Consider the following 112,463-nt stretch of genomic DNA (forward strand, 5'->3'; position numbering starts at 1 on the left):
CGACGAGCTGGTGCGGAAGGTTGCGCACGAAGCCCACCGTGTCGGTGAGCGTGAACACGCGCCCATCCGCCGTCTCGGTCCGGCGCACCGTCGCGTCCAGCGTCGCGAACAGCGCGTTCTCGACGAGGACTCCGGCGTTGGTGAGCGCGTTGAGCAGGCTGGACTTACCGGCGTTCGTGTAACCGGCGATGGCGACGGACGGGATCGTGTTGCGCTTGCGCTCCGCACGCTTCGCATCGCGCGCGGGCGCGAAGTCGCGGATCTGCCTGCGCAGCAGGGCCATCTTTGTGCGGATGCGCCGACGATCGAGCTCGATCTTCGTCTCACCCGGTCCGCGCGATCCCATGCCCGCGCCACCGGCGCCGACCTGGCCACCGGCCTGCCGGCTCATCGAGTCACCCCAGCCGCGAAGCCGGGGAAGCAGGTACTCGAGCTGTGCGAGCTCGACCTGGGCCTTGCCCTCACGGCTCTTGGCGTGCTGGCTGAAGATATCGAGGATCACCGTCGTACGATCGATCACCTTGACCTTGACGACGTCCTCCAGCGCGCGCCGCTGGCTGGGTGCGAGCTCAGTGTCGGCGATCACCGTGTCGGCGCCGACCGCGGCGACGATGTCCTTGAGCTCCTGCGCCTTGCCTCGCCCGAGGTAGGTCGCGGGGTCTGGGTGCGGGCGGCGCTGCAGCAGGCCGTCCAGCACGACGGCACCGGCGGTCTCGGCAAGGGCCGAGAGCTCCCGCAGCGAGTTCTCCGCGTCGTCCTGCGCTCCCTGCGGATACACGCCGACGAGCACGACGTTCTCGAGCCGGAGCTGCCGGTACTCGACCTCGGTGACGTCCTCGAGCTCGGTGGAGAGGCCGACGACACGGCGGAGAGCGTGCCTGTCCTCGAGATCCCACTGGGCCCCGTCCGCATCCGTGTGCGCCGCCGTCGCAGCATCCTGGATCGCCTGCGCCGCACCGAACACGTGCGCTTCGGTGCGCTTCTCGGCGTTCGACAGGACGCGATCCAGCGTCTCGTCGGTGCGGTTGTCGTTCGTGGTGTCGGTCATCCGATCCTGTTCTGTCTTGTGTCTGCGTCTCGGCAGGAGCGCCTTAACCTTAACCCCCGGTGTCCGGTACGCTCGCCCTATGGGGTCTGACCACTACTTCACCGCGGCCCCGGCAAGCCCCGAGAACCTGCGCACCATAGAGGTGACTCTCGCAGGCCGTCCGCTCAAGGTCACGACGGCCGGGGGCGTCTTCAGCCCCGATCGGCTGGATGCCGGCACCGCCGTCCTGCTCGCCAACATGCCGCCCGTCCCACCCGGCGGCGACTTCCTCGACCTCGGCTCCGGCTGGGGACCGATCAGCATCAGCATGGCCCTCGCCGCTCCTCATGCGACCGTGTGGGCCGTCGACGTCAACGATCGAGCTCTCGACCTCGTCCGTCGCAACGCCGATTCCCTGGGTCTCAATAACATCAACGCCGTGCGCCCCGAGGATGTTCCCGACGAGGTGCGCTTCCGCACGATCCGCTCCAATCCCCCGATCCGCGTCGGCAAGGACATCCTGCACGACATGCTGGAGAAGTGGATCCCCCGCCTCGACGAGCGCAGCGACGCCTGGCTGGTCGTGCAGCGCAATCTCGGAGCCGATTCCCTTCAGCGCTGGATCGGCTCGACCTTCCACCCCGGTTACAGCGTCTTCCGCGCGGCGACGGGCAAGGGCTACCGCGTCCTGAAGGTGCGCAAGCACGGCACCCCGCCGACGGAACCCATCACGCTCGCCGAATAGGTCACGCCTGAACTTCGGTTCAACCTTGGGTCGAAGGTATACGCCGTATCCGCGGAATCTCGCGCGCCGATGTCGGTGGCCCTCGCTTGAATGGGAGCGTGTCCAACGAAGACGAGGTCAGCCCGGTCGGGCAGCACATGCTGCTGGACGACGTGGTGTCCACGCTTCAGGGCGTCGAGCAGACGATCCACCAGCTCGAGGCGACCCGCGCGGCCCTTCTCACCGTCGCTCATCGGATCGCCGATGACGATGCCGTCGAGCTGACCGATCTCGCCTCGCGGGAGATGGCGCATCGCGCGGTCGCGACCGAGATCGGCGCCGCCCTGCATGTTCCCGATCGCACGATCGAAGCGCAGATGGCCGAGGCGATGCTCCTGACGGAGTGCTTTCCCGCCACGGCGGCCGCGTTCGGCTCCGGGCGGATCTCGAAGGCGCATGTGCGGATGATCCTGGCCGCCGGCGCTCCGATCGAGACGACGCAGGGGCGTGCCGTGTTCGAGGAACACGTGCTCGCCAGAGCCGTGCACGAGTCCGTGAACCGCGTGCGCCCGTACGCGAAGCAGATCGCCGAACGCGTGCGGGGAGTGTCCTTCCAGCAGCGCCAGGACGAGGCGCGCAGGATGCGGCAGGTCTGGGTGACCGATGAGGAAGACGGCGAGAGCACATTGCATGTGCGCGGCGCGTCAACGATCATCCACGGCGTCCACGACCGCCTCACGCAGATGGCGCATGCGGTGAAGACCGAGGACGACCGCGCCGCGCGAGCCGCGGAGGCGGATGCGGGTGCTGCGAGCGCGGATGCAGGTACCGTCGACGGGCACGCCCGCGACACCCGCTCGCTTGGCGAACTCCGTTCGGATCTCGCTTGCGATCTCCTGCTCACCGGCGTGCCCAGCGCCCACCAGAGCCTCGAGCACCTTCTCGCTCAGATCCGGGCGATCGTGGAGATCACGGTGCCCTTCCTCACCATCGTCGATCCCCTGTCCATCGCACCGCCCGCCCATCTGACCGGGGTCGGCCCGATCGATCCCGAGACCGCGCGCCTGCTCGCCAGGGACGCGCCCGGGTGGGATCGGGTGATGACCGATCCTGTTTCCGGCGCCGTTCTCGCGACGGACAGGTACCGACCGACCTCCGAGCTGCGTCGACATCTCAGATCCCGCGATCGTCGTTGCCGATTCATGGCATGCAACATCTCTGCGCGCAAGATCGACGACGATCACGACGTGGACTGGGCCCTCGGCGGCCCGACGGATGCAGCGAACCTGTCGGGCAAGTGCCGGCGCCACCACATGATGAAGCACCACACGCCCTGGACGGTGAAGCACCTTCCCGGCGCCGTTCTGGAGTGGACCAGCCCGACCGGACGCGTCTACACCGACCGCCCTCCGGGCGCTCCCGCCCACGTGACCTTCACAGACATCCAGCAGCGCGTGACCACCGCGGACCCCTGGGTCCTCGGCGACACCAGCACCTCGCCGTTCTGAGGCTCCGCTCAGCGGGGCTGACACACCGAGTCCTCCCCCATGCGAGCCACGTCGACACGGCGTCAGACGAGATCGATCTCGCCGCGGAATACGAGCTGCGCCGGGCCGGACAGTGCGACGTGCTCGCCGTCCTCGGCGGGGAACATCCGTACGCCCAGAGTGCCACCGGGCACCTCGACACGCCAGTGGTCCGGAGCCTGAGCTCCGGCCCAGTACCGCACGGCCAGCGCGGTCGCGGCGACACCCGTGCCGCAGCTCAGCGTCTCCCCCACACCGCGCTCGAAGACACGCATCGAGACGTGCCCGACGCCATCGCGCACGAGCGGCTCCCCCGGCACGACGAACTCCACGTTCGCCCCCGCCTCCGGGGCGGGGTCGAGCTGCGGCGCGTACTCCAGCTCGAGAGCCGCGAGCTCCTGCTCAGAGGCCAGCGCGACCACGACATGCGGATTCCCGACGTCGATGCCGAGCCCAGGCCGAGCGACCGGCAGCCCGCGTACCCTCGCCAGCGGCTCACCGCCGGCGAGCTTCCAACGACCGAGGTCCACCTGGTAGCCGGTCTCGCTGCGGGTCACATCGCGAACGCCGGCGCGCGTGCCGATCGGCAGCGTGGAACCCGGTTCGATGACCGCGAGCCCTGCCCGCACCAGATAGTGCGCGAAGACGCGGATGCCGTTTCCGCACATCTCGGCGATCGATCCATCGGCGTTACGGTAATCCATGAACCACTCGGCCGCCGGCTCCTCCGCGAGCGCGGCCACGCCTTCGGGAAGGGCGTTCGAGCGCACGACGCGGAGCACACCGTCCGCTCCGATGCCGAAGTGACGGTCGCAGATCGCCGCCACCTGATCAGCGCTCAGCGTGAGCTCTCCATCGGGGTCGGCGATGATGACGAAGTCGTTGCCGGTACCGTGCCCCTTGGTGAATGCGACCATGTTCCCAGTCTATGGAATCCGCGCTATGCGGCGCCTGCGCCCACGACCCGGTACCGGCCGCAGAGGAACGCTCCGTTCCGGGCGTGATCGACGAGCTCGAGATCCATCGCCCTGGGCAGCAACGGCGCCCCGGCGCCGAGCGTCACCGGCGCGTACTGCACCCACACCTCGTCGAGCAGCCCTGCGTCTGCGAACTGACCCGCCAGCTCTCCCCCGCCGACGATCCAGACGTCCTTCTCGCCTGCTGCGGCCGTCATCTCTGCGTGCACATCGCGCACATCGGCCTGTGTGAAGCGCACATCACCGGTCGTCGGCGCCGCCAGATCGCGATGCGTGAACACCCAGGTCGGCTGCGCATAGCCCCACACCCCGTTCTCGTGCTCCATGACCCACTCGTAGGTCGATGCGCCCATCGCCAGCGCGCCGATTCCCTCGATGAAGGCCGGGTAGGCCATCGGCCCGTTCTCGTCGATCTCCTGCTTCAGCAACCAGTCGAGGGAGTGCTCGGGCGTCGCGATGAAGCCATCGAGACTGGTGGCGGTGTAGAAGTGCGTCGTCATGCGTTCAGGATGTCAGCAGCCTCCGACATCGGGTCGCGCCATTCGATCGTCGGGTACCGCTTGAACCACGAGACCTGGCGGCGCGCATAGCGGCGGGTCAACGCCTGAGTCTCCGCGATCGCCTGATCCTGCGTCATCCGGTCGTCCAGCTGAGCCAGCGCCTGCGCGTATCCGATCGCCCTGCTCGCGGTGACGCCACGCTCCAGGCCGAGCTCGCGCAGCATCCGCACCTCGTCGAGAAGACCGGCCGCCCACATCCCCTCCACGCGCTCGTCCAGCCGCTGCACGTGCTCCGCCCGTTCCACATGCACGCCGATGATCCTCGTTCCAGGCCGCCAGAGCACCGGCGCCGCAGGCAACGCGGCGCCGTGCGTCGCCTCGCCCTGCTCGAGCACCTCGAGGGCCCTGACGATGCGACGTCCGTTCTTCGGGTCCACCCGCTGGGCGGTGAGCGGATCGGCGATACGCAACCGCTCGAACAGGACTCCGGCCCCGAGCTCGTCGAGCTCGCGCTCCAGTCGCTCCCTCGTCGCAGCGTCCCTGGGCGGGAACCGGAAGTCGAAGATCACGCTCGAGACGTACAGACCGGAACCGCCGACGAGGATCGCGTCCCCGCCGCGCGCATGGATCTCCTCGACGGCCGCACGGGCGAGCGGCTGGTACCAGGCGACCGCGGCCTCCTGGGTCACCTCACGGACGTCGAAGAGATGATGCGGGATGCCGCGCCGCTCCTCGAGCGTCAGCTTGGCCGTGCCGATATCCATGCCGCGGTACAGCTGCATGGCATCGGCGTTCACGATCTCCGCGGGGTTCCCGCTCGCCCGCAGGCTCTCGGCCAGCCGAAGCGCGAGGTCGCTCTTGCCCGTGCCGGTGGCGCCGACGACAGCCCACAGCCTCGGACTCGTCATCCCATCCCCCGCATCCGGCGTCGATCAGACGCCGGCGCGCAGCGTGGGCAGCCCGAGCGACACCGCGCGCGGCGCGCCGGAGGCGGCTCCTGCTGGGGCGGGCACTCCGCACGACTCCGCCTGCGCGCGATCCCAGGCGTCTCCGCCGCGCGTGCGGCGGATCCTCAACGGAGCACCCGTCGGGTCGTCCGCGAGGAGGTGGAACGGAGCGCCGTGCGTGATGGTCACCGTGACGACATCGCCCGGTCGCGGCAGCTCAGAGCCCTCCGTCAGCTCGAAGTGCACGAGGCGGTTGTCCTCCGCCCGGCCGGTGAGACGATGCGTCTCCGCATCCTTCTTGCCCTCGCCGACGGAGACCAGCACGTCGACGGTCCGCCCGACCTGCTTCTGGTTCTCCTCCAGGGAGATGCGCTCCTGAAGCGCGATCAGCCGGTTGTACCGCTCCTGCACGACGTCTTTGGGAACCTGATCGGCCATGGTCGCGGCCGGCGTCCCCTCGCGGATCGAGTACTGGAAGGTGAACGCGTTCGCGAAGCGGGCCTGCTCGACCACGCGCAGGGTGTCCTGGAAGTCCTCCTCCGTCTCGCCGGGGAAGCCGACGATGATGTCGGTGGAGATCGCCGCGTGCGGCATCCGCTCACGGACGCGGTCGAGGATGCCGAGGAACTTCTCGCTCCGGTACGAGCGGCGCATCGCCTTGAGGATGCGGTCGCTGCCGGACTGCAGCGGCATGTGCAGCTGCGGCATCACCGCGGTCGTCTCCGCCATCGCGTCGATCACGTCGTCGGTGAACGCGGCAGGATGCGGGCTGGTGAACCGGATCCGCTCCAGGCCCTCGATCTCGCCCGCCGCGCGCAGGAGCTTTCCGAAGGCGTGGCGATCGCCGAACTCCACGCCGTAGGAGTTGACGTTCTGCCCGAGCAGCGTCACCTCGATCGCGCCGTCCTCGACGAGCAGGCGGATCTCGTTCAGGATGTCGCCGGGACGACGGTCCTTCTCCCTACCGCGCAGACTCGGGACGATGCAGAAGGTGCAGGTGTTGTTGCATCCGACCGAGATCGACACCCAGCCGCTGTGCGCTGAGTCGCGCTTGGTGGGAAGCGTCGACGGGAAGATCTCGAGGGACTCGAGGATCTCGAGCTCCGCGTCGCCGTTGTGGCGTGCGCGCTCAAGCAGCCCGGGGAGCGACCCCATGTTGTGCGTGCCGAAGACGACGTCGACCCAGGGTGCCTTCTGCTGGACGACGTCCTTGTCCATCTGCGCGAGGCACCCGCCGACGGCGATCTGCATACCGTCGTGCTTGTCCTTGATGGACTTCAGGTGCCCGAGGGTGCCGTACAGCTTGCCTGCGGCGTTGTCTCGCACGGCGCAGGTGTTGATGATGACGACGTCGGCCTCCTCGCCGGCACCCGCCTTCACGTAGCCGGCGCTCTCCAGCGAGCCGGAGAGCCGCTCGGAGTCATGCACGTTCATCTGGCAGCCGAAGGTGCGCACCTCGTAGGAGCGCTGGCGGCCGTCCATGCCGACAGCCGCGGCGGAGGACGCGATGATCGTCGGTTCACTGCGCGGAGTACTCATGATGAAGACATTCTACGTTCGCCTCCGCCGCCGGGATGCGTACGGGAGTCCCAGCGGATTCATCGGAATCCCCTAATGCCCCCCTCATCCGCGTCCCTAACGTCTCACACGTCGACTTCCGCTCCCGCGAGCGACCACCCCCTCTGACCCGACAGGAGACGACGCCAGACATGAGCGCCCGAACATTCCTCGCACGCCTCCGGCTGCGCACCAAGATCATCGTGGCCGCGGCGGTGATCATCGTCGCCGCCACCGCGATCTGGGTGCTCGGCTTCCTGATCCCGTCTCAGAACACGTCCGCTCAGGCGATCACCCAGACCGAGACGGCGAGTCTGCAGACGCTGGAGAAGACCGTCGCCGCGAGTGGCACCGTCACCCCGGCCGTGCAGGAGGATGTGAGCTTCGAGGTGTCAGGCACCGTCACGTCCGTGAACGTGGAGGCAGGTCAGACGGTGTCGAAGGGCGATGTGCTCGCCACCGTCGACACCCTTCAGCTCGAAGCGGACCTGCTCGACGCCGAGGCGACGCTCGCCGAGGCCAGGGCGAGCCTCGCGGATGCCGAGGATGCCGACGCCACCGACACCCGCATCGCCGCAGCATCCGCCGCTATCGATGTCGCGCAGTCGGACGTCGATGCAGCCGAGGAGGCGATGGATGATGCATCCCTCCTGGCGCCTGCCGACGGCCTCATCACGAGCGTCGGCGTCGCGGTGGGCGACAAGGTCAGCGGCTCCTCCGGTTCCGGTTCGTCCTCCGGATCGAGCGGATCCGCGGCATCGAGCTCGACGCCGGGCTCGACGAGCTCCAGCACCGACGGCTCGACTGCCTCGAGCACGGCCGGGTTCTCTCTCGTGAGCACGGATGACTGGAGCATGTCCGTGTCGGTCGGCGAGACGGACATCGCGAACGTCGCGGACGGTCAGCAGGTCGAGCTCGCCTCCGACGACGGCACGGAGTACTTCGGTGTCGTCTCCGAGGTGGGGCTGCTGCCGAGTACGACGGACGGCTCGGCCCAGTACACCGTGACCGTCACGCTCACCGGCGACGGCGAGGGCCTGTACGACGGCGTCTCCCTGACCGGTTCGATCGTGTACGAGCGTCGTACCGAGGTCCTCGCGGTCTCCTCCGCCGCAGTCACCACGACCGATGGCACCAGCACCGTCATCGTGATCGCGGACGACGGATCGCAATCCGAGGTCGACGTCGAGGTCGGCGAGACGAGCGGGGACTACACCGAGATCCTGTCCGGTATCGAGGAGGGCGACGAGGTCCTGGTCGCGAGTTTCACGCCCGGCGAGGGCAACTCCGGCACTGGTTCCTTCCCCGGCGGGGGCACGGGCACCTTCCCCGGCGGAGACAGCGGGGAGTTCCCCAGCGGCGGCCAGATGCCCGGCGGCGACGGAGCCCGGCCGTGAGCGGGCTCCTCATCGACGATGCCGTCGACGCTCGTGACGACGGCAGGCCCGATGCCGTCATCGAGCTCGTCGACGCCCGAAAGACCTACCGCACGGGTGACATCGAGTTCGAGGCGCTCCGCGGGATCGACCTTCGCGTCGACGAGGGCGAATACCTTGCGATCATGGGGCCATCCGGGTCGGGCAAGTCCACCCTGATGAACATCCTCGGATGCCTCGACGTCCTCACCTCCGGCAGCTACCGACTCGGCGGAGACGACGTCGCGCGACTCAGCGAGAGCGCACTCGCGCAGGTCCGCAACCGCAGGATCGGCTTCGTCTTCCAGCAGTTCCACCTGCTCCCCTCGCTGTCCGCGCTCCGCAACGTCGAGCTCCCCCTCGTCTATGCAGGGGTCGGGAAGGAGGAGCGCCGCGACCGGGCCGTCGCCGCGCTCACCCGTGTGGGACTCGAGTCCCGGCTCGGCAACCACCCCAACGAGCTGTCCGGGGGGCAGCAGCAGCGTGTCGCCGTCGCGCGAGCCCTCGTGGGAGATCCGACGATGATCCTGGCCGATGAGCCGACCGGAAACCTCGATTCGGCCTCCACGAACGACGTCCTCGGATTCTTCGACGAGCTGAACACCTCCGGGCGCACGATCGTGCTCATCACGCACGAGGCAGAGGTCGGCGAACGTGCAGGGCGGATCGCCCTGGTCCGCGACGGACGGATCGACGACGGCGAGGTCTCGGCATGAACGGGTCCGAGACCCTCGCCACGGCGTGGCACGCCATCCGCTCGCACACCCTGCGCTCCCTGCTGACGGTGCTCGGCATCCTCGTCGGCGTCGCCGCCGTGGTCGTGACCGTCGGGCTCGGGCTCGGGACGCAGAAGGACGTCAGCGAGGAGATCAGCTCGCTGGGCAGCAACCTGCTCATCGTGTCGCCCGGATCGAGCACGGACTCCAGCGGCATCCGCGGCGGATTCGGCACCTCGACGACGTTGACCGCAGCCGATGCCGAAGCCCTCGACTCCGCGGTATCCGCACCAGACGTGCAGAGCGTCGCACCGGAGAAGACCTCCTCGTTGTCGCTCGTCGCGAACGACACGAACTGGACGACGACGGTCACGGGCACGACCACGTCCTGGACCGAGGTCCGCTCCCGCGACGTCGCCATCGGAGAGTTCTTCACCGAGGAGGACTACTCCACGCATGCGAGCGTCGTCGTCCTCGGCTCGGAGACCGCAGAGGAGCTGTTCGGCACGACGAACGTCGTCGGGCAGTCGGTGACGATCGACGGCAGCACCTTCGAGATCATCGGCGTGCTGGAGACGGCCGGGTCGAGCTCGGCCACGAATCTCGACGACGCCGCGATCATCCCGCTCTCCACGGCGACCAGCACCGTCATGGGCGGCACGACCGCATCGGCCGTCAGCACCATCTACGTCAAGGCCGCATCCGACGAGGTGCTCTCCGCGGCCTACCAGGAGGTGGAATCGATCCTGCTCAACGTGCACGGCATCACCGACGTCGACAGCGCGGACTTCACTTTGGAGAGCCAGGACGCCCTCGTGAGCACCGCGACCGCGATCTATCAGACGCTCACCGTGCTGCTGGCCGGCGTCGCCGCGCTCTCGCTGCTCGTCGGCGGCATCGGCGTGATGAACATCATGCTCGTCTCCGTCACGGAGCGAACGAGGGAGATCGGTCTGCGCAAGGCGCTCGGAGCCCCTCCGGGAGCGATCCGCAACCAGTTCCTTCTGGAGGCCGCTGTGCTGGGCCTGGGAGGAGGTGTCGTCGGGGTCGTCCTCGGCATCGTCGCCGCCCTCGCGCTCCCTGCCCTCATCGGCAGTTCGGTGGTCGTCTCGATCCCGACCGTCTTCCTCGCGCTCGGCGTCGCCGTCGCGATCAGTCTCACTTTCGGCGTGTATCCGGCCACCAGGGCCGCGCGGCTCGTCCCCATCGACGCTCTTCGCAGCGAATGACCCGCACCGACAAGGAACAACTCATGATCACCACCACCTCACGCCTGCGCACCGTCTTGGCGGCATCATCGATGCTCATCGTCGGCGGAATCCTGTTGGCCGGCTGCGCCTCGGCCACCGAGCAGAACCAGGCCGCATCGACGACGCAGCCCTCCACTGATCAGCAGATGCCGCAGACCCCCGCCGGGGTGAGCGGGCTCATCGCCTACTCCGAGGACGGCCTTCTGCAGGTGCAGGGGGACGACGAACAGACGGCGGTGCGCTACACGAATGACACGACGGTGACGAAGACGGTGTCCGTGGATGCCGCGACGATCGTCGTCGGGGACTGCGTCACGATCGTGACGGACGAGGACGGCACCACCGCGACCTCGGTGACCGTGTCGGATGCCGCAGAGGACGGGACATGCAGCCTCGGATTCGGCGGCGGCTTTCCCGGCGGAGACGGCGAGGCCCCGACCGGCGGCGAGGGTGACGGCGAGCGGCAGGACGGCGCGCCTTCGGGCATGCCCACCGACGCCCCAGAGGGAGCAGGCGGTGCCGAGGGTACGCCTGGAGGCTTCGGGCAGTTCATCAGCGGTGCGGTGACCGCCGTCGATGAAGGAGCACTGACGGTCGAGTCCACCGGGTTCGGGGATGATGCCGAGACCACGACCACCGATGTCACCGTCTCCGACGACACGGCGGTGACGGGAACCGTCGCGGCGACGACGGCTGATATCGCAACGGGCCTGTGCGTCACTGCCCGCGGCGAGGCGGACGATGCCGGCGGCTACGACGCCACCTCGCTCGCCCTGTCCGACCCCGATGACGATGGCGAATGCGGCACGGGTCTCGGCGGCGGCTTCCCGGGCGGCGGCAACGGGTTCCTCGGCACCGACGGGACGAGCGGCGACGACACGGAGGACAGCGAATGAGCCAGGACGGCATCCTCGACCCTGCCGTGCCGGATGAGCGCGCTGCACGGGCACCGATCAGTGCCCGCCTGCGCGACGGATGGGGGTCCGTGTTCGCCCGCCCGCGCAACAGAGTGCTCGCCGGCATCGCCGTCGCCGCGGTCGTTCTCGCTTCGGGGACGGGCGCCGTGTACGCGGCGACGCAGGACTCGGGCGGGAACTACCGGACCGCTCTCGCCGAGGTCGCCGATGTCGCCGAGACCCTCTCGTTGAGCGGGCAGCTCGCTTCCTCGAGCAGCAGCGCCGTCGCCTTCCAGGTGTCGGGAACAGTCTCTTCCGTGCTGGTCGCGCTGGGCGATCAGGTTTCTGCCGGGCAGGAACTCGCGACATTGGACACTGCCGATCTCGATCAGGCCGTCACCGCGGCCGAGGATGCGGTGGCGAATGCCGAGCAGACCCTCGAGGACGATCTCGAGGCGCAGTCGAGCAGCTCGGCTTCGAGCTCCTCGTCCGCGTCTTCCGCATCCTCGTCGAACGCAGCGTCGACGGGCGGCTCGGGGTCGACCGGCAGCACCGGAGCCGCGGACGGAACCGGAACGAGCAGTTCCGCCGGCACCGGAGACGCGGGCGCCCAGGAGGCGCTTGCCGCGGTCACGGACGCACAGCAGGCTCTGCTCGCCCGCTACACGGAGGCGATGTCGGCAGGAGAAGCGTCCTCAGCAGCCGTCGCCGTCGCGGAGGAGACCTGCGCTCCGTTCCTGGAGGCCTCGCTGACGCAGGAAGACTCCACGGAACCCGAGAGCGAGGAGACCGCCGGCGCCGGCCTGGAGCAGAACGAAGCCGGCGCAGAGCAGAACGATGACCCTGCCACCGATGCGTCGCTCGACACGGACGACTCCGACGACGGCACCGGCGCCGCCGACGCTCTCCAAGATGCTCTCCAGACCGTCCAGGCGCAGCTGAACGAGTGTCAGACGGCGGTGTCCGCGTCCGAGGCCGCCCAGGCCACCACGAGTACCGCGAACACCGCACTCGCCGATGCGGCCACGGCTCTGGACGAGAAGGTCGCCGTTCTGCAAGGGGTGCTGGGGACGCCCTCGACGAGCAGGCCTTCGACGTCTGGTGACACCGAATCGGGCTCCGGGAGCACCGGCTCGACGGGCACGAACGACGTAAGCGCAGGCGGAGCGTCCTCGCCATCGGCGAGCTCGTCCTCGACGGGCACTGCGGGAACCGGGGACTCGCTGTCCGGCGCCGCGGGGACGATCACGGCGGAGCGCATCCTCGCGGACCGTGCCGAGATCGATCTGGCCGAGGCCGAACTGGCGATCGCGCAGCAGAATCTCACGTTCGCGAACCTCACGAGCCCGATCGACGGCACGGTGGTCTCGGTCGCGATGGCGGCAGGCGACAGCGTCTCCGCTGCATCCGATACGGCCGTCATCACGGTTCAGGGGTCGAGCGGATACATCGTGGAGGCGACCGTCACGCTCAGCAGGATCGCGGGCGTCGCCGTCGGCCAGTCAGCGGAGGTCTCTCTCCCCGCCTTCGGCTCGGAGTACGCCGGGGAGGTCTCGTCCATCGGCGTGCTGAACGTCTCGACGAGTTCGACACCGTCCTACACCGTGACAGTCGTCGTCGACCCCGGAGAGGAGTCTCCCCGCATCGGCGCGACTGCCGATGCGGACGTGCAGATCGCGGATGCCGTCGACGTGCTCACCGTGCCGACCTCGGCGGTCACCCGTACGGACACCTCGACGACGGTCACGCGTCTCGTGAACGGGGAACCGCAGACGGTCGCGGTGACGGTAGGAGCGGTCGGCACGGAGCGCACGGAGATCACCGAAGGGCTGTCCTCCGGTGATGAGGTCGTGCTCGCCGACCTCGACCAGGAGATCGCCTCCGACGAGGAGAGCGCGAGCACCGGACTCGCCGGCCTCGGCGGTTCCGATGATGAGGAGTTCACCTTCCCGCAAGGAGGGGACTTCCCCGCCGGCGGCGGATTCACCCCGCCGGGGAGCTGACCCGATCGACCACGCACGCAGAACCGGGAATGCGGAGCCGGAGGGCCGCACCTCAGCGGTGCGGCCCTCCGGCTCTCCTCGTCCGCGCCTCAGTCGAAGCGGACTCGAGTGGATCCGCTGCCGAAGGACTGCTCCTGCATGGCCTGGCGAACCACCTTCCCGACGAGCGCACCGGGATACCCACGGCGCGCCAGCTGACCCGAGAGCCGGCGCTTCGCCGTCTCCTCGTCGAGGCGCGCCATCGACCGCATCTTCCCTCTGGCGAACTCGAGGGCCCGCTCGAAGTCGTCGTCGGGCAGCTCCTCGAGGGCGGCGTCTGCGATGTCTCGAGGGATGCCGCGCTGCGCGAGGATTCTCGACAGCGCTATTCGTCCTTGCCCTTTGCGCTCATGGCCCGAGACGACGAGGTGGCTCGCGAGCATGCGGTCGTCCAGATACTTGCGTGCCAGGAACTCATCCAGAATCTGCTCGACCTGAGCACGTCCGAGGTGCTGTCCGCGAAGGAAGACGCTCGCTTCAGCCACCGACAGCGAGCGCGTCCTCAGCTTGCGGACCAAGGCCTCCGTGGCCTTCTCGGCCTGCTCAGCCGGATCCAGAGGAACGTCGTCGGCGTCCTCATGGGAGTCATCGCCTCGCTGCCGGAGCGCCCTCAGCCGCGGCTGCGCGGATGCGGCGCCCGACGATTCGGCCGAAGACGCAGCGCCCGGCGATTCGGCCGAGGACGCAGCACGTGCTGCCGACGCCCATGCTCCCTTGCCCGCAGGATGATGCTCATTCGATGCATCCTCGCCGGTGCCTCGTGATCTCTCTCTCCGGCCGGGAGCCGCCGCAACGTCTCCCGAACCGAAGAGCGGGATCACAGGAGCGATCTGCTCCTCGTTCTCCTCAGTCATGACTCACCGATGACCGGGCATTCTCACGCCGGACGGCGCTGCGCGAGCTCGTCAGCGGCCTCCGGTGCCGCAGCGCCGCCGATCCCGAGCTTCTGCTTGATCTGGGTCTCGATCGCCAGCGCCACATCGGGATTGTTGATGAGGAACGTACGAGCGTTCTCCTTGCCCTGGCCCAGCTGATCTCCGTCGTAGGTGTACCACGAGCCCGACTTCTTCACGATCCCGTGGTCGACCCCGAAATCGATCAGGCTTCCCTCTCGGGAGATGCCGACGCCGTAGAGGATGTCGAACTCGGCCTGCTTGAACGGCGGGGCCATCTTGTTCTTGACGACCTTGACCCTCGTCCGGTTTCCCACGGCCTCTGCGCCGTCCTTCAGCGTCTCGATCCGGCGAATGTCGAGGCGGACCGAAGCGTAGAACTTCAGCGCCTTTCCACCGGCGGTGGTCTCCGGAGAGCCGAAGAACACGCCGATCTTCTCGCGCAGCTGGTTGATGAAGATCGCGGTGGTCTTGGTCTGATTCAGACCACCCGTGAGCTTGCGGAGCGCCTGCGACATCAGTCGGGCCTGGAGGCCGACGTGCGAGTCGCCCATCTCGCCCTCGATCTCCGCACGCGGCACCAGGGCTGCCACGGAGTCGATGACGACGAGGTCGATGGCCCCGGAACGGATCAGCATGTCGGCGATCTCGAGAGCCTGCTCACCGGTGTCGGGCTGCGACACGAGCAGCTGGTCGATGTCGACGCCGAGCTTGGCCGCATAGTCGGGATCGAGCGCGTGCTCCGCGTCGACGAAGGCGGCGATACCGCCCGCCCGCTGGACGTTCGCGATCGCGTGCAGCGTCAGGGTCGTCTTACCAGAGGACTCCGGCCCGTAGATCTCGATGATGCGGCCGCGCGGAAGCCCTCCGACGCCGAGCGCGACATCGAGGGCGATGGAGCCGGTGGGGATGACCTCGACCGGCGCGCGCTCATCACTGCCCAGTCGCATGACCGAGCCCTTTCCGAACTGGCGGTCGATCTGTGCGAGGGCCGACTCGAGGGCCTTCTCGCGGTCTGCGGGTGATGGCATGACGTGCTCCTTCTGCTCGCGCTGCTGCCGCCTGTAGGCTGTCGCGGCCTCCCCCGGCTGGGGCAAACTCTCCGACAAGGCGTATGGCTTGGTGCCATGGCATTCACGGTACGTCGAGCCTCCGACATCGCGTCGTCAGCTCCCACGAACCGTGGAAAGACATGGCGTTCAACCACTTGTGCAGAACGATACGCGCATCTCGAACACATCTTCGACGACACGCCGCAGGGAAGGCATGACGGGGCGCAGATGCGCTCGAATCGGCTCAGCGCCCTCGGGGCTCGAGCCGACCCGCGCCGTGCTGTCGCGCCAGCGGAACGTCCGTCGCGGCGCACAGCGTCAGCCAGATCTCGCGGGGCGGAACGCCGGCGTCCAGCGCCTGCTCCGGCGTCCTGCCGCCGAGCTCGTGAAGGACGAGGTCGTTCACGAGCGAGGCGCCTCTGGCGCCGAACTCGCTGTCGACGGCACGAAGGAACTCACTGCGTCGCATCGCGCAGATTCACCACCCGACGCTCAGTGCAGCGATAGCTCGGGCTCGATGGAGGCGACCAGGTCGTCCGGCACGACGTCCGGGAACACCTGAAGGCCCTCGAGCACCGAAATGCGATCGCCGACTTCTCGCATGATGGTCGAGATGGGGACATCGAGGGCTTCGGCCACCGAAGCGAGGATCTCGCTCGAAGCCTCCTTCTGACCACGCTCGACCTCGCTGAGGTAACCGAGTGCGACAGAGGCCTTGCCTGCGACCTGACGGAGCGTGCGCCCCTTCTGAAGGCGGAAGTCCCTCAGCACATCGCCGATCTCCTGGCGGACAAGAATCATCGGAACCTCCTCTCGTTCCCCGTCGTCGGAATCGACGCCGAGCGGATCGCCAGTCTAACCCGACCGGCTGGGGTTGAATCTACCGTTTCACTCTGTGGTTTGGTTGTGAGCACTGCATCCTGAGCATTCAGCACATCAGAGACAACCTGCGGACGCCGCGCTCTATTCCGCGAGAGCCAGGCCGAGAGCCGTGAGGGCGGCATCCACCGTCTGTCGCCGGATCTCGTCGCGGTCACCGCCGAACCGGAAGGAGGAGGACGTCGTGCCGTGCGGCGTGGAGACTCCCACATGGACGGTTCCGACCGGCTGACCGTCCGGAGACTCCGGCCCGGCGATCCCCGTCGTGGACACTCCGACGTCCGCGGACCTGCCGTCGACCGCGAGCGTCGTCCTGACGCCCTGCGCCATCTGCTCGGCGACACCCGAATGAACCGGGCCGTGCTCGGCGAGCAGGCCTGCATCCACGCCGAGCACCGAGTGCTTCACCGGGGTCGCATAGGCCACGACACCACCGTTGAGTACGTCGGACGCGCCGGGTACGGAGACGATGGCCGACGACAGCGCTCCCCCGGTCAGGGACTCCGCGACCCCCAGCGTCCAGCCCCGCGCCAGCAGCACGGTGACGACCTCAGCCGCCGTCGTCACGCCTTCGCTCCACGGGCGCCCCGCACCTGGGCTGCCACGTAATCGATGCCGCTGGCCACGGTGAGGACGAGCGTCGCCCACATGAGGACGATCCCCACGCCCGACCAGATGTCCATCCCCATCCACACGTGCAGCGGCAGAAGCCACCAGCTCAGCGCGACGCCCTGAAGCGCGGTCTTGAGCTTGCCCATCCAGGCCGCGGCGACGATGTGCTGCTTCGCGACGATGAACCGGTGGATCGTGATCCCCCACTCGCGGATGAGGATCACGATGACGATCCACCACGGCCATTCGCCGAGGACGGCGAGACCGACGAACCCGGCACCGGTGAGCAGCTTGTCGGCGATCGGATCCCAGAGCTTTCCGAAATCGCTGACGATGTCGTACTTGCGGGCGAGATAGCCATCGACCCAGTCGGTCGAGATCGCCACGACGAAGAGTATCCCCGCGATCCAGCGCACCATGATGTCATCGAGCCCGTACGAGCCCCCGATCAGCAGGAGCACGAAGAAGACGACGGCGAGGGGGATGCGCGCGACCGTGATCGCGTTGGGAAGCTGCCGCGGAATCGCCATCAGTCCCTCCCGGTGAGGCCCCAGGCGTCCTCATCGCCCTCGGCTTCGACGACGGGAAGTCCCTCGAACTGCGCCTCGATCGGGTCGAACCCCGTCGGTGCAGCGCCGGCGGGTGCGGCGTCGACGGGCTTGGAGGCGGGCTCGGGATCCTCTCCGCGCAGCTTCGCCATCACGCCCCCGAGTTGCTCTGCCGTCACCAGGACGTCCCTCGCCTTGGAGCCCTCGGACGGTCCGACGATCTCGCGCGACTCCAGCAGATCCATCAACCGTCCCGCCTTCGCGAATCCGACACGCAGCTTGCGCTGAAGCATCGACGTCGATCCGAACTGCGACGAGACGACCAGTTCCGCGGCGGCGAGCAGAAGCTCGAGATCGTCGCCGATGTCCTCGTCGACTTCCTTCTTCTTGGTCTCCGCCGACTCGGCGACATCGGGACGGTACTCGGGGCGGGCCTGAGCCGTGACGTGCTTGACGACCGACTCGATCTCCTTCTCGTCCACCCAGGCGCCCTGGAGCCGGAACGGCTTCGACGAGCCCATCGGGGAGAACAGGGCATCACCCTGTCCGATGAGCTTGTCTGCGCCTGGGGCATCGAGGATGACACGGCTGTCGGTCACGCTCGTCACCGCGAACGCCAGACGGGACGGCACGTTGGCCTTGATCAGGCCGGTCACGACGTCGACGCTCGGGCGCTGGGTCGCGAGGACCAGGTGGATGCCGGATGCACGGGCGAGCTGGGTGATGCGGACGATCGAGTCCTCGACGTCTCGCGGCGCGACCATCATGAGGTCGGCGAGCTCATCGACGACGACCAGCAGGTAAGGGTAGGGCTTGAGCACGCGCTCGCTGCCCACGGGCACCTCGACCTCGCCCGCGCGGACCGCACGGTTGAAGTCGTCGATGTGGCGGAATCCGAACGATGCGAGATCGTCGTACCGCATGTCCATCTCCTTCACGACCCACTGCAAGGCTTCGGCCGCCTTCTTCGGGTTCGTGATGATGGGCGTGATCAGGTGCGGGACACCGGCGTAACTGGTGAGCTCGACGCGCTTCGGGTCGATCAGCACCATGCGGACATCGGCGGGCTTCGCACGCATGAGCAGGCTCGTGATCATCGAGTTCACGAAACTCGACTTTCCCGATCCCGTGGAACCGGCCACCAGCAGGTGAGGCATCTTCGCGAGGTTCGCGACGACGATGTTGCCGCCGACGTCCTTGCCGACGCCGATCGTCATCGGATGCGTGCTCTTCATCGCTGCAGGCGATCGCAGCACGTCGCCGAGGGCCACCATCTCCTTGTCGGCGTTCGGGATCTCGATGCCGATCGCGCTCTTGCCAGGGATCGGCGAGAGGATGCGCACGTCGTTCGACGCGACGGCGTAAGCGAAGTTGTTGCTGAGCTGGAGGATCTTCTCGACCTTGACGCCGTGACCGACCTCGACCTCGTACTGCGTGACTGTCGGCCCGCGCGAGAACCCGGTGACCTTCGCGTCGACCTTGAACTGCGAGAGCACGCTCGTGATCTGCTCGATCACGCGGTCCGTCGCCTCGGAGCGCATCACCGGCGGCGGCCCCTCCTTGAGGAGGGCCGCAGACGGGAGATGATACGGCGCCACGGGGGCCTGCGGTCCTCGATCGCCGGATCCCTCGGTTCCGAATCCGTCGAGCCCCGGGAGTTCGGGCTGCTCTCCGGTGTCGCCGCTGTCGTCCATGAGAGCGGTGGTGTTCTTCTCGGAGAGCTTCTGGGTCAGGGCCTGCACATCGGTGAGGACCTCGGTTGCCGCATCTTGCGCGTCGTCGACGATGATCGCCTGGTCGTAGGCCGGCGTGGTCGGCTGCGTGAAGAGCTCGGTGATCGCCTGCGAGTCGGAGGCCCCCTCCGGGTCCTCCTCCCGGCCGGTCTTGTTGCGACGCCACCAGGGCAGGACGTCAGGATCGTCGACCTGGTCGGCCTCGTCGACGGCAGCGCTCTCCTTGACGGGCTTCTCGACCCGTTCCGCATCGAACATCCAGGCGTAGAGATCGCCCAGACGGCGCCCGATGCGATTCGGAGGCGTCTTCGTGAGGATCAGGATGCTCAGGACACCGAGCAGGACGAGCACGATGTACGCCCCGACCGGTGTGAGATACGACAACGGCTCGCCGATCATCCAGCCGAACAGGCCGCCTGCCGCGCTGAGCGCGAGCATGCCGTCACGCGGTTGCGCGCGCACGAGCTCGCCGGCGGCCCCCGCATGTGCGGATGCGACATGGCAGATGCCGGCCACGGTGAGCACGAAGAGCCCGAACCCGATCCCGATGCGACCGTTGTCATGCACCGATGAGGGATGCCTGAAGAGCCAGCCGGCCAGGAGAAGCAGGAGGACGGGCATGAAGAACGCCACCCGCCCGACGAGCAGACCGACGCTGTAGGCGCTGATGTTCTGCGCGACCTCGTTGCCGATGAAGAACCACTCGTTCACCGCACCGAGGCAGGCGAGCAGCACCAGCAGCAGCGGGAACCCGTCTCGGCGCTGATCCTTCTCGAGAGTCTCCGGTCCGAAGGCGCGGAAGAGCCCTCCGACGGCATGGCCGATACCGTGCCAGGCCCTGACGGCCAGCGGCGGCCGATCGGCGTCGTCGATGTACTTCTTCGGTGCGGGCGGCAGCTTCTTCGTGGGAGCCGTCGCAGCACGAGAGCGCGATGCCGGCTTCGCCGGGGCGCTCTGAGTCTTGGTGGTGCTCCTGGCCATGCCATCACGTTACGGCCACGGGCCGACATCGTCCCGCAATGACGCGGCTTTCGAGCGGATCACCGCCCTCGGCCTCATGCGATCCTGTGCACCATCGTGTCCCGGAGCAGGCCGCGCTGGGTGACCGCGAAACCTTCGGAACGATAGAGCGTACGCGCGAAGTTGTCGCGCTCCACGCTCAGACTGATGCGAGCGTAGCCCTCCTCCCCCGCGCGGCGCACGAGGGAGCGCAGCAGCACCCGGCCGATGCCGTGGGCCCGCCAGATGGGGCGCACACCGATGATGAGCTCCGGCACCGCCGTGCCGACGAAGCCGAAGCCGGGCTCCGTGCGCGGCAGCATCCGGTACCAGGCTGCACCGATGGGCACCCCCACCTCGTCGACGGCGACGAAACCGGCATCCGCCGGACGCATCCACCCCGCGATGTACCGACGATGCTCGGAGGAGGCCACCACCTCATGCCGTGGTCGGGCGCCTCCCGCGCGCCAGTTCGCCGCCTCGACGACCATGTCGCCGAGGAAGGTCGCGTCCGACTGGACAGCCGGACGGATCGCGTAGGCACCCGACATGCCGGGAGTCTACGCGCCGCGTGTTACGCCTCGATGACGAGCGGGACGATCATCGGACGCCGACGCAGCTTCTGGTTCACCCAGCGGCCGATCGTGCGCCGGACGACCTGCGACAGCGCGTGGGTGTCCCGCACGCCGTTGCCGGACGCCTCCTTGAGGGCGGCGACGATCTTCGGGGTGACGTCGTCGAACACGGAGTCGTCCTCCGCAATTCCTCGCGCATGGATCTCCGGACCGGTGATGATGCGCCCTGTCGCGGCATCCACCACGACGATGACGGACACGAAGCCCTCCTCGCCGAGGATCCGGCGGTCCTTCAGGTCGGCATCGGTGATCTCGCCGACGGTCGAGCCATCGACGTAGACGAAGCCGAGATCCAGCTGACCGGCCACGCGTGCGACGCCGTCCTTGAGATCGATCACGGTCCCGTTCGAGCCGATGATCGTGTTCTCTTCTGCGATGCCGGTGTCCTGGGCCAGCTTCGCGTTGGCGATGAGGTGCCGGTACTCGCCGTGCACAGGGAGCACGTTCTTCGGCTTGAGGATGTTGTAGCAGTACAGCAGCTCGCCCGCCGCGGCGTGCCCCGAGACGTGCACCCGCGCGTTCGCCTTGTGCACGACGTTCGCACCGAGCTTGGTCAGCCCGTCGATGACGCGGTAGACGGCGTTCTCGTTGCCGGGGATCAGGCTCGAGGCGAGGATGACGGTGTCGCCCTCGCCGGGCTCGATCGCATGGTCGAGGTTGGCCATGCGGCTGAGCACCGCCATCGGCTCGCCCTGCGAACCGGTCGACATGTAGACGATCCTGTCGTCGGGCAGATCGCGCGCCTTCTTGTAGTCGATGAGCACGTTGTCCGGCACCTGGAGATATCCCAGCTGCTCGGCGATCGTCATGTTGCGCACCATGCTGCGGCCGAGGAAGGCCACCCGTCGACCGTGCGCATGCGCGGCGTCGATGACCTGCTGGACGCGGTGCACGTGGCTGGAGAAGCTGGCCACGATGACGCGGCGCGGCGCCTTGCCGATCACCTGGTCGAGCACGGGCCCGATCGAGCGCTCCGTCGGCGTGAAGCCAGGGACGTCGGCGTTGGTCGAGTCGACGAGGAACAGGTCGACGCCTTCCTCACCCAGGCGCGAGAACGCCCTGAGGTCGGTGATCCGGCCGTCCAGCGGCAGCTGATCCATCTTGAAGTCACCCGTGGCAAGCACCAGCCCGGCGGGTGTGCGGATCGCCACGGCGAGCGCATCGGGGATCGAGTGGTTCACGGCGACGAACTCGAGGTCGAACGGCCCGACCTTCTCCTGCTGCCCCTCGGCGACGGTGAGGGTGAAAGCCTTGATCCGGTGTTCCTTGAGCTTCGCCTCGACGAGGGCGAGCGTGAGCCCGGAGCCGATCAGGGGGATGTCGTTCTTCAGGCGCAGCAGATACGGCACGGCGCCGATGTGGTCCTCGTGCCCGTGGGTCAGCACGACGCCGACGATGTCATCCAGCCGGTCGCGGATCGGCTCGAAGTCGGGAAGGATCAGGTCGACGCCCGGCTGGTGCTCCTCGGGGAACAGCACACCGCAGTCGACGATGAGGATCTTGCCGTCGTACTCGAAGATGGTCATGTTGCGGCCGACCTCGCCGAGACCGCCGAGCGGCGTGACGCGCAGGGTCCCTTCCGCGAGAGCTTCCGGTTCGGCGATCGGGATGGACATGGTCTCTCCTCAGTCGAGCGCTCTGCGCCCGTTCGTGCGTCGGGCGCGCTCCGCGCCCGTATCGTTTCAGCGCGTCGTGCCGTGCACCTTCGGCAACGCTCCACCGGCGGCCGCATTGCGGTCGGGGCGGAAGTTCGAGAAATCGGCCCCTGGCACGCCGTTCACGAGGGCGAGTTCGTCCTCGATGAGTGCGGCCTCCCACTCCTCCGGCCCCACCAGGGGCAGACGGACGCGGGGGCTCGAGATGCGGCCGAGCCCGTGCAGGATGTACTTCGCGGACACCGTTCCGGGCACGTGGGTCATGACGGCGCGCACCAGCGGCTCAAGGCGCTTGTGCTCGGCCGTCGCCGTGGCGAGGTCGCCACGGTTCACCGCATCCACGATGGTGCGGTATGGCGCCGCCGTGATGTTCGCGGTGACGCCGATCAGCCCGGCCGCCCCGATCGCCAGGTGCGGGAGGACGTTCGCGTCGTCGCCGGAGAAGTACATCAGATCCGTCTGGTTGAGCACGCGGCTCACCTCGGAGAAGTCGCCCTTGGCGTCCTTCACAGCGAGGATGTTCGGGTGCTTGGCGAGCCGGAGGATCGTCTCGTAACGGATCGGAACGCCGGTGCGCCCAGGGATGTCGTAGAGGATGACGGGCAGGTCCGTGGCATCCGCGACGAGGCGGAAGTGCGTCAGGATGCCCGCCTGAGTGGGCTTGTTGTAGTACGGTGTGACGATCATGATGCCGTCTGCGCCGGCCTTCTCGCTGGCCTTGTACAGCTCGATCGCGTGCGCGGTCTCGTTGGAGCCGCCGCCGGTGATGATCTTCGCCCGGCCGGCGGAGACCGATTTACCGACCTCGACGAGCTTGAGCTTCTCGGGATCCGTGAGGGTCGACGTCTCACCCGTCGTCCCTGTCACGACGATGCCGTCCGCACCCGCGGTGACGACGTCATCGATGTGCTTCTCGACCGCGGGCCAGTCGACTTCGCCGTCGGCCGTCATCGGTGTGACGAGCGCGACGAGAACCTGTCCGAATGGGTTGCCCGAGTGCGTCATGTCTCCAGCGTATCGGGTCGGAGGCGCCCGTCACGGCGCCGGATAGAGTCACGTGCATGACCTGGCATACCCGCGGCACTCGTCTCGTCTACGAGAACCCATGGATCTCAGTGCGGGAGGATGCCGTGTCCGGGCCTGCCGGCGACGGCATCTACGGTGTCGTGACCATGCGCAATCCCGCGGTTTTCGTCGTGGCGCTCGACGAGCGGGATCGAGTATGCCTCGTCACGCTCGATCGCTACACGACAGGCCGCAGCATCGAGATCCCGGCCGGCGGCACGGACGGAGAGGACCCGCTGACCGCGGCCCGACGTGAGCTCGAGGAGGAGACGGGTCTCACGGCGTCCGAGTGGACACTGCTCGGATCCATGAACGCGCTGAACGGCATCGCGCGGGCGCCGGAGCATGTCTTCCTCGCCCGAGGCCTCTCGTCCGCGGCCGACGCCGTCCACACGCAGGGCGAGGAGGGCATCGTCGAGGTCGCATGGGTGGACTTCGAAGAGGTGCTGCGGATGGTCGCCGACGGCCGGATCACGGACGGCGAGACGATCGGGGCGCTGACCTTCGCAGGCATCCGGCTCGGGCGGTTCCGTTGAGCGGCGACCGAGGCATCACATCCTCCCCCGCCGGGCGACGCCGGCGGTCAGAGCACGCGGGAGCACCCCGGTCAGCGCGACGATGAGGCGATAGCGCAGCGAGGGGATCGATACGGATCGGCCTCGTGCCGCATCCTTCAGGCCCCGTTCGACGACGAACGGCGCGTTCAACCAGAGGAACCCCGGCACGCCCTCCTGACCTTTCTCGAGTCCCATGCGCTCGTGGAAGGTGGTGTGCACGAATCCGGGGCACAGCGCGGTGACGCTCACGCCATCACCCGCGTACTCCGCGTTCGCCCAACGACTGAAACCGATCAGCCAGGCCTTGCAGGCGGAGTACGTCGATCGTGAGATGAATCCCGCGACGGAGGCGACGTTGATGATGCGTCCCCCGCGGCCCCGCATCGTCTGAAGCGCCGCGTGCATGAGGCGCAGGGATGCTTCGACGTGCACACGGAGGTGACGCACCTCATCCTCGACGGCGTTGTCGGCGAACTGCAGCGGCAACCCGAACCCGGCATTGTTCACGAGGAGATCGACGGGATCGACAGTGTCGCTCAGCCGCGCGGCGACGCGCTCGACATCATCCTGCACGGCGAGGTCCGCGACGATCACCTGCACAGCGACGCCGTACCTGGACCTCATGTCATCGGCCAGGGCGTCCAGCGCTTCCGCGGAACGGGCCACCAGAACGAGATCGGCTCCGCGTGCGGCGAGCTGCCTGGCGAATTCCGCGCCGAGTCCCGCGCTGGCGCCCGTGACGAGTGCGAGCGGCATCAGCGCTCGTACCGCAGGAACCTGTAGCGGATGCCGGTGCGCGAGGTCTGCCACTCCCCCTCGTCGATGAGGCGCCAGCCCTCCTTCGAGGGAGCGTAGGCATCTCCCGCAACATCGAGGTCGAGCTCTGTGACCTCCAGCCGATCGGCGTCAGCGATGACCTGGGCGAAGATCTCCGCCCCGCCGATCACCCATGCCTCCTCGCGACCGCGCACGGCCTCGACGATCGTCGAGACCCGGCGGGCGCCATCGGCGGTCCAGTCCTGCTGCCGCGTGATCACGACGTTGTCCCGCCCGGGGAGCGGGCGGAACCGCTCCGGGAGGGAGTCCCAGGTCTTGCGCCCCATGATCACGGGGGCGCCGAGAGTGATCTCCTTGAAATGGGCGAGGTCCTCGGGAACATGCCACGGCATGCCGCCCTCGGCACCGATCACGCCGCCGCGCGCCTCTGCCCAGATGAGCCCGACCCAGGTCATACCGCCACCGCCGCGCGGATCGGAGGGTGGTGCTGATATCCCTCGACGATGAAGTCGTCGTACGTGTAGTCGAAGACCGACGACGGCGTGCGCGCGAAGCGCAGCGTCGGATAGGGGTAGGGCTCGCGGGTGAGCTGCTCACGGACCTGAGCGATGTGGTTGTCGTAGATGTGGCAGTCGCCGCCCGTCCAGACGAAATCACCGGGCTCCAGCCCCGCCTGCTCGGCGATCATCAGCGTGAGCAGGGCATAGGAGGCGATGTTGAACGGAACCCCGAGGAACAGGTCGGCGCTGCGCTGGTAGAGCTGGCAGGACAGCCGTCCGTCTGCGACGTAGAACTGGAACAGCGCGTGGCAGGGCGCGAGCGCCATGTCGGGGATGTCGGCGGGGTTCCAGGCCGACACGATGAGGCGCCGGGAGTCCGGTGTCTGCCGGATCTGATCGATCACCTGCGAGAGCTGGTCGATGTGCCCGCCGTCCGGCGTCGGCCAGGAGCGCCACTGGACTCCGTACACCGGCCCGAGATCGCCGTCAGCATCCGCCCACTCGTCCCAGATCGTGACGCCGTTGTCCTGGAGCCACTTCACGTTGGAGTCGCCGCGCAGGAACCACAGCAGCTCGTAGGCGATCGATTTGAAATGCACGCGCTTCGTGGTGACCAGCGGGAAGCCCTGAGACAGGTCGAAGCGCAACTGCCGCCCGAAGACGCTCGTCGTGCCGGTACCGGTCCTGTCGTCCTTGTGCGTGCCGGATTCCAGCACATCGCGGAGCAGGTCTTCGTACGGCGTGGGAACGACTTCGCTCATGCCCGCAAGGATACCTTCCCGCCACCGACACGGGGGGCGAGCGGGGGTGTCATTCGCAGACACATCGGGGCCAGGGTCGGTTCCGGGCCTCTACGCTTCTGATATGCCGCTGACAACCGCCGTCGTGATCGTCATCGCGGTGATCGTGCTGGCCACGGCGATCGGCCTCCTGCTGCGATCCAGAGACGGCCGGCGCCGAGCCGGAGGCGGACTGCGCGTCGATGAGCGCGATCTTCCTTCCCCGCTCGGCACGGGCGCGACCCTGGTGCAGTTCAGCACCGAGTTGTGCGCACGGTGCCCGCAGGTGCGGCGGATGCTCGGCGGCATCGCAGAATCCGTCGACGACGTCGCGTACATCGACGTCGATCTCACCGACCGCGCAGACCTCGCCACCCGCTACCACGTGCTCCAGACCCCGACCGCCTTCCTCGTCGACGCGTCGGGGACGGTGCTCAGCCGATGGGGCGGAGTGCCCGATCGGTCGGCGATCATCGAGGCGCTCCGCGCCGTCCCCACCCTCCAGGAGCAGAGATGACCTCCCCCGCCGGAATCGACCCCCGCGGCCCGCGCTTCGCGGCCAGCATCACCGCTGTCCTCCTGCTCGCCTCCGTGCTCCTGGCGCTCGTCGGGATCTCTCCCGCTGCTGCGACAGCATCCATCGCGCAGCGCGCGCTCGATCCCGGCTTCCTCCTCCTCGTCGTCGTCGCGCTGCTGTTCCTCTGGAGCGTCGTGTCCCCAAGGACCGCACCCTGGGGAGTCGTGTTCCGGCGCCTCATCCGTCCGCGACTGTCCCCGCCGGAGGAGCTGGAGGACCCGCGGCCGCCGCGGTTCGCGCAGGGTGTCGGGCTGTTCGTCGTCGGCGTCGGGCTGCTGCTCCACCTCGCCGGCGTGCCGTGGGCGCTGCCCATCGCAGCAGCGGCGGCGTTCATCGCCGCGTTCCTCAATGCCGTCTTCTCGTTCTGCCTCGGCTGCCAGCTCTACCTGCTGCTGCAGCGTGCGGGCATCCTCGGCCGTTCCGCGACGGCGTGACCGTTCCCCCGGGGCGCGGCGGTCGATAGGCTGGGCCGGACACCCGCCGCAACCCCTTGGAGGACACATGCCCGTCACCAGCGAAGCCACCACGACCTGGACCGGATCCCTCGCCGAGGGCTCGGGCACGGTCTCGTTCTCGTCCTCCCATCTGGGGACGTTCCCGATCGATTGGAAGGCCCGCAGCGAGGGGTCCTCGACCACGACCACTCCCGAGGAGCTGATCGCTGCCGCGCACGCGTCGTGCTTCAGCATGGCTCTCTCGCACGCGCTGAGCGAGAACGGAACGCCGCCGGAGCGCGTCGACACGACGGCCTCCGTGACCTTCAAGCCGGGCACCGGCATCACCGGCAGTCACCTGAACGTCAACGCCAGCGTCCCTGGCCTCACCCCCGAGCAGTTCCACGAGATCGCCGAGGGCGCGAAGACCGGATGCCCGGTATCCCAGGCGCTCGCAGGTATCGAGATCACCCTCGAGGCCACGCTGGCCTGAGTCAGCCGGCGTCCTTCGCCAGCTGGATCGCCGTACGGATGCGCGCTCTGGCATCCTTGCGGCGTCCGGCGGCGTCCAGCACCACTCCGAAGCGGTACTGCGCACGCCACTCCCCCGAGTCCGCTGCTGCCTCTGCCTCGTAGCGCGCAACGAGAACCTCTGCATCCGACTTCGCCAGCCGCCCACTCGGGGTGAGCTCCGACTCCGCTGCGGGCATCCCCCCCTCGGCGTCGAGGCGACGCCCCAGCCGATCGGCGGCGACGCCGAACTGGATCTCCCTCACGACGGCCCAGACGCCGATGAGCGGCAGGACGATGAGGGCGGCGCCCATCACGATCGCGACGGGCTCCCCCGTACCGATGAGCAGAAACGCCTGCTGACCCGCGACGAGGAAGTACAGCACGAGGCAGACCGTCATCACGGCCACGCCGATGCGCGCGGTCACGAGCGGGCTCGGATGCCGATGTCGACGATGTTCTCCAGGCCGACGACCACTCCGCGCGCCTGCAGCGCGTAGGGCAGCGCGAGTCGGATCCCCGGCGCATACGCCTGCGCGGGATCGACGGTGTCATGGGTGATCACCAACGACTCCCCTGGACCTGAGAGGATGACCTCCTGCTTGGCGACGACGCCCGGCCGACGCAGTGAGTGCACGGGCACGCTCGCCACCTGCTGTCCTCTGGCGCGCTGGTCGGCATGCGGGGCGCTGACGGGGCCCCTCTCGGCACGAGAGGCGGCGATGAGCTCTGCGGTGCGCACGGCCGTTCCACTCGGAGAGTCGATCTTCGTCTCGCGGTGGGCCTCGACGATCTCCGCGGAGTCGAAGAACGGCGCCGCAGCCGCCGACAAGGCGGAGCCCAGCACGGAGCCCAGCGAGAAGTTCGGGATGAACACTGCTCCCGTCTCCGCCGCGTCCACGAGCGGGCGGACCAGAGCGATGCGCTCGTTCGACCACCCCGACGTCCCGACGAGGATGTTGAGGCCCCGCTCGACCGACGCTCGGACGACGTCGACGCTCACCTGCGGCGTGGATGCGTCGACGACGAGATCGGCACCATCGAGCTCCGAGAGGTCACTGGCGCTGGTGAGCACTCGCGACACGACGAATCCGTCGAGTTCATCGATCACCGTGCGGATGATCGAACCGAGCTTGCCGGTACCACCGACGAGAGCTACCTGCGTGGTCATGAGTCCCATCCTATTTCGCGTATGCGATGAACGGCATGCAGACGCACGGTACGGGCGCCGAGCGGAGTAGCGTTGACGCATGCTCGAGTTCCGCGCCGTGTCCCCTGCCGAGCCGGAAGCGCACGCCATCCTGACGGAGTACTTCGCCCTGCGCGCCGAGGAGTTCCCGGGCGGCGGGTACCGCCCCGTCTTCCCCGCCCCGGAGGTTTTCACTCCTCCCGCCGGCGTGTTCCTGCTCGCAGGCCCCGCCGGGGAGGCGGTGGGCTGCGGCGGCATCCGCCGACTTCCCGACTCGAACGAAGGCGTCCGCTACGAGGTCAAGCACCTCTTCCTCGCCGCGCGATCCAGAGGCCGCGGCTGGGGCCGCGCGATCCTCGAGGAGTTGGAGCGGCTGGCGCGGAACGCGGGCGCCGCGGAGCTCGTCCTCGACACGCATCACAGCCTCGAGGCGGCCGGCGCCCTCTATGCACGCAGCGGCTTCGTCTCGATCGACCCCTACAACGACAACCCGAACGCGACGCGGTGGTATCGCAAGCTCCTCCGCGAGGAATGAGACCTGCACGCAGGTCAGGATCTCAGACCGGGATCGCGTCAGGCAGACCCGTCCTGAGCTCGACGGGGAGGTGACCGAGGTCGTTGTGCGTCAGCAGGGTCCATGGCCTTCCCTGCTTCTGCGCGATCACGGTGAGCCCGCAGTGCGCCTGGTTCAGCGTCATCCATCGCCATTCCGGGGCAGCGAGGACCTCGCGCACGAACCAGGAGATCACGAAGTTGTGGGTGATGAGCACCTCGTGGACATCGCCCTGCTTGCGCACGAGGAACTCGTTGACGGCATCCGACATCTGCGCCGCACCAGCCTCGATCTCCGCAGGCGTCACGGAGCCGAAGAACGGCTCGAAGGCGGAGGGGGTGTCCTCCGTCACCCCCGTCGGCACGCAGTCGAACAGCAGCGCGGAGGGCTCGGGATCCACGGACGGCAGGCGCTCCGCGATGGCGCGCGCGGTCTCCGTCGCCCGCAGCAGCGGAGAATGCCACACCGCGTCGAGCGGGAGACCGGACAACCGATCCGCGATCAGCTCCGCCTGTCGCTGGCCTCGCGGTGAGAGGGGTCCGTCATCGACGCCGTGTTCGGCATCCTGATGCTCGCCGTGTCTGACCAGATAGATGTAGTGCGTCACTGAATATCACTCGCTTCGTCGCCAGCGTCCGTTGACGGGCACTTCCACCCTATGTCACGAACCGGTCACGGGCACGCCTGTGACGCGCGGATCAGCGCCAGTCGGATGCCTTCGTGAGGTCGGCGAGCTGAGCCCTGGTCAGGGCGATGCCTGCACCCTGCATCAGCTCGTCCACGTGCTGGGTGGCGAAGGCGTTCACGATCGGCGCGGTGATGGTGCGCTGCGCGAGCAGCCACGCGATCGAGATCGCGGCGACCGGCGCCTGGATCTCGGCCGCGACCTGATCGAGCGCACGCAGGATCTTGATGCCGCGCCGGTTGAGCTGCTCTCGCAGCTGCACGCCGCGCACGCCACGGGCGACGACCGCCTTGTCGCGGTGCCGGCCGGAGAGGAAGCCGTGCTCGAGCGCGTGCGACGGAGTCACCGCGAGCCCTTGCGCACCGGCGACGAGCCTGATGTCGCCCTCGAACGGATGGCGTCTGGCCAGGTTGTACGGCGCATCGAGCACTTCGATGCGCGGGTATCCGGCTGCCGCGAGGATCCTGGCTTCCACCAGACGTTCAGGCGTGAAGCCGAACGCTCCGATGACGCCGATCTTGCCTGTGTCCCTGAGCCATTCGACGGTGGCCAGGGTGTCCTCGATGTTCGTCGTGGCATCGAAGGTCGCATCCAGCGTGACCACGTCGATACGCTCGACACCGAGGCGGGTGAGCGATCCCTCGACGGCACGGACGAGATTGACCGAGCCGAGGCCGGGGTTGTCCGCATGCGCGCCGATCCGGACGTTCAGCAGCGTCGTGTCGCGGCGCCCGCGCGAGCGGAGCCACTGACCGATGATGTGCTCGCTGCGCCCGCCGGAGAAGCCGTCGGCCGTGTGCACGGCGTTTCCGCCGAACTCCGCATAGCGGTCGAGAATCTCGTGGCTGGTCTCCAGGTCGACGTTCCAGCCGAACTCGGCCGCGCCGAGCATGAGCGGGAACGTCTGGTATCCGGTCTCCCCCAGCGGCACCCTGAGCTGCTCTCCGATTCCCGGCCCGACGACAGGGATGGGCGAGGACGGATGCTGCGCGAGCGCGCTCTCGGCAGGCCCGGTCTGGCCGGTCGTGCCGACGCCGAAGAGACGCATGTTCTCACCCCCGCGAGTAGTACTGCACTGCTTTGCCCTATGAGCACCCCCCGGTGCTTTCTTCGAGGGTAAGCGACGAAATCGAACCATCCTGCCGTTCACGCGAACGGCAGGAGAATTCGCCATAACGGTTTGATCACGCCGATACGCCGCAGGCCCGGATCCCATCGCTGTCAGCGAGGAATCCGGGCCTGCGGGATGGTGCGGAGGATCAGTCCTCGGCGGTCTCCGCCTCGGGCGCGGCCTCTGCGGGAGCGTCGTCGAGGACGGGCTCCAGCGACAGCTTGCCGCGGTCGTCGATCTTCGTGATCTTGACGAGGATCTTCTGGCCGACCGAGAGGACGTCGTCGACGTTCTCGACGCGCTTGCCACCGGCGAGCTTGCGCACCTCGGTGACGTGCAGCAGGCCGTCCTTGCCGGGCAGCAGCGAGATGAACGCACCGAACGTGGCGATCTTCACGACGGTTCCGAGGAACTGCTCGCCGACCTCCGGGTTGGTGGGGTTGGCGATCGCGTTGACCTGAGCGCGTGCGGCCTCGGCCGAGGGGCCGTCGGTCGCGCCGATGTAGACGGTGCCGTCCTCTTCGATGGAGATCTGCGCGCCGGTCTCGTCCTGGATCGCGTTGATCGTCTTGCCCTTCGGCCCGATCAGCTCACCGATCTTGTCGACCGGGATCTGCACGCTGATGACGCGCGGCGCGGTCGGCGCCATCTCGTCGGGCGCGTCGATCGCGGCGTTGAGCACGTTGAGGATCGTCAGACGGGCGTCCCTGGCCTGGGTCAGCGCCCCGGCCAGCACCGACGAGGGGATGCCGTCGAGCTTCGTGTCGAGCTGGATCGCCGTGACGAACTCGCTCGTGCCCGCGACCTTGAAGTCCATGTCGCCGAGGGCGTCCTCGGCACCGAGGATGTCGGTGAGCGCCGCGTAGCGGGTCTCACCGTCGACCTCGTCGGACACCAGGCCCATGGCGATGCCGGCGACGGGTGCGCGCAGCGGCACGCCCGCGTTCAGCAGCGACAGGGTCGAGGCGCAGACGGAGCCCATCGACGTCGAGCCGTTGGAGCCGAGCGCCTCGGAGACCTGGCGGATCGCGTAGGGGAACTCCTCGCGGCTGGGCAGCACCGGCACGAGGGCGCGCTCGGCGAGGAAGCCGTGCCCGATCTCGCGACGCTTCGGCGAACCGACGCGTCCGGTCTCACCGGTCGAGTAGGGCGGGAAGTTGTAGTGGTGCATGTAGCGCTTGCTCGTGGTGGGAGACAGCGAATCGATCTGCTGCTCCATCTTGAGCATGTTCAGCGTGGTGACGCCCATGATCTGGGTCTCGCCGCGCTGGAAGATCGCCGAGCCGTGCACGCGAGGGATGACCTGGACCTCGGCGTCGAGCGGACGGATGTCGGCGAGGCCGCGGCCGTCGATACGGTGTCCCTCGGTGAGGATGCGTCCGCGGACGATCTTCTTCGTGACGGACTTGTACGCGGCGGAGAACTCCAGCGGAGCCGCAGCAGGCAGGGTGCCAGCCTCGGTGGCCTCGATAAGCTCGGCCTTGACACGATCCTTGATCGCGTCGTCCGCGTTCTGGCGCTCGACCTTGTCGGCGATCTGGTACACGTCGCTGAGCTCGGCGAACGCACGCGCGGAGACGAAGTCGTAGGTCTCCTGGCTGTACGGCAGGAAGACCGGGTACACGCCGGGCTCCTTGGAGGCCGTCGCTGCGAGCTCCGCCTGGGCCTTGACCAGCTGGGAGATGAACGGCTTGGAGGCCTCGAGGCCCTGGGCCACGATCTCCTCGTTGGGCTTGGTGGCGCCCGCCTTGATGAGGTTCCAGCTGCCCTCGGTCGCCTCGGCCTCGACCATCATGATCGCGACGTCCTCGGTGCCGTCGGCCTTGGTCACCACACGACCGGCGACGACGAGGTCGAAGACGGCCTCGGCGACCTGCTCGGCCGTCGGGAACGCCACCCACTGGTCGGCGTGCTGACCGTTGCCGGGGATGAACGCCAGGCGCACGCCGGCGATCGGGCCGGAGAACGGCAGGCCGGAGATCTGCGTGGACGCGGATGCCGCGTTGATGGCCAGTGCGTCGTAGAACTCACCGGGAGCGATCGACAGCACCGTGATGACGATCTGGACCTCGTTGCGCAGGCCATCGACGAAGGACGGGCGCAGCGGACGGTCGATCAGACGGCAGACAAGGATGGCCTCGGTGGAGGGGCGTCCCTCGCGACGGAAGAACGATCCGGGGATCTTGCCCGCGGCGTACGAGCGCTCCTCGACATCGACCGTCAGCGGGAAGAAGTCGAAGCCCTCGCGCGGGTTCTTGCTCGCCGAGGTCGCCGACAGCAGCATGGTCTCGCCGTCGAGGTAGGCCGCGACCGATCCCTGCGCCTGCTGGGCGAGCCGGCCGGTCTCGAAGCGGATGGTACGGGTGCCGAAGCGGCCGTTGTCGAGAACGGCCTCAGTGGCGGTGATTTCAGGACCTTCCAAGAGGTCTCTCCTTCTTTGTTTAGACTCGTCCGTCCGTGTGACGGGCGAGCTCATTCACGGAGCGGACCCTGCGAGTCCGGGCGCGCGGGCATTCCCGCGAATCTCACCTGCGCTGGCCACCAGTGGACGATCACCCGGCATCCGTGCCGAGGAACCCACCACAGGGGACCAGCTTCTCGCTGATTCCACTCCGTTTCAGCCTACCAGCGCATGCCCCTGCTGTCCGTCTCGTACCGAGCGACCGTCGCAGCGTGTCCACGCTCGCGTGCTCCCGCCGATCGGGCGCGACCCGTATGGTCGTGCCATGGACGATCACAGCGCCGAGACGACCCCGAGACGGCGGGGGCTCGCGGTCTCCGCGCTCGTCGCGGCCATCGCGATGCCTGTCGTGGCCGTCACGGGATACCTCGTCGCGGCGGCGACTCCTGGCATCGAGGCGCTGGGCGTCGCGGCCATCGCCGTGATGGCCGTCCTGATGATCGGGATGGTCGCGCTCGTGCTGGGCATCCTGGCCGTCGCGCTGAGCCGGCCGAGGGCTCTCGCGATCTGGGGCCTGTCGATCACGGTCGCCGCCGCGGTCGCCCTGGTGCTGTTCATCGTTCCGTTCGGGAGCTGAGGACACGCCTCAGCGCACCTCGATGCGCGTGAGGCGCGAAGAACGGCCGATGTAGACGAAGTCGTCGTGCTTCGCGACACGGCCGTCGCCGGCGACTCGGCCGTTCAGCCTCCGCCAGACCCATGGCAGCGCGTGCTCGCGCCACCACGCCGCGCGGGTGATGTGCACCTCATGGTCATGGAGCACCGCGTCGAGCGCACCGAGCGCGTGCGCGTGCGGTACTCCGAGCACCTCGCCCGCCCGATAGGCGAGGAAGCGATGGCCCCGGCTGCCGAGGTGCACCATGTCCTCGCCCCAGTTCTCCCGATCGGCGAGCGAGGGGTGCAGGTCGGTGTCCAGGAGGATCGCGCCCGTGCGCTCGGCGATCTGCGCGAGCTGCACCGCGAACGCCGCGAAGCGGGAGGCATAGATGCGTGCCGCCCGGCGATCCGGCAGGAACGGCGTGACGAGCAGCACATCCGCGCCGTCCTTGCGGAGCAGACGAACGGTCTCCTCCACCGATGCGGCGAGCGCGGGGATGTCGACGTGCGAGCGGACGAGATCGTTCGCACCGATGAGGATCGACACCAGATCGGGTCGCAGCGCTCGCGCCCTGGCGAGCTGCTCCCCCGCGACGTGGTGCACGCGGCGAGAACGCACGGCGAGATTCGCGTAGTGCAGGCCGCCGTCCGCGGCGAGCAGCAGCGCGAGTCGGTCGGCCCAACCGCGCAGCATTCCGTCCGGACCAGGGTCACAGAGCCCTTCGGTGAGCGAGTCGCCCAGCGCCACGTACCGCTGCCAGCGCCGTCCTTCGAGCATTCTCGACGGCTCAGGGCGCCTTGCACGCCGCGAGCGCAGCGCCCGATCCACCCGGAACAGCTCCCGCGCCTCGCCGTAGTGCCCGATCAACTGATCGCAGACCGCGCGCCAGCTGCGGCCTTCGACGGCCGCACGCCCCGCTTCCCCGAACGCGCGTCGCTTTCGCGCATCTCCGGCCAGGTCGCTCACCCTCATCCGCAGGTCCTCGAGATCGCCTGGCCGATAGAGCCAGCCGTCCACGCCCATGCGGACCAGATCGACCGGGCCCCCACGACCGGTGGCGACGATCGGCACGCCACTCGCATGCGCCTCCTGAAGCGTCTGCCCGAAGGTCTCGCTCTCGCCAGGGTGCACGAAGACGTCCAGGGCGGCCATGGCCGTGGCGAGCGCGTCGCCGTCGAGGTGTCCGAGGAACACCGCTTCGGGAAGGAGGCTCTCGAGCCGTGGCCTGGCAGGGCCATCGCCCACGATGACGAGCCTGATTCCGGGGACCGATCGAAGGACACGGAGGTCCTCGACCTGCTTCTCGGCGGCGAGGCGTCCCACGTATCCGACGAGCACTTCGTCTGGATGTCTCCGCCAGGCGACATCGTCGCGCTTGTCCGGGTGGAAGCGCTCGGCATCCACGCCACGTCCCCATCGGCGCACCCTGTCGATGCCGAGCGCGGCGAGCTGCTGCTCGGACTCGCTCGACGGGGCGAGCGTGAGCGCAGCCTTGCGGTGCAGGCGCACCAGATGGCTCTGCGCGAACGCCGTCGTGGCGGGGACCCGGTAGCGCTCGGTGTAGGCCGCGACGTCGGTCTGGTAGGCCGCCACCGCCGGAACACCGAGCCGCTCCGCCGCGAGCGCGCCGCGCCAGCCGAGCGCGAACGGAGACGCGAGGTGCACGACGTCAGGGCGGAACGCCCGCAGGGACGCGGCAACGCGGTGAGCGGTCGCCGCCCCGACGCGCACGTTCCGGTACCCGGGCAGCGCCAGACTCGGCACCGGCTCGACGCGGGTGCCGTGGACGGCGGCGGGGATGCCGACGGCGTCGGGCGCGATCACATGGGCATCGTGTCCCGTGCGTTCGAGGTGGCGCAGGATCTGCAGGACGGATCCCGTGACGCCGTTCATGTGCGGCAGGAAGGACTCGGTCACGATCGCGACTCTCACGGTGCCAGGATGCCGCGCGTCCGAGGCGTCGCGGCGCCGATCCGGGCCCGACCACCGAGAGTTCACCTGTTGCACGGCTGCCCTTCACCCGCTATCCGCACGTCGGCTTCCGTTCACCTCGGCGCGCGAGTCTCGGAGCATGATCCCGGATGCCGTCGCCGAGGCCGCCACCGGCCCGTGGGCTCTCGCCGTGATGTCCCTGCTCGTCCTGGGCGATGCGTTCTTCGTCGTCGTGCCAGGGGAGATCGCCGTCACGGCGCTCGGCGCTCTCGCCCTGTCGGCTGGCGCACCCCCGCTGTGGGCGGTGATCGTCTGCGCTGCCGTCGCGGCGGCCGCGGGCGACCTGCTCTGCTACGGGATCGGACGTTGGGCAGGCCTCGAGCGCTGGCGCTGGATGCGGACGGAACGCTTCAGGGCCGCTCAACGCTGGGCACGACGGAGACTGGACGCGGGCACGGCGGCCGTGCTCTTCACGGCACGGTTCATCCCGTTCGCCAGGCTGGCGATCAACCTCGTCGCCGGAGCGACACGCATCTCCTTCCCGCGCTACGCCGCCCTCGTCGCGGTCGCGGCCACCGGCTGGGCCGCGTATCAAGCCGCGGTGGGCGCCGTCGTCGCGGCCCTCATCCCCGGAGGCCCCCTCGTCGCGGTCATCGTCTCGATCGTCGTCGCTGTGGGCGTCGGAGCGCTCATCGACCTTGGTCTGCGCCGCAGGCGAACGACACCCTCCCCTTCCGACCCTGCATCCGACTAGGCTGACGCCATGAGCACGCCAGACGACGCCGTCTCTCCCCAGGATGAGATGAAGCGCAAGTTCCAGGAAGCGCTCGCGAAGAAGAACGCGCAGAGCAGGAAGGGCGAGGCGCACCTGGATGGGGATTCCGCCATCCACGGCACGCACGCCGCCCAGACGCACCGCGAGTTCCGGCGCAAGAGCGGTTGACCGCAGCGAAGGCCGCCCCGATCGGGGCGGCCTTCGTCATGCGAGCGCGTGGCGGCTCACCGCCCGGCGGTCACTCCCCCGCCAGCCCGCCGAGCAGGTGCCCGAACGAGCGCCCCTCGCCGAGGTAGGTCGCCGGGTCGAAGGGGTCTCCCGCTGCCGAGGCGTCCCGGCGGGCGATCGCCTCCGCGAGCTCCCTGGCCCCCTTCTCGACTCTCGCCGACAGCGGTGCGACGTCATCCGCGGTCGAACCCCAGTCGCTGGATGCCGCGAACACGCCCGTCGAGACCGGCTCGGCGTGCAGGTAGGCGAACAACGGGCGGATCGCGTAGTCGATCGCGAGCGAGTGGCGTGCGGTGCCCGCGTTCGCCCCGATGAGCACCGGCATGCCGCTGAGGGAATCGGGGTCCAGCACGTCGATGAAGGACTTGAACAGCCCCGAGTAGCTGGTCGAGAAGATCGGCGTCACGGCGATCAGGGCATCCGCGGACACCACGGTGTTGATCGCCGTCTCCAGCGCGGGCGGAGCGAACCCGGTGAGCAGATTGTTCGTGATGTCGTGCGCGAAGTCGCGCAGCTCGATCACGTCCACCGACGCCTCGATCCCTCCCTGGCCGCCGTGCTTCTGCAGCTCGGCCACGGTCTGCGCGGCCAGCCGATCCGCGAGCATCCTCGTCGACGAGGGGTTGGAGAGCCCGGCCGAGACGACGGCGATGCGACGCATGGTCATCTCAGGCCTCCTTCCGGCTGATGCCGAACGCAGCACCGGCCGGTGCCGGCGTGTCCTGGTACGGCGAGCCGGCGGTGAGGTTGTCACCGCGGTTCGCCCCGGGGCGCGCCTCGCGCGTCGGCCCGTCACCGTAGGCGGCCTTCACGAGGGAGGCGTGCGTCGGAGCATCCGGCACGTCGGCAGGTCGGTCCTTCGCGAGCTCCTTGCGCAGGGCGGGGACGACTTCGCCACCGAGGATGTCGAGCTGCTCGAGGACGGTCTTCAGCGGAAGGCCTGCATGGTCGACGAGGAACAGCTGGCGCTGGTAGTCCCCGAAGGTCTCACGCATCGCCGCGTAGCGGTCGATGACCTGCTGCGGCGAGCCGACCGTCAGCGGAGTCATCTCGGTGAAGTCCTCCATGCTCGGGCCGTGTCCGTATACAGGCGCGTTGTCGAAGTACGGCCGGAACTCGTTCACCGCATCCTGCGACTTCGCCCGCATGAACACCTGACCGCCGAGGCCGACGATCGCCTGCTCGGGCGTGCCGTGTCCGTAGTGCGCGTAGCGCTGGCGGTAGAGCTCGATGAGGCGCTGGTAGTGCTCCTTGGGCCAGAAGATGTTGTTCGCGAAGAAGCCGTCGCCGTAGTAGGCCGCCTGCTCCGCGATCTCGGGCGTGCGGATCGAGCCGTGCCAGACGAACGGCGCGACGCCGTCCAGCGGACGAGGGGTCGAGGTGAATCCCTGCAGCGGTGTGCGGAACTTGCCTTCCCAGTCCACGACGTCCTCGCGCCACAGCCGGTGCAGGAGGTTGTAGCTCTCGATCGCCAGCGGCAGCCCCTGCCGGATGTCCTTGCCGAACCAGGGATACACCGGCCCGGTGTTGCCGCGCCCGATCATGATGTCGGTGCGCCCGTCCGAGACGTGCTGGAGCATGGCGAAGTCCTCGGCGATCTTCACCGGGTCGTTCGTCGTGATGAGCGTGGTCGAGGTGGAGAGCACGATCCGCTCGGTCTGCCCTGCGATGGCTGCGAGGGTGGTCGAGGGCGACGACGACCAGAACGGCGGATTGTGGTGCTCGCCGATGGCGTACACGTCCAGACCGACCTCTTCGACGTGCTTCGCGATGGTGATCGCGTCCTTGATCTTCTGCGCCTCGCTCGGCGTCTCGCCGGTGACGGGGTTCTGCGTGATGTCGCTGACGCTGAAGATGCCGAACTGCATCCCCGCGGTACCGGCCTGCTCGCTCATGGTGTGCTCCGTGTTCGTCGAACGGATGCGGTGGCATCCGTTTCTATTCATTTGAATGTATCTGAGTCAACGCGACGCGCACAACTTTATTCCCGCCGGGTAGCCTCAGGGGATGAGCACTGCCGCGGAGACGCCCACCGGCCCCGTCACGGGCGGCATCGCGAGGCCGCGGCGCCGTGTGCCCTTCTGGGACAACGCACGCTACGCGTGCATCGTTCTCGTCGTACTCGGGCATGCGATCCAGCGCCTCACCTACGACTCCGACATCGCGATGGCGCTCTACCTGTCGTTCTACGCATTCCACATGCCGGCCTTCGCGATCATCGCGGGCTACTTCTCGAAATCCGCCCCGCCGACGAGACGGCAGATGGCCCGCGTCATCACCGACATCATCGTCCCCTATGTGATCTTCGAACTCCTGTGGACCCTCACGAAGTGGCTCGTGGAGGGACAGGCCGACCCGAACCTCACCCGCCCGTCGTGGACGCTGTGGTTCCTGCTCGCGCTGGGCATCTTCCGGCTCGTCCTCCCCTACCTCGCCCTGCTGCGCTGGCCGCTGCTGTGGGGCCTGCTCATCTCGATCGGCGCCGGCTACCTCTCGAACGTGAACAGCACCTTCTCGCTCTCGCGCACCCTCGGATTCCTGCCGTTCTTCCTGCTGGGCTGGTGGCTCCGCGAGCACGACATCGTCGACCGCTTCCGCCTCATCGACTTCCGGCCGTGGTGGCTCCGCCTCACCGCGGCCATCGTCCTCGCCGTCGACGTCTTCGTCGCCTGGCACTGGGTCGAGCTGTGGAGGCACGTCGATCTCGACACCTGGTTCTTCTACGACGACTCGTACTCGGACCTCGGCGCGGACGCGTGGTGGTCCGGCGGCGTCCGGCTGGCGCTGATCGCCCTCGGCCTGCTGCTCACCGCAGCCTTCTTCGTGCTCATCCCCCGACGGACGACCTGGTGGACGCAGTTCGGCCAGTACACGATGTACGTCTACCTGCTGCACTCCTTCGTGCTCTACCCGTTCCGGGAATCCGGCATCCTGCGCAACGCCGAGCCCACCTGGCTCTGGCTGCCCAGCGTCATCCTGCTCTCGGTGGCGATCGCCGTCGTGCTGGCGACCCGGCCCGTGCGGTGGCTGTTCCGGCCGCTCATCGAGCCGCGATCCCACTGGCTCTTCGCCGACAGGACGCTCGTTCCGAAGCCGACCCGGCGCAACGACCCGACCGGCTCCCGCCGACCACGGGCCTGATCCGGCGCAGGTCCGGAATCAGTCGAACAGCTCGGCTCCGACGAACGAGCCGGTCGCCGCGCCGCGCGGGATGGCCCAGATCCCCGTGCCGACATGGCGGATGTACTCGTTCATGAGATCAGTGGAGAGCGATCGCTGCAGCGCGACGAACTGCGCAGGGTCGCGCTGGTACGACAGGAAGAACAAGCCCGCATCCAGCCTGCCGAGGCCGTTGTTGCCGTCCACATAGTTGAAGCCGCGACGAAGGATGCGGACGCCGTCGTTGAGGTCCGGGTGCGCGAGGCGCACATGACTGTCCTCATCGATCGCCGCGGCCGTGAAGTCCGGTTCCGTGAACTCATCACCGCCGGACAGAGGCGCTCCCTCGGCCTTGTCCCGTCCGATGATGCGGTTCTGCTCGGCGAGCCGGACGCGATCCCAGGTCTCGATGAGCATGGCGATCTTGCGAGCGACCAGGTACGAGCCGCCGGCCAGCCACGCAGGTTCATCGGTGGCCGCCACCCAGACGTGCTCGCCGAGTGCTGCTGTGTCGTCGGCGAGGATGTTCGCCGTGCCGTCCTTGTACCCGAAGAGGTTCCGCGGCGTCGCCTGATCGCTCGTGGTGCGCGAGGTCTTGCCGAAACCGAGTTGGGACCAGCGGAGCCTCGCCCTCCCGAAGGCGATCCTGGACAGGTTGCGGATGGCGTGCACCGTCACCTGGGGGTCGTCAGCGCAGACCTGAATGCACAGGTCGCCATGGGAGGCGTCCGGGTCGAGATCGTCGCCCAGGAAGGCCGGCAACCGCTCCAGCGCCGTCGGCCGCCGATCGGCGATGCCGTAACGATCGCCCTCTTCGTTCTCGAACAGGGTCGGGCCGAGACCGAAGGTGATGGTGAGGCTGCTCGCAGGCAGACCCTGAGCCTCGCCGGTGTCGTCCGGAGGTGTCTGCGGATCGCCGCCGACCGCCCCCGTCGCGCTGACTTCAAGACCCTGCGTCATTCGGGATGCCGCATAGGACCAGTCCTGCAGGAGTTCGATGAGATCGCCCCTGTCCGTACGCGGCATCATGTCGAAGACGGCGAAGTGGAGGTGTTCCTGCACAGGCGTCGTGATGCCGGCCTGATGCTCGCCGAAGAAGGCGTGCGCCTCAACGGGAGCTGACGCCTCCGCCTGCGCTCTGCCACCGAGGACGCCGGCGACGCCGCCGACAGCGAGCCCCGCCGCGCCGGCGCCGAGTGCGAGCCCGAGGAGACCCCGGCGGCTCAGCCCGGAAGCGGACGGGGCGTCAGCAGCCCCCTCCGCCTCCGGAGCGTGCGTACGATCGGTCACGTCAGGACAGTACCGTTCCCGTGAGCTGCGAGAGCGGCTCGGCCAGCGCATTGAGCAGATCCGTCAGCTCCCGCTTGTCCTCGTCGGTCAGCTCCGCGTAGGAGATGAAACCGTCGGCGAGCGAACCATGCACCGACAACGCGGCGTTCAGCGCCGCGTAGCCCTCGTCGATGTCGTCGACGAGCGCCGCACCGTCGTCGCCCTGAGCTTCGGCGAACGCGCTCACCAGGTCGAACGCCATCTTCGAGCCCTCGACGTTGGCGGCGAAGTCCCAGAGGTCGGTCCCCGACCACCAATCCTCCTCACCCGTGATCTTGCCCGTCGCGACCTCGTCGAGCAGGCCGATCGCGCCGTTCGAGATCCCGCCGATCCCCTGGTCATCGAGCGCCTGGGTGAAATCGTCGGAGTGCACGTACTCGTTGAGCTCAGCGATGTCGGCGATGAGCAGGTCGCCGAAGTCGGCCCGTTCATCGGTCGTGGACGGCGCCCAATCCTGCCAGGCCGGCGTCTCCCCGTCGGCATTCAACGCATTCTCCGCAGGAACCCAGAGGTCCTTCTCGATGCGGTGGAAACCCGTCCAGTCCAGGCCCTCAGCGACGGCGTCGACCTCGCGATAGTCGATGCGAGGGTCGAGGTCTCCCAAGGACTCCGCGACGGGCTCGATGCGCTCGTAGAAGGCGCGCACCTGGGGGAACAGAACGCGGGCGGTGTCGTCGTCGCCCGCCTGGTAGGCCGCGACGAACTCGTCGACGGCGGGGACGAGGTTCTCGACCTGATCCTTCACGAAGGCGGCGTAGAGATCGACGGCCTGCTGCTTCTGCTCGGCATCCTCGCCGTCGATGGCGACCGCATCGCCGGTGACGGTGAACGCGGCCTTCCCGACACCCTCGCCGATCATGCCCGGCTTGCACAGGGTGAAGTAGTCGCCGGGCTGGGCGACCACGGTGAGGGTGCGAGATGCCGAAGGAGCGATGTTCTCGACCTCGCCGACGATGCGGAGGCCGTCCTCCGCGAGGAGGTAGAACTCGGTCACCTGGCCGGAGTCGTTGGTGACGTCGAAGGTCAGGGTGCCGCTGGTCGCGGACGATGCGGACACCGTGCACGCATCATCGCTGGAGGCCACCGAGAAGGCGTCTTCGCCGGCGGCGTCGCTCTTGGCGACGCATCCGGACAGCGCGATGACGGCGACACCGGTCGCGGCGACCGCGCCGAGCAGTCGGAGGGAGGGGGTCATGATGCTCCTTGTCTGACGGAAGGGTCGGCGGCCGCCTCGGCCGTCGACGAGGAATCGGGGCGACGCCGACGGGAACGCAGGCCCCGCAGGAAGAGCGCACCGACGATGAGGACATAAAGCGCCCAGGCGATCACCTGGAGCCAGGTCATCGCGGGCATGAAGCCGACGGTCGCCTGCAGGATCGCCGCGAGCGCCTGACCAGGCGGGATCGCCGCGCTCACGTCGAAGGCCCAGCCGAAGGGGAGGCCGGCGAGCCCCGTCGCGACGGCACCTGTGCCGTCGATCGGCGCCAGCGGGGAGAACGGTCCAGGGAGGACGCCCGCCTCCTGGAGGTCCATGATCGCGTAGGCGAGCACCCCGGCGGCCACGATGACGAGGAAACCACCTGTCCAGGCGAAGAATCGGGCGAGATCGAGGCGGACGGCGCCGCGGGAGATGAGCGCACCGACGATGATCGCGCAGAGCAGGCCGAGCAGCGCACCCAGGAGCGCATTGGGCGCGTCTCCGAACGACTGGACCATCGACCACAGCAGCAGGGTCGTCTCGATCCCCTCGCGGGCGACGGACACGAAGCCGATGGCGACGATCGCCCACAGCCCGCCGTGGGTCAGCGCCCTGTCGATGCCGCCCTCGAGGGTGCGCTTCATCGAGCGCCCCGCCTTCTGCATCCAGAAGATCATCCAGGTGACCATGGCGACGGCCAGGAGGGACAGCCCTCCCCCGATCGCCTCCTGCGCCACGAAGGTGAGCTCGTACGCACCGAACGTCAAGACGGCACCGATGCCGAGCGCCAGGGCCACGGCCAGTCCGACGCCGATCCACAACCGCGGCAGCACGTCGCGACGATCGAGTCGCTTCAGGTAGGCGACGAGGATGCCGACGACGAGCGCGGCCTCCAGCCCCTCGCGAAGGCCGATGAGGAAAGTGGCGAACACGTGCGAGAATCCCCAGTCGATCGAATAGGTAAGGCATTCCTTACCTCGGAGACTCTACTCCTTCCACGCGGTAATGCGACGCAACAGTGCACCCTCCTCTGCGCGTCGCGTCATAGCCTCGGAACATGGCTGATCTGAACCTTCCGATCCTCGACCTCTCCCGCCTCGACGCCGGCGAAGACGCCGCCGCACAGTTCCGCGATGATCTGCGCGCCGCGACGCACGACGTCGGCTTCTTCTACCTGACCGGGACAGGTGTCTCCGCCGAGCTGTCTGCGCGCCTGCACCAGGCCGCTCTGGACTTCTTCGCGCTGCCCGAAGAGGACAAGCTCGCGATCGAGAACGTGAAGAGCCCTCATTTCCGCGGCTACACGCGCATCGGCGGCGAGCGGACCCAGGGAAAGATCGACTGGCGGGAGCAGATCGACATCGGCCCCGAGCGCGAGACCGTCGAAGGCGGCCCTGCCTTCAACCGCCTCATCGGCCCCAACCTCTGGCCCGCCGCCCAGCCCGAGCTCCAGGAGGTCGTGCTCGAATGGCACGCACGCCTCAGCGACGTCGCCCGCAAGCTGCTGCGCGCCTGGGCTCTGGCGCTCGGCGCGGACGAAGACTACTTCGAATCGAACTTTGGAGAGCCCTCTACGCTGATCAAGATCGTCCGCTACCCCGGCACCGACGAGCCGGAGCCGCAGCAGGGCGTCGGCGCGCACAAGGACTCCGGCGTGCTCACGCTGCTCTGGGTGGAGCCGGGCAAGGGCGGCCTGCAGGTCGAGCGCGACGGCACCTGGGTCGATGCCCCGCCCGTCGACGGCGCCTTCGTCGTGAACATCGGCGAGCTCCTCGAGTACGCGACCGGCGGGTACCTCAAGGCGACCAACCACAGGGTCATCTCCCCCACGGCACCGGACGAGCGCATCTCCGTCCCGTTCTTCTTCAACCCCGCCCTCGACAAGAAGCTGCCGCTGATCGAGCTGCCGGCCGACCTCGCCGCCCAGGCCCGCGGCGTGACGCAGGATCCGGCGAACCCGATCCACAGCCTGTACGGGGAGAACGCACTGAAGTCGCGCCTGCGGGCGCATCCAGACGTGGCGGCCATCCATCACGCCGACCTCGTCGGAGCATCCGCCTGACGAACGCTCCGGCTACGAGGAACCCGGTCCGCCGCGCTGCGGGCCGGGTTCCTTCTTTTGCGCAGCGCCTCTTGCGGTCGCGCCGAGACTCTCATATGTTAACGGGCAATCACATCGATCCGGATGGATCCGCAGTGAGGGCGCATCGTCGAGGATGACGGGCGCCGAGGGTCCATCCCCCTCCGGAAACGAGTTTCGCCATGCCTGAGATGACCCGCCGTACCGTCCTGACCCTGGGGGCCGCGCTCGGCCTGACCGGGGTCGTCGCCCCCTCCGCCGCCTGGTCCTGGTCACCTGCGCGTTCCGTCCTCGGCAGCGGGAACGGCACAGATCCGCAATGGGTCTGGGATGACGAGATCGACCGGATCATGGCCGATGTCATCACCAACGGCCAGGTGCCCGCGGTGAACGCCGCGATCGCAGACTGGGTCGACAACAACGATCCGCTGCCGGCCGGTCTCCCCGCCGATCTGACCTCGTTCCTGCAGACCTCGACGAAGCTCCCCGCCTGGGCCGACATGACCAAGCTGCGGCGGGCAGCGCAGTTCAACCGCCGTCGAGACCTGTACCTCTTCATGATCTACGGCGTCGGCGGCGGCATCATGAGCACCGTGATCCCCAGGGAGGCGAAGTCCGTCTACTGGTCGAAGGGCGGCGCCGATATGCAGGACCGCGCAGCCAAGACCTTCACCTTCGGCTACGACCTCACGGACATCGACGCCTACGAGCCGAGCGGTCAGATGATCGTGACGGGGAACAAGACCAGGATGGTGCACTCCGCCGTACGGCACTTCCTCCCGCAGTCGCCGTACTGGAAGGCCGTCGCGGACGAGAGCATCCCGATCAGCAACGCGGACATCCTCGTCACGTTCCACAGCACGGGAACCTTCGCCCACAAGAAGATGAAGGAATGGCGCATCCCGATGTCCGCCGCCGACGAGGACGCGTTCCTGCACCACTGGCAGGTCGCGCTGCACCTGCTGGGCGTCCGCGACGAGTACATCCCCGCCACCTGGGCGGATGCGCACGCGCAGTCCGCGCAGATCCTCACCCCGATCCTGAATCCGACCATGGAGGGCAAGGCCCTGGCCGAAGTGCTGCTCGGCCTGACGGCGCAGATCGACCTCGGCGTGACCCGCGGATTCCTCAACGAGTTCGTGCGCTATCAGCTCGGCCACCAGATCGGCGACTGGCTCGACCTCAAGCGTGACTACATCTCGGCGGCGACCATCAAGGCCGGATGGCCGGCGTACATCGCCTTCCGTGAGGGGCTGTCCCCGATCGCCCCGACCTCGTTCACGATCTTCGACAAGCTCATCAAGGGCATCGCGATGGCGTTCCTCAACCGGGGCGGGTCGACGCAGACGACGCCGATCACGATCCCCGACGGCAACCGTCCGCACTGATCCGCGGACGACGAAGGCCCCCTCACACCGTGAGGGGGCCTTCCAAGAACGTTTTGCGCGATTGAACGCTGGTCGCTATGCCTTTATCGACGCAGGCCGAGACGCTCGATGAGCGAACGGTAGCGGTTGATGTCGATGTCCTGCAGGTAACCCAGCAGGCGACGGCGCTGACCGACGAGCAGGAACAGACCACGACGCGAGTGGTGGTCGTGCTTGTGCTCCTTCAGGTGCTCGGTGAGGTCCTTGATGCGCTGCGTCAGCATCGCGACCTGCACCTCGGGGGATCCGGTGTCACCGGGGTGCGTCGCGTACTCTTCGATGATCGCCTTCTTGACGTCTGCTTCCAGTGCCATAGATTCGATCCCCTCTCTGCTTGTTGCGCGGCGCCCGACGCCTGATGCGTGGGCTCTCTTTATCCGCGGCCGATCGAACGGCAACTGAACGAGTCTACCAGCCGGAGCGGATGCTGCGGACCAGTAACCTACAGGGATGCCGTCAGCCCTGATCGATCTCCGCCCGTTCCGCGCGAGCGGAGCGTTCACCCGGATGTGGATCGGCTCGACGCTCGCCGGACTCGGCGGCCAGCTCACCCTCGTCACGATCATGCTGCACGTGTTCGATCTCACGGGAAGCACCTTCGCCGTGTCCATGATCGCCGTGGCCGGTCTCGTCCCGATGATCCTCGCCGGGCTCTACGGCGGCATGCTCGCGGACGCCTTCGACCGCCGCGCCGTGGCGCTCATCGCCGCCGTCGTCACCTTCGCCTCCACGGCCCTCCTCGCCCTGCTCACCTGGACAGAGCTGGAGACGATCTGGTGGCTCTACGCCCTCAGCATCATCAACTCCGCCGCGAACTCGGTGGGAATGGCGACGCGGACGGCCATCGTCCCCCGCCTCATCCCCCGTGACCTCCTCGCCGCCGCATCGGCGCTGAACGGCGTGACCTTCGGCCTCATGGTGATGGTCGGCCCTGCACTCGCCGGCGTCCTCGTCGCCACGACCGGCTACGGGTGGACCTACACGATCGATGTCTTCCTGATGCTGGCGATGTTCCTCGGGCTGTGGACCCTGCCCCGCCTCCGCCCGGAGGGCGAGGTCGTGCGGCCGGGACTCGAGTCGCTCGTGGACGGCTGGCGCTTCCTGAGACGAGCGGGCAACATCCGCGCCCAGTACCTGATGGACATCATCGCGATGACGTTCGGGCAGCCGCTCGCTCTCTTCCCCGCGCTCGGCACGGTGCTCCTCGGCGGCGGCGCGGTGACCACCGGCGCCCTCACCGCAGCGGTGGCCGTCGGGACGTTCCTGTCGAGCCTGTTCTCCGGGCGCGTGGTGCGTTACCGCTGGCACGGCCGAGGCATCCAGCGCGCCGTCCAGGTGTACGGAGCGGCGATCCTCGCCTTCGGGCTCATCCTGCTGCTCGGAGTGGGAATGCCGGAAGCGGCGGAGGATGCGCCGAACGTCGCACTGATCATCGCCGCGTGCGCCGCGCTGGCCATCTCGGGCGCGGCCGACAACGTCAGCTCGATCTACCGGAACACCATGATGCAGGCCTCGGTTCCGGACAGCATCCGAGGGCGGCTGCAGGGGGTGTTCATCGTCGTCGTCGCGGGCGGCCCGCGCCTCGGCGCGCTTTACGCGGGCACCCTGGCGACCGTGACGGCGCTGTGGTTCCCGCCGCTTCTCGGAGGTCTGCTCGTGATCGTGCTCGCTGCGGTGCTGGTGAGGCTGACCCCTCGGTTCCGCACGTACGACGCCGAGGCCCCGGAGCCTTAAGGCGGATCCGGTCGTCGTTCGGCGGATTTCGGACGTCACATCCCTTTCCCCACCACCGCAGCGGATGCCGCGGATAGAGTCGCGACGTGCCCGATTCCCCCACCACTGCATCCCCATCCACCGGCGTCCGATCGCCGTCTGCGGCGATGATCACCGCGCAGTTCTGCCTGCTCGGCATCGTCTGGGGTGCGAGCTTCCTGTTCATCAAGGTCTCGCTGGGAGGGCTCTCCCCCGCGCAGGTCGTATGGGCCAGGCTCGTCTTCGGTGCACTCACTCTGGCGATCTTCGTGCTCGCACGGCGCGAGCAGCTGCCACGCCGTCTCGCGATCTGGGGACACATGACGGTGCTGGCCTTCACGTTCTGCGTCGCCCCGTATCTGCTCTTCGCCTGGGCTCAGCAGTACGTCAGTTCAGGACTCGGCAGCATCTACAACGCGACGACGCCGATCATGACCGCGATCATGGCCGGGCTGCTGTTCCGCGTCGAGAGGCTCACGCGCGTGCAGATCCTCGGCGTCGCCGTCGGCATCGCCGGCGTCGTGGTGATCGTCGGTCCCTGGCAGGGGCTGGACCCGTCGCAGAGCCTCGTCGCCCAGCTCGCGCTGCTCGGCGGGACGGCCTGCTACGGGTTCAGCTTCGCGTACATGCGCAGGTTCGTCGCGAGCACCGGGATGAGCGCACTCGTGTTCTCGTTCCTGAACATCGGCCTCGCCGCCGTCATGATGCTCATCCTCACGCCTGCGGTCGCGATCGCCCCCGTCTCTCTCGACGGCTGGATCATCGCCAGCATCCTCGTCCTCGGATGCCTCGGCACGGGCGTCGCCTACATCTGGAACCAGAACACCGTCCGCGCGTGGGGTCCGACGAGCGCCTCTACGGTGACCTACATCACACCCGTGGTCGGCGTGGCGCTCGGCGTGCTCGTTCTCGGCGAGCGCCTCAGCTGGAACGAGCCGATCGGAGCCCTCGTCGTCTTCCTCGGCATCCTTCTCACGCAGGGCCGACTGCGACGACGCCGCTGACGCGAGAGGGGCGGATGCCGTATGTCGCATCCGCCCCTCTCTTCGTTCTCGCTCAGTCCTGCTGAAGCGCGCCCTGGAGGTCCAGGTTGATCGTGACGTCCTTGCCGACGAGGACGCCGCCGGTCTCCAGCGCCGCGTTCCAGGTGAGGCCGAAGTCCTCACGGTTGATCGTCGTGGTCGCGGAGGCCCCGGCCTTGTAGTTGCCGTACGGGTCGTTGCCGAATCCGCCGAAGTCGAAGGCGAAGCTGACCGGCTTGGTGATGCCGCGGATCGTGAGGTCTCCGTCGACGAAGAAGTCTCCGTCCGCCACGCGAGCGCCGGTGGAGACGAACTCCATCGTCGGGAAGTTCTCGGTGTCGAAGAAGTCGGCGGAGCGCAGGTGCCCGTCACGACCCTCGTCCTTGGTGTCGATCGAGGTCACGTCGACGCTCGCGGTCACGGTGGCATCGAGCGGGTTCTCCGGGGCGACGAGTGTCGCGCTCTTGACGCCGAAGGTTCCGCGAACCTTCGAGATCATCATGTGACGGACGCTGAAGGTGACCTCGCTGTGTGCGGGGTCGAGCACCCAGGTGCCCGCACGGTAGCCGGGGATGTCGATCGTGGTCATGGGGATTCTCCTCGATGGGTGGGGCCGCTGCGCGGCGTTCTTGAGATCACAACTCGTATGCGTATGAATATATTCCACGTCTCCGAGAATGCCGAAACCCCCGCTCCGTCAGGGAGCGAGGGTTTCGCGTGACGCCGTCGGTCAGCCGACCGCGACGAGGTCGATGATGAAGATGAGGGTCTTGCCGGAGAGGAAGTGCCCGCTTCCGGCGGGGCCGTACGCCAGGTGCGGCGGGATGACGAGCTCACGACGTCCGCCGACCTTCATCCCGGGGATGCCGTCCTGCCATCCCTGGATGAGACCGCGCAGCGGGAACTCGATGGTCTCGCCACGACCCCAGGAGGAGTCGAACTCCTCGCCGGAATCGAACTCGACCCCGGCGTAGTGCACGGTGACGGTGTCGCCGGGCTTCGCCTGAGCACCGTCTCCTTCGATGAGGTCGCGGACGACCAGTTCAGCGGGGGCAGGACCGGTGGGGGCGTCGAACTCGGGCTTGGTGCGATCAGTCATGTCTCCATACAACCCGAGCCTCGAGGCGGGGTCAACGTGGACGGCACCGCCGAGAGCGAACAGCATCGCACGGGCCCCGATAACAAGACTCAGCGCCCGGTGCTGCGGCGATGCCTGCATGTCTCCCGGGCGCTGAGTTGATCTGACACCAGGATGCGCTCGGGCGCACCGCCTGTCAAGAGGTCGAGGAGATCAGTACGCGAGCAGCGCGGCTCGCGCGGAGCGCGTGCGCATCAGCAGCGCCCGCTCGTCCGCTGCGGCATAGGCGTCTCTACCGCTGATCGCGCGCTGGCGCACGGCGGCGAGCGCGGTCGCGTCCTTGATGAATCCGCGCATCACAGGACGCCGGTCACCGCGCAGCTGGGCGGCCCAGGCCAGACCGACCTTCCGTCCGGCGGGGGTGGCGAGCATCGTGACCTCTTCTGGCGTGAACCAGCCCGCGGCGGCATACTCGGAGAGCCGCTCCCTGGTGAGCCTGGCCTCCTCCTTGCGCAGCGCGATGATCCCGAAGATGAACCCGACGAACAGCGGCACCTGCAGCGTGACGTAGAGCAGGAAGAAGTCCGCGAAGGTGGCCGAGCCGTTCCAGAAGCCGTGCAACAGGATCGCCCCGAACAGGCCGAGCAGACCGGCTCCCAGCGCACCGCCGGCGGTCGCGCCTCTGCGTGCGGCCAGGCCGATCGCGAACCCGGTCAGCGAGGTGAACATGGCGTGCGCGAACGGCGACATCAGACCGCGCAGCACGAAGGTGATGGTGAGCTGCTCCCCTCCGCCGTCCAACAGGCTGATGGCGAAGTACTGGATGTTCTCGGTGAACGCGAACCCCGCACCGACCAGGGCGCCGTAGACGATGCCGTCCACCGGCCCGTCGAACGTCCGTCGCGCGATGACGAAGATGAGGAGCACGCCGAGCCCCTTGAACAGCTCCTCCACGATCGGCGCCTGGACCACCGCCGACGCCTCGTCGGAGAGCGGGCCGACGAGCATCCCGATGCCCACGTCGACGAGCAGCGTCAACCCGACGGCCGCGATGGCTCCCCAGGCGATGGCGAAGAACACCACCGCCTTCGGCTCCGGTTCCCACCGGTCGATGAGCCGGACGCCGAGGAAGACGATCGCGAGCGGGATGAGAGCGAGGATGAGCCCCACAGAGGAGGCGACCGCGCCGAGTGCCCAGACGAAGTAGGCGATGAGAGCGAGGAGCACGAAACCGAGGATCCCGAACAGCCACACCGACACGGTGCGCCCCTTGCGTACCGGGACGGGGAGCGCCGGAATCGCGGCCGCGGGCCCGGGCGGCACCGGGGCTGCGGGCGGAGAGTAGGACATCGGCTGAGCGAGCGCGGAGGCGTAGACGGGCCGCTGCGCGGGAGCTGTGAAGGATGCCTGCGGATGACCGGGCTGCGGCGGCGCGTACGCCGGCGGCTGCTGGTACGCGGGCGGTTGCTGAGCCGGCGGCGGTGTATACGGCTGCTGCGGCTGGTACGGTCCTCCGGTGCTCATGGGGAAATCCTATGGGCATGCTCCCGCGAACCGGACAGTCCTCCGGGTAGCGTGGGAGCATGCGCTTCGCCCATCTGCAGCGCGCCGCCTCTGCCGAACCCGCCCTCGCGGTGATCGACGGATCGGACGCCATCCTGCTCTCAGACCTCGTGAACCCTGCGCCGCCGACACTCCAGCAGCTCATCGAGGCGGGCCCGGCGCTCCTCGACGAGGTCCGAGCCGCAGTCTCACGCGGCGATGCGCCTCGGCATCCCCTGGACGGATTCGGGTTCGCCTCGGCGGTGCTGTCCCCGCCCATCGTGCTGGCGATCGGCCTCAACTATGCGGCGCACTCGAGCGAGCTCGGCCTGAAGACCGATACCGCACCCACGGTCTTCACGCTCTGGCCGAACTCCCTCACCGGTCACGAGCACACCACCGCATGGCCGAGGACGCTCAGCGAATCCGTCGACTACGAGGCCGAACTCGGCGTGCTGATCGGCACCCCTGCGAAGGACGTCACCGAGGACGAGGCGCTCGCGCACGTCTGGGGCTACACGGTCGTCAACGACATCACGGCCCGCGACATCCAGTTCTCAGAGGCCCAGTGGTCGCGCTGCAAGTCCTTCGACGGCTTCACGCCGACCGGCCCTTTCGTCGTCACCGCGGACGAGATCCCCGACCCGCAGGACCTGCACATCTGGGCCGTCGTCGACGGCCAGACGGTCCAGGATGCATCGACCGGCCAGATGGTCCGCTCCGTGGCCACGCTGATCGCGCATCTCTCGCAATCCGTGACCCTCCAGCCAGGGACGCTCATCTCGACCGGAAGCCCTGGCGGGGCCGGATACTCCCGCGACCCGCAGATCTTCCTGCGCGACCGATCGACGGTCACCGTCGGCATCGACGGGATCGGCGAGCTCACCACCCGGTGCCGCATCGTCGGCTGAGAGCGAGGGGCGGCCTCCACCGCCCCTCGCACAACATCAGCTCTTGATGATCGGGATCGCCTGCGTCGCGGTCTCCAGCCCCGAGAGCCGGGCCGGCGAGAGCTGCTTGGTGACCTCTTCGCGCGTCATCAGCTCGGCCTCGACGACGAGATCGGCGACGTTGCGGTTGGTGAGGAGCGCCGTCTTGGCGAGCGCGGCGGCCGCGGCGTATCCGATGAAGGGCGTCAGCGCGGTGATCACGCCCACGGACGCACCCACCATCGCGCCGAGACGATCACGGTTCGCCGTGATGCCGTCCACGCAGTTCACCCGCAGGGTCCACATCGCCTGACGCATCCAGGTGATCGACTGGAAGATCGAGTGCGCGATCACCGGCTCGAAGGCGTTCAACTGGAGCTGGCCGCCCTCCACTGCCATCGTCACGGTCGCATCGGCGCCGACGACGGCGAAGGCGACCTGGTTCACCACCTCCGGGATGACCGGGTTGACCTTGCCCGGCATGATGCTCGACCCCGCCTGCTTCGCCGGCAGATTGATCTCGCCGAGACCCGCCTGCGGACCGGACGAGAGCAGCCGAAGGTCGTTGCAGATCTTCGACAGCTTGATGGCGTTGCGCTTGAGGGACGAGGAGAACGACATGAACGCGCCGGTGTCGCTCGTCGACTCGACGAGATCCGTCGCCGTCTCCAGATCGATCCCGGTGATCTCCCTGAGGTGCTTGAGCACGGCAGGTGCGTAGTCGGGATGCGTCGTGATGCCCGTGCCGATCGCCGTGGCTCCCATGTTGATCTCGTACATGAGCGACGCGTTCTCGGTGAGCCTGCTGTGATCCTCGCCGAGCGTCGTCGCGAAGCCGTGGAACTCCTGTCCGAGCGTCATCGGCACTGCGTCCTGGAGCTGGGTGCGCCCCACCTTGAGGACGTCGTGGAACTCCACGGACTTCGCCAGAAACGAGCGGCGGAGCAGATCGAGCTCATCGAGCAGAGAGAGCAGGGTGAGCGAGAGCCCGACCTTGATCGCGGTCGGGTAGACGTCGTTGGTGGACTGGCTGCGGTTGGTGTGATCGATCGGCGACAGGAACGCGTAGTCGCCCTTGGGGCGCCCCGCCATCTCGAGGGCGATGTTGGTGATCACCTCGTTGGCGTTCATGTTCGTCGAGGTGCCGGCCCCGCCCTGGATGACGCCGACCGTGAACTGATCGTGGAACTCTCCGTCGATCACGCGCTGCGCGGCCCTGTCGATGAGGTCCGCCCGCTCGGCGTCGAGGACGCCGATCTCGCGATTCGCCCGCGCGCTCGCCTGCTTCACCATCGCCAGCGCCCTGATGAGGTCCGGATATACCGAGATCGGGCGCTTCGAGATGGGGAAGTTCGCGTCCGCGCGTGCGGTGTGGATCCCCCAATAGGCATCCGCGGGAATCTCCATGCTGCCGAGGGAATCGGTCTCGACACGGGTCTGGGCAGGCGCATCAGCGCTCATTCGTCACATCCTTGTGGGTCATGGCTGGAAAGGAGGGGGATGCCTCCATCCTAGCCCGCCGCGCTCCGCCAGCCCGGCTTCCGCGAGAACGCCTCGAGACGTCCGTCAGGGCTCAGCGCCGCCATCCTCTCCAGCCACTCCTGAGAGAAGAAGTCACCCGTCTCGGCATCCACCACGGGGATGACCGTATGCGTGATGACGCCCTCGTAGACGTGCACCAACTGGAATGACTGTGCGGCGTCCATGCCGTTCACCTCTGCGGCCGGGAGCGCGACGTTCATCGTGTAACAGGTCGCGCTCGCGACGCTCACAGGGATGCCTGCGAAGGTCCCGGCGGACGAGTAGTGCAGGTGCCCCGCGAGAATCCCCCGCACGTCGCTGCCCCGGATCACCGCCGCGAGCTCGTCCTGGCGGCGCAGCTCGAGGATGTCGAAGAGAGGCAGATGGCTCGGGAGCGGCGGATGGTGCATCGCCAGCAGGGTGCCGTGCGGTGCCGGCTCGGCGAGCACCCCTTCGAGCCAGGCCAGCTGCGCATCGTCGATCTCGCCGTGATGCCAGCCGGGGACGGTCGTGTCGAGGGCGATGATCCGCAGTCCGTCCAGGTGCCTGACGCTCGTCACCGGCTCCTCCGTCGGTGCTTCGCCGAGGAGCTCGGCGCGCAGCGTCGGGCGTTCGTCGTGGTTTCCTGCGACCCAGATCACCGGAGCGCCGAGCTCCTCGGCCACCGGCTCGACCGCGGCGCGGAGACGCCGATAGGCGTCGGCCTCACCCAGATCGGTCAGGTCGCCCGTGATGACGATCGCACTCGGCGCCGGCACGATGCGACGCATCGCCTGCATCGTCCTGTCGAGCATGCTGTCGACATCGAAGCGTCCGCCCAGCCGCGCTCCCCCCGCAAGCAGGTGCGGATCGCTCAGATGGATGATCGTGTGCGAGGCCGGTTGATGGCGGCCGAAGACGTAGGGGCCAGGCATGGCCCCCAGCCTAGGCTCCCTCAACCGCCAGAGGCGATCGAGGCGTCGTGCGTCGGTGAGGGACGCCGTCAGTGACCGATGACGATGATGAGGATGCCGGCGACGACGGCCGCGGCGCACAGGGCGAAGCATCCGTACGCGCCGTAGAGGGAGACGCGCCTCTGCGCTTCGGTCAAGGGGCTCTTCTTCGCCGCCTTGGCCGCCTGCTTCTCGGCCCGCTTCAGCTCCTTCTCGCTGATGACCGTGATCGCGTCGGTGAACTCTGCGGGGCTGACCACCGGCGCATGTCCGCTGCGCACGAGGAGACGGAGCCCCAGCGCGTAGAAGGTGACCACGGCCGTCGCGCCGATCAGGGCCGCCGCGAAGACCTGCAGGAAGGCGAGCCAGTCGATGGAGACGTTCATGCGCTCTCCCCCTTCTTCTGCTTCTTCGCCTTGCGCGCCTCGCGCGCGGCCTCGATGCGCTGCTGGCGCCGCGTCGGCGGAGGGCTGTCGGGAAGGTCCACGGCGAGGCCGGACTCTGCGACATCGCTCATGGCGTTGGCGTGGGTGACCGCATTGCGGCGGGAGCGGAGGAAGAGCCCGAGGATGATCACGACGGCGAGGACGGCGTCGATGGCGACGCCCCATGTCCCGAGCCAGAGCACGAGCAGCGCGGCGAAGGCCCCGACCGCTCCTGCGGCGGGAAGGGTCAGCAGCCAGCCGATGGCGATCCGACCGGCGGTGCGCCACCGCACGGAGGATCCGCGACGGCCGAGACCGGAGCCGATCACGGAGCCCGATGCCACCTGGGTGGTCGACAGCGCGAAGCCGAGGGCGCTGGAGGCGAGGATCGTCGCGGCTGTCGAGCTCTCCGCCGCGAAGCCCTGCGCAGGCTTGACCTCGGTGAGCCCCTTGCCGAGGGTGCGGATGATCCGCCACCCGCCGAGGTACGTGCCGAGGGCGATGGTGAACGCACACGCGAAGATGACCCAGAACTCCGGCTCATGGTGGGCGCTCGACTGCCAGCCGATCGTGATGAGGGCGAGCGTGATCACGCCCATGGTCTTCTGCGCGTCGTTCGTGCCGTGGGCCAGCGCGACGAGCGAGGAGGTGAAGATCTGCCCCCAGCGGAAGCCGTCTCGTCCGTCCGGCTTGTTGTCGTACCGTCGGGTGATCGAATACGCGAGCTTGGTGGCCGCGAAGGCGATGATGCCGGCCGTCAGCGGCGCGATCAGCGCGGGAAGGACGATCTTCGACAGCACCATCCCGAAGTCGATGCCGCCGAGGCCCGCACCGACCAGGGTCGCGCCGATCAGGCCGCCGAACAGGGCGTGCGAGGAGCTCGAGGGCAGCCCGAGCAGCCACGTGAGCATGTTCCAGGTGATGGCGCCGATGAGGCCTGCGAAGATCAGGGCGAGGAAGAGCTCGGCACCGGCATCCGCGATCGCATCCTCTCGGATGATGCCACCCGAGATCGTCTTGGAGACCTCGGTGGACAGGAACGCACCGACGAGGTTCAGGACGGCCGCGAGCAGGACGGCGGTCTTCGGCTTGAGGGCACCCGTCGCGATGGGCGTCGCCATCGCGTTCGCGGTGTCGTGGAAGCCGTTGGTGAAGTCGAAGAAGAGTGCCAGCAGGATCACCAGCACGACGATGAGGGCTGCGGTTTCCACCGTTCGCTTTCGGTCGTTGAGGAAGAGGGAGATGCCGACGTGATCGGCGTGGTGAACGAAGAGTTCACCGTGGGTTTTACTTCCGTTAACCGGCCCCGGAAAATCCTCCCACCCTCCTGGGCGCTGGTCAACTCGGCCCGGGATAGCGTAGGAGGGTGACTGCAGCTCCTCGCGCCGCTCGGCGCACCCACCTCCGCACCCATCACGGCGACGTCTTCGAGGACCCCTACGAGTGGCTGAGGGACAAGGACTCCGCCGAGGTCATCGCACACCTCGAGGCGGAGAACGCCTACACCGATGAGGCGACGGCCCGGCTCGCCCCGCTGCGCGAGCGGATCTTCGAGGAGATCCGCGGACGCGTCCAGGAGACGGATCTCTCCGTCCCGACCAGGCGAGGCGGTTGGTGGTACTACAGCCGCACGGAGGAGGGCGCGCAGTACGGCATCCACTGCCGTGCCGCGGCGCGTGAGGACGACTGGACACCGCCCGTGCTCGAGTCGGGGGCACCCGTCCCTGGCGAGGAGATACTGCTCGACGGCAACGCGGAAGCGGAGGGACACGAGTTCTTCTCGCTCGGCGCCTTCGCGACGACGGACGACGCAACGCGGCTGCTGTGGTCGACGGATTTCGAGGGCGACGAGCGCTACACGGTCCACGTCAGGGACCTCGTCACCGGCGAGAAGCTCACCGACGAGATCCCCAACACCGGCGGCGCGTTCTTCACGCCGGACGGCACTGGGATCGTCTACACCACGATGGACGATGCCTGGCGGCCGGACACGCTCTGGCTGCACCGGCTCGGCACGCCCGTCACCGAAGACGTCGTGCTCTTCCACGAGCCGGATGAGAAGTTCTGGCTGGGCGCCGGTATCACCAGGAGCCGCCGGTATCTCGTGATCGGCCTGGGCTCGAGCATCACGAGCGAAGAGCACCTGATCGATCTCCACGGCGACATCACCGCGGCGCCGGCCCTCGTCTGGCCTCGCACCGAGGGCGTGGAGTACTCGCTGGAGCACGCCGTCGTCGAGGGCGAGGACCGTCTGTTCATCCTGCACAATCGCGACGCGCTGGACTTCGAGCTCGTCTCCGTACCGGCATCCGATCCGCAGGGCGAACAGCGCGTGGTGGTTCCGCACCTGCCTGGGCGGCGCCTGCTCGGCATGGATGCCTTCCGCGACTTCGCGACGCTGGAATACCGCCGCGAGGGGCTGGAGCGGATCGGTCTGCTCGACTACGGCACGAGCGCCGTCGATGAGCTGGCCTTCGACGAGCCGCTCTACTCGGCGGGCGTCAGCGGCAACCCCGAGTGGCACTCGCCCTTCCTCCGCCTCGGCTACGGCTCGTTCGTCACCCCCGGCACCGTCTACGACCTGGATCTCGGAACGCGCGAGCTCCTGCTGCGCAAGCAGCAGCCCGTCCTCGGCGCCTACGACCCTGCGGAATACGGCCAGGAGCGGGCGTGGGCCGAGGCGTCCGACGGTACGAGGGTGCCGATCTCGCTCGTCTGGAAGCGCTCGTTCGGCGCGCCGGGCGATGCGGAGCGCCCCGTGCACCTGTACGGCTACGGCTCGTACGAGCACTCCATCGACCCCGGTTTCTCCGTGGCGCGCCTGAGCGAGCTCGACCGCGGCGTCGTCTTCGCGGTCGCGCATGTGCGCGGCGGGGGCGAGATGGGCAGGCAGTGGTACGAGGACGGCAAGCTCCTGCACAAGCGCAACAGCTTCACCGACTTCGTCGCCGTCGCCGCACACCTGGTCCAGACCGGGGTGACCTCCCCCTCGCTGCTGGTCGCCGAGGGCGGCAGTGCGGGCGGGCTGCTGATGGGTGCCGTGGCGAACCTGGCGCCAGAGCTCTTCGCCGGCGTCCTCGCGTCCGTCCCCTTCGTGGATGCGCTGACGACGATCCTCGACCCCTCGCTGCCGCTCACGGTCATCGAATGGGACGAGTGGGGCGATCCGCTGCACGACGCCGATGTGTACGCGTACATGAAGACGTACTCCCCCTATGAGAACGTCCGCGACGGTGTCGCCTACCCACGGATCCTGGCGATGACCTCGCTCAACGACACCCGCGTCTACTACGTGGAGCCGGCGAAGTGGGTGGCACGCCTGCGCGACGCCGGTGCGTCCGACGTGCTCCTGAAGTGCGAGATGGTGGCCGGGCACGGAGGCGTGAGCGGGCGGTACAACTCCTGGCGCGAGCGGGCGTTCGAGCTGGCATGGATGCTGGACGTGCTCGGCCTGGGCGAGTAGTCCGGTTCCGCCGGAGGGCGAGCAGCCCGGTTACGTCGGAGGGCGTCGCGCCCGCTCGGCGCCTTCCCTGAGGTCGATCGCCGGTTCGGTCACGCTTCGTGCGGGTCCGTCGGCATGGATGCCGCGGATGCTGTGACCGGACGCGAAGGTGGTCGCGTCAGCGCACACCTGCCGGCCCACAACCCGCCGAAGGCGTGACCGGCGACTGGTCCTGCACAGGTGAGCATGGGCACGCATCGTCGCGGTCCGCCGTTTTGGAGGGTCCCGATGGAGTGGGATGGATGCCATGTCGCGCCCGCATCCGCTTCCCGCCCACCTGCACGACCGGCCCTTCGGCGTCGGCGAAGCCCTGGAGCAGGGGGTGAGCCGATCCCGGCTGCGCGCCAAAGACCTCCGCATTCCCACGCGGGGCGTGCGCGTCCGTCATGTCGAGGCCGCGGAAGAGCCGGGCGCGCCCGAGTCACCGTCTCAGCGCATGCAGCGCCTCGCGGAGGACCTGATCACCCGAGCGCTCGAGTTCGCTCCCGCGCTCACGCCGGATCAGTTCTACAGCGGCAGCACGGGCCTCGCCATCCTCGGCGCACCCATTCCCTACACGTCAGCGGATCGTCTGCAACTCCATGTCGCCGCCAGGCATCCGGCCGGGAAGCCGCGCAGAGCCGGCACGATCGGGCATCGCCTGGCCGAGCGCGCTCCGCGTCGCTGGCGAGCCAGGGGTCTGCCCATCGAGCATCCGGCACGACTCTGGCGACAAGCGGCCGCGGAGTGGCCGATCGACGACGTGATCGCCGCGGGTGATCATCTGGTCCTTCCGCGACGGAAGCTAATCACGCTCGCCGATCTAGAGGAGGAGATCCTCGCCGTCCCCCTCGGGAATGCGCCGCTGCGCGGGGCCCTCTCCGAGATCCGCGTCGGATCGGAGAGCCCCGGCGAGACCAGACTCAGACTCGTCCTGACGCGTGCCGGCCTCCCGCATCCGACGCTCAACGAAGAGCTGCGCCTCGAAGACGGACGCTTCGTCGCACGATTGGACCTCGCCTGGCGGCGCTACCGGGTGGCCGGTGAGTACGACGGTCGTGGGCATGCCTTCGACGACGCACAGTTCGCCCGCAATGCTGACCGGTGGGAGGAGATCCTCAACGCGGGTTGGCGTACCGTGCGGATTCTCAGCCATCATCTCTATCCGGATCCGCAGGTCGCTGTCGACAAGGTCAGCAGAGCCCTCATCGACGCCGGCTGGCGGCCCGGCCGCGACTGACCCGCCGAGATCCGCCGCCGCACCGGTCGCGGATCGGTCACGCGAAACACCGGTCCCCGCTGGGTGTGCCCGCCGCAGTTGTGACCGGCCCGCTCGGCCTGTCGCACGAACGGCCGATTCGACCCGGCAGACCCGCCCGAATCGTGACCGGCCCGCCCGCTGTCTCAGCCGAAGAGCGCGGCGGCCTCGTCGTAGCGGTAGCGCGGCACCGTGTGCAGCTCGCCCAGCGCATCGGCGAAGGGAACTCGCACGATGTCGGTTCCCTGCATGGCCACCATCTGACCCCACGCACCGTCGACGATCGCATCGGCGGCGTGCAGGCCGAGGCGGGTCGCGAGGACGCGGTCGAACGCCGACGGCGAACCGCCGCGCTGGATGTGACCGAGGATCGTCGCACGGGTCTCGATGCCGGTGATCCGCTCGATCTCGGGCGCGAGCTGGTCGCCGATTCCGCCGAGGCGCGGACGGTTGAAAGCATCCATGCCCTTGTCGCTGTATGCCTCGTCCATGCCCTTGAGCTTGAAGCCCTCGGAGACGACGACGAGCGGGGCGCGCCCGCGGTCGTATGCGCTCGTCACGAGAGCGGCGATCTCGTCGATGGACATGGGCACCTCGGGGATGCAGATGACGTGGGCGCCGGCGGCCATACCGGCGTGCAGGGCGATCCAGCCCACATGGCGTCCCATGACCTCCGCCACCATGCAGCGCTGGTGCGAGTCGCCCGTCGTGCGGAGCCTGTCCATCGCGTCGGTGGCGATGTTCACCGCGGTGTCGAAGCCGAAGGAGTAGTCCGTCGCCTGGAGGTCGTTGTCGATGGTCTTCGGCACGCCGAGCACCTTGATGCCGTCCTTCGCCAGGCGATCGGCCGCCGCGAGGGTTCCCTCGCCGCCGATCGCGACGATGCCATCGATCTTGTGACCGTAGAGCGTCTTGGCGATGTTCTCGGCGCCGCCTCGCTCGCCCTCGTAGGGGTTCGTCCTGCTGGTACCCAGGATGGTTCCGCCTACCTTGGAAAGGCCCTTCACCTCGTGGCGGGTGAGCGGCATGAAGTCGCCCTCCACGACGCCGCGCCAGCCGTCCCTGATGCCGACGAACTCCAGATCGTAGGTCGTCGTGCCCTTGAGGACGATGCCGCGGATGACCGCGTTGAGCCCGGGGCAGTCGCCGCCGGAGGTGAGGATGCCGATCTTCATGCTGCTGCCTTCACGCGTTCGGGAGAGGGGGATGAGGCGACGCTGCCCGCCTCCGACCCTAGCGCCCCACGACGGGAGAAGCCATTCGATGCGTTGAAAACCACGCTTCTTATCTCCGAGAAACAGCAATCTCGGCGATCTTGGCTCAGATCGCGTCGAACAGAGACCCCTGAGCTTGAAGAACCTGCATTCTTTGCAGCCTTACTCGCCGCCCAGCGCCTCGCGAAGCAGGTGCATGAGGGCCGCGAGCTGCACCGACTCGCTCGCCGTCTCGTCGATCGCCTCGCCGTCCAGCGCGCGCGCCGCCAGGCCCTGCTTCTGATCGATGAGCTCGGCGATCTTCGTGTCGATGGTGTGCGCGGCGATGATCCGCCACGCCGTGACAGGCTCGTCCTGACCGATCCGGTGCACGCGATCGATCGCCTGCGTCTGCTCGGCGGCGGTCCAGCTGAGCTCGGCGAGCACGACGTTCGACGCCGCCTGCAGGTTGAGACCGACGCCGGCGGCGGTGAGCGAGCAGACCGCGATCCCGACGCCCTCCTCGCCGTTGAAGTCGTCGATGGCCTGCTGGCGGGCCGGCGTGGTCTGATCGCCGCGGATCGAGACATAGCGGATGCCGGATGCCGCGAAATGCGCCTCCGCCTGATCCATCACATCGATGTGCTTCGCGAAGAAGACCACCTTGCCGACCGAGCGCTGCAGCTGCGCCGCGTAGTCCGCGGCCAGCTGCGCCTTGGCCTGACCGATCCGGCGCACCATCGTGAAGACGTTGTCTCCCCCGGTGCCGGCGGCCTTGGACTCCTCGAGCTCGTTGTGCGCCACCAGGCGGACGATGTCGTCGTCGATCTCACCGGGTGCGAGCCCGCGGTCGCCGCGGGCCTCGATGATCCGGCGGTACTTCGCGGCCAGGCGCTCCCCGAGCTCCCGCTCCGCCTGCCGGATGCCCCGTCCGTACTCGTCGTCCAGCTGGACCGGAAGATCTGCGATGAGCTTGTCCGGGAGATCCGCCGCGACATCCTTCTTCTTGCGCCGGACGATGCCCATCGAGATCACCGCATCGCGCGCCTCGGCGTAGAAAGCCTTGTCCGCAGGAGTGAAGCCGGTCGCGTCGAGCTTCTCCATGAGCTCCGGGCCGGGCTTGTCACCCGTTGTCCATCCGAGGAAGCGCCAGATGGCATCGAAGTCCTCGACGTCGTTGATGAGGGGCGTGCCGGTGAGGGCGAGCATGAGCGGGTCGCCACCGGGAGTCTGCGCCCGCACCCTCGACGCCAGAGCCAGTACGTTCTGGGAGCGCTGGGAGGTGAGGTTCTTGATGAAGTGCGCCTCATCGACCACCATTCCGCGCAGACCGATCGAGCCCAGCCACGACAGATGACGGTCGAGGATCTCGTAATTGACGATGAAGACGTCGGCGAAGGCGTCGATATCGGCTCCGTCGCCCTGGATCACGGTCGCGCGGCGCTGCGGCGTCCAGCGCTCCACCTCACGGGCCCAGTTCATCTTCACGACGTTGGGCACCACGGCGAGCAGCGGGTAGGCCCCGGCCACCGATGCGGCGAGCACCGACTGAGCCGTCTTTCCGAGACCGGGCTCGTCGGCCAGGAGGAAGCTGCGGTGACCGGAGCGCACCGCCTCGATGAAACGAGACTGATGCGCCATGATCTCCAGCCCCTTGGGCGAGACATGGTCGAACTCGGGCGTCGGCGGGAGCTCCATCGTGGCGGATGCTCCCCCGGCTCCGGTCTCGAACGCCTTGTACAGCGGCCCCATCAGCTCCCACCCGTCGAGGCGTCGACGAGGAGTCGACGCAGCGCGGGGGGTGAGATCGGGGGCGAGGAAAGGGTTGGCGAGCTGGCGGGACTCGACCGACGGAGGCGTCACCTGCCGCTCCGCCGCCGCAGCGGGCACCACCGTGGGAACCTGGACGACCGGTGCGGCATCCGCGATGATGAGCTCTTCCGGTGCGAGCTCGGCCCCGGACTCGAGCAACCAGTCCCTGCGCATGCGCCTGGCCACCGGAGAGGTTGCCGAGTCGGCCTCGAGGAGCTGGATCAGCGAGGTGTCCCGCGCAGCGGTCTTCGCCAGGATCGTGGCGACGCCGTCGAGGCGCTTGAGAAGCTCGGCGCGTGCGGAATCCGCGATCTCGGCATCCGCCTTGACCCGTGCGCGCTCTTCTCGCACGAGGAACGCGATGACCTGGAACTTCACCCTGTTCGTCGGCCCGAGCTTCCCGCGCTGCGCCTTCGCCTCCACTTCGCGGACCTTGCGCGCGAGGATCGGGATCAGCGGCGCCTCGTCTTCTCGACGGGACGTCTTCCTGCGCCGTGTACCAGCGGTCGCCGTAGTCGGCATGCTCCTCCTGAGCGTGAATCCCCCAACGCTCCAACGGGCGTCGGGGCCGTTCTCGAAATCCGCGTGTGGCGCCAGCCAGGACCGTGCGGACGTGTATCTGCGGCTCCGGCCGGGTCCCTCGGATACAGGACGCCGGCTGAGCCTGAGGACATTTTACGCCATCGCGGACAGGAGTTCGCTGCAAGGCGCTCAGCGGGTCGTCCCTCCCAGCGCCAGCACCACCCTGGCGTCACGGACATCAGCGGCGATCTGCTCCTTGAGTGTCTCGACGCCCTCGAAGGCGACCATGCCGCGCAACCGGGACGTGAACCGCACGGAGACGTCGTGCCCGTAGAGATCCAGACCGTCGACGTCGAGCAGATGCGCTTCGACCTGTCGGACCGGCACGTCGTCGAAGGTCGGATTCGTGCCGACCGATACCGCCGCAGGGTACGTCGCGCCGGTGTCGTGATCGGTCAGCCACCCCGCGTACACGCCGTCGGCGGGCACCATCGCATCGACGGTCTCCGAGAGGTTCGCCGTCGGGAAGCCGAGCTCCCTCCCGCGCTTGAGCCCGTGGACCACCTCTCCGCGCACGTCGACAGGGCGTCCGAGCACGCCGGCAGCGGTGGTCACATCGCCTTCGGCGAGCAGCTCGCGGATCCAGCTCGACGAGACGCGACGCTCCGACCCGGGCAGGTAGACGTCGTCGACGATCTCGACGCCGAAGCCGAATCGCGGTCCGAGCTCGCGCAGCAGCTCGGGGTTTCCCGCCCCGCCCCTGCCGAACCGGAAATCCTTCCCGACGAGCACGGTGCTCACGTGGAGCGCGTCGACGAGGATCTTCTCCACGAACGCCGTCGCCTCTCGCGCGGCCATCTCCGCGTCGAACGTCAGGACGAGGACGGCGTCGACGTCGAGCTCTCCGAGGAGCTCGAGCTTGCGCTCGGTATCGACGACGTTCTCCGGGCAGCGCTCAGGACGGAGCACGGCGAGCGGGTTGCGGTCGAACGTGACGGCGACGGCGCGCGCGCCGGAGCGCTTCGCCTCTTCGAGCAGGCGGGCGATCACGGCGCGATGTCCGGCGTGCACGCCGTCGAACTTGCCGATCGCGACGACGGAAGGGCCGAAGTCCGCGGGGATCTCGGCGGGGTCGCGGAAGACGATCATGCCGCGTCCTTTCGCGGACGATGGGTGCGCAGCCACCAGATGCCCGCGATAGGGAGCACCAAGGGGATGAACAGGTAGCCCTGCCCGTACAGCGACCACACCGTCTGGTGCTGGAACAGCTCGGGCAGCAGCACGCTGAGGGTACCGACCACGAGGACGCCGGAGAGCTCGAAGACGATCGCGATCCAGGCGACGGCATACCAGCCACGGCGTCCTGAGAGCACGAGCGCAAGCGTGGCGAGCACGTACACGACGGCCGCACCGGCCGACAGGCCATAGCTGAGCGGGGCCTCGTCGAACCGCTGGACGATCTGCACGAAGCTGCGGCCGGTCGCAGCCAGCGCCATGACGGCGTAGACGATCACGAGGACCCGGCCGATTCCGGTCATCCTGGCGCGTGTGACGGTGTTGCTCATAGCGCCTTCCAGTTTAGGACCGTCCCGGAGCGGTCGACGCCGTGCGCGGTCACGCGGCGACGCACAGGATCAGGCGAGCTGGATCGTCCAGATCACGTGCATCCGCCAGACCATGATCGCGATGGCGATCGCCACGACACCGAGGATGACCGTGCTCCACCGACTGCGCTCCAGCAGAGCCCAGATCACGCCGCCGACGGGCAGCAGCGCTGCAGAGACGAGGTACACCCAGTACTCCAGCAGATCGCCGGTCGGAGGGTTCCCCGTCAGCGGCGCGACGATCGCGACGACGATCTGCACCACGAGGAGCAGTTCGATCAGCGCGAGCGAGCCGACCGTGAGGTCGCTCGGTCGGCGACCCGCGAATCCCGCCGTGAGGCACACGAGCGCCGCGGCGACGGCGACGGCGATCTGCACAATCGTGAACCAGAGGATCATGAGGCGCCCTCCGGCATGTTCATGGCGCTCTTGACGTCCTGCCCGCGTCGTTCGACGATGCCGATCAGTGCGCCGTCGGGATCGATCGCTGCGGCGCGAGCGCCGCCGAGACGCTCAGCCGCCCCAGGCAGACGCTTGCCATGGCGCAGGTCCTGCGCCTCTTCCGCGCTGACCTCCAGACGCGGGATGATGGCGCTCGCTGCGACGGCCGGGGCGACGACGGTGGCGCCTTCGAGCGCGTCGATCGACACCGCATCCGCCACGTCGAAGGGCCCGACTCGCGTCCGTCGCAACGCCGTGAGATGTCCGCCGACGCCGAGCGAAGCGCCGAGATCACGCGCGAGCGCCCGGATGTATGTGCCCGAGGAGCAGTCCACGATCACGTCGAGATCGAGGATGCCGTCGCCCCCACGTCGCTCGAGGACCTCGAAGCGCGAGATCGTGACCTCGCGCGCCGCGAGCTCGACGTGCTCCCCCGCGCGCACCCGGTCGTACGCGCGACGGCCGTCGACCTTGATCGCGGACACGGCGCTCGGCACCTGGGAGATCCGCCCGGTGAGCGCGGCGATCCCTGCATCGACCGCGGCTTCGGCGACGGCCGAGGCGTCGACGGCCGACACCTGCTCCCCCTCGGCGTCGTCCGTCGTCGTGCTCTGTCCGAGCCTGATGGTGGCGATGTACGTCTTGTCCGCGCCGACCACGTAGGTGAGAAGCCGCGTGGCCGCCTCGATGCCGATGACGAGGAGCCCGGTGGCCATCGGATCGAGGGTGCCCGCATGGCCGACCTTGCGGGTACCGAAGGCGCGCCGTGTGCGCGCCACGACGTCGTGACTGGTCAGGCCTCCCGGCTTGTCGACGAGCAGGATGCCTGATGAGACCATTCCCCCAGCCTACCGATCCGCTGTGCGTCCCCGACCAGAGACGGCGTCTAGGCTGACGTGGTGCCCGCCGCCGCTTCATCCGCATCGCCGCTGACCGCGGTCTCGGCGTGGTACCTCTCTTCTGCGAGGGATCTCCCCTGGCGCACCGAGGACTTCCACCGCCGATACGCCGCCTGGGGCACGCTGGTCAGCGAGTTCATGCTGCAGCAGACACCGGTGGCGAGGGTCATCCCGCATCTGGAGGCGTGGTTGGAGCGCTGGCCGACTCCGGCCGATCTCGCGGCGGCGTCGCCTGCGGAGGTGGTGACGCAGTGGGCCAATCTCGGTTACCCGCGGCGGGCGCTCTGGCTGCATGCGGCGGCGAGGGAGATCACGCTCCGTCACGGCGGAGTCGTCCCCCGAGACGTGCCCGATCTGCTCGCTCTCCCCGGCATCGGCGATTACACCGCACGAGCCGTCGCGGTCTTCGCCTACGGCGATCGGCACCCCGTCGTCGACACGAACACCCGCCGGGTGATCGCCAGGGCCGTGGAGGGAGCAGCGCAGCCGGGCCCTCCCTCGCGACGGGATCTGGATGCCATGTCGGCTCTCCTGCCCGCATCCGACGCCGACTCCGCCCTGTTCAACGCAGCCATGATGGAACTCGGCGCCGTGGTCTGCACGGCGCGCGTCCCGCTCTGCGACGGCTGCCCGCTCGCCGCGTCGTGCCGCTGGCTCGCCTCCGGACGCCCCGATGGCGAGGACACGCGCCGGAAGCAGGCGAAGTACGAGGGCTCGGACCGGCAGGCGCGCGGGGCGATCCTGCGGGCCCTCCGCGAGGCGGGGGCCGGCGTCCCGCTCGCTCGCATCATCCCCGACTGGCCGGACTCCGCCCAACGGGACCGGGCGGTGGACTCGCTCATCGCCGACGGCCTCGCCGAGGCCATCGACGGCGTCCTCGCACTGCCTTCGTGAGGCTCAGACGAAGCGATTGGTTCGGTGCGCGAGCGCGGTCAACTCGACGCGCTTGCGCACTCCCAGCTTGTCAAAGATCCTCCCGACGTGGACCTCGACCGTCCGCACGGAGACGCCCAGCGTCTCGGCGACATCCTTGTTCGCGGCTCCGCTGACGATCAGCATGGCCACCTGCAGCTCGCGCTCCGTGAGGAGTTCGGCCCAGACCGCGCGACATGCTGCGAGCGGATCGGGCACCGCAGCCGCCGCGGCGTCGTGCTCGTCTGCAAGGCGCTCCAGGCGTGCGTCCGCGGATGCCCGCCAGGCGTCCGCGCCGGCGTCCTCGAAGAGATTCCGCGCCAGCAGCAGATGCCTGCGGCCCGCGGCCGGATCGCCCCGGATCGCGCAGGTGGTGCCGAGCAGCGCCTCCACCCGGCCGCGGAGGAACGGCGACCGCACGCGCCGTGTCTGTTCCGCGATCGCGGCGTATTCGTGGTTCCATGATGCGGCTGCCACCACCCTGATCCGATGGCAGAGCACTCTCGCGAGTGCGGCCTCCTCCCCCTCGGGGACCACGGGGGCCTGAGGCGGCCCGACCTCGACGATCCCGCCCCCGCCGAACACCGGCGCCGCGGCACCGAGGTCGGACCAGAGCCTGGCGTGGGCCTCGGCCTGCTCGACGTCTCCGGCGAGGTAGGCCTCGATGGAGCGGTCCAGGTGCGCGTCGAGGCGGATGCTCTGCGGCAGCCCCGCGGCCAGCGCGGATGACAGGGCGCCCTCTTCGCCCAGGATCGCGATGTCGAGCCGGCGCGCCAGGTGCACGCCGAGCCCGGCGAAGGGCAGCGAAACCGGATACGCCTCCGCAGCGTGCTGGAGCAGGCGCCGTGCTGCCGCGAGGTCGCCCTCCCAGTAGTGCAGCAGGACCTCGGCGATGGCACGATATGCGGCGGCGAGCGGGCTGTGCTCCGAGCCGACGATGAGCGGCTCGTTTCCGGGGTCGGCCGCTCCGAGCAGGCGCAGCCCTTCTGAGACGTCTCCGTGCAGTCCTGCGGAGATGCCCGTGGCAACGGCGTGGATCGCCGTCCCCGGTCTGCCGTCCGATCTCGGTCGCTCAGCGCTCATGACGTCGCACAGGGCCGTCGCCTGATCCAGCAGGACGCCACCGGCACCCGCCCGCCGATCCGCGTCCCTCGTCTCTCGCAACCAGATCCGCATGGCCGCGGTATCGTGACGCTCCGCGGACATGATGGCCGCCATCGCGGCCGTGCGTCCCCACGAACGCCACGCGCGACGCTGCGCACCGAGCGGACGCCGTGCCGACGGGTCCTGCACGGGCACCGAGCCGGTGAGGATCGACCCCGCGACGACGAGCGCCGCGAGACCGTCCTCGCGTGCGGCACCCGGCCCGGCAGCCCACAGACTCCCCAGCCAGTCCGCCGCCTCCTCGATCAGCCCTGCCCCGAGCGCGGTCCTTCCCGCGAGAAGGCGTGCGGCATCGACATCGCCGCCTGCAGCGTGGTGGAACGCTTCGGATGCGACTCGGAAGGCCGCGTAGGCATCGCCGCGCAGCGCTCGTGCTCTGGCGATCGAGAGCAGCGTCGGCACGAGCGAGGGCACCTTCTGCGCCGCGGCCCGCGCCGCGTGCCACGCCGCAGCGTGATGATCTCCGACGTCGTCAAAGGCCGCGCTCAGCCGCTCATGGGCGGCCGCTCGCGCACGTTCACCCGATCGATCGATGATCCAAACGGCCAGCCGCGGATCGCGCAGCCCGAAGCCGGATGGACCGAGCGCGAGGAGATCAGCGAGGGCAGAGGAGCGCAGTTCCTCGGCGCCTCGTCCGATCGCACTCAGCAACGGAGCGCTCTCGTCTCGCGAGGAGAGCGCCACGATGAGGAGCGCTTCGCGGTCGCGCTCGTCGAGCAGGAGGCCTGCGAACGCAGCTTCGACTCCCGCAGTGCACGGCAGAGGGTCCGGCAGCGGGCGCACACCGGATCGCTGCTCCTGTGCGAGCTCCGCCGCCATCTCGACGACCGCGATGCGGTCGTCGCCGAGCGCACGGTGCACGCGCCTCAGGACATGCGGTGCGACCGGATGTCCTGCCGCGACGAGCATGTCGATCGTCGGCGTGATGTCGACGCCGAGATCATCGACGACGGCGTCCCCCATGCCGGGGCGTCCTCCGCGCCGGGTCCCCAGATAACCCACGTTCTGCTCCCCCCGAGCGCTGCGGCGAGCCGCAGTGCCGGTCAGGCTAGCAACCAGGGCGTGGTGGGGCGAGGGTACCTGTACCCGTCAGACCTGCTCGGTCTCCTCGTCGGCGCGATAGGGATCCGCATCACCCGCGTGCGTCGCGGTGGAAGCGAGCTTCGCCACTTCCGCGTCGCGCTCCTGCGCTTCCCGCAGCAGCGCGGTGATGTGATCCGCGTTCTCCGGCAGCGCGTCGGGGATGAACTCCAGGGTCGGCACAAGACGGGTGCTCAGCTGACGCCCGACCTCGCTGCGCAGCATCCCCGTCGCCGACGTGAGCGCAGCGCCGCTGGACACGCGCTCCTCCTCAGACCCGAGCACGGTGTAGAACACCGACGCGTGCTGAAGGTCCCCGGAGACGCGGACGTCCGTGATGGTCACGAATCCGAGTCGCGGATCGCGCAGCCCCTTCTCGAGACGCTCCGCAAGGATGACGCGGATGCGGTCCGCGAGGCGTGCCTGTCGTTCTCCAGCCATTTCCTTCTCCTTGTGACGGATGAGGGGCGCCCGTCCGGACGCCCCTCATCTGCGGATCTCGATCAGCCGCGGGGCTTCTCGACCATCTCTGTCGTCTCGATCTCGTCGCCGATCTGGATGTCGTTGTACTTGCCCAGGCCGATACCCGCCTCGAAGTCCGTGCGGACCTCGGTGACGTCGTCCTTGAAGCGGCGCAGCGACTCGATCGCGAGACCGTCCGCGATGACGACGCCATCGCGGATGACGCGCGCCTTGGCGTTGCGCGTGATCGTTCCCGATCGCACGATGACACCGGCGATGTTGCCGAACTTCGAGGAGCGGAACACCTCGCGGATCTCGGCGACGCCCGACTGGACCTCTTCGAACTCCGGCTTGAGCATGCCCTTGAGGGAGTTCTCGATCTCGTCGATCGCGTTGTAGATCACCGAGTAGAACCGGATGTCCACGCCCTCACGGGACGCCGCCTCGCGGGCCTTCGCGTCCGGACGGACGTTGAAGCCGATGACGATGGCGTTGTCGATCGTGGCCAGGTTGACGTCGGACTCGGTGACCGCACCGACACCGCGGTGGATGATCCGCAGCTGGACGGAGTCGTCGACCTCGATCTTGAGCAGCGACTCCTCCAGCGCCTCGACGGCACCGGACACGTCGCCCTTGATGATGAGGTTGAGCGTCTCGACCTTGCCCTCTTCGAGGGCACGGGTGAAGTCCTCGAGCGAGATGCGCTTGCGGGCCTTCGCCAGCTGGGCGTTGCGCTCGACCGCCTCGCGCTTCTCAGCGATCTGGCGCGCCATGCGGTCCTCCTCGGTGACGATGAACACGTCACCGGCACGGGGCACGGAGTTCAGACCCTGCACCTGCACGGGGCGGGACGGGAACGCCTCCGCGACCGCGTCGCCGTTCTCGTCCGCCATCGCACGGACGCGGCCGTAGGCCGTTCCCGCGACGATCGCATCGCCGACGCGCAGCGTTCCGGACTGGATCAGCACGGTCGCGACCGCACCGCGGCCCTTGTCGAGCTTCGCCTCGATGGCGACGCCTCGAGCGGCCTTGTTCGGGTTGGCGGTGAGGTCGAGACCCGCGTCCGCGGTCAGCAGGACGGCGTCGAGCAGTTCCTGGATGCCGGTGCCCGCACGTGCCGAGACATCGACGAACATGACGTCTCCGCCGTACTCCTCGGCGACCAGGCCGTACTCCGTGAGCTGCTGACGCACCTTGGCGGGGTTCGCCTCCGGCTTGTCCACCTTGTTCACCGCGACCACGATCGGCACGTTCGCCGCCTGGGCGTGGTTGAGCGCCTCGACCGTCTGCGGCATGATGCCGTCGTCGGCGGCGACCACGAGGATCGCGAGGTCGGTCACCTGGGCACCACGGGCACGCATGGCGGTGAACGCCTCGTGACCAGGGGTGTCGATGAAGGTGATCGCGCGGTCGATGCCCTCGTGCTCGGTCCAGACCTGGTACGCACCGATGTGCTGGGTGATGCCACCGGCTTCGCCCTCGATGACGTTGGTCTGACGGATCGCGTCGAGCAGTCGCGTCTTACCGTGGTCGACGTGGCCCATGACGGTGACCACAGGAGGCCGGATCTCGAGGTCGTCCTCGTCCTCATCGAGCAGCTCCTGCTCGAGGTCGAGGCCGAAGCCCTCGAGGAGCTCCTTGTCCTCGTCCTCGGGCGAGACCATCTGGATCTTGTAGCCGAGCTCCTCGCCGAGGATCTCGAACGTGGCCTCATCGAGCGACTCGGTGGCCGTGGCCATCTCGCCCAGGTTGAAGAGGATCGTGACGAGGGTTCCGGGCTGAACGGTGTAGCCCCTCAGCGCCTCGAGCTTGTCGGCGAAGTCGGCGATCGATGCGCCGCGACGCAGACGGATCGTCTCGCCGTTGCCCTTGGAGACGTTGACGCCGCCGACGACCGGCGCCGACCGCATCTCGAACTCTTGCCGCTTCGCCCGCCGCGACTTGCGCTGCTTGCTCTTGCCGCCGCCCTTGCCGAAGGCTCCGGCCGTACCGCCGCCGGGGCCGCGACCACGACCGCCGCCACCGCCTGGGCGACCGGCGAAGCCGCCGGCCGGAGCGCCGCCGGGGCGCTGGAAGCCGCCGCCACCGGCACCGCCTGGGCGACCGGGACCGCCTGGACGCTGCTGGAACGGAGCACCGGGACGGCCTCCCTGTCCACCGCGCGGAGCGCCGGGACGAGGAGATCCGGGGCGCGGAGCACCAGGACGCGGAGCGCCGGGGCGCGGAGCCTGCGGACGCGGGATGTTGCCCGGCGTCGGACGCTGGCCCATGCCCTGGGCGGACGCGAACGGGTTGTTGCCCGGACGCGGACCGGCGGGACGCTGGCCCATGCCCTGGGCGGACGCGAACGGGTTGTTGCCCGGGCGCGGAGCACCGGGCTTCGGGGCGCCGCCGTCCGCCGGCTTCGCGGCCGGCTTCTCGGGAGAAGCAGGGGCTTCCTGTGCGGGCGCAGCCGGAGCGGGCTCGGGTGCGGGCGCCTCCGCCTTGGGGGCGGGACGAGGGCCGGGCTTCGGCCCCGGGGTGGGCGCGGAGCCTGCGGGCTTCGGGGCGCTGGGCTTGACCGGCGCGGCCGCGGGCTTTGCGGCCGGCTTGGCCGATCCATCGGCCTCGATCGCGGCGCGGAGCTTCCGCGCCACCGGGGGCTCGATGGTGGAAGAGGGACTCTTCACGAACTCGCCCAGCTCCTTGAGCTTGGCGAGAGCGAACTTGCTGTCGACGCCGAGTTCAGCGGCGATCTCGTGCACACGTGGTTTGGCAGCCACAATTCTCCTGTCTGGGTCGGTCCACCCAGACAGGGCAGACCACTAGTCGCGGACGGGTCTCATTTCGAGCCGTTCACTTTGTTTCCATAGCCGTTCAGCCTTTGTTTCTCGGGCGGTACTGTTCGATGGTCCGCGTGTCCAGCGCGGCTGAGACACGAAGCGCGCGTGCGAAGGCCCGGCGCCCTAGGGCTTTGTCCAGACACTCCTGCGTCGGGTGCACCCACGCGCCTCTCCCCGGAAGCACGGCCGCCTCGTCGGGGACGAGGACGCCGTCCTGGGCGACCACTCTGAGAAGAACGGACCGGGAGGCACGTGCGCGGCATCCGACGCACGTTCGTACAGGTTCCATCTTACACCTCCGCACCGGGACGCGATCGCCCCGCGCCGACGGACGGCCCGAGGGTCACTCGTCGAGGATGCTGTCGGGCTGGATGTCGATCTTGGCGCCGGTGAGCTTCGCAGCGAGGCGGGCGTTCTGCCCCTCCTTGCCGATCGCGAGCGAGAGCTGGTAGTCGGGCACGAGGGCGCGGACGGCCTTGGTCCCGGCATCCAGCACGAAAGCGCTCGTCACCTTCGCCGGCGAAAGGGCGTTCGCGACGAACGTCGCGAGGTCCGGATCGTGATCGACGATGTCGATCTTCTCGCCGGCCAGCTCCTCGGTGACGGCCCGCACACGACGACCGAGCTCGCCGATGCACGCCCCCTTGGCGTTGATCGAGGGGTCGTTCGCCTTCACGGCGATCTTCGTGCGGTGCCCCGCCTCCCTCGCGAGCGACACGATCTCAACGAGTCCCCCGGCGATTTCAGGAACTTCGAGCGCGAACAGCTTGCGGACGAGACCAGGGTGGGTGCGCGAGACGGTGATCTGCGGCCCCTTGAGGCCCTTCGCGACGCTCGTGACGTACACCCGCAGGCGGGAGCCGTGCGCGTAGTCCTCGCCGGGAACCTGCTCCTCGGGGGGAAGGATCGCCTCGACCGAGCCGAGGTCGACGTGGATCATCCGGGGGTTGGGCCCCTGCTGGATCACACCGGCGACGATGTCGCCTTCTTTGCCCTTGAACTCGCCGAGCACCGCGTCGTCGGCGATGTCGCGCAGCCGCTGACCGATGACCTGCTTGGCGGCGAAGGCCGCGATTCGTCCGAAGTCGTCGGGAGTCGCATCCTCTTCTCCGATGACAGCGCCTTCGTCGTCCGTCACGGGCTGGAGCACGGCGACGTGCCCCGTCCTGCGGTCGAGCTCGACGCGCACGCCCTCCGGAATCGCGCCATCTGCGGAGATGTGCTTGCCGTAGGCGGTGAGAACGGCCTGCTCGATGATCGCGACGAGTTCGTCGAAGGGAATCGCCTTCTCCTTCTCGATCCCGCGCAGCAGCCCCAGTTCGATGTCCATGACGGCCTCCCTATTCAGCTCTCTCGCCGCGCAGGTTCTCACGCGCGGCATCCGTACAACGATACCCTGTGCCTGAAGCGGCGTGCCACGAGGCGAGCTTTCGTGGAAGGCCCCGAGCCCGAGGAGGACGGATGTTCGAGTTCGACACCATCGTGATCGGTGCAGGCATCGCAGGCGTGACGGCCGCAAGGGCGCTGTCGGATGCCGGGCAGCGCGTCGTCGTGCTCGAGGCGCGCGACAGGATCGGCGGTCGCATGCACACCGACCGAACCGCCGGATTCCCGGTCGATCGCGGGGCCTCGTGGATCCACGGCATCCAGGATGCCGCGATCTGGGAACTGGTCCAGGCCCTCGGGATACCGACCCTCGAATACACCGTCGGCACGTTCCAGGCCGGCGGGCGTCCGATGGAGTACTTCGCCGGCGACGGCCGGCGCATGGACGCCGACGCCATCGCGCGGTGGGTCGCCAATGTGGAGCATGCGGATGCTTTGCTCGTGGAGGAGATCGCGGCCTCCGTCCCCGGTGCCACCTATCTCGATGTCACCGAGCGCGCCCTCGACCGCTCGGGGCTGGACCCGGAACGGATCGACGAGATCCGCGAGTTCTTCCGACACCGCGTCGAGGAGCAGTGCGGAGCGTGGATCGGGGATCTCGACGCGCACGGTCTCGATGAGGACGCCATCTCCGGCGACGAGGTGGTGTTCCCCCGTGGCTACGACGAGATCCCGCACCGGATCGGTGCGGGGCTGGACATCCGACGGGAGCACGTCGTCACCGCGATCGCCTATGCGCCCGATGGCGTGACCGTCGTCACGGACCGCGGCTCGTTCCGCGCCGCGCAAACGATCCTCACGGTGCCACTCGGTGTGCTCAAGGCAGGAGACATCGCCTTCTCCCCCGCGCTCCCCTCCTCGGCAGCCGGGCCGATCGAGAGGCTCGGCATGGGCGTGTTCAACAAGATCTTCCTGCAGTTCCCCGAGCGCTTCTGGGACGAGGGCAGCTACGTCCTGCGCGCTCTCGGCGATGCCGGTGAGCACTGGCACTCCTGGTACGACGTCTCCGCGGTGAGCGGGTCCCCTACGCTGCTGACCTTCGCTGCAGGCCCTTTCGGGCGGCGCATCCAGGAGCTCTCCGACGAGGTGATCGTCGACGAGGTCGTTGCTGCGTTGCGCTCGCTGTATGCCGGCGACGTCCCGGAGCCGAGCGCGCACTGGGTGACCAGATGGGGCCACGAGCGCTTCACCCGGGGGTCGTACTCGTACCTCGCAGCGGGTGCACCCCACGACGACGTCGACGGCTTGGCCGATCCGGTCGAGGGCGTGCTGCACATCGCCGGCGAGGCGACCTGGGGCGAGGACCCGGCGACCGTCAGCGGAGCGTTCGACTCGGGATTGCGCGCGGCCGAGCGAGTCCTCGGCGAGCGCGTCGATCTGGACCGCTTCGCCGAAGCGATCCTTGCCACCGAGCGCGCTCGCGGCGCACAGGCCTGATCAGCGGGCTGAGTCGAGCGCGTTGACCGCGTCGATGAGGCGGTACAGGCCTCCGACCTCCCGCTGCCGAAGGCGGAGGGCGAGACGCGGCAGGTCGATGCTGTCGCGATCGGAGACCTCGACCGCGAGCGGATCCGTCCGCTCGATGCGCCCCGAGGCGATCAACGGCGCGAAGCGCTCGTTCAACGCCTCGATCTCGGCATCCGTCGGAGCGTGCGCAAGACGCAGCACGAGCAGATCGCCCACCCAGCGCAGCGAGCGGTAGTTCCGCCAGAAACCGGTGATCTCCGCCACCGCATCCTCCGCGGAATCCGTGACGAGGACCCTGTCGAAGTCATCGGCGGAGATGACGCCAGTAGGGATCAGCTGCTCGTCGACGAATCGCTTCAGACCCGTCCAGAACGTGCCTCCCGGCTCGTCGAGCAGCACGATGGGCGTCGGCTCCGCCTTGCCGGTCTGCTGCAGGGTCAGCAGCTCGAACATCTCGTCCATCGTCCCGAAGCCTCCGGGCAGGCAGATGAATCCGCTGGACTCCTTCACGAGCATGAGCTTGCGCGTGAAGAAGTACTTCATCTCGACCGAGTGCGCGTTCTCCGCGACGACCGCGTTCGGCTTCTCCTCGAAAGGCAGACGGATCGAGACGCCGAGGGCCATCTGATCTCCTGCACCCTCCGCAGCGGCCTGCATGATGCCAGGGCCTGCGCCGGTGACGACCATCCAGCCGCGGTCGGCGAGCTTCGCGGCGACCGCACGGGCCTGCACGTACAGCGGATCTTCGGGACGCGTACGCGCGGAACCGAACACGGTGACCTTGGAGACGTCCGCATAAGGCTGGAACAGACGGAACGCATCGCGCATCTCCGCCAGCGCCGATGACACGATCTTGAGGTTGAGACGCTCGGTGCCGTCCTGTCCGAGGAGGACGCCGGCACCGAGGATGCGGCGGATGAGCGACCGGTTCGCCGTGATCCCCGCATCCTCGACCAATCGATCGATCGCCGCGTCCATCGGCTCCGGCACCGCGTCGCTCATCGCGCTCAGACCGTCAGCCGTGTGATCGCCTCGGCGAGGGCGACGCTGTCGCGCTCGCCCGTACGCCGATCCCAGAGCTCGACCTGCCCGTCGGCCGCGCCGCGGCCGACGACGAGGACGCGCGGGACGCCCACGAGCTCCGCGTCGCCGAACTTCACGCCGGGCGAGACCTTCGGCCGGTCGTCGTAGAGCACGTCCAGACCCGCCGCCTCGAGGTCGGCGGCGGCCTGCGCGGCGACGTCGAAGGCGATCTGATCACGGCCGGCTGCGACCACGTGCACGTCGAACGGCGCGACGGACGCCGGCCAGATGAGACCCTTGTCGTCGTTGTTGAGCTCGGCGATGATCGCGAGGATACGCGTGACCCCGATGCCGTACGAGCCCATCGTCACCGTGACGAGCTTGCCGTTCTCGTCGAGCACCTTGAGCCCGAGGGCTTCTGCGTACTTGCGTCCGAGCTGGAAGACGTGCCCGATCTCCATTCCGCGGGCGAGCTCCACCGGGCCGGATCCATCGGGTGCAGGGTCGCCGGCACGCACGTTCGCGATCTCGACCACGCCGTCGGCGAAGAAGTCGCGCCCCGCGACGACGGAGTGCGCGTGCTTCTGGTCGATGTTCGCTCCGGTGATCCAGCTCGTGCCCTCGCTCACGCGGGGGTCGACGAGGTAGCGGATGCCGGTCGCGGACTCCTCACCGAGGACGGCTCCGGTCGGCGACCACGGGCCGATGTATCCCTTCACGAGCAGGGGATGCTTCTCGAAGTCCTCCGGAGTCGCGGTCTCGACCTCGGCCGGCGCGAAGGCGACCTCGGCGCGCTTCTCGTCGACCTCACGGTCACCGGGAATGCCGACGACGACGAGCTCGCGGGTACCGTCCAGGTGCGTCAGCGCCAGGACGACGTTCTTCAGCGTGTCCGCAGCGGTGTACGCGCCGTCGAGGACTGCGTTGGAGTGCGCGACGAGCGTGTCGATGGTCGGCGTGTTCGGCGAGTCGAACACCGTCGCTTCGACGACACCGGAGAAATCGACCGGCGCAGGGGTGGCCGTCGTGAAGGCCTCCACATTGGCCGCGTAGCCGCCGGCCGAGCGCACGAAGGTGTCCTCGCCGACCGGCGTGGGGTGCAGGAACTCCTCGCTGCGGGATCCTCCCATCGCGCCGGCGTCGGCCTGCACGATGACGTACTCGAGCCCGAGGCGCTGGAAGATGCGCTCGTAGGCGTCGCGCTGCAGCTGGTAGCTCGCCTCGAGTCCCGCATCCGAGGAATCGAACGAGTAGGCGTCCTTCATCGTGAACTCACGCCCACGCAGGAGCCCGGCACGAGGACGCGCCTCGTCGCGGTACTTGTCCTGGATCTGGTAGATCGTGAGCGGGAGGTCCTTGTACGAGGAGTAGAGGTCCTTGACGAGCCCGGTGAAGGCCTCCTCATGCGTGGGGGCGAGCAGGTAGTCGCCGCCCTTGCGGTCCTGCAGACGGAACAGCAGGTCGCCGTACTCGTCCCACCGCCCGGTCGCCTCATAGGCCTCGCGCGGCATGAGGGCAGGGAAGTGCACTTCCTGCGCACCGGCGGCGGCCATCTCCTCGCGGATGACCGTCTCGATCTTCGCCTTCACGCGCAGCCCCAGCGGCAGCCAGGCGAAGATGCCGGCGGCCTGCGGTCGGATGTACCCGGCGCGGATCAGCAGCTTGTGGCTCGCGACTTCGGCGCCTGCCGGGTCTTCGCGGAGCGTACGGAGGAAGAAGTTGGAGAGACGAGTGACCACGGGTCAAGTCTATGGCGCGTGGTCACTCGTCTGCGGCGCTCAGTTCAGCGCGCGGGTCGTCGCGGGGATGACTCCATCGGCGTACAGGCTCGAGGCGAGGTCCTGGAGAGCCGTGAGAGCCACGCGCTGGGTCATGGGACCGTAAGAGATGCGGGCGACGCCGAGCGCTTCGTACTCGGCCGCGGCGAGCGCACCGGGGAGCCCGATGACACTGATCCGGTTCTGTCCGATCCCCTCCACGAGCTGCGCGGTGACGGCCGCATCGAGGATGCCTGGCACGAAGACGGTCGTGGCGCCGGCGTCGAGGTACGCCCGTCCGCGCTCGATCGCGTCGGCGATGCTCGCCTCGAGCGGGCGGTCTCCGGCCCTCACGAAGGCATCGGTGCGCGCGTTGAGTGCGAAGGAGACGCCTTCCGCCTCACCGGCCTTGACGATCGCCTCGACGGCCGCGACGGACTCGGCGAGGGGCTTCAGCCTGTCCTCGATGTTCGCGCCCGCGGCACCGGCGGCGATGGCGAGACGTGTGGTCTCCCCCGCGTCGCCGTAGCCGTCGTCGAGGTCGGCCGACACCGGGAGGTCGACTGCCGCGGTGATGCGCGAGACCATGTCGAGCATCAGCTCACGCGGGATCTCGCCATCCGGGTAGCCGAGCGTCGCGGCGATCGAATGCCCTGCCGTGGCGAGGGCTGTGGTCTCGGGAAGCGCGGCGACGGCCTGGGCGGACACGACGTCCCAGACGTTCACCACCCTGAGGATCTCGGGTGCACGGTGGAGCGCGACGAGGCGCTGGGCCTTCTCTGCAACGGTCATGTCCTCCACGCTATCCCGGCTCGCCGCCCGCGGGGCCGTTAGTCTCGGAGCATGCCCCAGCGCCGGTCTCATGTCGCCCCGTCCGCCGCGCAGAGCGAGCTGGCAGATGCCCTGGCCGCCTTGCGCGCAGAGCTGGATGCTCCTGTCGAGTTCTCCCCGGAGGCGATCGCCGAAGCATCCGCCGTACGACCCGAGGCACCCGAGCTCGACCTTCGCGACGCGGCGTTCGTCACCCTGGATCCTGTCGGCTCGAAGGATCTGGACCAGGCCTTCGAGCTCTCTCGCTCGGGGAACGGCTATCAGGTGCGCTACGCGATCGCCGACGTGCCTTCCTTCGTCGCGGCCGGCGGAGCGCTGGATGCCGCCGCGCGCGAGCGCGGGCAGACGCTCTACGCCGCCGACGGCTCCATCCCGCTTCATCCCCGCGAGCTGAGCGAGAACCGGGCGTCGCTGCTCCCCGGTGTCGATCGCCCCGCTCTCGTTTGGACCTTCTCCCTGGCCGCAGACGGCTCCGTCGACGGCTTCCGGCTGGAACGTGCACTGATCCGCTCCCGCGCGCAGCTGGACTACGCCGGGACGCAACGAGCACTGGATGCGGGCGAGGAGACGCCCGCGCGGCTGCTCAGGGAGATCGGCGAGCTGCGGATCGCCCAGGAGAGCGCCCGCGGCGGCGCGAGCCTCAATCTCCCTGACGAGGAGGTCGTGCGCACCGAGGACGGCTATGCGATCGAGCGCCGCAGCCCGCTCCCCGTCGAGGAGTGGAACGCACAGCTGTCCCTCATGACGGGGATGGCCGCGGCGAACCTCATGATCGAGGCGAAGACCGGCATCCTGCGGACGATGCCGCAACCGGATGACAGATCCTTCGCCGCTTTCCGACGGCAGACGGAAGCACTCGGGCGGCCGTGGACCACCGGCCGTTACGGTGAGTACCTGCGCGGGCTCGACAGAGCGGATCCGCTCACCCTCCCGGTGCTCGAAGCCGCCTCGATGCTCTTCCGCGGCGCGGGATACGTCGTCTTCGACGGTGCGGTTCCCGAGGACCGCGATCAGGCAGCCATCGCCGCCCCGTACGCGCATGCCACAGCACCGCTGCGCCGCCTCGTCGATCGATGGTCGCTCGCGATCTGCCTCGCTGTGTCGCAGGGAACGGAGATTCCAGGGTGGGCACGCACCTCGCTGTCGGAGCTTCCCGGTCTCATGCAGGCCTCGTCCCAGCGCGCTTCCCGGCTGAACTCCGCGACGATCAACTGCGTCGAGGCAGCGCTGATGACGCCGCTCCTCGGCTCCCGCATCGCCGCCACCGTGATCGAGCGGCGCGAGGGAGGCAGGGCGACGATCCAGATCGCCGATCCCGCTGTCACGGCGACCGCATCGCTGCCAGAGGACGTGAAGCCCGGTGACGAGGTCTCGCTGCGCCTGCTCCGCGCCGACATCACAAAGGGCGAGCTGGAGTTCTCTCTGTGACCGTGTGGTCGCGCCTCGACGCCGCGCAGCGTGCATGGGCAGAGGAGCGTCTTCCCGATGCAGCCCTGGTCTCCGACATGTCCTGGAACCTCGTCGAATCGATCGTGCTGCACGTCAGATCGGACGAAGGGGATGCCGTCATCAAGGCCGGCGGTGCGACGAACCACCACATCGCCCGAGAGGCGTCCGCACACCCCGATCACACGCGAGAACTCGCCCGGACAGGACATGCCGCACGACTCAGGGATTCGTCGACGGCGTTGCGCATCCTGCTGCTCGATCATCTGCCGGGCGAGCTCGTGGAGGGCACGGATGCCGAGCGGCATCCGCAGACCCATCGACAGGCCGGAGCGCTGCTACGACGACTGCACGGCGTCGAAACCCGCGAGGATGCGGACTACACGTCCCGCACCACGGCGCGGGCGCTGTCGTGGCTCGACGGACCGCACAGGGTGGATGCTTCGACCGCTGCCGTGGCCAGGCACGTTCTCCTCGCCGCGGACGCCTCACCGGTGACCGTGGTTCCCACGCACGGGGACTGGCAGCCGCGCAACTGGCTCATCGATGACGGCGTCGTGCGCATCATCGACTTCGGCCGTTTCGCCTTCCGCCCCGCGGCGAGCGATCTGACCCGGCTCGCGGCGCAGCAGTGGCGTGGACGGCCGGACCTCGAGCAAGCCTTCTTCGTCGGCTACGGCGAAGACCCGCGCCAGGCACAGGAATGGCGCCTCCATCTGCTCAAGGAGGCGATCGGCACGGCGTGCTGGGCGTTCCGTGTCGGCGACGAGGCGTTCGAGGCCCAGGGACATCGGATGCTGGCCGAGGTGCTCGGCGGGGCCTTCTGAGCGAGTTCAGTCGCCGAGACGTGCGATCCACGGATGCCCTGGGTGAGCGGTCTGCAACGCGGAGGACAGCCATTCCCGATAGCGCGGTTCCAGCATCGGCACGGTGTCGTCGAAGTCCTTCTGGTCCTTCGGGCGCATGCCGGGCGCCTTGTGCAGGAGCTGGATCTCAGGTCGCAGCCAGAGCAATCCCTCGCTCTCCCACAGGATGTCGGCGAACGGCAGACGGATCCGCGGGTCCCGCTTGTATGTCCACATGTCCTCATCGGTATCCATCAGGATGACGTCGAACTCCCACGGCGAACGGCCGTCGCGGCGGAGCCACAGATTGCTGCACGTCGGCGACGGCGACGTCGTCGCCTCGATCAGAGGCGTGAGGGTTCCGCGATCCGCCGCCCAGACATCGAAGACACCCGCGAGATGGGCACGGAGCGTTCCCGCGTGTCGGCGAGGAACACTCGGATCGATGTCGGCATGCGCTCGCTCGACACCAGTGAAAGCCTGTATCGCCCAGCCCCCTGCGATCCACCACGGACCCGGGTAATCGGCGAGAACCTCGGCGAGATGCTCCGGCCGCCGCGCCGCCCACGGTCCGTACAGGCGGGACAGTTCGGCATCATCCATGACGACACTTTATGGGTGCCGTGGGCGTCCGCCCCGCTGATCAGCCCGCAGGAACGACGGTCGTCGTCATGACGAGCAGTTGCGGATCGCTGAGATCGAGGGCGACCGTGACGGCAGCCAACTCCGCGAGCGAGGCGACGTGGGTTCCGCCGCACAGGATCGAGGCCGTCCCCTCCGGCAGGTCGCACTCCCACCGGCGGCGATCGATGATCGTCTCGCCCTCGGTCACGATACGGCTGGTCGCCGCTGAGGCGACCCACCCCGCGAGCCGGTCGTTGATCGACGCCTCGCGCTCGGCGAGCGTGGCCGCGAACGTCTCGGTGTCGAAGCCCGCCCTGCGCAGGCTCTTGCCCAGCCGATAGGTGTCCACGCTCCCATCCGGCGCGATGCGGCTCGTCTGATTCGCGCGCCCCTCGAAATCGGGGTTTCCCAGCGCGTCCGCGCCTGGATCCTTGCGCCACAGATCCGCGACCGACAGATCGAGCGCGAGCGAGGCCAGATGACAGGCGGTGTGAGCCCGGCTCAGCGCCGCGCGGCGCGGCGCATCCACCTCCAGCACGACTTCCGCGCCTTCGATGAGCCCGGCCGGCGCCGCTCCTGCGAGGATGTGCGCGACGAACCAGGTCCATCCCTCGCCACCCCGCTTGACGGGGATATCCGTGTCCAGCGCGAACGCGCCCTCATCCGAGGCCGCGGCCATCACGGTATCGGCGAGGTCCACCCTGGCGTCACCGACAAGCAGCGTCCCCGTGTCGCCCGGCTGATCCGGCCAGGTGTGATCGACCGGGTGGAACGGCGTCTCGTCGACGATGACCACCGCACCGGCCGGAGACGACTCGACGCGCGTGACGACCGCGTCACCATGAATCGCACCGGAGGCGAACGTCACGCGCGTCGCAGCCATCAGTGGCCCGGCGGGATCGTGAAGCTCGCCAGCTTGCCGGCCGAGACCACGAAGATCCCGTCCGACTCGCCGTTGAACACGCTGCTCGACCACCCGAACCGGATGCGGGTCGTCTCCCCCTCCGTCTCGGCGGAGAGCACCGTCATCTTCGCGCCGGCGCCGATCGCATCGCTACCCGCCCAGCTGCGGACGCCCTCAGGACCGGAATTGACGGTCCCCCAGTCGCTCACGTAGCCGTCGGGCGTGAACGCGGCGACGAACGCCTCGGTGTCCGCGGTGTTGATCGCATCCACCATCGCCTGCACCGGCGCTGGCACAATCACTTCAGCCATCTCTTGCTCCTGCTTTCATCAGTGTCGAACTCCCCGGGTCCGTGCGGCGCCCCACGCCGTCGATGATGATCAGGCCGTGATGACCTGGGCCGTGCCGAGCGGAGCATCCGGCCCCATCTCGTCGGCGATCCGATTCGCCTCCTCGATCAGGGTGGCGACGATGTCCGCCTCAGGGACGGTCTTGATGACCTCGCCCTTGACGAAAATCTGCCCCTTGCCGTTGCCGCTCGCGACGCCGAGATCGGCCTCGCGCGCCTCGCCCGGCCCGTTGACGACGCACCCCATCACAGCCACGCGGAGCGGAACGCTCATGTCCTTGAGCCCCTCGGTGACATTCTCGGCGAGCGAGTAGACATCGACCTGGGCACGCCCGCAGGAGGGGCACGAGACGATCTCCAGGGTGCGCTCGCGCAGGTTCAGAGACTGCAGGATCTGGTGCCCCACCTTGACCTCCTCGGCAGGCGGCGCGGACAGCGAGACACGGATGGTGTCGCCGATGCCCTCGGAGAGGAGGATGCCGAACGCTGTGGCGGACTTGATCGTGCCCTGGAAGGCCGGCCCCGCCTCGGTGACGCCGAGGTGCAGGGGCCAGTCGCCTCGTTCGGCGAGCATCCGATACGCCTTGACCATGACGATCGGGTCGTTGTGCTTCACCGAGATCTTGAAGTCGTGGAAGTCGTGCTCCTCGAACAGCGAGGCCTCCCAGACGGCGCTCTCCACGAGCGCCTCCGCCGTCGCCTTCCCGTACTTCTGCAGCAGGCGCTTGTCCAGCGAGCCGGCGTTCACACCGATGCGCAGCGAGACGCCGGCGGCCTTCGCCGCCTCGGCGATCTTGCCCACGTTGCCGTCGAACTCCCGGATGTTGCCCGGGTTCACGCGCACGGCGCCGCACCCGGCATCGATGGCGGTGTAGATGTACCGCGGCTGGAAGTGGATGTCGGCGATGACCGGGATCTGACTCTTCATGGCGATGATCTTCAGCGCATCCGCGTCGTCCTGGTGCGGAACGGCGACGCGCACGATCTCGCATCCGGATGCCGTCAGCTCTGCGATCTGCTGCAGCGTCGCGTTGATGTCGGTCGTCTTGGTGGTCGTCATCGACTGGACGCTCACCGGCGCATCGCCTCCGACGAGGACCTTGCCGACCCTGATCTGCCGGGACTTTCGGCGAGGGCTCAGGACTTCGGGGACGCGAGGCATTCCAAGATTGACTGCAGGCACCCCACAAGATTACGCCGCCGACACCCGGCCAGGCTGGATGCGCGCAGTGTGATAGTTTCGGCGCATGCTCGTGCGCATCAGCTGGTGGCCCGCCTCCTAGGCGGTGTCTTCGCGTTCGCACGAATCAAGACCGCCTCCGGGGCGGTCTTTTCATTGAGCCGAGCCGGATGCCCGATCCTCAGGAGACGTCGATGATCACACAGCTCGCCGAGCTCACCGCCGACCCGAACGCGTCGTTCGTGCTCATCGCACGCGACGGTGCGGAGAGCGTCGAGCTCCTCACGGGTTCCGTCACCGACGTCGACCTCCTCGCCGACATCCCCCTCGACGCCGACGGACGACCGCAGGAGGTCTTCGCCCTCGTGCCGTACCGGCAGGTACGCGAACGCGGGTTCGAGGCGCAGGACGACGGCACGCCGTTGCGCTGCCTCATCGTCGACGCGCATGACAGCATCCCGACGCCCGAGCTGGTCACGGCGCTGCCCGACGCACCCATCGCCCTGCACGAGGCGGGTTTCGACATCTCGGACGAGGAGTACGCCGCCACGGTCGAGACCGTGATCGCCGAGGAGATCGGGCGCGGAGAAGGCGCCAACTTCGTCATCCGACGCGACTACACGGCGCGATTCGACGGCGATGACCGCATCGCCGCACTGACCTGGTTCCGAGCCCTCCTCGAGCACGAGCGCGGCGCGTACTGGACGTTCGCCGTCATCACGCCTGGCCACATCGCCGTCGGCGCCAGCCCAGAGGCGCACGTGGTCGCGCAAGACGGCATCGTGACGATGAACCCGATCTCCGGCACCTTCCGGCATCCGGCGGGCGGCGCGACGAAGGAGACGCTCGTCGAATTCCTCTCCTCCACCAAGGAGACGGAGGAGCTATTCATGGTCGTCGACGAAGAGCTGAAGATGATGAGCGCGGTCTGCTCGGACGGCGGCCGCATCACCGGGCCGCATCTGAAGCAGATGTCCCGCCTCACCCACACGGAGTACATGCTCCGCGGTTCCAGCCGCCTCGACCCGCGCGACATCCTCCGCGAGACGATGTTCGCCCCGACCGTCACGGGCTCCCCGATGCAGAACGCCTGCGCGGTCATCCGCAGGCATGAGCGGCAGCCGCGCGGCTACTACTCCGGCGTCGCTGCGCTGTTCACCCCGAACGCCCACGGCGGTCACGATCTGGACGCCCCGATCCTCATCCGCACCGTGTACGTCGGAGACGGTGCGCTGCGCGTGCCCGTCGGCGCGACCCTCGTGCGCCACTCCGATCCGCAAGGAGAGGTCAGCGAGACGCACGGAAAGGCGGCCGGTGTGCTCGGCGCGATCGGCGCCATCGCTCGGGATGCCGGGCCCGCGGCGGACGCGGATGCTCCTGCTCGGCCCGTCGACCTCGCCGCGGACGACGATGTCGCAGAGCTGCTCGCCTCCCGCAATGCGCGCCTGGCCGACTTCTGGCTGAATCCGCAGACCGATGATGGGACCGCCGGTCCGTTCGCCGGCCGCACCGCGCTCGTCGTCGACGCGGAGGACCGCTTCACCACGATGCTCGCGCACCAGCTGCGACACCTCGGTCTCGACGTGCGCATCCTGCCGTGGAGCGCTGCGACGGATGCGGATGTCGATGCCGCCGACCTCGTCGTCGCCGGCCCAGGACCGGGCGACCCTCGCGATGAGACGAGCCAGCGGATCACCAGGATGCGCGACGTGGTCTCACGCCGCAGGATCCAGGGGCGACCGCTCGTCGCGGTGTGCCTGAGCCACCAGATCCTCGCCGACTCGTTCGGGATCGATCTCGTCCCCCTGGACAGCCCCCACCAGGGCTTGCAGAAGACCGTCCCCGTGTTCGGCGAGGACGCGTCCATCGGTTTCTACAACACGTTCACGGCGCGCGTCGCCCCGGGCACGGAGACGGTCGGGGTGTTCTGGGGTGCGACAGACGGCAGCGCACAGGGATCGTTCGAGGCCGAGGTGTCGGCGGATGCCACGACCGGCGACGTCTACTCCCTCCGCGGCGAGCGCTTCGCCAGCGTCCAGGGACACCTGGAGTCGATCCTCTCCAAGGACGGCATCCGCACCCTGGAGCGCCTCGTCGCCCACGCACTGGCCTGAGCTGAGCGGTCGCTCGCTGAGCCTGCGCCTCCCGCTCGCTTAGCCGTGCCTCCCGCTCGCTGAGCCTGCGCCTCCCGCTCGCTGAGCCTGTCGAAGCGTACGTCAGCCCCCGAGGACGTCGACCGGGTTGAACAGGTCCGCGACGAGCAGCAGGGCGCCCATCGCGATGAGCAGCGTCGCGACGACCACCGTGAGCGGAACGAGGCGCGTGGCGTCGACCGGCGCCGGCGCAGGGCGCCGGAAGAGCTTCGCCCACGCCCGGCGGATGCCGTCCCACAGCGCGACGACGACGTGCCCTCCGTCCAGCGGGAGCAGCGGGATGAGGTTGAAGACGAACAGGGCGACGTTCAGGGAGCCGAGCAGGTTCAGCAGCACGACGAAGCGGTTCAGCACCGGCGCATCGGTCGCAGCGACCTCGCCGGCGATCCGCCCGACGCCGACGACGCTGAGCGGTCCGTCCGGGTCCCTCTCCCCTCCCGTGAAGGTCGAGACGGCGACCTCCCAGAGCCGCACGGGCAGTGTCGCGATCATCCTGGTGACGCGTCCCGCGGCTTCCATCGTCTGCTCGAAGCCGGTCGTGATCGGCTGAGGGACGAACCCCATCTGCGAGCTCATGCCGACATAGCCGACCTCGGCGACGCGCTGCTCGCCGGCGTCGTCGAGCAGGGGCCTGCCGGAGGCGTCGGTGAGCGCGCGCTCGGCCGAGATCGGGGTGACGGCGAGCGTGACGGGCTCGCCGTCTCGATCGACCACCACGTCCAGCCGCTGTCCTGCGGACGCCTGCACGATCTCGGTCGCCTCTGCGAACGTCGACACCGGAGCACCGTCGATCGACACGAGCACGTCTCCGGGGAGTATCCCCGCCTCGGCGGCCGGGGTCGCAGGATCGTCCGCCGCGCATTCCGTCTGTGTGGTCCCTGCCGGGAGCACACACTCCGACACGGCGGCGATCGTGGTCGTGCCCTGCTGCAGGCCGATCCCCGAGGCGAGCACCGTGAAGATCAGGACGCCGAGGACGAGGTTCATGAACGGCCCGCCGAGCATGACGATGATCCGCTTGTACACCGGGAGCCGGTAGAAGACCCGCTCCTCCGCGCCGTCCGCGATCGTCTCGTCGTTGGCGGTGCGCGCCTCCTGCACGAGCGTGCGGAAGACGCCGCGCGCAGGCTTTCCCGATGCGGATGCGGGGTACATCCCCGACATGGAGATGAAGCCGCCGACGGGCAGCGCCTTGAAGCCGTACTCCGTCTCTCCGATCCGCTTGGACCACAGCCGTGGCCCGAAGCCGATCATGTACTGCCCCACGCGCACGCCGAACAGCTTCGCCGGGACGAGGTGACCGATCTCGTGCAGCCCGATCGAGATGCCGAGACCGACGAGCATGAACACGATGCCGGCCACGTAGAGCAGGATTTCCACCAGATCACCGTACTGGCTTCGAGCGAGGAATCGGCTGAATAGACTGGTCGGGTGACCCGCAGGCAGCTCAGACTCGTGCGCGCTGCCGCCGCATCCGGCATCGCGACGATCCTCGCAGCCGTCTCTCACACGCTGGGCGGCGGGATGCCACCGCATCCGCTGCTCGTCCTCTCCGTCTCCGTCCTGCTGGTCCCCGCGGCCGCCGCACTGGTCGGCGGACGCCTCTCCGCGGCACGGCTCGCACTGACGGTCCTCGTCGCGCAGCTCGCTTTCCATCTCCTCTTCCATGCCCTCGGCGGTGGTCTCTCGACCGCCCCCGGGGGCATCACGGCCGTGCACGACCACGCCCCCGTCGTCCTCGGCCCCGTGGTCGCCGTGGCGCCGGCGGATGCGCCGATGGTGCTCGCGCACATCTGCGCCGCCGTGCTGACCGCTCTCCTGCTCTGGCACGGAGAACGAGCGGTTCGTCGAGTCTTCGCCTGGGTCCAGGCGCGGCTCCTCGCACCGCTGCGTGTGCCAGCTGCCCGACATGACGTTCCCGGCATCCCCACCGCTCCTCTGCTCCCGCCGTCGCTCGCGCCGTTGCGTTCGAGCGTCGTGCGTCGTGGTCCGCCCCTGGCATGATCGCTCGTCGCGTACCCGGTACACCGCCGACGCGACGCCTGCCGCGCTGTGCGCGGCGATGATCATCGCGCCCTCTGACGGCGCATCATGCAGACCAGAAAGCGACACTCATGTCCCGTACCACCCGTACCCTCCGCCGCGGCGCCGTCGCGGCCCTCATCGGCACCGGCCTCGCGCTGGCCGTCCCCTCCCTCGCCTCCGCACACGTCGGAGTCTCCCCCGACGCGCTCGCGCCCGACGCTGCCACGGTGCTGACGTTCTCCTTCACCCATGGCTGCGAGACCTCGCCGACCACCGCGCTGCGCATCACGATGCCGGAGGGGCTCGCGTCCGTCTCGCCCACCGTCGATGGCGATTGGAAGATCGCCGTCGACCGCGGAGATGACGGCCTCGTGACCGCGGTGACCTACACCGCGAACACCCCGATCCCGAGCGATCTCCGGGGAGCCGTCAGCATGCAGGTGCGGCCCGCGGAGGATGCACCCGAATCGTTCGCGTTCCCCGTCGAACAGCTCTGCGAGACGGGCGTCAACGAATGGACCGAACTCGCCGCCGAGGGAGAGGACCCGCACGAGCTGGACTCGCCCGCACCTGTGGTGAGCCTGCAGGCCGCCGACGCGGACATCGCGGATGCCGGTCACAGCGATCACGCGGCCTCTGGCGGTGCGCAGGCCTCCGACGCCGGGATGGACACGTCCGACGCCTCGGCCCCCGTGGGGATCGCCCTCGGCGCCGGCGGTCTTGTCGCAGGGCTCGCCGCCCTCATCGTCGCGATCCTCGCCTACCGGCGTCGCACAGCCTGATCAAGGCTCCGCCTCCTTCCTGGTGAGACGGCGCAGATCTGCCCCGAGGGGGGGTCCGCGCCGTCTCGGAGCGGCCCGCGGTGCCTGAGTCGGCCGCTCGCGGCCGGGCAGACGGCTGACGCGCGAGCGGCCCGTGAGAAACTGGAGGCGCCATGAGCACCGCATCCGCACCCCTTCCTCCCGTTCTGCGACCGGAGCATCCCCGCCGCCGACCGCTCAGCGAGCTCGCCGAACGCTTCGGCTTCGACCTCGTCGGCGACGCGAGCGCCGTCGATGTCCTGGGCATCACTCTGGCGACCGCGGACCTGCGCGCCGGGGAGGTCTTCGTCGGCATCCGCGGAGCGCGCGCGCATGGTGCCGAGTACTCCTCGGCGGCCGCGGAGCGGGGAGCCGTCGCCATCCTCACGGATGCCGAGGGCGCCTCGATCGCTCGCGCGAGCGGACTCCCGGTCCTCGTCACCGAGGACCCTCGTGCGGTTCTGGGTGAGGTCAGCGCGTGGTTGTACGGCACCGACGAGTATCTCCCTCAGCTCTACGGCACGACCGGAACCAACGGGAAGACGAGCGTCTCGCACATCCTCGAGGGGATCCTCGGCCAGCTCGGCGTCGTGACCGGGCTCAGTTCCACGGCCGAACGGCACATCGCCGGTCAGACCATCGTGTCGCGGCTCACCACCCCCGAGTCCTCCGAGCTGCACGCGCTGCTCGCCCTCATGCGCGAGCGCGAGGTGCAGGCCGTCGCCGTCGAGGTGAGCGCCCAGGCCCTGTCACGCCACCGCGTCGACGGGCTCGTCTTCGACGTCGCAGGCTTCACGAGTCTGACGCACGACCATCTCGACGACTACGGCGACATGGAGACGTACTTCGAGGCCAAGCTCGCCCTCTTCCGCCCCGACCGCGCGCGGCGCGGCGTCGTCTGCGTGGACACCGCCTCCGGCTGGGACGTCGTGCATCGCGCGGAGATCCCCGTCGTCACCGTCGGTGCTCCGCAGCTCGCCGCCGATCCGGATGCCGCGTCGAGGGCCGACTGGACGGTCGCGATCCTCGACGAGGATCAGCGCGGCACCCGCTTCACGGTCCGCGCGCCGGACGGCCGGGAGATCACGACATCGATCGGCGTGATCGGCCCTCACATGGCGGCGAACGCCGGGCTCGCGATCGCGATGCTCGTCGAAGGCGGCTTCGACGTCGCCGACATCGCGGCTGCACTCGAGCGGGACGGACGCATCGATGCGAATCTCCCGGGACGCACCGAGCTCGTCTCCGGCCCATCGGGCCCTGCCGTGTACGTCGACTTCTCGCACACGCCGGACTCCTTCGAGAAGACGCTCGCCGCCGTGCGCAAGATCACTCCGGGGCGCGTGCTGATGATGTTCGGCGCCTCCGGCAATCGCGACGCGCTCAAGCGCCCGGCGATGGGACGGATCGCGGCAGAAGGGGCGGACATCGTCATCATCACCGACCACCACCCCCGCTACGAGGCGCCGGCACCGATCCGCGCCGCCCTGCTCGAGGGAGCACGCAGCGCGCAGAGCGGAGCGGAGATCCTCGAGATCCCCGCACCGGAGGACGCGATCCGCGCGGCGGTCGGGATGCTCGGAGACGGTGACGCCATCCTCTGGGCGGGTCCCGGCCACCAGGACTACCGGGAGATCGATGGCGTGCGGACGCCGTTCTCTGCGCGCGAGCTCGCCCGCCAGGCTCTGACGGAGGCCGGCTGGCCTGCGTGAGCCTGCCGGGCCGCACGCGTTCGAACCCGCCTCAGGGACGCGGCGGACGTCGATTCACCCGCGGGCGATGAGTCGATCGGCCCGCTCGCGCGCCCACCGCTCCGCTTCGGCGAGCGAGGCGACGGTGAGCGTCTCAGGCGGCTCGTGCGCGTCGACGACGGCGGCGATGGTGTCGACGATGCCGAGGAACGCGAGGCGTCCGTCATGGAAGGCGTCCACGGCCTGCTCGTTGGCGGCGTTGTACACCGCGGGATAGGTGGATCCGGCGCGTCCGACGCTCTTGGCCAGGGCGACAGCGGGGAATGCCTCGTCGTCCAGAGGCTCGAAGGTCCAGTTGGTCGCCGTCGTCCAGTCCAGCGGCCGGCCGACGCCTCCCACGCGATGCGGCCAGTCGAGCCCGAGCGAGATCGGCAGACGCATGTCGGGAGGGGATGCCTGTGCGATCGTCGAGCCGTCGACGAACTCGACCATCGAGTGGACGATCGACTGCGGGTGCACGACGACGTCGATGTCGTCGTAGTCGACATCGAAGAGCAGATGCGCCTCGATCACCTCGAGCCCCTTGTTGACCAGCGTCGCCGAGTTGGTCGTGACCACGCGGCCCATGTTCCAGGTGGGATGCGCGAGCGCCTGATCAGGCGTCACATCGGCCAGCTCCGCTCTCGTGCGTCCGCGGAACGGGCCGCCGGATGCCGTGACGACGAGCCTTCGCACCTCATCCCGGCCGCCGGAGCGGAGCGCTTGGGCGATCGCCGAGTGCTCCGAGTCGACGGGGACGATCTGGCCATCGGCGGCGAGGGCCTTCACGAGTGCGCCGCCCACGATGAGCGACTCCTTGTTCGCCAGCGCGAGCGTCCTGCCCGTCTCCAGAGCCGCGAGCGTCGCCCCGAGCCCGATGGAGCCGGTGATCGCGTTCAGGACGACGTCGGCCTCCACCTCGCGGACGAGCTGCTCTGCCTCATCGGCGCCGAGGGCGGTGTGCTCGACCCTGAACTCGGCGGCCTGCTCCTCGACCAGCGCCGCATTCGATCCCGCGGCGAGGCCGACCAGCTCGAAGCGACGCGGATTGGCCCTGATGACGTCGAGGGCCTGCGTGCCGATGGAGCCGGTGGAGCCGAGGACGATGACGCGACGCATGGTCACAGCCTAGGCGCGTGTCACTGCTGGACGGGCGTCGTCGCCAGGATGTCGATCACGAAGACGAGCGTCTCTCCGGCGAGCTCATTGGATTCCGAGGGCTCCGCACCGTAGCCGTCTGCCGGCGTCATCACGACGAGAACCTGGGATCCGACCTTCTGCCCCTCGAGCGCCTTCTGGAAGCCCGTGACCACGCCGGTGGTCTGGAACTGGGTAGCCGCCCCCCTGCTCCACGAGGAGTCGAACGACTCGCCGTCGCTCCACTTCACACCCATGTACTGCACCGCGACGAGGTCGCCGGCCCCGACCGTCGTGCCATCGCCCTGCTTGAGCACGGCGATCTCGGTCTCCGCGGGAGCATCCCCGTCGGGGATCGTGATCGTGGGCTCGCCGTTCTCGGCGAGTTCGACGGTCGGCATGCCGTCGACGGGAGCGACGTCCTCGCCAGTGGCGACGAGAGGCAGCTCTTCGATGGCCTCTGCGACGACGACGACGTTGCTCGCGCCCTCGCCCAGCACGGTGCTGGGCAGGGCGAGCACGACCTGCGAGCCGAGCGGGATGCACTCCAGGGCCGCGACGAAGAGGGACGACTGCGAGGTCTCGAGCAGCACGGGCAGGACGCCGTCCGTGCCGCGCTCCGAGGAATCGAGCACCTCGTTGGTGGCCGCATCGATGATCCGGTACTGCACCGAGACGAGGTCGTTCACCTGCACGTCGACCCCCGAGCCCTCGGAGACGACGGTGCGCTCCACATCGGCGAAGGCGGCGTCCGCGGGGATCGTGACGGTCGCGTCAGCACCTTCCCCCTCGAGCGTGATGGCGTCGGAGGTCTCGCCGGGCTGCGCGTCCAGCGCGCACTGGGTCTCGGTGCCCGCATCGGGGGTGCTCGTGGACTCCGGCGTGCCGCTCGAGCCGCAGCCGGCCAGGACGAGGGTCGCTGCCGCGACGGTGGAAAGCAGGACGAACGGGCGGGTGCGCACAGTGAAACCTCGGGCTCGGGAGCTGGAACCTCCCCATCCTGTCGCATCCGCCTTTGCCCTCGCTGGGAGACACGGTCGCACCGAGCCACACCGCGTTGCATTCCGGTAACGGAATGGTCCGCGCGCTAGCCTGATCCGATGACCTCTGCCTCCTCCGATGCTGTCGAAACCGATGCCGAGGAGGCGCCCAAGCCCAAGCAGGCGGGTGCCGCATACGCTCTGGGGCGGGCGGTCATCGGCCCCCTGGCCAGGATGATCTACCGTCCGCGGGTCGAAGGCAGGGAGAACGTGCCGCGCACGGGCGCCGTGATCTTTGCGAGCAATCACCTCTCGTTCATCGACTCGATCGCCATCCCGGTCGCTGCACCGCGACCGGTGCACTTCCTCGCCAAGTCGAGCTACTTCGAGGGCACCGGCATCTCCGGCGCCCTCCAGCGCACGTTCTTCGAATCGATCGGTGCGATCCCGGTGCGGCGAGGGGCAGGACAGGCCGCACTCGACGCACTGGACCAGCAGCGGATGCTGCTCGACGACGGCCTCGCGGTCGCGCTGTACCCCGAGGGAACGCGCTCCACCGACGGTCGCCTCTACAAGGGCCGCACCGGCGTCGCCTTCCTCGCCCTGCAGACGGGCGCCCCTGTCGTTCCGGTCGGCCTGATCGGCACAGACCGCGTCATGCCCAAGGGCGCCAAGATGCCCTCCCTGCGCGAGCGAGTGACCGTGAAGTTCGGCACCCCGCTGGACCTCTCGGCTCACGGGCCGGCGAACAGCGGACGCGCACGGCGGCTCGCGACGGATGAGATCATGACGGCCATCCATGCCCTCTCCGGTCAGGAGCTCGCGGATGCCTACAACGAGGCGCCTGCCCAGGGCACGATCGAGAAGATCAAGCAGGCGCTCCCCCACGAGCGCCGCTGATCCTCGTCATGCCGCGGTGACCGTGGCCTCGTGCCGGACGGGGAAGTTCACCGAGTTGGCGATGAAGCACCAGGCGTTCGCCTGGACGTGCGCGCGCTCCGCCGCCTCGATCATCGAGGGGTCGGCGACCGTCACCTCCGGCCGGAGCACGACCTCGGCGAACGATCCGCCGCCCGCTCCGTCCTCGCGCATGAGACCGGTCGCCCTGTCGCGATAGTCCACGACGACGACCCCGGCGGTGACGCAGGCGTGCAGATAGGAGAGCAGATGGCACTCGGACAACGCCGCGAGCAGCATGTCCTCCGGGTTCCAGCGCGTCGGGTCGCCCCGGAACGGCTTGTCCGCCGAGGCCAGGAGCTCGGGCTTGCCCTCGATGGACACCGTGACGTCCCTGGCGTACTCCCGGTAGCCGCTCGTGCCGGTTCCACGGTTACCCGTCCAGGTCGTGGTCAATGCGTATCGATGCTCTCCGATGCTCATCCCGCCAGTCTGCCACCGGCACCGGGGACGGGATCGCTCCCGCGTTAGGCTGAAAGGATGCTGGAGACAATCACGCTCGCGGATGCCGTCGAACTCGCCGTCGTGGAGCGGAGCGGTTTCATCGAATCACGGCACGCGGGAGTCGCCGTCGTCCTGTCTCCCGAAGGCGAGGTGGTGGCCTCGCATGGCAACGCCGACGCTCTCGTGCTGCCTCGATCCAGCCTCAAGCCCCTGCAGGCGGTCGCCTGTGTGACGGCCGGCGCGGCGCTCGAGGGCGAGCAGCTCGCCCTCTCCACCGCCAGTCACGTCGGCACCGACCGGCACGTCGCGGTGGTGCGGGACATCCTCGTCGAGGGAGGGCTCAACGAGGACGATCTCGCGTGTCCCCCCGCCTGGCCGTCCGACTCCGCGGCGAGGGACGAGCTGGTGCGGGAACACGGCGCGCCGGCCCGCATCCGCATGAACTGCTCCGGCAAGCACGCGGCGATGCTGCGTGCGTGCGTCGCCACGGGGTGGCCGATCGCCGGTTACCTCAATCAGGACCATCCGCTGCAGATCCACATCCGCGAGGTCGTCGAACGGCTCACCGGAGAGAAGGTCGCCCACACGGCGATCGACGGTTGCGGCGCACCGGTGCACGCCATCTCCCTCACGGGTCTGGCGCGTGCGATCCACCGCATCGCGACCGCATCCGATCGGTCGCCCTTCGCCCTGCACCGCGTGGCGGGAACGCTCGTGCGCACCGTCCGTGAGAACGCCTGGACCATCGAGGGCCCCTCGCGCCCGGACACGATCGCGATCGAGACGCTCGGTGTCTTCGCCAAGGGCGGCGCGGAGGGTGTCATGGTCATGTCCGCTCCGAACGGCACGACGGTCGCTCTGAAGATACTCGACGGCTCTCCGCGCGCTTCGACGATCGTGGCCGCGACCCTGCTCCAGCGCGCAGGCGCACTGAGTCAGGAGCAGGTGCAGACGCTCGATGACGCACTCGCTCTGGAGGTGCTCGGCGGCGGCCGTGAAGTCGGCCGTATCCGGGTTTCCGCCGCGCTCTGATCCTTCACCGGACCGTCTCCGCACCCGGGGCACCGGGGAGGACGACTCGCTCGGGCGGTCCGCCGTCGATGACCCGCCACGCGCGTCCCGCGTGCGTGCGCGCGTAAGGAGGCAGATCCCGGTGCCCGAGCAGCACCCGCAGCGCAGAGGGATGCTCCGCGGCGACGAGCATCTCCCCCTCCTGGCGGATTCGCTGCAGGACAGCCCACTCCCGCTGCCACTCCTCTGCATCGCCGATGAGGACGAACCCGCGCACCGCGCTCTCCTCGTGCGGCTCGCCGGGGCGGCGGATCTCCCGATCCGGGAAGGCTTCGGCCAGCACCGCACGCATCCGCGCTCCCCCTGCGCTGACGATCCCGACCGCTCGGCGGCCGGGACACCACGACGACGCGCTCCTGTCCTCCGATGAGCGCTCGGGTAGCTCGTCCGTCCACGCGACCTGAACCTCGGTTCCCGCCAGGTGCGCCCGACCGGGGGCACGGTCCGCTGCGAACGCCGAGGATTCACCTCCGGCGGCGAGGTGCTCGCCCCTGTTCGAGGTCCTGAGCAGCATCCGGTTCGGCAGCGCATCGACAAGACGGCCCGCGACACCGGAGATCCTGGCCATGGTGAGCACGGGTGTGCACGCATCCGCGGAGCGCAGGAACGGCTCGAGGCGCTCGGCGAACGCCAGGGCGTACTCCCCCGGAAACGCGGCGAGGATCCGATCCGCGTCGTCGCAGAGCAGGAGCCCCCGCTGCGTCGGGCTCAGCGCGTGCACGACGTCCCACGCGTCCTCCGGCTCGCTCGGCACGGTGGTCGCCGTCGGGTCCTGCCGTCGCAGGGTTCGCACGGCGGTGCTCTTGCCCGCCCCCGGCCCGCCGATGATCGCCATGCCCCGGTCCCGCCCCGGACGCAGACCGATGACCCGTTGGCGCTGACGCTCCGGTTCGTCGGCGAGTCCGAGAAGGACCTCTCCCTGGCCACCGGCGAGCTCCTCGACGCGGAGCAGTGTCGGCAGCGCAGGCAGCCATGGGCTGGCCCGGCGCGCCTCGCTCTGCCATCGCTTCCGAAGAGCGTCGACGTCCTCGGCAGCGGTGAGAGCCACCCGGATCGGGAGCGCCTCGTCGTCCTGGGGGCGCCGCACGAGTGCGATGCCCCTGCCCTGCGGGCCTCCCGGCAGAAGGGCGGCCTCGTCGGAGCCGATCACGAGTCGGCTGTCCGCGGCATCCGAGACCCGGAGACTGATGCGGAGCGGGCAGTTCGCCGCCACGGCATCCCTGATGACGCCTGCCGCGCGCTGGGTGCCGAGGATGAGATGCATCCCGAGCGCGCGCCCGCGTGCGGCGATGTCGGTGAAGACCCCGGCGAGATCCGGATGGTCCTGCAGCAGGGCGGCGAACTCGTCGACGACGATGACGAGTCTCGGCATCTCGACGGCTGCGTGATCGATGTCTCTCGCTCCCGCCTGCGCCAGGACGCGCTCACGGCGCCTGAGCTCGGCGGTGAGGCTGCGCACACCGCGCGCGGCCTCGCCCTCGTCGAGATCCGTGATGACGGCGCTGACCTGCGGAAGCGCGCGCAGCGGATCGAACGCCGTTCCCCCCTTGAAGTCCGCGAGGACGAAGGCGACCGCATCCGGCCCGTGGACCGAGGCGATCGCGCTGACCCAGGTCACGAGGAGTTCGCTCTTTCCCGCTCCCGTCATGCCGGTCACGACCGCGTGCGGCCCGTCCGCGACGAGGTCCACGGTCATCTCGCCCAGCATGCCTCTGCCGATGACCGCTGCGAGACCGCCGCTCGCCGCTGTGGAGAGCTCCGCGAGGCCGAGCCGCTCCGGAAGACGCGCATCCTGACGAACCCATTCGGCGGTTCGTCGCGCGATCGCACCGAGCTGGGCATGCGAGACGCATTCGACCGCCAGGGGCTGAACGCCGTCGGCGCTGCGCAACGACGCCGTCACCGGGTCGACGATGTCGAGGACGACGCTCGCGGTGAGTGGAACAGGGCTGCCGGGCGGCAGCAGCCAGATCGTGGCCTCCGCCGGCGGAGAGCTCGCGGCGTCATGCGATACGGCGAGACGGAAGGCGCCTCGCGTTCCCACTGTCGCGTGAGCGAAGCCGCTCGCCTCCCCGAGCTCACCGCACAGAGTCAGCTGTGAGGGCGAGAAACGAAGGCAGAGCTGCGCGAGGAGCGCCCTCACCACCGCCTCCCCGATGGGCGGCAGCGCTCTGATGCACACGCCCGCCCCCAGCGCGACGGCGATCGGGGAGTCATCGATCGTCCGAATGCGCTGGCGCGCCGCTCTGGCACGATCCCCCTCACCCCCCGAAGCCCGGAGAGCGCTCGGCAGACTGCCGCGCCCGAGCACGATCGTGGTGCTCGGCCCCGGAGGATCGACCCCACGCAGAGGCGCCTCCAGAAGGCAGTGCAGCGCATCGGGATGACGATGCCAGAGCGCCTCTCGCTCGAGAGCCAGACGTTGCTCGATCTCGTCGTCGACGCGTTCCCAGGCGGCCTCGCTCTCAGCCATGATCCGCCGACGCTCCTTGCGCCGCTGTCGCACGCCGTCCAGAACCGAGCCGGTGATCATCAGCGGGCCCAGCAGAGAGAAGCACAGCGCGAGCACGGAACCGGTCACCTGCCAGAGCACGACACCGGCGACGACGGGGACGAGCGCGGCGACGAAGGGGACGGGAGGCCGACGCGGCTCTGATGCAACGGGCGGGAGGATGATCGGTTCAGCGGTCATACGACCATTCGACGCGATCAGTGGCCCGGTAGACCGCTCTTCACACTGTGCTGTCCGATCAACGGACTGTGGAGGACGTGTCGTCCTCTTGGTCCTCGCCCTCGTGAGCGGACACGGCGGAGATCTGGACCACGATCAACGTCACGTTGTCGCGCCCGCCGTTCTCCAGTGCCGCCGCGAGCATGGCGTCGACGGCCTTCGCTGGGTCCGCGTGCTCCCGGAGGAAATGCTGGATACCGTAATCGGTGAGCTCCTTGGTGAGGCCATCGGAGCAGATCACGAAGCGATCGCCGTCCTGGATGTCGATGCTGAGGTAGTCCGGAGGGAACAGCTCGCTGACGCCCACGGCGCGCGTGATGACATTGCTGTAGGGATGCCCCTCGGCCTCCTCAGGGCTCAGGCGACCGGAGGCGATGAGCTCCTGCACGACGGAGTGATCCGTCGTCACCTGGGCAAGACGATCGCCCCGCAGCAGGTACACCCGCGAATCGCCGATGTTCAGCGACACCCATCGAGCCGGTTCCGCAACGAGATCGAGGAAGACTCCGGTGAGAGTCGTGCCGGTGCCCTCGTCCGTGGTCTCGGGGTGGGATGCGATGTCCTCCACGGCGAGAGCGAGCGCCCGCTCGATCCCCTCGGCCGAGACCTCCCCCGCGTCGACGACCGCCTTGAGGCGCTCGATCGTGCTCTGACTCGCCACCTCTCCGCCGGCGTGACCGCCCATTCCGTCTGCGACGACGAAGAGCGGATACTCGGCGAGGAAGGCGTCCTGATTGGAGTCGCGACGCCGTCCCTGATCCGTTGCGCCCGCCCATACGAGCACATAGCGGTCATCGACCTCGATCGTCTGCGATGCGGTCTCAGCCACGTGCGTCCTCCGTGCTGCGAGCGGCGGATCGGGCGGCCGCCTGGCTCTCGAACATCGTAGTGGAACGGAAGGCTCCCCCCAGCGGGGCGAAGCGACGCGGGGGAAGGAACGAGGTCATGTCTCAACGCTATCGTGTCGGCACGCTACCGCGATGATCCGCTGTGGATGACGTAGAAGAGCCCCTGAGAATCTCTCAGGGGCTCTTCCAGGATCGTGTCGATCAGGCAGGCGGGTTGGTCGGCGGAGCCGGCGGCTGCGTCGGATCCGTCGGGGCTGCCGGCGGCTGCGTGGGGGCAGCGGGCGGCGCGGGCGGTGCCGCGGGAGGCGGGGTCACCGGCGGCACAGCGGGAGCGGCAGGAGCCGCAGGAGGCGGCGTGACCGGCGGGACCTGACCGGGCTGCGCGGGCTGACCGTACCCGGGCTGCGGGTATCCAGGCTGAGCCGGCGGAGCGTAGCCGGGCTGCGCGGGCGGGGTGTAGCCGGGCTGCGCCGGGGGTGCGTAGCCCTGGGGGGCCTGGCCGTAGCCGGGAGCGGCGCCGTAGGCGTTCGCCGGCGGAACGCTCGTGGCCTGTGAGGGGACGCCTTCCCAGACCGTGCGGTCGGAGAGGAATCCGTTCGACGCCCACGGCGCAGGAGCGATCTGCGTGTTCCAACGCGACTTGTCGAAGGCGTTGATGCCGAGCCAGACGAGGCTTCCCACACCCGGGATCAGCAGCAGGAGGAGCCAGACGGCATCCTTCTGGAGCTTGAGACCGACACGCCACAGGACCATGACGACGACGGCCAGCGTCACGATCCAGGAGATGTAGTTGAGCACCGGGATCAGAACGACCGCGAAGGCGATGAGCACCACCCAGGGCGACACGTCTCCGAGCTTCGCGAGCACCATGTAGTTGTACACGGGAACCCAGGCGCGCCACTTGCCCTGCACACCGGCCTTGTCGAAGATCTTCGACAGGAAGATCGCCAGGATGATGTAGCCCGCGAGAGCGAACACCAGGCCCACCAGGCCGATGATCAGCAGGGCCGCTGCGGCACTGGCGTCGTAATAGTAACTGCTCATGATCCCCTCCGGATCTGGACGTCGGACGGCTTCCGCCGCGCCCATAACCCTAGCGCGACAGGCGCCCCGCCCGCACGGGTATCGCGGAATGTCTCACAATGTTCACGCCACCGCGAGCAGCTCCCAGACGCCGTCGTCCGCGCTGTCACGGAAGACGAAGCCCCGACCGGCAGCCCAGTGTCTCAACTCCGCGGGCGAGTCCGTGGACACTCCGTCTTCCGCGAATGCCCTGGTGAAGAGCCCCTTGGTCGTCTTGTTGAAGTGGTTCAGCGCCCTCCCCTCCTCCGTCACCACGCGCACATAAGCGGATGGCACGGTGTCGGGAACCGGTCCGAGCGCGACATAGGCCTCGCTGCGCAGATCGAGCAGGAACGAAGGCGCCTCCTTCGCGATGGCCGCCGTGACCGCCTCTGCCCAGTGCCGTCGCAACGGCGACAGCCCCGGCACAGACGTCCCGGCCGCGAGCCGATACATCGGGATGGGGTCGAGGGCCGCGAGCGGGCCGAACGGCGCGGAGTGGATCCAGACGCTCTCATGCAGATGGGCCCTGGCAGCCTCGCCCAGGCTCCGGGCGTCGAGGGCGTCGTAGAGGACGCCTGTGTAACGATCGGCTGCGGGCATGGTGGGCGCGGTGCGGAGGCGACGATTGTGCGCGATGTCCGAGAGCTGGCGATCGCTGAGCTTGAGAGCGCGCCGGGAAGCATCCGGATCCTTGGCGAGCTCGACGAGCGCCGAGACGGCCGCCCGACGAGCGGGAGCCAGGCTCGCCATCGCGACCGCTGCGGGCGCGAAACGGCCGGATTCGCCACCTTCGCGCTTCGTCTCGGATGGGGGCAGCAGCAGCTTCATGGGTACTCCGGCAGGCAGAAACACGTCCGCCCCGGGGCCCTGACGAGGTCAGGACGCCCGAGGCGGACGATGCGGAACAGTGTTCAGGCGATGAGGGCGGCGTTGCCGGCCACGATCGTCAGGGTGTCGCCCTCCATGGAGAGGAACCCGTCCTGCGCGTTGGCCAGCACCTTCGAGCCGTCTTCGCGGGTGATGCGGACCTCGCCCTGGGCGAGGATCGCGAGCACCGGCTCGTGACCCGACATGATGCCGATCTCACCCTCGACGGTCTTGGCGACGACGAGGGTGGCGTCACCGGACCAGACCTCCGCATCGGCGGAGACGAGGCTGACGTTGAGCGCCATGATCAGGCGTTCTCCTTCTGGATCTGCGCCCAGCGCTCTTCGACGTCGGAGATGCCGCCGACGTTGAAGAAGGCCTGCTCGGCGACGTGGTCGAAGTCACCGCGGGTGATCGCGTCGAACGACTCGATCGTCTCCTTGAGCGGAACGGTCGAGCCCTCGACACCCGTGAACTTCTTCGCCATGTAGGTGTTCTGCGAGAGGAACTGCTGGATGCGACGGGCACGTGCCACGACGATCTTGTCCTCTTCGGAGAGCTCATCGACACCGAGGATGGCGATGATCTCCTGCAGCTCCTTGTTCTTCTGGAGGATCTGCTTGACCGTGGTGGCGACGCGGTAGTGGTCCTCGCCCAAGTAGCGGGGGTCCATGATGCGCGACGTCGAGGTCAGCGGGTCGATGGCCGGGTACAGACCCTTCGACGCGATCTCACGCGAAAGCTCCGTCGTCGCGTCGAGGTGCGCGAAGGTGGTGGCCGGTGCCGGGTCGGTGTAATCGTCGGCGGGAACGTAGATCGCCTGCAGCGAGGTGATCGAGTGGCCGCGCGTCGAGGTGATGCGCTCCTGGAGCAGACCCATCTCGTCGGCGAGGTTCGGCTGGTATCCCACGGCGGAGGGCATACGGCCCAGCAGCGTCGACACCTCGGAACCCGCCTGCGTGAAGCGGAAGATGTTGTCGATGAACAGCAGCACGTCCTGCTTCTGGACGTCGCGGAAGTACTCCGCCATCGTCAGCGCGGACAGGGCGACGCGCAGACGCGTCCCCGGCGGCTCGTCCATCTGGCCGAAGACCAGGGCGGTCTTGTCGAAGACGCCGGCCTCCTCCATCTCGTGGATGAGGTCGTTGCCCTCACGCGTGCGCTCACCGACACCGGCGAACACCGAGACACCACCGTGGTCCTGCGCGACGCGCTGGATCATCTCCTGGATGAGGACGGTCTTGCCGACACCTGCACCACCGAACAGACCGATCTTTCCACCCTGCACGTAAGGGGTCAGCAGGTCGATCGACTTGATGCCGGTCTCGAACATGGTGGTCTTCGACTCGAGCTGGTCGAAGTTCGGGGCCTTGCGGTGGATCGGCCAGCGCTCCGTGATCTCGACGGTCTCACCGGGCTCGCCGTTGAGGACCTCGCCGATCACGTTGAAGACCTTGCCCTTGGTCACGTCACCGACGGGAACCGAGATGGCCTCGCCCGTGTCGCGGACCTCCTGGCCGCGGACGATGCCGTCCGTCGGCTTCAGGGCGATGGCGCGGACCAGGTCGTCACCGAGGTGCTGGGCGACCTCGAGCGTGATCTCGGTCGACTCCTCGCCGATCGTGATCGTGGTCTTCAGCGCGTTGTAGATGTCGGGGATCGAGTCGTGCGGGAACTCGATGTCGACAACCGGACCGTTGACGCGTGCGACGCGCCCGACGACCGCGGTCGCCGGCGTCTCAGCCGTGGCGGTGGTGGTCATTTTCGTCTCTCTCCTGATGGTCTATTTGCTCGACGCGAGGGCGTCGGCGCCGCCGACGATCTCTGCGATCTGCTGCGTGATCTCCGCCTGACGCGCGTTGTTGCGCAGACGGGTGTAGTCGGTGATGAGCTTGTCCGCGTTGTCGCTGGCCGACTTCATCGCCTTCTGCGTGGCCGCCTGCTTGGCGGCGGACGACTGCAGGAGAGCGTTGAAGACGCGGCTCTGGATGTAGACCGGAAGGATCGCATCCAGTACGGTCTCGGCATCCGGCTCGAACTCGTACAGCGGGTACACGGCACCGGATGCGTCAGACGCATCCGACTCCGCGATCTCGAGCGGAAGCAGACGGACCGTCTCCGGCGACTGCGTCATCATGCTGACGAAGCGGTTGTACACCAGGTGGAGCTCGTCGACTCCCCCGTTCTCGCCGCCGCGCGAGAAGGCCTCGAGCAGCGTGGCCGAGATCGCCTCGGCCGTGGAGAAGGACGGGGTGTCGGTGTCGCCGGTCCACTCCGCCGCCGCGGTGATGCCGCGGAACTGGAAGTAGCCGACGGCCTTGCGGCCCACGAGGTAGAACACCGGTTCGCTGCCGCTCTCGCGGATCAGCTCCGCCAGCTCCATCGCCTCGCGGAGGATCTGCGAGTTGAAGGCGCCGGCCAGACCGCGGTCGCTCGAGAAGATCACGACCGCGGAGCGGCGGATCGTCTCGGGCTCACGGGTGAGCGGGTGGTCGACATTGGAGTACGTCGCGACGGCGGAGACGGCCCTCGTCACGGCCCGCGCGAAGGGGCTGGACGCCTTGACGCGTGCCATCGCCTTCTGGATGCGCGAAGCCGCGATGAGTTCCATCGCCTTCGTGATCTTCTTGGTCGTCTGAGCAGAAGAGATCTTCTGCTTGTAGACCCTGAGTTGTGCGCCCATGTATCAGTACCTCACGCGATTACGCGCGACGACCCTTGACGATCTTCTCCTGGTTGACGTCCTCGGCCTCAGCCGCAGCGTGCTCCTCGTGGCCGGGGGCCCCGATCGCGTGACCCTTGCCGCCCTGGAACTCCAGGATGAAGGCGTCGGTCTGCTTGCCGAGCTCGGCGACGGTGTCGTCGTCGAGGACGTTCGTCTCGCGCAGGGTGTCGAGCACGGTGGTGTTGCGACGCAGGTAGTCCAGCAGCTCGCGCTCGAACCGCAGGACATCCTCGACCTCGATGGTGTCGAGCTTGCCGTTCGTTCCGGCCCAGATCGAGACGACCTGCTCCTCGACGGGGTACGGCGAGTACTGCGGCTGCTTGAGCAGCTCGGTCAGACGCGCACCGCGGGAGAGCTGACGACGCGATGCGGCGTCGAGGTCGGATGCGAACATCGCGAACGCCTCGAGCGAGCGGTACTGCGCGAGCTCCAGCTTCAGCGTTCCGGAGACCTTCTTGATCGACTTGACCTGTGCGTCACCGCCGACTCGGGAGACCGAGATGCCCACGTCGACCGCAGGACGCTGGTTGGCGTTGAAGAGGTCGGACTGCAGGAAGATCTGGCCGTCGGTGATCGAGATCACGTTGGTCGGGATGTACGCCGAGACGTCGTTCGCCTTGGTCTCGATGATCGGAAGACCGGTCATCGAGCCTGCGCCCAGCTCGTCGGACAGCTTCGCGCAACGCTCCAGCAGACGGGAGTGCAGGTAGAAGACGTCTCCGGGGTATGCCTCGCGGCCCGGCGGACGGCGCAGCAGCAGCGACACGGCGCGGTAGGCCTCGGCCTGCTTCGACAGGTCGTCGAAGATGATGAGGACGTGCTTGCCGCCGTACATCCAGTGCTGGCCGATGGCGGAACCCGTGTAGGGAGCCAGGTACTTGAAGCCGGCGGGGTCGGATGCCGGAGCCGCCACGATCGTGGTGTACTCCAGGGCGCCTGCCTCCTCGAGCGCGCCCTTCACCGAAGCGATGGTCGAGCCCTTCTGGCCGATGGCGACGTAGATGCAGCGGACCTGCTTGTTGACGTCGCCGGACTCCCAGTTGGCCTTCTGGTTGATGATCGTGTCGATCGCGATGGCCGTCTTGCCGGTCTGGCGGTCGCCGATGATGAGCTGGCGCTGGCCACGACCGACGGGGATCATCGCGTCGATGGCCTTGATGCCGGTCTGCATGGGCTCGTGGACCGACTTGCGCTGCATGACGCCGGGCGCCTGGAGCTCGAGCTCGCGGACGCCCTCCGTGGCGATCGCGCCGAGGCCGTCGATCGGGTTGCCGAGCGGGTCGACCACGCGGCCGAGGTAGCCGTCACCGACGGGGACCGAGAGCACCTCGCCCGTGCGGGTGACTTCCTGGCCGGCCTCGATGCCCGTGAAGTCGCCGAGGACGACGACGCCGATCTCGTGCTCGTCGAGGTTCAGGGCGAGGCCCTTGGTGCCGTCCGCGAAGGTGACGAGCTCGTTCGCCATGACGCCCGGCAGGCCCTCGACGTGCGCGATGCCGTCGGCGGCGTCGATGACCGTGCCGACCTCGGTCGCACCGGCGGTGGTCGGCTCGTAAGCGGCGGCGAAGTCCTTCAGCGCGTCACGGATGACGTCGGGGCTGATCGATAGTTCTGCCATTGTCTTCCCTTTGTATCTGGGTGCGCGGTTCCCCGCGCGAAGTCGTATTAGCCCGCGAGCTTCTGTCGAAGATCGGCGAGCCGCGCGGAGATGCTGCCGTCGATGACGTCGTCCGCGACCTGCACGCGCAGGCCTCCGACGACGTGAGGGTCGATGACCTCGCTGATCGTGACCTGTCCGTCGTAGCGACGGGAGAGGGCATCGGTCAGGCGGGTCCGCTGTGCATCCGTGAGCGGAGACGCCGTCTGAACCGTCGCGACGATCAGACCGCGCTGCGAGGCGACGATCCGGATGGCGCGGTTCAGCAGCTGGCGCACCCGGCGCTCACGGGGCTGACGGATGAGCGAGGAGACGATCAGCGTCGCGGGTGCTCCCGCTGCGCCGCCGAGCAGACGCTCGACGAGATCGCCCTTGGCCGAGGAGTCGCCGAGACGGCTTCCCAGCGCGAGCTCCAGCTCGGGGTTCGCCGCGACGACGCGCAGGAAGCCGAACAGCTCGCCGGAGATGTCGTCCTTCGGCTTGGCGATCGCCACCGCGCGGATGGCGAGCTCCTCGATGCCGTCGACGAGGTCGGAGGCGTCGGACCAGCGCTGGACGGATGCCACGGCGAGCACATCCTGCGCTCCTGCCGACAGCGAGCCGAACACGCTGCGGACGACCTTCTCGCGCGCCTCGGCCGGAGCCGCTGGATCTGCGAGCGCGCCGCTCAGCTGGGACGAGCCTCCCACGAGCCGCGCGGCGGCGAACAGCTCCTCCGCGGTGCCGAGGGTCACGCCCTTGGCCGCGGAGAGAGCCGCCGTCGTCGCCGACAGTGCCTGAGTGGTCGCGCTGCCCATTACTTGGCCGCCTCGGATGCCTCGAGGTCGGCCAGGAAGCGGTCGACCACCGCGGTCGCGCGTGCGTCGTCGGAGAGGGTCTCGCCGACCACGCCGCCGGCGAGGTCGAGGGCGAGGGTTCCCACCTCGGAGCGCAGCGACACGAAGGCGGCCTGGCGCTCGGCCTCGATCTGCGAGTGCGCAGCGGCCGTCAGACGCGCGGCCTCGCTGGTCGCGGTCTCCTTGGCCTCAGCGACGATCTTCTTGCCGTCCTCACGGGCGGCCTCGCGGATCTCGCCGGCCTCGGTGCGGGCCTCTGCGAGCTGGCGGGTGTACTCCTCCAGCGCGGCCTCAGCCTGCTTCTGGGCCTCGTCGGCCTTGGCGATGTTGCCCTCGATGGCTGCCGAGCGTGCGTCGAGCAGCGCGTACAGCTTGGGAAGAGCGACCTTCCACACCACGACGAGGATGACGATGAAGCAGACCGCGGACCAGATGATGTCGTACCACGCGGGGATGAGCGGGTTGTGTGCCGCACCTTCCTCCGCCGCGTACGTGACAAGAGCGTTCAGCATCCTGTCTCCTTATCGAAGCCGGCGGGTCAGTTGGTGAAGATGAAGTAGGTCGCGATGCCGATGAAGGCGAGCGCCTCGGTGAAGGCGATACCGATCCACATCAGGACCTGGAGGCGACCGGCCAGCTCGGGCTGACGGGCGACGCCCTCGATCGTCTTGCCGACGACGATACCCACGCCGATGGCCGGGCCGATCGCGGCGAGACCGTAACCGACAGTGGCGATGTTGCCGGAGATTTCAGCGAGAACCGTAGTTGCGTCCACGGGTTTTTCCTTTCGTTGGGTGGGAAGGCAGGTGTTTGCCGACCCGCTCAGTGCTCTTCTGCGACCGCGAGCTGGATGTAGACCGCGGTGAGGATGGTGAAGACGTAGGCCTGCAGGAAGGCCACCAGGACCTCGAACAGGGTGAAGGCGAAGCCGAAGGCGAGGGTTCCGGCGCCGAGCGCCGTCCACCAGCCGCCCAGGGTGACGACGAAGAACTGCGTGGCCGAGAAGAACAGCACGAGCATGAGGTGCCCGACGATCATGTTCATCAGCAGTCGCAGGGTGAGGGTCACCGGGCGGATGATGAAGGTGGAGATGAACTCCAGCGGCGTCACGATGATGTAGAGGAACGGCGGGACGCCCGAGGGGAACAGTGCGTTCTTGAAGAAGTTCTTGGGGCTCTTCTTGACGCCCGCGTAGATGAACGTCACGTAGCTGACCACCGCGAGCAGCAGCGGCACGGCGATGATGCTCGTCCCGGCGATGTTCAGGAACGGGATGATGCCCGTGATGTTCATGAACAGGACCATGAAGAAGATGGTCGCGAGGATCGGCATGAACCGGCGGCCGTCCTTGCGCCCGAGGAGGTCCTCGGCGACGTTGACGCGGACGAAGTCCAGGCCCATCTCGACGACGCTCTGGAAGCGCCCGGGGATCACGCGCATGTTGCGCGTGCCGAGCCACAGCAGGAGCACGACGACGGCGGTCGCCAGGAACTGGATCAGGTGGATCCGGGTGATCTCCATGCCGGCGAACTCGAAGACGGCATCCGGGAAGAACTCGTCGATCGAAGGGCCGTGGAACTCGCCGTCGGAGGCCAGGCGGGGAATCAGGGTCGCAGCGAGATTAGACAGCGCGGGCTCCAGCTTCGGGGCACCGGTTCAGAACCGGGGCGACGATGGTCGGTGATGCGGTTCGCCACATCGCTCAAGAATGAGCGGGGCACATGTCCCACCCTATCAGAATCACGGATTCTGCAAGTTCGCGTCCTGCTCGTCCTCGGGGTTCGTCGCGGGCAGCTGAGCGTCGCTGACGACGGGCAGTCGCATCTTCAGCAGGGCGACGGCGTCGATGATGAGCGACGCCAGGACGCCGGCGACCAGCGCGAGGAAGAAGACCATGTCCACCAGCCACGGCTGGTCCTTGATGATCAGCAGCAGTACGAAGAACACGACGAACTTCAGCAGCCACCCGCCGAGGACGATCGCGAAGAAGTACGGCACGTAGAGGGGCTCGCCGTACCAGCGGTTGGCGATGAGGATGCTGAGCCCCGTGATCGCCAGGAACAGCACCGCGATGGCCACGCCGAGGAGGCCGCTGAGCGCGCCCTCTCCCCCGGCCACGGCGAAGCCGATCCCGCCGGCGAGGATCGCGAGCACCGCGGCGGTCACCCCCGACCAGACCAGGGTCTTGCGCAGGATCGGGTTGCTGGACACGGGATTGGGGCTCATCGGGGCTCCAGGGTCTCGGGGGTGGTCTCGACGACGGGTTCCGGGCGGACGCGTCGGCTGGGAAGGAGGGTGAGGACGAGGCACGCTGCGCTGCCGAGGACGCCGAACAGCACGCCTCCCCAGTACTCGCCGTACCAGTCCTCGCGTGTGCCGACGTACATCAGCAGCACAGCGAGGGAGATCACGGCGGTCCACGAATAGAAGATCAGCACGGCGTCGCGATCGCGGTGGCCGAGATCGAGCATCCGGTGGTGCAGGTGCTTGCGGTCCGGCGCGAACGGCGACTTGCCCGCTCCCATGCGCCGGAACACGGCGAGACCGAAGTCGAGCAGGGGCAGGACGACGACGACGAGCGGCAGCAGCACGGGGATGAACGCGCCGAGCAGCTGCGACCGGCCGAACAGGTCCGGATCGTATGCCGAGGCCGGGGTCTGGGTCGTCAGGGCGATCGAGGAGGTCGCCATGAGCAGCCCGAGCACGAGCGCGCCCGAGTCGCCCATGAAGAGCTTGGCCGGGCTCCAGTTCAACGGCAGGAAGCCGAGGCAGGCACCGATGAGGACGGCGGCGAGGAACGTCGAGATGTTGAAGTACGAGCTCGCCCCGGTGTCCCGGGTGAGCATGTAGGAGTAGGCGAAGAAGACGCCGTTCGCGATGAGGCAGACCCCGGCGACGAGGCCGTCGAGGCCGTCGATGAAGTTCACCGCATTCATCACGATCACGATCGCGAACATCGTCACCGCGATGCTCACCCAGCTCGAGAACAGCACCATCTCACCGAACGGCAGGGCGAGGATCTGCAGACCGCCCCAGACCGCGATGATCGCCGCGGCGAGGAACTGCGCCCCCAGCTTGATCATCCAGTCCAGGTCGATGAGATCGTCGATCACGCCGATGACCGCGATGAGCGCCATCGCCGCGAGGATCGCCCACATCTGCTGCGGGGGGAACCACAGGGCGCCGAAGAACGGGTTCACGGCGGAGACGCCGATCGCCGCGGCGATGCCGAAGAACATCGCGACACCGCCGAGCCGGGGCGTGGGGTTCTTGTGGACGTCGCGTTCCCTGATCCCGGGGTAGAGCTTGAACCGCAGGCTGATCTGCCACACCGCCCAGGACAGCGCGAACGTGATCGTCGCCGTCAGTATGACGATGAACAGATACTGCTTCACGCGCTCGGGTCGGCGCCGTCGCCGGGTGTCTCATCGTCCGGGACGACGTCGCCCGGCTTCTCCTCGGGCTCGAGGAGGTCTCCGAGCACGTCTTCAAGCTGTTCGCGGGTGACGGCGCCCTCGCGCAGGATCCGGACGACGGGGGCCTGAGCGCTCGTGGAGACCAGCGAGGTCGCGTCCACGATCGTCGAGGCGATGCCGTCCTTGCTGATGCCGTTCTCCAGGTAGACGGCGACGCTGTCGCCGAGCATGTCCCTGGCGTCGTAGGCGGTCAGCGCCGCGTCCTTGCCGGTGAGGTTCGCGCTGGACACGGCGAGGGGTCCGGTCTCCTCGAGGAGTTCGAGGGCGACCTTGTCATCGGGCATCCGCACGGCGACCGTGCCCTGGGTCTCGCCGAGATCCCAGGTGAGCGAGCGCTGCGCGGGCAGGACGATGGTCAGCCCGCCGGGCCAGAACGCCTCGACGAGGCGGCTCACCGCTTCGGGGACCTCCTGGACGAGCGCGTTGAGCGTGGCAGGGCCGGACACGAGGACAGGCGGAGGCTGGTTGCGACCCCTCCCCTTCGCATCGAGGAGACGCTGCACCGCGGCCGGCGAGAATGCATCGGCCGCGACGCCGTAGACCGTGTCGGTGGGGATGACGATGAGCTCGCCGCGGCCGATGGCCTGGCGGGCGCGGCGCATTCCGGAGAGCAGCTGCTCCTGCTCGCGGCAGTCGAAGACGGGGGACATGACGGAACGATTCTACGCGGATGCCGGCCGAAGCCCGCTCAGGGACGAACGGCGGTCGTGGCGCGGTCGCGTCCGACGAGATCGGGGTGGGTCGCCGCGGCCCGCCAACCGTCTGCGGTGAGCAGCGCCCTGATCTCCGAACCCTGCAGCTCGCCGTGCTCGATGACGAGCAGTCCGCCACCGCGCAGGAGCTCCATCGCGCGCGAGCTGAGCACCCGGACGACGTCCAGGCCGTCTGGTCCGCCGTACAGCGCCGTCGGCGGGTCGAACAGGCGGACTTCCGGATCGCGCGGGATCGCCTCATCCGGCACGTAGGGCGGGTTCGAGATGACGACGGACGCTGTGCCGTCGAGCTCGGGGAAGGCATCCGCCAGATCCGCGTTCACCAGCGTGAGGTTCGGGGCATCCGCGGTGTTGCGTGCCGCCCACGCATAGGCGTCGGAGGAGAGCTCGGCGGCGAAGATCCTCGCGTGCGGAGCCTCGGTCGCCATCGCCAGCGCGATCGCGCCGGAGCCCGTGCCGAGGTCGACGCCGATCGGCGCCGGGTCCGCGGCGTTCAGCAGGGCGTCGATCGCGAACTGCACCACCTGTTCGGTCTCCGGCCGAGGCACGAAGACTCCGGGGCCGACAGCGAGCTCGAGATGACGGAAGGGGGCCGTTCCGGTGATGTGCTGGAGCGGTTCCCTGCCCGCCCTCCTGGACACGAGCTCGGCGAGACGCTCGTCGTCCTCCTCACCCAGCTCGTCGCCACGCACGACGGCGGCCTGCACCTCTCCCCTGCTCTGGGAGCGGACATGCCCGATCAGCAGCTCCGCATCGACGAGCGGATCAGGGACGCCCGCTTCGGCGAGCAGGTTCGCGGCGCTGCGGAGCGCTGCGGCGAGGGAACGGGCCATCCCTCCAGGGTAGGGCGCGGGGCGCCGTGGTCATATTCGTCCTGGCGTCCGGGAGCGCCAGTAGGCTGGAGCCGCACCGAGTCAGCCCACGAAAGGCCTGCACCATGCCCGGCATCCACTCAGACATCACCACCGCTTTCGGCAACACGCCGCTGGTGCGGTTGAACCGCGTGACCGAGGGCCTCGGCGCGACCGTGCTCGCGAAGCTGGAGTTCTACAACCCCGCGTCCAGCGTCAAGGACCGC

Annotated in this window: 109 protein-coding genes (2 of these 109 running past the window's edge); 34 read left to right on the plus strand and 75 right to left on the minus strand. The window is 68.6% G+C overall.

Annotation, left to right across the window (positions count from 1 at the left end; all coding sequences use genetic code 11):
- Window positions 1-1,048, minus strand: the 5' portion of a protein-coding gene (hflX, locus tag ACWGJP_RS12975; protein WP_452330190.1) for a GTPase HflX. 464 nt of this gene lie to the left of the window's left edge; only the first 1,048 of its 1,512 coding nucleotides appear in the window; the start codon lies at window positions 1,046-1,048; the stop codon falls past the left edge of the window.
- Window positions 1,049-1,127: 79 nt separating this feature from the next.
- Between hflX and ACWGJP_RS12980 the strand changes: the two genes are divergently transcribed.
- Both ACWGJP_RS12980 and ACWGJP_RS12985 read left to right on the plus strand, forming a co-directional pair.
- Window positions 1,128-1,772, plus strand: a complete 645-nt coding sequence (locus ACWGJP_RS12980; RefSeq protein ID WP_452330191.1) for a class I SAM-dependent methyltransferase — start codon at window positions 1,128-1,130, stop codon at window positions 1,770-1,772.
- 98 nt (window positions 1,773-1,870) lie between these two features.
- The gene (locus ACWGJP_RS12985; RefSeq protein WP_452330192.1) at window positions 1,871-3,259 is read left to right on the plus strand and encodes a DUF222 domain-containing protein; all 1,389 of its coding nucleotides are present in this window, start codon (window positions 1,871-1,873) and stop codon (window positions 3,257-3,259) included.
- Between the two features lie 62 nt (window positions 3,260-3,321).
- Here ACWGJP_RS12985 and dapF read toward each other — a convergent pair whose 3' ends face one another.
- Genes dapF through miaB form a run of 4 tightly spaced genes read right to left on the minus strand, consistent with a single transcriptional unit; the run spans window position 3,322 to window position 7,240 of the window.
- Window positions 3,322-4,194, minus strand: a complete 873-nt coding sequence (gene dapF / locus ACWGJP_RS12990; RefSeq protein WP_452330193.1) for a diaminopimelate epimerase — start codon at window positions 4,192-4,194, stop codon at window positions 3,322-3,324.
- 23 nt (window positions 4,195-4,217) lie between these two features.
- Window positions 4,218-4,754: a dihydrofolate reductase family protein gene (locus ACWGJP_RS12995; RefSeq protein WP_452330194.1), complete on the minus strand. Its 537-nt coding sequence runs from the start codon at window positions 4,752-4,754 to the stop codon at window positions 4,218-4,220.
- Entirely contained in the window at window positions 4,751-5,662 is a 912-nt protein-coding gene (miaA, locus tag ACWGJP_RS13000; protein ID WP_452330195.1) for a tRNA (adenosine(37)-N6)-dimethylallyltransferase MiaA, read from the minus strand. The genes ACWGJP_RS12995 and miaA overlap by 4 nt, the downstream gene beginning before the upstream one ends.
- A gap of 24 nt (window positions 5,663-5,686) precedes the next feature.
- Entirely contained in the window at window positions 5,687-7,240 is a 1,554-nt protein-coding gene (gene miaB / locus ACWGJP_RS13005) for a tRNA (N6-isopentenyl adenosine(37)-C2)-methylthiotransferase MiaB (RefSeq protein WP_452330196.1), read from the minus strand.
- Between the two features lie 170 nt (window positions 7,241-7,410).
- Here miaB and ACWGJP_RS13010 point away from each other — a divergent pair, with 170 nt between their 5' ends.
- The 5 genes from ACWGJP_RS13010 to ACWGJP_RS13030 are packed head-to-tail and all read left to right on the plus strand — an operon-like array spanning window position 7,411 to window position 13,538.
- Complete coding sequence (locus ACWGJP_RS13010; protein WP_452330197.1) at window positions 7,411-8,655, plus strand: efflux RND transporter periplasmic adaptor subunit; 1,245 nt, start codon at window positions 7,411-7,413, stop codon at window positions 8,653-8,655.
- Entirely contained in the window at window positions 8,652-9,389 is a 738-nt protein-coding gene (locus ACWGJP_RS13015) for an ABC transporter ATP-binding protein (protein ID WP_452330198.1), read from the plus strand. The genes ACWGJP_RS13010 and ACWGJP_RS13015 overlap by 4 nt, the downstream gene beginning before the upstream one ends.
- Window positions 9,386-10,618: an ABC transporter permease gene (locus ACWGJP_RS13020; RefSeq protein ID WP_452330199.1), complete on the plus strand. Its 1,233-nt coding sequence runs from the start codon at window positions 9,386-9,388 to the stop codon at window positions 10,616-10,618. The genes ACWGJP_RS13015 and ACWGJP_RS13020 overlap by 4 nt, the downstream gene beginning before the upstream one ends.
- Window positions 10,619-10,641: 23 nt before the next feature.
- Window positions 10,642-11,535 (plus strand): hypothetical protein, encoded by an 894-nt coding sequence (locus ACWGJP_RS13025; RefSeq protein ID WP_452330200.1) that lies wholly within the window; start codon window positions 10,642-10,644, stop codon window positions 11,533-11,535.
- Complete coding sequence (locus ACWGJP_RS13030) at window positions 11,532-13,538, plus strand: HlyD family efflux transporter periplasmic adaptor subunit (RefSeq protein ID WP_452330201.1); 2,007 nt, start codon at window positions 11,532-11,534, stop codon at window positions 13,536-13,538. Before ACWGJP_RS13025 ends, ACWGJP_RS13030 begins: the two co-directional genes overlap by 4 nt.
- Before the next feature lie 89 nt (window positions 13,539-13,627).
- Here the strand turns inward: ACWGJP_RS13030 and ACWGJP_RS13035 are convergent, their stop codons facing one another.
- From ACWGJP_RS13035 to dapA, 10 genes are all read right to left on the minus strand, one after another.
- A complete protein-coding gene (locus ACWGJP_RS13035) occupies window positions 13,628-14,431 on the minus strand; it encodes a regulatory protein RecX (RefSeq protein ID WP_452330202.1) in 804 nt (267 codons plus the stop codon).
- 23 nt (window positions 14,432-14,454) lie between these two features.
- The gene (gene recA, locus ACWGJP_RS13040) at window positions 14,455-15,501 is read right to left on the minus strand and encodes a recombinase RecA (RefSeq protein WP_452330203.1); all 1,047 of its coding nucleotides are present in this window, start codon (window positions 15,499-15,501) and stop codon (window positions 14,455-14,457) included.
- A 265-nt stretch (window positions 15,502-15,766) separates the two neighbouring features.
- Window positions 15,767-15,991, minus strand: coding sequence for a DUF3046 domain-containing protein (locus ACWGJP_RS13045; protein ID WP_452330204.1), 225 nt, complete (start codon window positions 15,989-15,991; stop codon window positions 15,767-15,769).
- Between the two features lie 23 nt (window positions 15,992-16,014).
- Window positions 16,015-16,323: a helix-turn-helix domain-containing protein gene (locus ACWGJP_RS13050; protein ID WP_452330205.1), complete on the minus strand. Its 309-nt coding sequence runs from the start codon at window positions 16,321-16,323 to the stop codon at window positions 16,015-16,017.
- A 162-nt stretch (window positions 16,324-16,485) separates the two neighbouring features.
- Entirely contained in the window at window positions 16,486-16,968 is a 483-nt protein-coding gene (locus ACWGJP_RS13055) for a CinA family protein (protein WP_452330206.1), read from the minus strand.
- Window positions 16,965-17,543 (minus strand): CDP-diacylglycerol--glycerol-3-phosphate 3-phosphatidyltransferase, encoded by a 579-nt coding sequence (gene pgsA / locus ACWGJP_RS13060; protein WP_452330207.1) that lies wholly within the window; start codon window positions 17,541-17,543, stop codon window positions 16,965-16,967. Before pgsA ends, ACWGJP_RS13055 begins: the two co-directional genes overlap by 4 nt.
- Window positions 17,543-20,275 (minus strand): DNA translocase FtsK, encoded by a 2,733-nt coding sequence (locus ACWGJP_RS13065; RefSeq protein WP_452330208.1) that lies wholly within the window; start codon window positions 20,273-20,275, stop codon window positions 17,543-17,545. The genes pgsA and ACWGJP_RS13065 overlap by 1 nt, the downstream gene beginning before the upstream one ends.
- 74 nt (window positions 20,276-20,349) lie before the next feature.
- Window positions 20,350-20,844, minus strand: coding sequence for an N-acetyltransferase family protein (locus tag ACWGJP_RS13070; protein ID WP_452330209.1), 495 nt, complete (start codon window positions 20,842-20,844; stop codon window positions 20,350-20,352).
- A gap of 23 nt (window positions 20,845-20,867) precedes the next feature.
- Entirely contained in the window at window positions 20,868-22,544 is a 1,677-nt protein-coding gene (locus ACWGJP_RS13075) for a ribonuclease J (protein WP_452330210.1), read from the minus strand.
- A 66-nt stretch (window positions 22,545-22,610) separates the two neighbouring features.
- The gene (gene dapA, locus ACWGJP_RS13080) at window positions 22,611-23,588 is read right to left on the minus strand and encodes a 4-hydroxy-tetrahydrodipicolinate synthase (protein ID WP_452330211.1); all 978 of its coding nucleotides are present in this window, start codon (window positions 23,586-23,588) and stop codon (window positions 22,611-22,613) included.
- 56 nt (window positions 23,589-23,644) lie between these two features.
- Between dapA and ACWGJP_RS13085 the strand changes: the two genes are divergently transcribed.
- The gene (locus tag ACWGJP_RS13085) at window positions 23,645-24,184 is read left to right on the plus strand and encodes an NUDIX domain-containing protein (RefSeq protein WP_452330212.1); all 540 of its coding nucleotides are present in this window, start codon (window positions 23,645-23,647) and stop codon (window positions 24,182-24,184) included.
- Window positions 24,185-24,199: 15 nt separating this feature from the next.
- Here ACWGJP_RS13085 and ACWGJP_RS13090 read toward each other — a convergent pair whose 3' ends face one another.
- Genes ACWGJP_RS13090 through ACWGJP_RS13100 form a run of 3 tightly spaced genes read right to left on the minus strand, consistent with a single transcriptional unit; the run spans window position 24,200 to window position 26,243 of the window.
- A complete protein-coding gene (locus ACWGJP_RS13090; RefSeq protein ID WP_452330213.1) occupies window positions 24,200-24,961 on the minus strand; it encodes an SDR family NAD(P)-dependent oxidoreductase in 762 nt (253 codons plus the stop codon).
- Entirely contained in the window at window positions 24,961-25,437 is a 477-nt protein-coding gene (locus tag ACWGJP_RS13095) for a dihydrofolate reductase (RefSeq protein WP_452330214.1), read from the minus strand. Before ACWGJP_RS13095 ends, ACWGJP_RS13090 begins: the two co-directional genes overlap by 1 nt.
- Entirely contained in the window at window positions 25,434-26,243 is an 810-nt protein-coding gene (locus ACWGJP_RS13100) for a thymidylate synthase (RefSeq protein WP_452330215.1), read from the minus strand. The genes ACWGJP_RS13095 and ACWGJP_RS13100 overlap by 4 nt, the downstream gene beginning before the upstream one ends.
- A 103-nt stretch (window positions 26,244-26,346) precedes the next feature.
- Here ACWGJP_RS13100 and ACWGJP_RS13105 point away from each other — a divergent pair, with 103 nt between their 5' ends.
- The 3 genes from ACWGJP_RS13105 (at window position 26,347) to ACWGJP_RS13115 (ending at window position 27,765) form a co-directional block, all read left to right on the plus strand.
- Window positions 26,347-26,778, plus strand: coding sequence for a TlpA family protein disulfide reductase (locus ACWGJP_RS13105; RefSeq protein WP_452330216.1), 432 nt, complete (start codon window positions 26,347-26,349; stop codon window positions 26,776-26,778).
- Window positions 26,775-27,272: a DUF4395 family protein gene (locus ACWGJP_RS13110; protein ID WP_452330217.1), complete on the plus strand. Its 498-nt coding sequence runs from the start codon at window positions 26,775-26,777 to the stop codon at window positions 27,270-27,272. The genes ACWGJP_RS13105 and ACWGJP_RS13110 overlap by 4 nt, the downstream gene beginning before the upstream one ends.
- Window positions 27,273-27,339: 67 nt before the next feature.
- Window positions 27,340-27,765, plus strand: coding sequence for an OsmC family peroxiredoxin (locus ACWGJP_RS13115; RefSeq protein WP_452330218.1), 426 nt, complete (start codon window positions 27,340-27,342; stop codon window positions 27,763-27,765).
- A 1-nt stretch (window position 27,766) separates the two neighbouring features.
- On the opposite strand, the gene ACWGJP_RS13120 is transcribed toward ACWGJP_RS13115, so the two are convergent.
- Together ACWGJP_RS13120 and dapB are read right to left on the minus strand one after the other, a co-directional pair.
- A complete protein-coding gene (locus ACWGJP_RS13120) occupies window positions 27,767-28,210 on the minus strand; it encodes a hypothetical protein (protein WP_452330219.1) in 444 nt (147 codons plus the stop codon).
- Window positions 28,207-28,953, minus strand: a complete 747-nt coding sequence (gene dapB, locus ACWGJP_RS13125) for a 4-hydroxy-tetrahydrodipicolinate reductase (RefSeq protein ID WP_452330220.1) — start codon at window positions 28,951-28,953, stop codon at window positions 28,207-28,209. Before dapB ends, ACWGJP_RS13120 begins: the two co-directional genes overlap by 4 nt.
- 79 nt (window positions 28,954-29,032) lie before the next feature.
- Here dapB and ACWGJP_RS13130 point away from each other — a divergent pair, with 79 nt between their 5' ends.
- Window positions 29,033-29,506, plus strand: a complete 474-nt coding sequence (locus tag ACWGJP_RS13130; RefSeq protein ID WP_452330221.1) for a GNAT family N-acetyltransferase — start codon at window positions 29,033-29,035, stop codon at window positions 29,504-29,506.
- Between the two features lie 22 nt (window positions 29,507-29,528).
- Here ACWGJP_RS13130 and ACWGJP_RS13135 read toward each other — a convergent pair whose 3' ends face one another.
- From ACWGJP_RS13135 to ACWGJP_RS13145, 3 genes are all read right to left on the minus strand, one after another.
- Window positions 29,529-30,131, minus strand: coding sequence for a histidine phosphatase family protein (locus tag ACWGJP_RS13135; protein WP_452330222.1), 603 nt, complete (start codon window positions 30,129-30,131; stop codon window positions 29,529-29,531).
- Window positions 30,132-30,222: 91 nt separating this feature from the next.
- Window positions 30,223-31,257, minus strand: a complete 1,035-nt coding sequence (locus tag ACWGJP_RS13140) for an aldo/keto reductase (RefSeq protein ID WP_452330223.1) — start codon at window positions 31,255-31,257, stop codon at window positions 30,223-30,225.
- 211 nt (window positions 31,258-31,468) lie between these two features.
- Entirely contained in the window at window positions 31,469-33,742 is a 2,274-nt protein-coding gene (locus tag ACWGJP_RS13145; protein ID WP_452330224.1) for a polyribonucleotide nucleotidyltransferase, read from the minus strand.
- A gap of 304 nt (window positions 33,743-34,046) precedes the next feature.
- Here ACWGJP_RS13145 and ACWGJP_RS13150 point away from each other — a divergent pair, with 304 nt between their 5' ends.
- Entirely contained in the window at window positions 34,047-34,358 is a 312-nt protein-coding gene (locus tag ACWGJP_RS13150) for a hypothetical protein (protein WP_452330225.1), read from the plus strand.
- A gap of 9 nt (window positions 34,359-34,367) precedes the next feature.
- Here ACWGJP_RS13150 and ACWGJP_RS13155 read toward each other — a convergent pair whose 3' ends face one another.
- Window positions 34,368-36,296 carry a GDSL-type esterase/lipase family protein gene (locus ACWGJP_RS13155; protein ID WP_452330226.1) on the minus strand — a complete coding sequence of 643 codons (1,929 nt, stop codon included), beginning with the start codon at window positions 36,294-36,296 and terminating at the stop codon, window positions 34,368-34,370.
- Window positions 36,297-36,450: 154 nt separating this feature from the next.
- Here ACWGJP_RS13155 and ACWGJP_RS13160 point away from each other — a divergent pair, with 154 nt between their 5' ends.
- Together ACWGJP_RS13160 and ACWGJP_RS13165 are read left to right on the plus strand one after the other, a co-directional pair.
- Complete coding sequence (locus ACWGJP_RS13160; protein ID WP_452330227.1) at window positions 36,451-37,065, plus strand: DedA family protein; 615 nt, start codon at window positions 36,451-36,453, stop codon at window positions 37,063-37,065.
- A gap of 9 nt (window positions 37,066-37,074) precedes the next feature.
- Entirely contained in the window at window positions 37,075-37,254 is a 180-nt protein-coding gene (locus ACWGJP_RS13165) for a DUF5302 domain-containing protein (RefSeq protein ID WP_452330228.1), read from the plus strand.
- A gap of 70 nt (window positions 37,255-37,324) precedes the next feature.
- On the opposite strand, the gene ACWGJP_RS13170 is transcribed toward ACWGJP_RS13165, so the two are convergent.
- Both ACWGJP_RS13170 and ACWGJP_RS13175 read right to left on the minus strand, forming a co-directional pair.
- On the minus strand, window positions 37,325-37,981 hold the full coding sequence (locus ACWGJP_RS13170; protein ID WP_452330229.1) for an FMN reductase: 657 nt from the start codon (window positions 37,979-37,981) through the stop codon (window positions 37,325-37,327).
- A gap of 1 nt (window position 37,982) precedes the next feature.
- Window positions 37,983-39,209 (minus strand): LLM class flavin-dependent oxidoreductase, encoded by a 1,227-nt coding sequence (locus ACWGJP_RS13175; RefSeq protein ID WP_452330230.1) that lies wholly within the window; start codon window positions 39,207-39,209, stop codon window positions 37,983-37,985.
- Between the two features lie 112 nt (window positions 39,210-39,321).
- On the opposite strand from ACWGJP_RS13175, the gene ACWGJP_RS13180 reads away from it, so the two are divergent.
- On the plus strand, window positions 39,322-40,455 hold the full coding sequence (locus ACWGJP_RS13180) for an acyltransferase family protein (protein ID WP_452330231.1): 1,134 nt from the start codon (window positions 39,322-39,324) through the stop codon (window positions 40,453-40,455).
- 18 nt (window positions 40,456-40,473) lie between these two features.
- On the opposite strand, the gene efeB is transcribed toward ACWGJP_RS13180, so the two are convergent.
- Genes efeB through efeU form a run of 3 tightly spaced genes read right to left on the minus strand, consistent with a single transcriptional unit; the run spans window position 40,474 to window position 43,932 of the window.
- Window positions 40,474-41,763 (minus strand): iron uptake transporter deferrochelatase/peroxidase subunit, encoded by a 1,290-nt coding sequence (gene efeB / locus ACWGJP_RS13185; protein WP_452330232.1) that lies wholly within the window; start codon window positions 41,761-41,763, stop codon window positions 40,474-40,476.
- A gap of 1 nt (window position 41,764) precedes the next feature.
- Window positions 41,765-42,997, minus strand: coding sequence for an iron uptake system protein EfeO (gene efeO, locus ACWGJP_RS13190; protein WP_452330233.1), 1,233 nt, complete (start codon window positions 42,995-42,997; stop codon window positions 41,765-41,767).
- Complete coding sequence (gene efeU / locus ACWGJP_RS13195) at window positions 42,994-43,932, minus strand: iron uptake transporter permease EfeU (protein WP_452330234.1); 939 nt, start codon at window positions 43,930-43,932, stop codon at window positions 42,994-42,996. Before efeU ends, efeO begins: the two co-directional genes overlap by 4 nt.
- A gap of 125 nt (window positions 43,933-44,057) precedes the next feature.
- On the opposite strand from efeU, the gene ACWGJP_RS13200 reads away from it, so the two are divergent.
- Entirely contained in the window at window positions 44,058-45,062 is a 1,005-nt protein-coding gene (locus tag ACWGJP_RS13200; protein ID WP_452330235.1) for an isopenicillin N synthase family dioxygenase, read from the plus strand.
- Between the two features lie 200 nt (window positions 45,063-45,262).
- Entirely contained in the window at window positions 45,263-46,468 is a 1,206-nt protein-coding gene (locus tag ACWGJP_RS13205; protein WP_452330236.1) for an oxygenase MpaB family protein, read from the plus strand.
- Window positions 46,469-46,551: 83 nt separating this feature from the next.
- Here the strand turns inward: ACWGJP_RS13205 and rpsO are convergent, their stop codons facing one another.
- A complete protein-coding gene (gene rpsO, locus ACWGJP_RS13210; RefSeq protein WP_005048780.1) occupies window positions 46,552-46,821 on the minus strand; it encodes a 30S ribosomal protein S15 in 270 nt (89 codons plus the stop codon).
- A gap of 136 nt (window positions 46,822-46,957) precedes the next feature.
- Between rpsO and ACWGJP_RS13215 the strand changes: the two genes are divergently transcribed.
- Window positions 46,958-48,241 carry an MFS transporter gene (locus ACWGJP_RS13215; RefSeq protein ID WP_452330237.1) on the plus strand — a complete coding sequence of 428 codons (1,284 nt, stop codon included), beginning with the start codon at window positions 46,958-46,960 and terminating at the stop codon, window positions 48,239-48,241.
- Window positions 48,242-48,387: 146 nt separating this feature from the next.
- Window positions 48,388-49,263, plus strand: coding sequence for a DMT family transporter (locus tag ACWGJP_RS13220; RefSeq protein WP_452330385.1), 876 nt, complete (start codon window positions 48,388-48,390; stop codon window positions 49,261-49,263).
- A gap of 52 nt (window positions 49,264-49,315) precedes the next feature.
- Here ACWGJP_RS13220 and ACWGJP_RS13225 read toward each other — a convergent pair whose 3' ends face one another.
- The 3 genes from ACWGJP_RS13225 to ACWGJP_RS13235 form a co-directional block, all read right to left on the minus strand.
- Window positions 49,316-49,870: a YceI family protein gene (locus ACWGJP_RS13225; RefSeq protein WP_452330238.1), complete on the minus strand. Its 555-nt coding sequence runs from the start codon at window positions 49,868-49,870 to the stop codon at window positions 49,316-49,318.
- A gap of 141 nt (window positions 49,871-50,011) precedes the next feature.
- The gene (locus tag ACWGJP_RS13230) at window positions 50,012-50,380 is read right to left on the minus strand and encodes an FKBP-type peptidyl-prolyl cis-trans isomerase (protein ID WP_452330239.1); all 369 of its coding nucleotides are present in this window, start codon (window positions 50,378-50,380) and stop codon (window positions 50,012-50,014) included.
- A 192-nt stretch (window positions 50,381-50,572) separates the two neighbouring features.
- Window positions 50,573-51,883: a PrsW family intramembrane metalloprotease gene (locus tag ACWGJP_RS13235; protein ID WP_452330240.1), complete on the minus strand. Its 1,311-nt coding sequence runs from the start codon at window positions 51,881-51,883 to the stop codon at window positions 50,573-50,575.
- A 59-nt stretch (window positions 51,884-51,942) separates the two neighbouring features.
- Between ACWGJP_RS13235 and ACWGJP_RS13240 the strand changes: the two genes are divergently transcribed.
- The gene (locus ACWGJP_RS13240) at window positions 51,943-52,812 is read left to right on the plus strand and encodes a fumarylacetoacetate hydrolase family protein (protein ID WP_452330241.1); all 870 of its coding nucleotides are present in this window, start codon (window positions 51,943-51,945) and stop codon (window positions 52,810-52,812) included.
- A gap of 36 nt (window positions 52,813-52,848) precedes the next feature.
- Here ACWGJP_RS13240 and ACWGJP_RS13245 read toward each other — a convergent pair whose 3' ends face one another.
- The 4 genes from ACWGJP_RS13245 to ACWGJP_RS13260 all read right to left on the minus strand — a co-directional run bounded on the left by ACWGJP_RS13245 (window position 52,849) and on the right by ACWGJP_RS13260 (window position 56,919).
- The gene (locus ACWGJP_RS13245) at window positions 52,849-54,291 is read right to left on the minus strand and encodes an aspartate ammonia-lyase (protein ID WP_452330242.1); all 1,443 of its coding nucleotides are present in this window, start codon (window positions 54,289-54,291) and stop codon (window positions 52,849-52,851) included.
- A 50-nt stretch (window positions 54,292-54,341) separates the two neighbouring features.
- Window positions 54,342-55,265 carry a phosphodiesterase gene (locus ACWGJP_RS13250; RefSeq protein ID WP_452330243.1) on the minus strand — a complete coding sequence of 308 codons (924 nt, stop codon included), beginning with the start codon at window positions 55,263-55,265 and terminating at the stop codon, window positions 54,342-54,344.
- A 68-nt stretch (window positions 55,266-55,333) separates the two neighbouring features.
- Window positions 55,334-55,669, minus strand: a complete 336-nt coding sequence (locus tag ACWGJP_RS13255; RefSeq protein WP_452330244.1) for a peptidase — start codon at window positions 55,667-55,669, stop codon at window positions 55,334-55,336.
- Window positions 55,666-56,919, minus strand: a complete 1,254-nt coding sequence (locus ACWGJP_RS13260; protein WP_452330245.1) for an anion permease — start codon at window positions 56,917-56,919, stop codon at window positions 55,666-55,668. Before ACWGJP_RS13260 ends, ACWGJP_RS13255 begins: the two co-directional genes overlap by 4 nt.
- A 155-nt stretch (window positions 56,920-57,074) precedes the next feature.
- Here ACWGJP_RS13260 and ACWGJP_RS13265 point away from each other — a divergent pair, with 155 nt between their 5' ends.
- Both ACWGJP_RS13265 and ACWGJP_RS13270 read left to right on the plus strand, forming a co-directional pair.
- Window positions 57,075-59,171, plus strand: coding sequence for a S9 family peptidase (locus ACWGJP_RS13265; RefSeq protein WP_452330246.1), 2,097 nt, complete (start codon window positions 57,075-57,077; stop codon window positions 59,169-59,171).
- A 277-nt stretch (window positions 59,172-59,448) separates the two neighbouring features.
- Window positions 59,449-60,429, plus strand: a complete 981-nt coding sequence (locus ACWGJP_RS13270) for a hypothetical protein (RefSeq protein WP_452330247.1) — start codon at window positions 59,449-59,451, stop codon at window positions 60,427-60,429.
- A 164-nt stretch (window positions 60,430-60,593) separates the two neighbouring features.
- Here ACWGJP_RS13270 and ACWGJP_RS13275 read toward each other — a convergent pair whose 3' ends face one another.
- The 6 genes from ACWGJP_RS13275 to truB form a co-directional block, all read right to left on the minus strand.
- Window positions 60,594-61,622, minus strand: coding sequence for a 6-phosphofructokinase (locus ACWGJP_RS13275; RefSeq protein ID WP_452330248.1), 1,029 nt, complete (start codon window positions 61,620-61,622; stop codon window positions 60,594-60,596).
- A gap of 201 nt (window positions 61,623-61,823) precedes the next feature.
- Complete coding sequence (locus tag ACWGJP_RS13280; RefSeq protein ID WP_452330249.1) at window positions 61,824-63,974, minus strand: DEAD/DEAH box helicase; 2,151 nt, start codon at window positions 63,972-63,974, stop codon at window positions 61,824-61,826.
- A 189-nt stretch (window positions 63,975-64,163) separates the two neighbouring features.
- The gene (locus ACWGJP_RS13285; RefSeq protein ID WP_452330250.1) at window positions 64,164-65,123 is read right to left on the minus strand and encodes a bifunctional riboflavin kinase/FAD synthetase; all 960 of its coding nucleotides are present in this window, start codon (window positions 65,121-65,123) and stop codon (window positions 64,164-64,166) included.
- Window positions 65,120-65,539 carry a hypothetical protein gene (locus tag ACWGJP_RS13290; protein ID WP_452330251.1) on the minus strand — a complete coding sequence of 140 codons (420 nt, stop codon included), beginning with the start codon at window positions 65,537-65,539 and terminating at the stop codon, window positions 65,120-65,122. Before ACWGJP_RS13290 ends, ACWGJP_RS13285 begins: the two co-directional genes overlap by 4 nt.
- A 69-nt stretch (window positions 65,540-65,608) precedes the next feature.
- A complete protein-coding gene (locus ACWGJP_RS13295; protein WP_452330252.1) occupies window positions 65,609-65,977 on the minus strand; it encodes a hypothetical protein in 369 nt (122 codons plus the stop codon).
- Complete coding sequence (gene truB / locus ACWGJP_RS13300) at window positions 65,974-66,858, minus strand: tRNA pseudouridine(55) synthase TruB (RefSeq protein WP_452330253.1); 885 nt, start codon at window positions 66,856-66,858, stop codon at window positions 65,974-65,976. Before truB ends, ACWGJP_RS13295 begins: the two co-directional genes overlap by 4 nt.
- Before the next feature lie 60 nt (window positions 66,859-66,918).
- Here truB and ACWGJP_RS13305 point away from each other — a divergent pair, with 60 nt between their 5' ends.
- Entirely contained in the window at window positions 66,919-67,812 is an 894-nt protein-coding gene (locus tag ACWGJP_RS13305; RefSeq protein WP_452330254.1) for an A/G-specific adenine glycosylase, read from the plus strand.
- 3 nt (window positions 67,813-67,815) lie between these two features.
- On the opposite strand, the gene ACWGJP_RS13310 is transcribed toward ACWGJP_RS13305, so the two are convergent.
- The 5 genes from ACWGJP_RS13310 to nusA all read right to left on the minus strand — a co-directional run bounded on the left by ACWGJP_RS13310 (window position 67,816) and on the right by nusA (window position 74,688).
- Window positions 67,816-69,957 (minus strand): LuxR C-terminal-related transcriptional regulator, encoded by a 2,142-nt coding sequence (locus tag ACWGJP_RS13310; RefSeq protein ID WP_452330255.1) that lies wholly within the window; start codon window positions 69,955-69,957, stop codon window positions 67,816-67,818.
- Window positions 69,958-70,083: 126 nt separating this feature from the next.
- Window positions 70,084-70,515, minus strand: a complete 432-nt coding sequence (rbfA, locus tag ACWGJP_RS13315) for a 30S ribosome-binding factor RbfA (protein ID WP_452330256.1) — start codon at window positions 70,513-70,515, stop codon at window positions 70,084-70,086.
- A 62-nt stretch (window positions 70,516-70,577) separates the two neighbouring features.
- The gene (infB, locus tag ACWGJP_RS13320) at window positions 70,578-73,298 is read right to left on the minus strand and encodes a translation initiation factor IF-2 (protein ID WP_452330257.1); all 2,721 of its coding nucleotides are present in this window, start codon (window positions 73,296-73,298) and stop codon (window positions 70,578-70,580) included.
- A 94-nt stretch (window positions 73,299-73,392) separates the two neighbouring features.
- Window positions 73,393-73,647, minus strand: coding sequence for a YlxR family protein (locus ACWGJP_RS13325; protein ID WP_452330258.1), 255 nt, complete (start codon window positions 73,645-73,647; stop codon window positions 73,393-73,395).
- A 54-nt stretch (window positions 73,648-73,701) separates the two neighbouring features.
- Window positions 73,702-74,688 carry a transcription termination factor NusA gene (gene nusA, locus ACWGJP_RS13330; RefSeq protein ID WP_452330259.1) on the minus strand — a complete coding sequence of 329 codons (987 nt, stop codon included), beginning with the start codon at window positions 74,686-74,688 and terminating at the stop codon, window positions 73,702-73,704.
- Window positions 74,689-74,819: 131 nt separating this feature from the next.
- On the opposite strand from nusA, the gene ACWGJP_RS13335 reads away from it, so the two are divergent.
- The gene (locus ACWGJP_RS13335) at window positions 74,820-76,181 is read left to right on the plus strand and encodes a flavin monoamine oxidase family protein (protein ID WP_452330260.1); all 1,362 of its coding nucleotides are present in this window, start codon (window positions 74,820-74,822) and stop codon (window positions 76,179-76,181) included.
- Here the strand turns inward: ACWGJP_RS13335 and ACWGJP_RS13340 are convergent, their stop codons facing one another.
- From ACWGJP_RS13340 to ACWGJP_RS13350, 3 genes are read right to left on the minus strand one after another with little or no spacing between them, the layout of a single operon-like run.
- A complete protein-coding gene (locus tag ACWGJP_RS13340) occupies window positions 76,182-77,213 on the minus strand; it encodes an LOG family protein (RefSeq protein ID WP_452330261.1) in 1,032 nt (343 codons plus the stop codon).
- A gap of 5 nt (window positions 77,214-77,218) precedes the next feature.
- A complete protein-coding gene (locus ACWGJP_RS13345) occupies window positions 77,219-78,973 on the minus strand; it encodes a proline--tRNA ligase (RefSeq protein WP_452330262.1) in 1,755 nt (584 codons plus the stop codon).
- A 39-nt stretch (window positions 78,974-79,012) separates the two neighbouring features.
- Entirely contained in the window at window positions 79,013-79,783 is a 771-nt protein-coding gene (locus ACWGJP_RS13350) for an isocitrate lyase/PEP mutase family protein (protein ID WP_452330263.1), read from the minus strand.
- A 51-nt stretch (window positions 79,784-79,834) separates the two neighbouring features.
- Here ACWGJP_RS13350 and ACWGJP_RS13355 point away from each other — a divergent pair, with 51 nt between their 5' ends.
- Both ACWGJP_RS13355 and ACWGJP_RS13360 read left to right on the plus strand, forming a co-directional pair.
- A complete protein-coding gene (locus tag ACWGJP_RS13355; RefSeq protein WP_452330264.1) occupies window positions 79,835-81,250 on the plus strand; it encodes an RNB domain-containing ribonuclease in 1,416 nt (471 codons plus the stop codon).
- Window positions 81,247-82,095, plus strand: a complete 849-nt coding sequence (locus tag ACWGJP_RS13360; RefSeq protein ID WP_452330265.1) for a phosphotransferase — start codon at window positions 81,247-81,249, stop codon at window positions 82,093-82,095. Before ACWGJP_RS13355 ends, ACWGJP_RS13360 begins: the two co-directional genes overlap by 4 nt.
- Window positions 82,096-82,101: 6 nt before the next feature.
- Here ACWGJP_RS13360 and ACWGJP_RS13365 read toward each other — a convergent pair whose 3' ends face one another.
- The 4 genes from ACWGJP_RS13365 to ispG form a co-directional block, all read right to left on the minus strand.
- Window positions 82,102-82,716, minus strand: coding sequence for a nucleotidyltransferase domain-containing protein (locus tag ACWGJP_RS13365; RefSeq protein WP_452330266.1), 615 nt, complete (start codon window positions 82,714-82,716; stop codon window positions 82,102-82,104).
- A gap of 40 nt (window positions 82,717-82,756) precedes the next feature.
- Window positions 82,757-83,620, minus strand: coding sequence for a hypothetical protein (locus ACWGJP_RS13370; RefSeq protein ID WP_452330267.1), 864 nt, complete (start codon window positions 83,618-83,620; stop codon window positions 82,757-82,759).
- Window positions 83,620-83,952, minus strand: coding sequence for a nuclear transport factor 2 family protein (locus ACWGJP_RS13375; RefSeq protein WP_452330268.1), 333 nt, complete (start codon window positions 83,950-83,952; stop codon window positions 83,620-83,622). Before ACWGJP_RS13375 ends, ACWGJP_RS13370 begins: the two co-directional genes overlap by 1 nt.
- Before the next feature lie 69 nt (window positions 83,953-84,021).
- Complete coding sequence (ispG, locus tag ACWGJP_RS13380; protein ID WP_452330269.1) at window positions 84,022-85,152, minus strand: flavodoxin-dependent (E)-4-hydroxy-3-methylbut-2-enyl-diphosphate synthase; 1,131 nt, start codon at window positions 85,150-85,152, stop codon at window positions 84,022-84,024.
- Window positions 85,153-85,364: 212 nt separating this feature from the next.
- Between ispG and ACWGJP_RS13385 the strand changes: the two genes are divergently transcribed.
- Window positions 85,365-87,284, plus strand: coding sequence for a chorismate-binding protein (locus ACWGJP_RS13385; RefSeq protein WP_452330270.1), 1,920 nt, complete (start codon window positions 85,365-85,367; stop codon window positions 87,282-87,284).
- Window positions 87,285-87,386: 102 nt separating this feature from the next.
- On the opposite strand, the gene ACWGJP_RS13390 is transcribed toward ACWGJP_RS13385, so the two are convergent.
- Complete coding sequence (locus ACWGJP_RS13390; protein WP_452330271.1) at window positions 87,387-88,703, minus strand: M50 family metallopeptidase; 1,317 nt, start codon at window positions 88,701-88,703, stop codon at window positions 87,387-87,389.
- Window positions 88,704-88,754: 51 nt separating this feature from the next.
- Between ACWGJP_RS13390 and ACWGJP_RS13395 the strand changes: the two genes are divergently transcribed.
- The 3 genes from ACWGJP_RS13395 to ACWGJP_RS13405 all read left to right on the plus strand — a co-directional run bounded on the left by ACWGJP_RS13395 (window position 88,755) and on the right by ACWGJP_RS13405 (window position 91,860).
- Window positions 88,755-89,327, plus strand: coding sequence for a hypothetical protein (locus ACWGJP_RS13395; protein WP_452330272.1), 573 nt, complete (start codon window positions 88,755-88,757; stop codon window positions 89,325-89,327).
- Window positions 89,328-89,437: 110 nt separating this feature from the next.
- Entirely contained in the window at window positions 89,438-90,130 is a 693-nt protein-coding gene (locus ACWGJP_RS13400) for a YcnI family copper-binding membrane protein (protein WP_452330273.1), read from the plus strand.
- Window positions 90,131-90,282: 152 nt separating this feature from the next.
- Window positions 90,283-91,860 carry a Mur ligase family protein gene (locus ACWGJP_RS13405; protein ID WP_452330274.1) on the plus strand — a complete coding sequence of 526 codons (1,578 nt, stop codon included), beginning with the start codon at window positions 90,283-90,285 and terminating at the stop codon, window positions 91,858-91,860.
- A 54-nt stretch (window positions 91,861-91,914) separates the two neighbouring features.
- On the opposite strand, the gene dxr is transcribed toward ACWGJP_RS13405, so the two are convergent.
- Together dxr and ACWGJP_RS13415 are read right to left on the minus strand one after the other, a co-directional pair.
- Window positions 91,915-92,997 (minus strand): 1-deoxy-D-xylulose-5-phosphate reductoisomerase, encoded by a 1,083-nt coding sequence (dxr, locus tag ACWGJP_RS13410; RefSeq protein ID WP_452330275.1) that lies wholly within the window; start codon window positions 92,995-92,997, stop codon window positions 91,915-91,917.
- A gap of 20 nt (window positions 92,998-93,017) precedes the next feature.
- Complete coding sequence (locus ACWGJP_RS13415) at window positions 93,018-93,977, minus strand: FKBP-type peptidyl-prolyl cis-trans isomerase (RefSeq protein ID WP_452330276.1); 960 nt, start codon at window positions 93,975-93,977, stop codon at window positions 93,018-93,020.
- Between the two features lie 138 nt (window positions 93,978-94,115).
- On the opposite strand from ACWGJP_RS13415, the gene ACWGJP_RS13420 reads away from it, so the two are divergent.
- The gene (locus tag ACWGJP_RS13420; protein ID WP_452330277.1) at window positions 94,116-94,895 is read left to right on the plus strand and encodes a lysophospholipid acyltransferase family protein; all 780 of its coding nucleotides are present in this window, start codon (window positions 94,116-94,118) and stop codon (window positions 94,893-94,895) included.
- A gap of 6 nt (window positions 94,896-94,901) precedes the next feature.
- On the opposite strand, the gene ACWGJP_RS13425 is transcribed toward ACWGJP_RS13420, so the two are convergent.
- Window positions 94,902-95,375, minus strand: coding sequence for an OsmC family protein (locus ACWGJP_RS13425; protein WP_452330278.1), 474 nt, complete (start codon window positions 95,373-95,375; stop codon window positions 94,902-94,904).
- A gap of 57 nt (window positions 95,376-95,432) precedes the next feature.
- Between ACWGJP_RS13425 and ACWGJP_RS13430 the strand changes: the two genes are divergently transcribed.
- Entirely contained in the window at window positions 95,433-96,428 is a 996-nt protein-coding gene (locus tag ACWGJP_RS13430) for an asparaginase (RefSeq protein ID WP_452330279.1), read from the plus strand.
- Window positions 96,429-96,432: 4 nt separating this feature from the next.
- Here the strand turns inward: ACWGJP_RS13430 and ACWGJP_RS13435 are convergent, their stop codons facing one another.
- The 16 genes from ACWGJP_RS13435 to prmC all read right to left on the minus strand — a co-directional run bounded on the left by ACWGJP_RS13435 (window position 96,433) and on the right by prmC (window position 112,218).
- The gene (locus ACWGJP_RS13435; protein WP_452330280.1) at window positions 96,433-99,159 is read right to left on the minus strand and encodes an FtsK/SpoIIIE domain-containing protein; all 2,727 of its coding nucleotides are present in this window, start codon (window positions 99,157-99,159) and stop codon (window positions 96,433-96,435) included.
- A gap of 58 nt (window positions 99,160-99,217) precedes the next feature.
- The gene (locus ACWGJP_RS13440) at window positions 99,218-100,027 is read right to left on the minus strand and encodes a PP2C family protein-serine/threonine phosphatase (RefSeq protein ID WP_452330281.1); all 810 of its coding nucleotides are present in this window, start codon (window positions 100,025-100,027) and stop codon (window positions 99,218-99,220) included.
- A 220-nt stretch (window positions 100,028-100,247) separates the two neighbouring features.
- A complete protein-coding gene (locus tag ACWGJP_RS13445; protein WP_452330282.1) occupies window positions 100,248-101,090 on the minus strand; it encodes a large exoprotein in 843 nt (280 codons plus the stop codon).
- Between the two features lie 102 nt (window positions 101,091-101,192).
- Complete coding sequence (locus tag ACWGJP_RS13450) at window positions 101,193-101,939, minus strand: YaaA family protein (protein ID WP_452330283.1); 747 nt, start codon at window positions 101,937-101,939, stop codon at window positions 101,193-101,195.
- Between the two features lie 83 nt (window positions 101,940-102,022).
- Window positions 102,023-102,283, minus strand: a complete 261-nt coding sequence (locus ACWGJP_RS13455; protein WP_452330284.1) for a F0F1 ATP synthase subunit epsilon — start codon at window positions 102,281-102,283, stop codon at window positions 102,023-102,025.
- A gap of 2 nt (window positions 102,284-102,285) precedes the next feature.
- Window positions 102,286-103,740 (minus strand): F0F1 ATP synthase subunit beta, encoded by a 1,455-nt coding sequence (gene atpD, locus ACWGJP_RS13460; protein ID WP_452330285.1) that lies wholly within the window; start codon window positions 103,738-103,740, stop codon window positions 102,286-102,288.
- Between the two features lie 21 nt (window positions 103,741-103,761).
- A complete protein-coding gene (locus ACWGJP_RS13465) occupies window positions 103,762-104,661 on the minus strand; it encodes a F0F1 ATP synthase subunit gamma (protein ID WP_452330286.1) in 900 nt (299 codons plus the stop codon).
- 19 nt (window positions 104,662-104,680) lie between these two features.
- On the minus strand, window positions 104,681-106,321 hold the full coding sequence (gene atpA, locus ACWGJP_RS13470; RefSeq protein WP_452330287.1) for a F0F1 ATP synthase subunit alpha: 1,641 nt from the start codon (window positions 106,319-106,321) through the stop codon (window positions 104,681-104,683).
- A 47-nt stretch (window positions 106,322-106,368) separates the two neighbouring features.
- Window positions 106,369-107,157: a F0F1 ATP synthase subunit delta gene (locus ACWGJP_RS13475; RefSeq protein WP_452330288.1), complete on the minus strand. Its 789-nt coding sequence runs from the start codon at window positions 107,155-107,157 to the stop codon at window positions 106,369-106,371.
- Window positions 107,157-107,708 carry a F0F1 ATP synthase subunit B gene (locus ACWGJP_RS13480; protein ID WP_452330289.1) on the minus strand — a complete coding sequence of 184 codons (552 nt, stop codon included), beginning with the start codon at window positions 107,706-107,708 and terminating at the stop codon, window positions 107,157-107,159. Before ACWGJP_RS13480 ends, ACWGJP_RS13475 begins: the two co-directional genes overlap by 1 nt.
- Before the next feature lie 26 nt (window positions 107,709-107,734).
- Entirely contained in the window at window positions 107,735-107,971 is a 237-nt protein-coding gene (gene atpE / locus ACWGJP_RS13485) for an ATP synthase F0 subunit C (RefSeq protein WP_341975188.1), read from the minus strand.
- Window positions 107,972-108,018: 47 nt separating this feature from the next.
- Window positions 108,019-108,717, minus strand: coding sequence for a F0F1 ATP synthase subunit A (gene atpB / locus ACWGJP_RS13490; protein WP_452330290.1), 699 nt, complete (start codon window positions 108,715-108,717; stop codon window positions 108,019-108,021).
- A gap of 219 nt (window positions 108,718-108,936) precedes the next feature.
- Window positions 108,937-109,422 (minus strand): hypothetical protein, encoded by a 486-nt coding sequence (locus ACWGJP_RS13495; protein ID WP_452330291.1) that lies wholly within the window; start codon window positions 109,420-109,422, stop codon window positions 108,937-108,939.
- On the minus strand, window positions 109,419-110,591 hold the full coding sequence (locus tag ACWGJP_RS13500) for an MraY family glycosyltransferase (protein WP_452330292.1): 1,173 nt from the start codon (window positions 110,589-110,591) through the stop codon (window positions 109,419-109,421). The genes ACWGJP_RS13495 and ACWGJP_RS13500 overlap by 4 nt, the downstream gene beginning before the upstream one ends.
- Window positions 110,588-111,322: an L-threonylcarbamoyladenylate synthase gene (locus ACWGJP_RS13505; protein WP_452330293.1), complete on the minus strand. Its 735-nt coding sequence runs from the start codon at window positions 111,320-111,322 to the stop codon at window positions 110,588-110,590. The genes ACWGJP_RS13500 and ACWGJP_RS13505 overlap by 4 nt, the downstream gene beginning before the upstream one ends.
- A 38-nt stretch (window positions 111,323-111,360) precedes the next feature.
- Entirely contained in the window at window positions 111,361-112,218 is an 858-nt protein-coding gene (gene prmC, locus ACWGJP_RS13510) for a peptide chain release factor N(5)-glutamine methyltransferase (RefSeq protein ID WP_452330294.1), read from the minus strand.
- A 104-nt stretch (window positions 112,219-112,322) separates the two neighbouring features.
- Between prmC and cysK the strand changes: the two genes are divergently transcribed.
- Window positions 112,323-112,463: the 5' end (the start) of a cysteine synthase A gene (cysK, locus tag ACWGJP_RS13515; protein WP_452330295.1), read on the plus strand. The gene runs 798 nt beyond the window's last position; the window shows 141 of its 939 coding nt (coding positions 1-141); its start codon is at window positions 112,323-112,325; the stop codon falls past the right edge of the window.

The sequence above is a fragment of the Microbacterium sp. NPDC055903 genome (assembly GCF_053615555.1).

Coding starts and splice junctions, on each gene's coding strand:
- ACWGJP_RS13225 (WP_452330238.1), bottom strand. CDS start 49,870: ATGACCACGATCGACATCCCCGGCTACCGTGCGGGCACCTGGGTGCTC.
- dapB (WP_452330220.1), bottom strand. CDS start 28,953: ATGACCACGCAGGTAGCTCTCGTCGGTGGTACCGGCAAGCTCGGTTCG.
- ACWGJP_RS13095 (WP_452330214.1), bottom strand. CDS start 25,437: ATGACCTGGGTCGGGCTCATCTGGGCAGAGGCGCGCGGCGGCGTGATC.
- ACWGJP_RS13400 (WP_452330273.1), top strand. CDS start 89,438: ATGTCCCGTACCACCCGTACCCTCCGCCGCGGCGCCGTCGCGGCCCTC.
- miaB (WP_452330196.1), bottom strand. CDS start 7,240: ATGAGTACTCCGCGCAGTGAACCGACGATCATCGCGTCCTCCGCCGCG.
- ACWGJP_RS13325 (WP_452330258.1), bottom strand. CDS start 73,647: ATGGAACCTGTACGAACGTGCGTCGGATGCCGCGCACGTGCCTCCCGG.
- ACWGJP_RS12995 (WP_452330194.1), bottom strand. CDS start 4,754: ATGACGACGCACTTCTACACCGCCACCAGTCTCGATGGCTTCATCGCG.
- ACWGJP_RS13215 (WP_452330237.1), top strand. CDS start 46,958: ATGCCGTCAGCCCTGATCGATCTCCGCCCGTTCCGCGCGAGCGGAGCG.
- atpD (WP_452330285.1), bottom strand. CDS start 103,740: ATGACCACCACCGCCACGGCTGAGACGCCGGCGACCGCGGTCGTCGGG.
- ACWGJP_RS13025 (WP_452330200.1), top strand. CDS start 10,642: ATGATCACCACCACCTCACGCCTGCGCACCGTCTTGGCGGCATCATCG.
- ACWGJP_RS12980 (WP_452330191.1), top strand. CDS start 1,128: ATGGGGTCTGACCACTACTTCACCGCGGCCCCGGCAAGCCCCGAGAAC.
- ACWGJP_RS13375 (WP_452330268.1), bottom strand. CDS start 83,952: ATGGCTGAAGTGATTGTGCCAGCGCCGGTGCAGGCGATGGTGGATGCG.
- ACWGJP_RS13455 (WP_452330284.1), bottom strand. CDS start 102,283: ATGGCGCTCAACGTCAGCCTCGTCTCCGCCGATGCGGAGGTCTGGTCC.
- ACWGJP_RS13170 (WP_452330229.1), bottom strand. CDS start 37,981: ATGACCATGCGTCGCATCGCCGTCGTCTCGGCCGGGCTCTCCAACCCC.
- ACWGJP_RS13370 (WP_452330267.1), bottom strand. CDS start 83,620: ATGGCTGCGACGCGCGTGACGTTCGCCTCCGGTGCGATTCATGGTGAC.
- ACWGJP_RS13010 (WP_452330197.1), top strand. CDS start 7,411: ATGAGCGCCCGAACATTCCTCGCACGCCTCCGGCTGCGCACCAAGATC.
- ACWGJP_RS13180 (WP_452330231.1), top strand. CDS start 39,322: ATGAGCACTGCCGCGGAGACGCCCACCGGCCCCGTCACGGGCGGCATC.
- ACWGJP_RS13140 (WP_452330223.1), bottom strand. CDS start 31,257: ATGCGTCTCTTCGGCGTCGGCACGACCGGCCAGACCGGGCCTGCCGAG.
- ACWGJP_RS13270 (WP_452330247.1), top strand. CDS start 59,449: ATGGATGCCATGTCGCGCCCGCATCCGCTTCCCGCCCACCTGCACGAC.
- ACWGJP_RS13255 (WP_452330244.1), bottom strand. CDS start 55,669: ATGAACGTCTCCATCGACTGGCTCGCCTTCCTGCAGGTCTTCGCGGCG.
- ACWGJP_RS13200 (WP_452330235.1), top strand. CDS start 44,058: ATGGCTGATCTGAACCTTCCGATCCTCGACCTCTCCCGCCTCGACGCC.
- efeO (WP_452330233.1), bottom strand. CDS start 42,997: ATGACCCCCTCCCTCCGACTGCTCGGCGCGGTCGCCGCGACCGGTGTC.
- ACWGJP_RS13065 (WP_452330208.1), bottom strand. CDS start 20,275: ATGGCCAGGAGCACCACCAAGACTCAGAGCGCCCCGGCGAAGCCGGCA.
- ACWGJP_RS13100 (WP_452330215.1), bottom strand. CDS start 26,243: ATGAGCGAAGTCGTTCCCACGCCGTACGAAGACCTGCTCCGCGATGTG.
- ACWGJP_RS13475 (WP_452330288.1), bottom strand. CDS start 107,157: ATGGGCAGCGCGACCACTCAGGCACTGTCGGCGACGACGGCGGCTCTC.
- ACWGJP_RS13295 (WP_452330252.1), bottom strand. CDS start 65,977: ATGATCCTCTGGTTCACGATTGTGCAGATCGCCGTCGCCGTCGCCGCG.
- ACWGJP_RS13425 (WP_452330278.1), bottom strand. CDS start 95,375: ATGAGCATCGGAGAGCATCGATACGCATTGACCACGACCTGGACGGGT.
- ACWGJP_RS13495 (WP_452330291.1), bottom strand. CDS start 109,422: ATGAGCCCCAATCCCGTGTCCAGCAACCCGATCCTGCGCAAGACCCTG.
- ACWGJP_RS13280 (WP_452330249.1), bottom strand. CDS start 63,974: ATGCCGACTACGGCGACCGCTGGTACACGGCGCAGGAAGACGTCCCGT.
- truB (WP_452330253.1), bottom strand. CDS start 66,858: ATGGTCTCATCAGGCATCCTGCTCGTCGACAAGCCGGGAGGCCTGACC.
- ACWGJP_RS13205 (WP_452330236.1), top strand. CDS start 45,263: ATGCCTGAGATGACCCGCCGTACCGTCCTGACCCTGGGGGCCGCGCTC.
- ACWGJP_RS13340 (WP_452330261.1), bottom strand. CDS start 77,213: ATGAGCGACGCGGTGCCGGAGCCGATGGACGCGGCGATCGATCGATTG.
- rpsO (WP_005048780.1), bottom strand. CDS start 46,821: ATGGCACTGGAAGCAGACGTCAAGAAGGCGATCATCGAAGAGTACGCG.
- ACWGJP_RS13035 (WP_452330202.1), bottom strand. CDS start 14,431: ATGACTGAGGAGAACGAGGAGCAGATCGCTCCTGTGATCCCGCTCTTC.
- ACWGJP_RS13365 (WP_452330266.1), bottom strand. CDS start 82,716: ATGGATGATGCCGAACTGTCCCGCCTGTACGGACCGTGGGCGGCGCGG.
- ACWGJP_RS13020 (WP_452330199.1), top strand. CDS start 9,386: ATGAACGGGTCCGAGACCCTCGCCACGGCGTGGCACGCCATCCGCTCG.
- ACWGJP_RS13085 (WP_452330212.1), top strand. CDS start 23,645: ATGACCTGGCATACCCGCGGCACTCGTCTCGTCTACGAGAACCCATGG.
- ACWGJP_RS13335 (WP_452330260.1), top strand. CDS start 74,820: ATGTTCGAGTTCGACACCATCGTGATCGGTGCAGGCATCGCAGGCGTG.
- ACWGJP_RS13290 (WP_452330251.1), bottom strand. CDS start 65,539: ATGAGCAACACCGTCACACGCGCCAGGATGACCGGAATCGGCCGGGTC.
- ACWGJP_RS13275 (WP_452330248.1), bottom strand. CDS start 61,622: ATGAAGATCGGCATCCTCACCTCCGGCGGCGACTGCCCCGGGCTCAAC.
- ACWGJP_RS13115 (WP_452330218.1), top strand. CDS start 27,340: ATGCCCGTCACCAGCGAAGCCACCACGACCTGGACCGGATCCCTCGCC.
- ACWGJP_RS13250 (WP_452330243.1), bottom strand. CDS start 55,265: ATGCCTGGCCCCTACGTCTTCGGCCGCCATCAACCGGCCTCGCACACG.
- ACWGJP_RS13240 (WP_452330241.1), top strand. CDS start 51,943: ATGCGCTTCGCCCATCTGCAGCGCGCCGCCTCTGCCGAACCCGCCCTC.
- ispG (WP_452330269.1), bottom strand. CDS start 85,152: ATGCCTCGCGTCCCCGAAGTCCTGAGCCCTCGCCGAAAGTCCCGGCAG.
- ACWGJP_RS13505 (WP_452330293.1), bottom strand. CDS start 111,322: ATGTCCCCCGTCTTCGACTGCCGCGAGCAGGAGCAGCTGCTCTCCGGA.
- dxr (WP_452330275.1), bottom strand. CDS start 92,997: ATGCGTCGCGTCATCGTCCTCGGCTCCACCGGCTCCATCGGCACGCAG.
- recA (WP_452330203.1), bottom strand. CDS start 15,501: ATGCCATCACCCGCAGACCGCGAGAAGGCCCTCGAGTCGGCCCTCGCA.
- rbfA (WP_452330256.1), bottom strand. CDS start 70,515: ATGGCTGGAGAACGACAGGCACGCCTCGCGGACCGCATCCGCGTCATC.
- ACWGJP_RS13285 (WP_452330250.1), bottom strand. CDS start 65,123: ATGATCGTCTTCCGCGACCCCGCCGAGATCCCCGCGGACTTCGGCCCT.
- ACWGJP_RS13450 (WP_452330283.1), bottom strand. CDS start 101,939: ATGAAGCTGCTGCTGCCCCCATCCGAGACGAAGCGCGAAGGTGGCGAA.
- ACWGJP_RS13235 (WP_452330240.1), bottom strand. CDS start 51,883: ATGAGCACCGGAGGACCGTACCAGCCGCAGCAGCCGTATACACCGCCG.
- ACWGJP_RS13045 (WP_452330204.1), bottom strand. CDS start 15,991: ATGCGACGCAGTGAGTTCCTTCGTGCCGTCGACAGCGAGTTCGGCGCC.
- ACWGJP_RS13445 (WP_452330282.1), bottom strand. CDS start 101,090: ATGAGCAGTTACTATTACGACGCCAGTGCCGCAGCGGCCCTGCTGATC.
- ACWGJP_RS13230 (WP_452330239.1), bottom strand. CDS start 50,380: ATGACTGATCGCACCAAGCCCGAGTTCGACGCCCCCACCGGTCCTGCC.
- ACWGJP_RS13385 (WP_452330270.1), top strand. CDS start 85,365: ATGATCACACAGCTCGCCGAGCTCACCGCCGACCCGAACGCGTCGTTC.
- ACWGJP_RS13150 (WP_452330225.1), top strand. CDS start 34,047: ATGGACGATCACAGCGCCGAGACGACCCCGAGACGGCGGGGGCTCGCG.
- ACWGJP_RS13090 (WP_452330213.1), bottom strand. CDS start 24,961: ATGCCGCTCGCACTCGTCACGGGCGCCAGCGCGGGACTCGGCGCGGAA.
- dapA (WP_452330211.1), bottom strand. CDS start 23,588: ATGACGCACTCGGGCAACCCATTCGGACAGGTTCTCGTCGCGCTCGTC.
- dapF (WP_452330193.1), bottom strand. CDS start 4,194: ATGGTCGCATTCACCAAGGGGCACGGTACCGGCAACGACTTCGTCATC.
- atpB (WP_452330290.1), bottom strand. CDS start 108,717: ATGGAGATCACCCGGATCCACCTGATCCAGTTCCTGGCGACCGCCGTC.
- ACWGJP_RS13245 (WP_452330242.1), bottom strand. CDS start 54,291: ATGAGCGCTGATGCGCCTGCCCAGACCCGTGTCGAGACCGATTCCCTC.
- nusA (WP_452330259.1), bottom strand. CDS start 74,688: ATGGACATCGAACTGGGGCTGCTGCGCGGGATCGAGAAGGAGAAGGCG.
- ACWGJP_RS13355 (WP_452330264.1), top strand. CDS start 79,835: ATGCCCCAGCGCCGGTCTCATGTCGCCCCGTCCGCCGCGCAGAGCGAG.
- ACWGJP_RS13110 (WP_452330217.1), top strand. CDS start 26,775: ATGACCTCCCCCGCCGGAATCGACCCCCGCGGCCCGCGCTTCGCGGCC.
- ACWGJP_RS13030 (WP_452330201.1), top strand. CDS start 11,532: ATGAGCCAGGACGGCATCCTCGACCCTGCCGTGCCGGATGAGCGCGCT.
- ACWGJP_RS13435 (WP_452330280.1), bottom strand. CDS start 99,159: ATGACCGCTGAACCGATCATCCTCCCGCCCGTTGCATCAGAGCCGCGT.
- ACWGJP_RS13105 (WP_452330216.1), top strand. CDS start 26,347: ATGCCGCTGACAACCGCCGTCGTGATCGTCATCGCGGTGATCGTGCTG.
- ACWGJP_RS13175 (WP_452330230.1), bottom strand. CDS start 39,209: ATGAGCGAGCAGGCCGGTACCGCGGGGATGCAGTTCGGCATCTTCAGC.
- prmC (WP_452330294.1), bottom strand. CDS start 112,218: ATGGCCCGTTCCCTCGCCGCAGCGCTCCGCAGCGCCGCGAACCTGCTC.
- pgsA (WP_452330207.1), bottom strand. CDS start 17,543: ATGGCGATTCCGCGGCAGCTTCCCAACGCGATCACGGTCGCGCGCATC.
- ACWGJP_RS13405 (WP_452330274.1), top strand. CDS start 90,283: ATGAGCACCGCATCCGCACCCCTTCCTCCCGTTCTGCGACCGGAGCAT.
- ACWGJP_RS13050 (WP_452330205.1), bottom strand. CDS start 16,323: ATGATTCTTGTCCGCCAGGAGATCGGCGATGTGCTGAGGGACTTCCGC.
- ACWGJP_RS13430 (WP_452330279.1), top strand. CDS start 95,433: ATGCTGGAGACAATCACGCTCGCGGATGCCGTCGAACTCGCCGTCGTG.
- ACWGJP_RS13350 (WP_452330263.1), bottom strand. CDS start 79,783: ATGACCGTTGCAGAGAAGGCCCAGCGCCTCGTCGCGCTCCACCGTGCA.
- ACWGJP_RS13480 (WP_452330289.1), bottom strand. CDS start 107,708: ATGCTGAACGCTCTTGTCACGTACGCGGCGGAGGAAGGTGCGGCACAC.
- ACWGJP_RS13310 (WP_452330255.1), bottom strand. CDS start 69,957: ATGGGGGACGCCGTCGTCGATGATCTCGGCGTCGACATCACGCCGACG.
- atpA (WP_452330287.1), bottom strand. CDS start 106,321: ATGGCAGAACTATCGATCAGCCCCGACGTCATCCGTGACGCGCTGAAG.
- miaA (WP_452330195.1), bottom strand. CDS start 5,662: ATGACGAGTCCGAGGCTGTGGGCTGTCGTCGGCGCCACCGGCACGGGC.
- ACWGJP_RS13220 (WP_452330385.1), top strand. CDS start 48,388: ATGATCACCGCGCAGTTCTGCCTGCTCGGCATCGTCTGGGGTGCGAGC.
- ACWGJP_RS13130 (WP_452330221.1), top strand. CDS start 29,033: ATGCTCGAGTTCCGCGCCGTGTCCCCTGCCGAGCCGGAAGCGCACGCC.
- ACWGJP_RS13075 (WP_452330210.1), bottom strand. CDS start 22,544: ATGTCCATCCCGATCGCCGAACCGGAAGCTCTCGCGGAAGGGACCCTG.
- ACWGJP_RS13165 (WP_452330228.1), top strand. CDS start 37,075: ATGAGCACGCCAGACGACGCCGTCTCTCCCCAGGATGAGATGAAGCGC.
- ACWGJP_RS13160 (WP_452330227.1), top strand. CDS start 36,451: ATGATCCCGGATGCCGTCGCCGAGGCCGCCACCGGCCCGTGGGCTCTC.
- ACWGJP_RS13070 (WP_452330209.1), bottom strand. CDS start 20,844: ATGTCGGGTGCCTACGCGATCCGTCCGGCTGTCCAGTCGGACGCGACC.
- ACWGJP_RS13465 (WP_452330286.1), bottom strand. CDS start 104,661: ATGGGCGCACAACTCAGGGTCTACAAGCAGAAGATCTCTTCTGCTCAG.
- ACWGJP_RS13420 (WP_452330277.1), top strand. CDS start 94,116: ATGACCTCTGCCTCCTCCGATGCTGTCGAAACCGATGCCGAGGAGGCG.